We start from the raw sequence: 104,820 nt of genomic DNA, 5'->3' as shown, positions 1-104,820 counted from the left end.
TTCCCGTAGCCTGGGCAGATCCTCCGCAGGCGGGGAAGCGAGTACCGCCAGCAGTTCGCTGCGATCGGCCGGTGAGAGTGCCCGGGCCAGTGCCGAGATCCCCCGGCCCGTTCCGCGGCCGTGCCGCAGGGCGTCAAGGGCGAGCGGGGCGGCCTCCGGCAGCACGGCGGTCAGCGCCGGCAGCACCTCGGCGCGGGCGTTGCGGCTGAAGGCCGTCACCATCGGCAGCAGTCGCCGGGCCTCGTCCGGGCTGAGATGCGCGACCCACTCGTTCTCCAGCACGCGGGCCATCGTCCAGTCGTCGGGGGCGACCGTTCGAAGGAGCGCGAGGGCGGCGGAGCGCACCTCGGCGGGCAGCACCGGGATCCAGGACCGGAGTCCCTGGATCGCGCGCTGCGGGTCGTCGTCGGCGAGCAGCAGACGCCCGATCCGGCCCGCTTGTCCGGCGGAGAGCAACGGCCGGAGTGGGGTCATGGAGCTGACATCCCGCTCACCGGCCTCGGCTTCCCCGAGCAGCTTTTCGATCAGTTCCGCCTGCTGCTCCCGGGGGAGCCGGGGTGCCAATGTGATCAGCAGATCGGTCGGGATGCCGGCCGGCTCGGTGAACGCGGCCAGGTGTCGTGCGTCCAGGTACGGAGACAACTCGGCGATCAGGATCTCGCGAGACCGCTCGTCGGACATCTCCACGGCGAGGTCCCAGACCCGGTCCAGTTGCCCGGAATCCAGATGAGGCACCAGGCCGATGATGGCGAAGGTGCGGTTCCGTGGCCCCGCCTCGGCCAGGGCCGACTCCAGCAGTGCGTCCACAGTGATCGGAACGGAGCGTGGCGGCACGGCGATCATCATGCCGGAGCGTCGGATCGTGTGCTGCGGCAGAAGCGTTGCATAGTTGATCTTGAGTACCTACGGTTGCCGATGGTAAACGCCGTGGATCACGGGATCGGCGATGCTCTTGTGCTGCGAACCTGCTGCGTCGCGCGGCTGCAGCGTCACTTCTCGACGCGCCGAGCATGCATCCGGGTCGAACCCCATGAATCAGGGCGTCGGCCGTCCATCCTGTCGACCTCTGTCTCGGAGTGTTGTGTGAGATCACCAGTGCTCGCCGGTTCGCCGCCGGCGAGAAAGTCCATGTTCAAGAGACGTACAGCCAGATTTGCGGCGGGTCTTGTCGTCGCGTTGTTCGTCGGTCTCGCTGAGACGCCGGAGGCGTCGGCGGCACCGAAGCCGTACTCTCCGGGATCGGGTAAGCCGGTGCCGGAGGTTCCGGTGAAGGCTGCGAAGATCGCCTCGGAGCCGAAGGCCAAGGAGCCGCCGTCGGCGTCGAAGCGGCCGGCGCCGAGTTGGCCGAAGGCGGCCGGTGCGATTCTGGATGTGCCCGCGGCGGGTGCTCCTCCGGCGTGGGCCGATGGTCTGCCGGTGCGCGGTCGGCTCAGCCGGGGCCGGCCCGTGTTCAGGTCGAGGTGCTGGACCGTAAGGCGACCGATCGTGCCGGGGTCCTTGGCGTGCTGCTGCGCCTGGCCGCGCGGATGGTGTGACGGCCGCGGGCAGGGCCCGGGTGACCCTGGACTACAAGTCGTTCGCGACCGCCTACGGTGCGGACTGGTCGAGCCGTCTGCGTCTGGTGACCCTGCCGGCGTGTGCGCTGTCCAGACCCGAGCGCGCCGAGTGCGCGGTGAAGCCGCTGGACTCGGACAACGATGTGGCGGCACAGACCGTGTCGGCGGAGGTCGCGGTCGCCGGCGTGTCGACGCTGATGGCGGCCACGGCGGCGGCCTCCGGTCCGGCGGGTGACTACTCGGCGAGCACGCTGAGCCCGTCGTCGACCTGGTCGGCCGGCGGCAACAGCGGTGCCTTCACCTGGTCGTACCCGCTGCGCATTCCGCCGTCGCTGGGCGGCCCCGCCCCGCAGCTGGGGCTCTCGTACTCGTCGCAGTCGGTGGACGGCCGGCACGCGGCGTCGAACAACCAGCCGTCCTGGGTCGGCGAGGGCTTCGAGGCCTCCGCGGGCGGGTTCGTCGAGCGCCGCTACATGTCCTGCTCACAGGACATGAACAAGGACGCGAACAACGACAAGAAGACCGGTGACCTGTGCTGGGAAACCGACAACGCGACGCTGTCGCTGGCCGGCCACTCGGGCGAGCTGATCTACAACGCCACCGAGAAGCGCTGGCACCTGCGCGGCGACGACGGCACCCGGATCGAGCGCAAGACCGGTGCCACCAACGGTGACAACGACGGTGAGCACTGGGTGGTCACCAGCGCCGAGGGAATCCAGTACTGGTTCGGTACGAACCGCCTGCCCGGCTGGACGGCCGGCAAGCCGGTGACGAACTCGGCGTTGACCGCTCCGGTCTTCGGCAACGACCCGAGCGAGCCGTGCCACGCGACCGCGTTCAAGGATTCGGACTGCGTCCAGGCGTGGCGCTGGAACCTGGACTACGTCGTCGACCTCTCCGGGAACTCGATGTCCTTCTGGTACCAGAAGGAGACCAACAAGTACGGCCGCAACCTCGACGAGGACGACGCCGCGTCCTACGACCGGGAATCCTGGCTCGAGCGCATCGACTACGGCACGCGCAAGATCAGCGGCGTCGACTCGGTGCTCGGCACCCTCGCACCGATGCGAGTCGACTTCACGGTGGCGAACCGGTGCCTGACCGACTGCGACACGCACAACGCGACGAGATGGCCGGATGTGCCCTGGGACCAGGAGTGCACCGGCGACAAGTGCAAGGACGACTTCTCGCCGACGTTCTGGTCCACGAAGCGGCTGGCCGGCGTCACCACGCAGGTGCGTAACGGAAGCACCTACCGGAATGTCGACCGGTGGACGTTCACGCACACGTTCCCGGACCCGGGTGACGGCACCCGCGCCGGACTGTGGCTGTCGAAGATCTCCCACACCGGCCTGGTCGGCGGCAGCATCACCCTGCCGGACGTGGAGTTCACGCCGGTGCAGATGCCGAACCGGGTGGACCGGATCGGTGATCATTCGGCGGCGATGAACTGGATGCGGGTCTCCCGGATCCGTACCGAGTCGGGTGGGTCGGTCAGCGTCGTCTACTCCGCGCAGGACTGCGAGGCGGACGGTCCGAAGCCGGACCCGGCGACGAACACCCGGCGCTGTTACCCGGTGCGGTGGGTTCCCGAGGGCTACGAGGAGCCGGTCACCGACTGGCTCAACAAGTACGTGGTCACCTCGATCTACGAGAGCGACAACACCGGCGGCGCACCACCTTCGGGTAGCCCGCGAGTGGTCTACAAGTACGACTACTACGACGGCGCGGCCTGGCACTACGCCGACGACGACGGCGTCGACAGGGCGCGCGGTGAATTCCGGGGCCTCGAATGGTGCGACGGATGGTGTGAATACGACACCATCAACATGATCTTCAATGCCTGCGCCATGGAGTACGTCAAGTGCAGCGACAAGTACATCGCGAAGGTGCAGTTCGACCGGATGGTCGCGATGTGCATCGACATCGGCTGCGGCAACAAGGGTGGCAAGGCCAAATACAAGACCAGTAAGAAGGCGGCCTACAAAAAACTCCGCGACGAAGCCCTCGATGACGACGACGAGGAAACGTGCGATGTCGGTTGGTTCAGCTTCGGTGCCGACACCGAGGTCCTCATGGCGGACGGCAGCACCAGGAGGTTCGCCGAGCTGAGGGCCGGCGATGAGGTCTTGGCCAGCGATCCCGAGACGGGTGAGCAGGGGGCGCACCGGATCGACGCGATCTGGGTCCACGACGACGACCTCTACGAACTCGGGGTCGACGGCGAGCCGATCGTGACCACCGAGGATCATCCCTTCTGGAACGAGACCGATCGGGACTGGCAGGACGTCGACGACCTGGACCAGGGCGATCTGCTCCGTACGCCCACCGGCACGGCGCGGGTCACCGCATTCCGCCCCGGGACGCTGGGCTGCGCCGCCGCCTACAACCTGACGATCGACGGCCTGCACACGTACTACGTGCTGGCCGAGGATGTTCCGGTTCTCGTTCACAACTGCAAGGGCCGGTACAAGTCGGCTGACTGGCAGCACATCTTCAATCGCCATGCGGCGAGCAGTCGCTGGCCCGGCAAGGGCAAGTTCAAATCGGACAACGCCATCACGATTCGCCGGCAGGTCGAGGATGCCCTGCGTTACGGCGACCGCAAGTCCAACGGCCTCAAGGGTGGCCATCTTCATGAGTATGAAAGGATCATCACTGCGTTCCCGATCAAGATCGGAGGGACGAGCGTCCCGTGATAACGGTCGATTACGTATTGTCCGGCGATCCCCTGGTGACACGCGACGAGCGGTCTTTCGATCTCGCCAAGACCGATTTGACCGACCTCTGCTACTCCTGTTTCGGCGGAGACCTCACGCTGAAGATCGCTGGTGTCGACTTCAGTATCGTGACGGGTGACGGCGTGCAGATGCTCGACTTCGCGGTGGGCTTCTTCGGGGCGAGTCGCTCGGTGGCCAAGGGTGAGAGTGTGCGCGTCGACTTTGCTGGGATGGCCGACGAGATCTACCTCGCGCCCGCGGGCGAGAAGGTCAGGGTCGGCTCCAACTATGTGGAAGACGTAGCCGAGGTTCGGGCGAGTGAGTTGTCGTCGGCCGGCCGTGAGCTGCTGACGAAGCTGATCGTCGAGCTGCGGGGGAAGTATCCGGCGCTCGCCAGGAACAAAGACGTCAAGAAGCTCGCTGCCCGGGTGAATCTGACGCTGTGAGGTGCGTGCGGCTGACGGATCAGCGTCGACCGCGATAGCGCGAGTGGTGCCCGGCCCCAGGCCGGGCACCAAGTTTTCTGCGAGGCGTCCACCTCGGGCGCGGCGTGCCCGTCGTGATCGCGACGCTCCGACGGGCCTGTGGCGGCGCTGATATGCATATGTGTCGTTATTATGGCGCGCTTTACATCCGTGATCGTGGTTGTCTACAGTCCATGATCAACTGGCATTTTTCGATTACGGGGTAGGCTTGATGAGTTCTGTCATCGTGCCGTCTTACCAGCGTGTGGCCGCTGTGGGCGTTGCCGCGCTGTTAACTTCGGGACTTTCTATAGTGGCTTTGCCGCGGGCTGCTTCGGCGGCTGAGGTGAAGCCTTCGGCGTGTGTGCGGGAGCAGGCTGATCCGGTCGCGGCGCGGCGGATGGTCGATGTGTGTAAGGCTCCGGTGGAGATTCTCTCGGAGCGGACCGAGTATGCGCAGTTGTTCCTGAATCCGGACGGGACGAGCACTCTGCAAGAGAGTGTGGAGCCGCAGCGGGTGCGTCAGGGTAAGAGCTGGGTGCCGGTCGACACGACACTACGACGCGGTGTGGGTGGTTTCTCCCCGCGTGCGGCGGTGCTGCCGATGACGTTCTCCGCCGGTGGGGACACCCTGGTCGGCAAGCTCGGCACCGGTTCGAAAGAGATCGCGCTGCGCTGGACGAAGAAGCTACCGGCACCGGATCTGCGGGGTGACACCGCGACCTACCGCAACGTGCTGCCGGACGTCGACCTGCAGGTCACCGCGTCCGCGACGGGCTTCTCCGAGGTCCTGGTCGTGCACACGCGTAAAGCGGCCGCGAATCCGCAGCTCAAGTCGTTGTCATTCGGCTTGAACACCAAGGGTGTCACGATGAGCCCGGCCGCCGGCGGCGGTCTGCGCGCGCGTGACAGCAAGGGCGCGGATGTGTTCACCGCCCCGGCACCGTTGATGTGGGACTCCTCCGAATCGCCGGAGCAGCAGGCGCTTCGGACGCCGACTGCCGCCCCGTCCGAGAGCCAGGGCACTACCGCGGATCCTCGGGGTGAGTTCGCTCGTCGTGCGGTGATGCCGGTCAAGGTTGCCGGTGGTGCGGTGACGATCACGCCGGACAAGGCGATGCTGACCGATGCGCGGACGAAGTTTCCGGTGTTCATCGATCCGTCGGTGACCGGTGGTATTTCCGGTAACGCGTGGACGTCGGTGTGGAGTAAGTATCCGACGAAGTCGTTCTGGCAGAACTCGACGGCGTTGACCGACAGTGCGATCACCGGCTCCGCCGGCGTGGGTCGGACCGAGGACTGTGTCGGCTGCGCGGATCACATCATCCGGTCGTTCTTCCGGATGGACACCTCGAAGGTCAAGGGCAAGGTTTCTGCGGCGCAGTTCAGTATTGAGCAGCGCTGGTCGTGGACGTGTAGCCCGGCCAGTAACGCGAAGGTGTGGCAGACCGGTGCGATCTCGTCGGCCACGACGTGGAAGAACCAGCCGACCTGGTATTCCAAGACCGCGCAGGTGTTGGGTAACCGGAAGTATGGTGCGGTGCACGGGTGTAAGGGGCCGGGCACGATCGAGTTCAACGTGACGAACATGGTCACCGCCGGCGCCAGCTCGGTCACCCTCGGTCTGAAGGCGATCGATGAGGGCACCAAGAACCAGTGGAAGCGGTTCAAGCACTCCACCGCGAAGCTGTCGGTCACCTTCAACCAGGACCCGACCGCACTCGCCGACCGTAAGTCCGACGGCGGGGCCTGCGTAGTCGGTGCGAGCCGTCCGTGGGTACTGCGCACCGACGGGGTGAAACTGACCGGTTTCCAGCAGGACCCGGACCTGCCCACGAGCCTGACCACCTACTTCTACTGGTGGGCCAAGGGCGGCGCCCGCAGTGAGAGCAACCGGGTGTCGCAGGCCAACGGGAACAAGGCCACGGTGACCGGGACGATCCCGAACGGCAAACTCGTCGACGGCACCACCTACGTCTGGCAGGCCAAAACCTCCGACGGCACCACCGAGACGTGGTCGGGTACGTGCGAGTTCACGGTCGACAAGACCCCACCACCGTCCCCGGGTGCGATCACCTCGACGGACTATTCGGCGACCGCCCCGAGCGGTGGTGTCGGTCTGGCGGGCACGTTCAAGGCCGCTATCCCGGCCATCCGTAAGGAAGACGTTGTCGGGTATGTGTGGACGCTGGACGCGGGTGAGTATCTGGCGGCGAAGCCGGCGACGATGAACGCCGACTACAGCGCGACCCTGTCACTGGCCCCGGCCCACGACGGCATCAACACCCTGCGGGTATGGGCCAAGGACCGGGCCGGCTGGTACTCCGCAACACCCGCCACCTACACGTTCACCGTGCGGGGCGGAACCGGCCCCGCCGCGGAATGGATCTTCGAGGAGGCCGCCGGCACTACCACCGCCGCCGACAAGCAGCTCCACGGCAACACCCTGACCTTGGGCGGGGACGCGACCAGGTCGCCCGGGCGCGGCAGCACCGAAGGCGGCGCCCTGTCGCTGAACGGCACCACCGGCTTCGCCGCCACGAGCGGCCCGGTCACCTACCCGCACCCGGACACCAACGCGACCACCCCGGTCCGGACCGATGCCACGTTCACCGTGACCGCGCGAGTCAAACTGACCGCTACCGGCGGGACCGGGCAGCGTGTCGCGGTCGCCCAGAGCGGCAGTCGGACCTCGGCGTTCACGCTGGGCTACTCCGGCAGTGACAACAAGTGGCGTTTCGCGATGGCCGGGACGGACACCGACGGTGTCGCCTATGTCCAGGCGTTGTCGACCGCCACGGCGACGGCAGGTAAGTGGGTGCATCTGGCCGGGGTCTACGACTCCTCGACCAAGAAACTGACCCTGTACGTCAACGGTGTGGCACAGACGACCGCGACGCTGACCGGTGGGTTCAACGCCACCGGTCCGCTGACTGTCGGTAAGAGCCGGGTGAGCAGCGCCGACAGCGGTTTCTTCAACGGTGACATCGACGACGTGCGGGTCTACGCGTTCGCGGAGACCGCGACCAAGCTCATCGAGTCCGCCATGCCGCTGCAGCCGGCGATCACCTTCCCGGGCGAGTCGCAGGTGTGGGCGGGTGAGTCGCTGGCGGTCAAGTTCGACGCCGGTGGCGACACCAACGTCACCAAGTTCCGCTACAGCATCGACGGCACCGGCCTGGGCACCACCGTCAACGCCGATGTCCCCGGTGGAACGGCGACGGTCAACATCGCCGTCGGTACCACCACCGGTGTCCGTCCGATCTACGCGGTCGGCGAGGACAGCCTGCGGGTCGGACCGATGAAGCCGGCCCAGTTCAGCGTGCACGGCGCGGACCTGTCCGGCACTGTTCTGGACGCCGCTACCTGGCTGGGCACCGCGGGTGCCACGGTCACGCTGCAGCCTGGTGGCTACACGGCCACGACGGAGGCCGACGGTGGCTACAAGTTCGAGAACCTGCCACGCAACAACTACACGATCAGTGCCGCCTCCGGTGGCCGCTGCGGTATGGCTGGCACCCAACCGTTCCTGATCGACAAGCAGGGTCTGACCCTGGAGTTGTATCTGCGTCGCAAGAAGGACGAGGCGAACCACACCTGTCTGGAGCGGACCACGACGTTCGCGACCGGGACGACGGTGCTGTCGCTGACCGGTGATGACGCGGTCACCCCGGTGACTCTGCCGTTCGCGTTCCCGTTCTACGGCGGCGCGTACCGCACCGCCTGGGTTGACACCAACGGTGTGCTGTCGTTCACCGACCCGGGTGGGTCGCACCCGTACACCGGCACCAACGACCTGGTCACCGCGGCCAACTCGATCCCGGTCATCGCCGCCTACTGGGACGACCTGGTCGTCGACGCCTCCGCCAGCGTGCGGACCGCGGTGATCGGTACCGGCGGCAGCCAGCAGGTGTTGATCGAGTGGCGCAACGTGTACCGCAAGGCCAACACCGCCCAGCGGTTGAGTTTCGAGGTCACCCTCGGGCTCGACGGCACCGTGACGACCAACTACAGCGGCATGGACAACGCCGCCGAGCAGGGCGACAACGCCCTGGTCGGGATCGTGGCACCCGCCGGCGACGACGTGTTCGTCTACTCTGCCGGCGACCCGGTCCTGACCAATGGCAAAGCGATCGTGTTCACCCCGGACGGCGCTACCCAGCTGGAGGTCCACAACCTCACCGGCAAACTCACCGACCAGGCGGGAGCCGCAGTCGCCGGACTGAACGTCACCCTCGACCCCGGCGGCCTGACCGCTACCACCGCAGCCGACGGCACCTACTCCTTCACCGGAATCGAAGCCGACAGCTACACCGTGGTCGCCCGCAAACCGGCCCGCTGCGGCAGCGCCGCCGAAGCCGTTGTCGATCTGTCCATCGACACCGTCTACAACCTCAAACTCGGCCCGGACTACGGCGACATCGGCTACGCCTGCAACACCGGCACCGCAACCTGGATCGCCGGGACAACGACGGTTCCGCTCACCGGCAACGGCGTGCGCGCCAACGTGCAGCTCCCGTTCCCGGTCCGTTTCCACGGCGACACGTTCACCGGCGCGTCCGTGTCCGATGACGGCTACGCCCAGCTCGGCTCAGGATTCCTGCTGCCCTTCTGGACCGACTTCACCGTCGACAGCTCGGCGGGAGTCTGGACCCAGTCCGGCGGCACCGCCCCGAACCGTACGTTCGTCATCGAATGGCGCAACGTGCTGTTCACCGGCACCACCGAACGGGTCACCTTCGAGGTGGTCATCCACGAGGACGGACACTTCGTCTACCAATACGGCTCCGGTGGCACCACCGACCGCCAGAAGGGCAGCACAGCGCAGGTCAGCCTGCAGGCAAACGGCCTGGCGACGTACTATTCGGCTTCCAGCCCCGTCCTGACGCCGAACAGCTCGCTCACTTACACACCCGCCCCGGTGGGTGTCATCAGCGGGGTCCTCACCCAGACGGAGACCAACGAGCCGATCGCCGGAGTCACGATCACGCTGAACCCGGGTAACCGGACTGCGACAACGGCCGAGGACGGCAGCTACGGCTTCACCGACGTACCGGTCGGCAGGTACACCCTCCAGGCCGTCGGGGGAGCCGACCTGTGCTGGGGGTCTTACGCCTCGGCAAAGGTCTCCAAGGCGTTCCTCAACGAAACCGTGGACCTGTCGGTCAACCCGCAGAACGACTACTACTACAACTGCACCACCAGCACACAGGACTTCACCCATGCGGCCGACGTGCAACAGGGCTGGACCGGCGACGACGAGACGTGGCGGACCCAACTGCCCTTCCCGATCAAGCTCTACGGCGAGTCCTACAAGACCGCCTGGGTCAGCAGCAACGGCATGATCGCATTCCAGGTGCCCGAGGAGGGAATTCCCGCACCTGAGAACGCGACGCGTGACCGGGAGAGCTCAGTGTCGGTCTTCTACGACAACTGGGTCGTCGACAGCGAAGCGGCGATCGCCATCGAGGCGACCGGTTCGGCACCGGACCGGCAGTGGACCGTCGAATGGCGCAACGTCCACGCCGCCGGCGACCCCACCACCCGGGTCAGCTTCGAAGCCACCTTCGACGAGTCCGGCGGCATCACCTTCAACTACGAAGGGATCAACTCCGCGAACCTCCGCGAACGAGGCAGCAGCGGTTCCGTCGGGATAGCCTCCTTCTGGGACTACGACCTCGGCCAAGGAGCGACATACCTCCGCTACCTTGACGGCGGCGACATCCTGGCCGACAACCTGAGTGTGCACTTCACACCCGCCGCCACCGAGAACTCCATCAGCGGCACGGTGACATGTGACGATGCTCCGGTAGACGGCGCCACGGTGACGGCGGCAGGGCAGTCCGCCACCACCGGCGCCGACGGCACCTACCAGCTCGACGGTGTTCCGACCAAGTACTGGGCCGTCTTCGCCACACAGCCCTCGGGCCCGTGCGTGGGAACCGGCTCCGGAACCGTCAAGCTGGGCAGATTGCCAGGCGTGCAGGATTTCAGGTGGGAGGCCAGCGCGGCCGACCCCATGGGATACACGATCAGCGAAGTGCCGAACGCCTACGTTCCGGTCGGTGCCGACAAGGTTCTACCCATCGGCGAGAACGGGTGGGCGGAAATTGACATGCCGTTCCCGATCACCGTTTTCGGCGTCGTGCGTGAGCGCGTCTCCATCGAGGAGTGGGGCGCCTTCGAGTTCGGCAACACGTATAACGGAGAGTTCTTCTACGAAACCTATCTCGAAGTGCTCTCGGGCCATTGGAAGGTGGACGACCAGGCCAGCGTGCGGACCGAGGTTCGCGGTACCGCGCCGAACCGGCACTTCGTCATTGAATGGAACAACGTGATGAGGGATGGTGATCCAGGCACCAGGACCACCTTCCAGGCGACCATCGACGAGACCGGCGGCTTCACCACCGCCTACCCCGACAACGACGGCTCGTTCTACCTCAGCGGCGGCGACGCGCTCATCGGCCTCTCGGGTTACGACGGGAAGGGGTACCACTGGAATGACTACGGCGACCGTGAGCCTCTCCTGCGCCCGGGATACGGCCTGCGATTCGAGCCGGAGGCGTCCTGACTTCGACCGGCTTGTGGTCCAGCACCACGGCGTCGGCCGGCGGATGACCCCCGCCACCGCCGCCTGATCCATCCGTAACGACAACCACCGAGGGCCGAAGCCCGGCCCTCGGTGGTTGTCGGACTGGCTCGTCGAGCTGATCCGGGTCCCGGCCTTTACATCCGCAACTGTCACTGCCTAGAGTCCATGATCAACTATCACTCTTGGATCACGGGGTAGAGCTGGTGGACTCCTTTGTCGTGCCATCTGGTCATCGCGTGGCCGCCTCGAAACCTCCCATGATGGCTCTGCATCATGCTGCGGCGAGGCCTCCCCGATCACGTCCCTCCGGGCAACGGCGGCAAGCTGTTCTCCCGTGTCCAGGACGCGACCTGCGGATGACCTCCGCGGTCACCGGCTGATTCATCCGAAACGCCATCACCGAGGGCTGGGTTCGACCCAGCCCTCTGTCCGTCCCTACCCATCACCAGCAATGGAGTATCAGGTGAGTTCACCTGTTCCCGCCGGCTTGCCGCCGGCTCGGAGATCCCTGTTCAAACAACGTACCGTCCAACTGGCGGCGAGCCTGGTCGTCGCGTTGTTCCTCAGTTTGGCCGAGACGCCGGAGGCTTCGGCGGCGCCGAAGCCGCATTCCCCGCCGTCGGCGAAGCCGGTGCCGGAGGTTCCGGTGAAGGCGGTGAAGACCGCGCCGGCGGCGAAGGCCGGGCAACCGGCGCCGGCGTCCAAGCGTCCCGCGCCGAGCTGGCCGAAGGCGGCCGGCGAGATCATCGACGTGCCGGCCGCGGGTGTGCCCGCGGCGCAGGCGGAGGTCCTGCCGGTGCGGGTCGGGCAGCCGGCCCGGTCGGCGGCCGCGCGGTCGGCACAGCCGGGGCCGACGCGTGTTCAGGCCGAGGTGCTGGACCGGAAGGCGACCGATCGTGCCGGGGTCCGTGGTGTGTTGCTGCGCCTGAATCGCGCGGATGGTGTCAAGACCGCGGGCAGCACCAGGGTGACCCTGGACTACAAGTCGTTCGCGACCGCCTACGGTGCGGACTGGTCGAGCCGGTTGCGCCTGGTCACGCTCCCGGAGTGCGCGCTGACCACTCCCGGGAAGGAGGGGTGCGCGGCCACTCCGCTGGAGTCCGACAACGACCTGTCGGCGCGGACCGTGTCCGCGGACGTGGCGGTCTCCAACATGTCGACCCTGGTCGCCGCCACCGCGGCGGCGTCCGGTCCGGCGGGCGACTACTCGGCGAGCACCCTGAGCCCGTCCTCGACCTGGTCCGCCGGCGGCAATGCCGGCGGGTTCACCTGGAGCTACTCGATGCGCACGCCACCCGCGCTGGGTGGCCCGGTTCCGAACGTGGGGCTCTCGTACTCGTCGCAGTCGGTGGACGGCCGGCACGCGGCGTCGAACAGCCAGCCGTCCTGGGCCGGTGAGGGCTTCGACGTCGCCGCGGGTGGCTTCGTCGAGCGTCGTTATCACTCCTGCGCCGAGGATATGAACGGCTCGGCGAACAACGACAAGAAGACCGGTGACCTGTGCTGGGAGACCGACAATGCGACGGTCTCGCTCGCCGGTCACGCCGGTGAGCTGATCTACAACGCCACCGAGAAGCGCTGGCACCTGCGCGGCGACGACGGTTCCCGGGTCGAGCGCAAGACCGGTGCCACCAACGGTGACAACGACGGCGAGTACTGGGTACTGACCACCACCAACGGTGTTCAGTACTGGTTCGGCGTCAACCGCCTGCCCGGCTGGACGGCCGGCAAGCCGGTGACGAACTCGGCGTTGACCGCTCCGGTCTTCGGCAACGACCCGAGCGAGCCGTGTCACGCGACCGCGTTCGCCGACTCGGACTGCGTTCAGGCGTGGCGCTGGAACCTGGACTACGTCGTCGACCCGTCCGGGAACTCGATGTCGTACTGGTACCAGAAGGAGACCAACAAATACGGCCGTAACCTGAAGGCCGACGATGCCGCGAGCTACGACCGTGAGTCCTGGCTGGAGCGCATCGACTACGGCACGCGCAAGATCAGTGGCACCGACTCGGTGCACAACACCCTTGCTCCGATGCGGGTCGACTTCGCCGTGGCGAACCGGTGCCTGAGCGACTGCGACACGCACAACGCGACGAAGTGGCCGGATGTGCCGTGGGACCAGTCCTGCACCGGCGACAAGTGTGAGGACGACTTCTCGCCGACGTTCTGGACCACGAAGCGACTGGCCGCCGTCACCACTCAGGTCCGCGACGGCAGCGAATATCGCAACGTGGATCGGTGGACGCTGACGCACACGTTCCCGGACCCGGGTGACGGCACCCGCGCCGGGCTGTGGCTGTCGAAGCTGTCGCACGCGGGTCTGGTCGGTGGCACCGCCACGGTGCCGGATGTGGAGTTCACGCCGGTGCAGATGCCGAACCGGGTGGACCGGATCGGTGATCATTCGGCGGCGATGAACTGGATGCGGGTCTCCCGGATCCGTACCGAGTCGGGTGGGTCGGTCAGCGTCGTCTACTCCGCGCAGGACTGCGAGGCGGACGGTCCGAAGCCGGACCCGGCGACGAACACCCGGCGCTGTTACCCGGTGCGGTGGGTTCCCGAGGGCTACGAGGAGCCGGTCACCGACTGGTTCAACAAGTACGTGGTCACCTCGATCTACGAGAGCGACAACACCGGCGGCGCACCACCTTCGGGTAGCCCGCGAGTGGTCTACAAGTACGACTACTACGACGGCGCGGCCTGGCACTACGCCGACGACGACGGCATGACCAAGAAGAAGTTCAAGACCTGGTCGGACTACCGGGGGTACGGCCGGGTCGGCGTCACCGTGGGCGATCCGGGCGAGCAGACCTACACCGAGACCCGCTACTTCCGGGGCATGAACGGTGACCGGCTCAACGCCGACGGCGGCACCAAGCCGGTCAGCGTCGACGGGATCGCCGACGAGGACTGGTTCGCCGGCATGACCCACGAGAGCACGACCTTCAACGGTCCCGGCGGCGCGGTACTGTCTCGCGAACTTGCCACCCCGTGGGCGTCGGCGGCCACCGCGACACGCACGCTCAACGGCGACACGGTCTCCGCCCGGTTCGTCGGGACGGGTACCAAGGCGACCCACGTGACCCTCGACGGCGGCCGTGGCGAGCGGGTGACCAAGACGGTCACCACCTTCGACGCCTACGGCATGCCGGTGACCGTCGAGAACCTGGGTGTGGACGGCGTCGACGGCGACGAGCAGTGCACCAGGAACGATTACACCCCGCGCAACACCACCGCCTGGCTCATGGACCGGGTCCACCGGGTTCAGTCGTACGCGGTGAAGTGCTCCGCAGCCACGGGCACGCTGACCGAGGACAAGGTGCTGGGGGAGACCCGCACCCTCTACGACAACCAGGCCTTCGAGGCGACGCCGGCGAAGGGCCTGGTCACCCAGAGCCAGGCGAGTACGGCCTGGAACAGCGGTGCGCCGACGTTCGCCGTGCTGGGCAAGACGACCTACGACGCGCACGGCCGGCCGGTCTCCGTCACGGACGAGCTGGGTTACGCGACGACCACCACGTACACGCCCGCCACGGACGGGCCGGTCACCTCGACGCTGACCAAGAACCCGTTGCTGCACGAGACCACCGCGACGCTGGAGCCCGCCTGGGGCGTGGCGACGTCATCCGTCGACGCCAACGACAAGCGGACCGACAGCGTGTACGACCCGCTGGGCCGGGTCACCGCGGTGTGGAAGCCGGGCCGGGTCAAAGGCACCCACACGCCTGACGCCAAGTACCGCTACGAACTGAACACCGACGCCGCGTCGGTGGTCGAATCGTCGGCCCTGAACTCCAAGGGCGAGTACAACACGATCTACGACCTCTTCGACGGCTCGCTGCGGAAGCGTCAGACGCAGGTGAAGTCGCCGGCGGGCGGCCGGGTCATCAACGAGATCTTCTACGACAGCGCCGGCCGGCAGGTGCTGACCTTCGGCTCCTATCACACCACCGGCGACCCCGGTGGCACGCTGCTGACGGCCACGGACCGGGCCTTCGTCGCCAACCAGAACCGCACGGTCTACGACGGGGCCGGCCGAGTCGTCGCGAACGTCTTCCAGCCCTATGGTTCCGAACGCTGGCGGACCACGACCGCCTACGGCGGTGACCGCACCGACGTGACCCCACCCGCCGGTGGCACCGCGACGTCCGCGGTGCTCGACGGGCGTGGCCACACGGTCGAGATGCGCCAGTACCACGGGGCCGTGCCGACGCCCTACACCCCGAACAGCTGGGACGCCACGACGTACAGCTTCAATCGTCGTGGCCTGCAGGACAAGGTCACCGACGTGCTCGGCAACGACTGGACGTACGAGTACGACTTCCGGGGCCGGGCGATCGAGGTGGACGACCCGGACCGCGGCATCACCACCTACACCTACGACAACGCGGGCGACGTGCTGACCACGACCGACGCACGCGGGAAGAAGATCGCCTTCGAGTACGACAGCCTTCGTCGCAAGCGTGCCGCCTACGACAAGGTGGCCGGCGGCGTCCTGCGCGCCCAGTGGATCTACGACACCGTCGCCAAGGGGCAGCTGTCCCAGTCGACCCGGTTCGTCGGCTCGGCCCCCTACCAGGTCAAGGTCCTCGACTACACCGACAGCTACCAGCCGGGGAACACCCAGATCATCATTCCGGACAGCGAGACGGGGCTGGGCGGCACCTACAACTACAACAACACCTACAACCTCGACGGCTCGGTCAAGTCGACAAGCATCCCGGACACGAACACTGGCCTGCAGCCGGAGACGCTGTCCTTCGGCTACGACGAGTTCGGTCACCCCACCACGCTCGACAGCCTCTACGGCTCGCAGAACCTGTCGTACATCGCTGGAGCCGATTACAACGCGCTCGGCGAGCTCGACCAGATCGACAGGCACACCGGTGCCGGCGGTCACGTCTTCACCGCCTACACCCGCGACGAGGCGACCGGCCGGCTGACCGGCATCCGCACCGACCGTGACCAGGTGGCGCCGTTCATCCTGAGCGACATCACCTACCAGTACGACCCGGCCGGCAACATCACCAGCTCCGCCGACGCCGCACCCGGCCAGGCCGAGAGCCAGTGCTTCACGTACGACTACCTGCGCCGGTTGACGCAGGCCTGGACGCCCACCAGCGGTGACTGTTCCGGGACGCGGTCGGCCACCGAGCTAGGTGGTCCGGCGCCGTACTGGCACAGCTGGGAGTTCGACAAGATCGGCAACCGCACGAAGGAGGTCGTGCACTCGTCGTCAGGTGACGCCGTCACCGACTACACCTATCCGACGTCCGGAGCGACCGCGGTACGCCCGCACGCGGTGTCCAGCATGTCCGGTGCTCGTACCGGCAGCTACACCTATGACGCCATAGGGAACACGCTGACCCGGCCGACCTCGTCCGGAGCCCAGACCTTCACCTGGGACGCCGAGGGTCACCTGGAGACGGCCACCGACAGCACCGGGCAGACCAGCTACATCTACGACGCGACGGCAACCGCATCATCCAGCGAGATCCCACCGGACGCACCCTCTACCTCCCGGGGCAGGAGATTCGCTACACCACCGGCACGGCGAAGACGAGCTGCATCCGTGATTACGGCTTCGCCGGCTCGGTCGTCGCCACGCGCAACCCATCCGGGCTCTTCTGGATGGCCGGCGACCACCAGGGCACCTCGTCCGTGTCCGTCAACGCCGCGACGCAGCAGGAGACCGTCCGCCACCAGACCCCGTACGGAACGGCTCGCGGCGCCACGGGGGCATGGCCGAACACCAAGGGTTTCGTCGGCGGAACGAACGACACGACCGGCCTGACCCATCTGGGCGCCCGCGAATACGATCCCGTCGCCGGGCGCTTCATCTCCGTCGACCCGTTGCAGGATCTCGCCGATCCTCAGCAGTGGAACGCCTACGCCTACTCCAACAACAACCCGATCACGTTCAGCGACCCCACCGGCCGCATGCTCGACACCGGCAACGGTGATGGAAGCGGCCAGCGCCTCAATCCCGTGACTCAGCAGGTTCTCAGCGAGGGAAGAAACGGCGCCGTCAACAAGCACTACAGCAACAGGTACGGGCGTAACGGCACTGTCACCACGAGGTACCGTGACGGCAAAAAGCCCACGATCAATGGTGTCACGCCCCGCAAGGGTGCACCCGACATCGACGCGCTGGCCGCCGGCGTGGACCGTGCTCGCGGCGACCTGCCGTTGACGCTGTGCACCGAATGGTGCGAAGCCGACACGCTGGACATGATGTTCTATGCCTGTGTCAGGGAGTACGTCAAGTGCAGTAAGGATTTCAAAGACAACCTCGAAATCGACAGAATTATCTCGATCTGCCAGGAGATCGGCTGTTTCGGGCGCGGCGGCTACAAGAATTCGGGCAGGCGGAAGCCGGCCAAGAAGCGGAAACTCGACCTCGACCTCGATCTGGACAGCTGCGAGGCCGGATTCAACAGTTTCGGTGCCGATACCAAAGTGCTCATGGCCGACGGAAGCGCGAAGAAATTCGCGGATCTGAAGCCGGGTGACGAAGTCCTTGCCACCGACCCCGAGACGGGGGAGCAGGGGCCCCGCGAGATCGAAGCGGTCTGGGTCCACGACGACGACCTCTACGAACTCACCGTCGACGGCGAATCCGTGATCACCACCGAGGATCACCCGTTCTGGAACGAGACCGATCAGGAATGGCAGCACGCCGAGGCGCTTGATCCGGGCGACCTGGTGCTGACCGCCTCCGGCGTCGTGCGGGTGACCGGTTTCCACAAGTCGGCACACCGTGTCGCGCGGGCCTACAACCTGACGGTCGCGGACTTGCACACGTACTACGTGTTCGCCGGTGAAGCCCCGATCCTGGTCCATAACTGCGACCTCTACCGTGGCGATGACCGAGAACCGGGGGAAATCTTCAAGACCGGATTCGATGCCCTCGGCACGAACCTTGACATGGAAGATCACCTGTCACAAAAAAAGGGTGTTGCTCCCTCCGCATGGGTCTCCACGAGTAGCAAGAAGTCTGTGGCTGAAGAGGGGGGAAGATACGTTTACGTCATTCGGGGGGTAAATGGTTTCGACGTTAACGAGCACATGCCAGGCACTTTGTACGAAGAAGAGCATGAAGTGGCGGTCTACCGACGTATTGACCCGAAGAATATTGTCGGAGCTTATCTGCCGGGAGGAAGATTTGCTCCTAATCCAGCGTACGACGATTAACGTCGACCTGGCCTGAACGATGCTGTGATCCGGTTCGCCCTCCATGGGGGCGGGCCGGATCGCGGCCCTTGCCGCTCATCACTCGTTACGCCGTTGGGACTGGCGTCGACGATGTGCTGTTCAACAGGCCCTGCTCGGCCTCTTCGGAGGCCACTCGAACGGGGCGCTAGCATATTGTGATGCTCCGGACGCGGCGAACCTATCGATATGTCGACGAAATTCGCGTCGATGGAACATGGAAACATGTGTTCATTCGTGCTTGGAATGAGTACGAATTGAGCGACCTACTCATATATGCAGACGGATTGATCGACAGTCATAGCGGCCCTCTGATTGATCTGAGCGGGCTGCGCCAGGAACTCGATGCCGGCCGGATCGCCCCGCTTCCCGAAGAGGGTTCAAGGGCTTCGGCGGACGCGATCTCATGGCAGTTCAACGATGTCCGGACCAGAGTCGACGCGGATATGTTCGTCGGTGAGGTCGGGGACATCATCGACCGGCTCAATGGGCGACCCGACTCGGCAGGACGGTGTCTTGCGGCCGTCGCCGCCTACCTCGATGACATGAGTGAGGACAATCGCCTCCTGTTGCGCGAGCGGTACCTTGCCGTCCCCGAACATCGCCGCCGCCGTGCCCTTCGAGGGAGGGATGACGCGCTGCGCGTGTTGACCACGGATGTCGGCGACTCGTCCTCGGAAACGATCACGGCAGAGGATCATGCCGATGCCGTGGCGACCCTTCGCAGCAAGCTACGCCGGGATGCGGACACCGCTGCCACCAATGCCGCCGTCAGAACTCGGGTGCAGGCTGACGGCCCGGTCGAGGCTACGAACCCGCCGATCTACATCTACTCGACACGCCGTCCGGACCTGCGCGGGCTGTCCAACTATTTCCCCGCACCCATCGCGGTCGATGGACAGATCTATCCAACGGTGGCGCACGCATACTGGGCGCTGTCGACCGACGACGTGCAATGGCGCGACCGAATTGCCGCCGAGCCCAACCCGTTCCACGTGTCGGACCTGGCAGCCGAGGCTCCTCGCCGTCCGGAGTGGCCGAAACTGAGACTGGCGGTCATGCACCGCCTCCTGCACATCAAGTACGAGCAGCACCCCGAACTTGCCCGCAGCCTGCTCGTGACCGGTGACGCGCCGATGATTTGCGCGGAACACGGCGTGTCCGATTACTGGGGAGAGGGCGGCGGCAACTGGATCGGCCGGCTCCTCGAGGTCGTCCGCTCCGAACTGCTGGCGGCCGAGGCCCTTCGGCCGTCATCCCCATCACCGGCGGAATGAAATGGAGGACCGTATGCCGGCCGGCAGCCGCGGCGATCGTCAAGTGTTCGTGTACCGCTTCGACTTCGGCGGTGGCGAAAGGGAAGTGGTGTCCCTGCTCGAGTCGGACTGGGCCTTCCGTCATGGACTGCGGGCAGACGGCATCCTGGGCTCCGTGAGGGCGGGTGCGAACCCGGACGACCTGGGGCCGGCCGACGTGGAGGAGAACGACGTGTTCGTCAGGCTGCTCTCCACGGTTGTCCAGGACAACATCGGGCAGAGCGACTTCCTGCGGAGAGAGGCGCGGAAACAGGGCGCCGGCTACGTCTACCTGATAGATGGGCGCACGTCGAATCCCGGCGGTCGGGTTCCGCCCGAGGACATCCTCGGCGCGGTCGAGGTGAAGGATGGTCAGGGCGTGGCCGGCTCCTACCGGCACAACCCGCGCCACCGCCTGCTCACCGCCGCGGGGTGGTTCCGCCTACCGGACGAACTCGAGTCCGCGCTGCAGCGCCGACTCCGCGTGCGGACGGCCGATTGACCGGGCGCCGCCACTTACCGTGGGGATGACAACGCTCATCCCCACGGTGGTTCGCAGGATCGTCCCAGGTCAGCCGGGCAGGGCGGACGCCGCGAGCGGTGCTGCGGCGCGGTGTTCCCGTACCCAACCGGTCACGATCAGGGCGAGTGCGGCCACGTACGTCGTCATGACCAGCGCGCCGTGCGCCGGCGCCCGAAGGCCCGCCGCGCCCATCCCGATCAGCAGGTCGGAGACCACGAAGAGCGCGCCCCCGACGGCGACCCGCCGGGAGACCCCCGCCGCTGCCGCGGCCATCGCGATCAACGCGAGGCTGTAGAGCAGCACGGGTACGCGTAGAGCACCCAACCGATCCCACAGCAGCGCGTTCGCCAGCACCCAGATCAGCCCGTACCCGGCGAACGCGAGCCGCACCGGCCGGGCCCGCCGCAGGAACGCGACGATGAAGCACACCTGTGCGCCGAGGAAGCACAGCATCCCGGCCAGGAAGGCGCTCTGTCCCGGTATCAGCAGGGCGATGTCCCCGGCGGTGGCGAAGCCGAGCGCGACCACGACCAGGCCCGGCCGCTGGTACCGCAACAGGTACACGATGAGCAGCGGCGCCAGCAACGGCTTGGTGATCCACTGCAGAACGGTCCAGTCGGCTGCCACCGAGATGATCTCGGCGATGGCGACGGTGACGAACAGGGGGATCATGCGGTGGGCTGCCAGCCGGGACGGCCGAACAGGTAACCGGCCCGGTCCCGCCAACTGTTCGCACCGCGCAGGTCGTGCCAGATCGCCGCGTACTCGTGGGTGGCGACCTTGAGGGGGTTGAAGGTCTGGATGTTGCTGGTCAGCCCGTACCGGACGCGCTCTCCCTCGGGTTCGAAGCTGCCGAACAGCCGGTCCCAGACGATCAGGATGCCGCCGTAGTTGCGGTCCAGGTACGGGTCGTTGGAACCGTGGTGCACCCGGTGATGCGACGGGGTGTTGAAGAACCATTCGATCGGCCGGGGCAGCTTGCCGACGCGCTCGGTGTGCAGGAAGAACTGGTACGCCAGGCTGATCGACTGCTGCAGGAAGATCATCCACGGCGGGAAGCCCAGCGCCGCCAGGCCGAGCCAGAACGGCAGCGAGGTCATCGGCGTCCAGCTCTGCCGCAGGGCGGTGGAGAGGTTGTAGAACTGGCTGGAGTGGTGCACCACGTGCCCGGCCCACAGCACCCGCACCTCGTGGTGAAGCCGGTGGAACCAGTAGTAGGCGAGATCGTCGGCGAAGAACAGCAGCACCCACACCCACCAGTCGTGCGGGTCCAGTTTGAACGGTCTGATCACGTAGAGGCCGGCGAAGGCGATCGCGGTGAACAGCTTCCACGGCACGCCGATGATCTGGCTGCCGATGCCCATGGACAGGCTGGTGGCGGTGTCGCGGGCCTCGTAGCCGCGCTCCTCGTCGTCCGGCAGGAAGCGGAACGACAGGAACTCCATGGCTATCAGCAGGAGGAAGGCGGGAACGGCGTACAGAACGGCGGGGATCATGAGTGAGGGGCTCCGATCTCTCCGGTGGCGGGGGTGGTCTCGGCGGTGGTTTCCGTGGCGAGCAGGGCGCGCGCGACGCGCTCCGCGCCGGCGGCGTCGCCGGCGGCGATCAGGTCGGACAGCTTGCGGTGGGCGCCGACGTCCAGCAATTCGGCGGTACGTTGCTGCGCGGGCACATCACCGACCGCGAGGGTGCCGGCCGTGAGGCTGTTGAACGCGAGCAAATAGGTGATGTTGCTGGAGCCCTCGATGACCCGGCGCCAGAAGGCCAGGTCCGCAATCCTCATCCGGGCCAGGTCGGGCACCGCCGCGGCGTACTCGTCGACGGCGCGCGCGATCGCCGCACGGGCGGCCCCGTCGGCTCGCCGGGCGCAGAGCCGGGCCGCGTCCGCGCCGATGCACGCCCGCATCTCCAGCACGTCACGCGCCAGGGTGGCGATCGGCAGGACGTCCCCGGCCATCGTGAGCACCATGGCGAGGTCGAGGCCGGCGGTGGCCCGCCAGTCCAGGACCCGGGTCGCCCCGCCCTGGCTCACCTTGACCAGGCCGAGTTGCTGGAGGCGTCGCAGCGCCTCACGCACGGCGTGCCGGTTGACCGCGAAGGTGGTGGCCAGGTCACGCTCGCTCGGCAGGACATCGTCGGCGGCGTAACGGCCGCCGACGATGGCGTCGCGCAGCTGGCCGAACACGTGGTCCGAAACGGACTGCCGGGGTGCCGGCTCGAAACTCATGGCGGCAGCGTGCCCCACCTCACATCAACCCGTCAACTGGTTGGACCAGTTATCGCCGCCGATCGGAAGATTCGACAGTCAGCCCTCCGAAGCAGCTCTTCCGGCAACTCGACCGGGACGCGTGCGTCGACAGCGGCGCTCCGGTCGCGTACCGCGGACGGAGGGCGAAACGTCGTGTGCGGTGTTGACCTCAACCTTGGTTGAGGGCGCAGGCTGGTCCGCATGACCTTCAGCGCAGTGGAGCTCGAGTATCTGGCGGGGCAGGTCCTGGGACGGCTGGCGACGGTGCAGCCGGACGGCTCACCGCAGGTCAACCCGGTCGGGTTCCGATGGAACGCGGCGACCGGGACGATCGACATCGGCGGCTACAACATGGCGGCCAGCCGGAAGTTCCGGAACGTGGCGGACAACGGGCGGGTCGCGTTCGTCGTCGACGACGTCCCGTCGACGAATCCGTGGCGGGTGCGGTGCCTGGAGATCCGCGGACGCGGCGAGGCGATCACCGAGCCGGACGCGATCATCCGGATCCACCCGCAGCGTATTCTCGCGTTCGGCCTCGACGAGCCCGACCGGGAACCGCACCGCCTCGCCGTGAACAAGCGCAACGTCGCGGAGGCACATGGTTAACGCGGTGCGTGCACCGTGGCGACCTCTGAGCGGGCGTAGCCGGCGGCGACGCGGGCCAGCTCCCGGCCTCGTCCCTTCATGTACCTCTGCCGCACCCAGGAGGTGAAGGCGGTGAGCGCGGCCGGCGACGAACTCGGCGACCAGGGCTCCTCCTTGGTGAGGTCGAAGTAGGTGAGCAGTTTGAGGTCGGGGTACGCATCCGAGCGCAGCGTCGTGTCCATCTCCCGGAACCACCGGGCCTTGTCGCCGCCGTCCTCGCTGGACGCGAACTCGCCGAGCATCACGGGCCGTTTCGGCGCGATGGTGCGGGCCTTGGCGTACGCGGTGGCGAAGGTCGTGTCGAAGGTCGTCCAGTGGTCGCCGGCCGGATCCCAGGACGGGCCGAATCCCCAGTTGTATCCGTCGATTCCGACCCAATCGACGTACCTGTCGCCGGGGTAGGCGGCGGCCGGGTCGTTGTAGGCCGCGTCCGGCGACGACCCGTTGTTGTACGCCCACACCCACTGCACGTTGCGCGCCCCGGTGGCCGTGACCAGGTCGTGGACGTGCCGGTACGCCCGTACGTACAGCGAAGGGTCGGTGTTGTTGTTCGCGATGCCCCACGGGTACCAGTTGCCGTTGAACTCGTGTGCCCAGCGGACCATGATCGGCGCCCGGACGGCGGCGAACTCCCTGGCACGTGCCCTGATGTAGGTGTCCCAGGCGCCGTCGACGATGTCGGTCAGGTGGATCTGCCCGGGGTCGGCGGGGCCGAGCGCGGTATTCCAGGGCTCCCAGGTGTAATGCGGCATGACGCCGCGCCGCCAGAGCGCCCTGGCGGCGCTCACCGGGAACGGCAGGCCGCTTGCCCAGCTGTCGAACCACATCACGCTCGCGGGAGTGACGCCGTACCGCCTCTCGACGTCGGCCGCGATCGCCGCGGGGTCCTCCTCGCGGAACATGCCAAGGTATCGAGGCGTGTCCGGGCAGGCCGGCGCCGCGTGCGCACCGGTGGCATCGGACATCGCCGCGGTCACCGCGGCCGCCGCCGTACCCAGCAGGGTTCGCCTTCGCATGTTGCCTCCAGACAGTCCTGAGAGCGCTCTCGCGGTCTTGGAAGCGCTTCCAGCGAAAAGATAAGACTCGCGGTCATCGATGTAAAGACCGGATGTCGTTGCTGATGAGACGGGGCGGGTCCCCCGCGCTGCTGGATGCCGATGAGCGGTCATTCATGCAGCTACAGCGATTTCGCCCACGCTGGATCCTTGACAAGTTTCATCGTGCGGTAACAAACTCGCCATAGATGTTGCTGGATCGTCTGCTTGGAAGCGCTTCCAGTTTTCCCGGATCCAGCCACGGGTCGATGTAGACCCTCCCCGGCGTCGGCCGCGCCGCGCGTCACCCGCGGTCCGTATCGCCCATCCCCGTTCGTCATGCACGACGCGACCTCCCCCCCCGGCATGACGGAACCCGCACGGAAACCGGAGACGTCAATGCTCATCACTCGGTCTCGCGTTCTGACGGCGTCAGCCGCCGCCGTCGTCTGCATCGTCGCCGCCCTGACCGGAACCGGCGCCGCGCCGGCCGAAGCCGCCATCGGCCCCAGCTTCACCGACAACTTCGACGGGTTCGACACCGGCCGCTGGTACAAGGCCGACGGCTACAGCAACGGCGGCATGTTCAACGCCGGCTGGCGCGCCGATCACGTCTGGTTCAGCGGCGGCGTCATGGGGATCAACCTGGACACCCAGTCCTGTCCGGGCGGTTGCTCCGGCAAGCCGTACGCCTCCGGCGAATATCGCACCACCGACCTGTTCTCGTACGGCCGCTTCGAGGCGCGCCTGAAGGCCGTCAAGAACCCTGGCACCGTGACCTCGTTCTTCACCTACACCGGGCCCAGCGACGGCCAGCCCTGGGACGAGATCGACGTGGAGATCCTCGGCAAGAACACCACCCAGCTGCAGCTCAACTACTTCACGAACGGCGTCGGCGGCCACGAGACCGTCATCAACCTGGGCTTCGACGCCTCGACCGGCTACCACAACTACGCCTTCGAGTGGTGGAACGGCGGCACCATCAACTGGTTCGTCGACGGGGCGCTCGTCCACCAGGAGAACGGCTCGCGCGGACCGCTGCCGACCCACCCGCAACGCATCATGATGAACCTCTGGCCCGGCATCGGCGTCGACAGCTGGCTACAGCCCTTCACGTACCCCGGCACCAAACTGACCGCCAGTTACGACTGGGCCAGGTACACCAGGTACTGACCGTTCCGGGGCCGGGGCGGGGAGCCCGGCTCGGCCCCGAACCGGGCCTCGAACCGCCCGAACGACACGCTAGCCTGGTGATCGGTTCGAGCGGAGGGGGCACGGATGTCGTCACCGGACCCCGCACGGCCACCGACGCTCGACGAGGTCGCCGAGCGGGCGCGGGTGTCACGCACGGTGGCGTCCCGGGTGATCAACAACGGGCCGCACGTGAGCCGCGCGAAACGCGACGCGGTGGAGAAGGCGATCCGGGAACTCGGCTTCACGCCGAATCGGGCCGCGCGGGCTCTGGCGACCCGGCAGAGCGGTCTGGTGGTGCTGGCCGTCTCCGGTGACGGGCCGGGAGTGTTCGCGGACCCGTTCTTCGGGCAGATCATGGTCGGTGCGTCCACCGCGCTGGAGAAGACGGACCTGCACCTGGTGCTCAGCCTGGCCACGACCGGTCACGGTCAGCAGCGGCTGGAGAGGTTCCTGCAGACCCGGGGAGCCGACGGGGTGATGCTGGTGGCGCTGCGCGGTGACGACCCGCTGATCGGCATCGCCACGCGATCCGGACTGCCCACCGTCTTCATCGGGCTGCCGATGGCGGGGACACCACCGTTCTACGTGGAGGCCGACAACGCGGGCGGGGCGCGAGCGGCCACCGAATACCTCCTGCGCGGCGGGCGCCGGCGGATCGCCATGATCACCGGTCCGGACGACACCGCGGTCGGCCGGGAGCGCCGGCGCGGCTACACCGAGGCGCTGACGCTCGCGGGCCTCGGGCCGTACGCCACCGAACCCGGGGATTTCATGGAGGCCGGCGGCGCCACGGCGATGCGCGCGCTGTTGAGCACGCACCCGGACCTCGACGCCGTGCTCGCGGCGAACGACAACATGGCGGCCGGGGCGTTGCGGGTGTTGCGTGACGCCGGGCGCAGGGTGCCCGAGGACGTGGCCGTGATGGGCTTCGACGATCTGCCGATCGCCTTGCAGACGGATCCCGAGCTGACCACGATTCATCAGCCGGTGCAGGCGCTGGGCCGTGAGGCCGCCCGCATGCTGACCGACCTGCTCGACGGCGTCCAGCCGGAGCCGTTCATCCTGCCCACGAAGGTGGTCGTCCGGGGATCGGCCTGACAGCGCCGCGAGGCCGCGCCGGGCACCCGGTCAGGGCCGGCGGGAGTCGAGCTCGGCCACCCTGCGCGCCCCGGCCGTACGCCGGTAGCTGGCGTCGAGCAACTCCCCGACCTCATCCCAATCGCTGTCGTCGGCCAGGTCCACCCCGATCCATCCGGAGGCACCGAGGTAGGCCGGTAGGTAACAGCGGTCCTCCGCCAGCAGGGCGTCCCGTTCGCCGGGATCGGTCAGCACCAGCAGCGACTGCTCGTGTTGCCGGTAGACGCCGTCGATTTTCACCGAGCCCCCGTAATAGGCGAAGACCTTGGTGGTGAAGAAGGCGGGATGCCCGTGGGAGATCTTCTCGGCCGCTCCGGGGAGGGCCAGCGCGAGCGCTCGAAGCCGGCGCAGCAACGGGTCCGCCTCGTCGAACATGATGGGATGCGGCATTCCGAAAGGTAACCACACATCGGGACGACGGTGCTGGCACATGACGGCGAGGCCAGGCCGGCCCGACCAGGAACATGCGGTTGATAAAGGGTAAATCGAACATCGTCCGGGTTGTACTCATAGCCTCTTTTGTGCTCATCGTGATCTTCTCGTGATCTTCCAGGGCAGAGGAGTCCGCCACGAAGCATTAGGTTCGTGAGCCAAATTCAAATTTGGTTCACGGGGGAAATATGTACGTGGCATTGGCCTGGTTCAGCGACCGTCGCCTACCCGACGGGGCGATCCGGGCGGCGCGGGAGCGCTTCGACGCTGCCGTCTCCGCGGTCGCGACCGACACGTACGTCCGCCACGAGTTCGGCGGCGAGGACTGGGGAATCACGTTCCTGACCAGCGCCAAGGTGGGTGGGTACCGATGGCCGCTGGTCGCCGCCGAGGGCCCCGTGACCGCGCTGTCGCTGGGTCTGCCGGTCGGTGTGCAGACCACCGGGCCGGTCGCGCTGGCCCGGGACCTGCTCGGCGGCGCGGACATCCACCGTGACGTGCTCCCGCCGTTCGGTCTGATCGCGCTCGACGGTGACCAGCGCGTCGTGATCCAGCAGGACTGGCTCGGCATGTGCCGGCTGTTCACCGGCACGGCCGACGGCATCACCGCGTTCTGCAGCCGGCCCAGCCTGCTGACCACCTTCCTGTACGGCAGGACGGAGCCCGACCTCGAGGGCTGGCGCTCGTACGCGGTCAGTGGGTTCTTCGGCGCCGACCTGTCGCCCGTGCGAGGCGCCCGCCTGATGCAGCCGGGCCAGCGGATCACCAGCCGGCGGCGGGCCGACGGCGGATGGGACCTCGCCACCGAGACCCGGTACAACGTGGACGACCTGGTGGTGTCGGGGTTCGCCGGGCAGGGCCGGCCGGTCGAGGAGTCCCTGGACCTGGCCGCCCAGGCGTTCACGGACATCGCCACCAGCGTCGGCAACCTGTACGACGGGCCGATCAGTCTCGGCCTGTCCGGTGGCAAGGACTCGCGGCTGATCGCCGCCTCGCTGCTCGCGACCGGACACCTGCCGAAGTTCCACACCAACGACGACACCGTGGTCGAGGGTGAGACGGCGGTCCGGCTGATGCAGATCCTGCGTGACGAGCGAGGCCTCACCCCGGAGCACCGGCTGGCCAAGACCGGTGCGCCGGCGAACGTGCTCACGACCGGCCTGTTCGAGCGCACCGAGCGGCTGCAGCGCCGGTACGACTTCCAGTTCCCGTCGAGCTACACGATCCGCCCGGCCGTGGAGACGCACCTTCCGCACGCCCTCGGCGCGGTCAACTTCAGCGGCGTCGGCGGCGAGCTGGCCACCGGATACTGGTACCCCACGGTCGAGGGCAAGACGCCGGAGGAGGAGGTGCTGGGCCGCCTGACCAGTGCGGTGCCGCGGAACGGCGTCGCTCCGGAAGTGATCGACATCGAACGGGAGCGGGTCGCGGCCCTGTTCGACCGTGCCCGGGGGCTCGGGCTGCGCGACCTGCACCTGGTCGACTACCTCTACCTGATCGAGCGGGTTCGCCGGTGGTACTCCTCGGCGTACGTCATCGGCAGTATCACTCCGTTCCTGTCCCCGGGCTTCGTCGCCGCCACGTTCGGCGTCACCGCGGAGCAGAAGCGCGACTACCTCCTGCACACCAGCCTGATCGGGCGGTTCATTCCGGAGTGGTCCGAGGTCCCGTTCGTCACCGCGTTCCACGGCACGACGACCGCCACCCGGATCTGGGACGGCGACGGCGTCAAGGCGATCTCCGATCTGCTGGAGACGGCGCAGGGCCCGATCGCCCAGCTGATCAAACGCGACGTGGTCGAGAAGACGCTGACCACCGCGGTCCGGACCGACAAGTCCTCGGAGCTCATCCTGCGCCACTTCACCTACCTGGCGGTGGCCTCCACGCTGCTCGAACCGGAGACCGTCGAGCCGGCGACCGGCGAGACGTACGCCCGGGTCACCGCCCCGCCCCGCGCCCCGGCGCCGAAGACCCGGCCGGCGGACCGGTCCCGGCTGCGGCGGCTGAAGACGACGTGGCTCTGGAGGGCCGCTCGGCGGGTCCTCAAGCCCGCCCTGCAGAAGGTGAGATCGTAGCGACTCCGTACGGCCCCGCACCCAGGCAGGACGGAGGCGGGGCCGTGAGCCCGGTGCCATGATGATCGGGTGTCTGTTCTGACCGACTACTTCGCCACCGGCTCCGACGGTGTGGCGGCGACCGCCCTCGACTACGTCGAGGGGCAGCCGAGTCTGCTCGATCTCCCTGCCGAGGAAGTCGCGGCCGGCAAGGTGCTGTACCGAGTCGCGCCGCACGAAGCGACAAGGCCCCGGGTGCAGGTAGCGCAGTCGGGGATCCTCGTCGTGCAGAGCAAGGGTGTCGACCCGACCTGCCTGGCGCGGCTGGAAGAGATTCTCACCGGGCGCCCGTATAACGAGGTGAACGCCGATCCGCGGCAGGCCACTCTGATCGCGCCGGCTCGGAACGAGGACATCGACGGACGGATCGTGCTGTCGGTGACGGACACGCTCCGCGACGCCTTGGCGTCGCTGGAACCATCGGCGCAGGCCCAGGTGGCGCGGCGGTGGGCGAGCGCGGAGTTCGACGGTGCCGCCGAGGACAGCCTGACGTTGTTTCTCGCCGCTCTCACGGATCTGGCGCGACGAGCGGTCGTCAACGAGGACCGGCTCTACTGCTGCGTCTGCTTCTGACCAGACGCTCCTGAGTGCTTCAGAGTCGTCTCGACAATGCGGAACTCGACATGGAGATCGTGTCCGGCTCGCTCAGCCGCGTCGGCAACGGTAGGTGACGTCCGTGCTGGACTGGAGCGGCGACGGTTCGATGATGTTGACGGTGGCGGTCTCGGTGGTCGTACCGACGCCGGTGAACGTCCATTTGAGGGTGAGGGTGGCGATGCGCTGGCCGCTGCCGACCTGCTCGGTGAGCAGGGCGCCCGGCCCCGCGTCCGAACGGAGCCACTGGTAGCGGATCACGCCGCGCCGGCCGTTGGTGTGCACGGTGGCGACCACGTCGACGGTTACATTGCAGCGGTTTCCGGCAGGCTGGGGTACGGCCACCGCCGCGCTCTCCACGACAAGCGGGCGGAACTGCTGCCAGACGTAGAGACCGATCACCACGACCAGCGCGAGGGTCAACAGGGTGGAGAGCAGGGACACCACCCGGCGCCACAGCGGACGCGGGCGCCCGGCCGTGGCGGTCTCCGGCCAGGCGGGGGTGGCCACCGGGGCCGGTGGCACGCCGGGCCCGAAGCGCGTCTCGCCCTGGGCGCGCACGGTCTGCGCCGTCACATCCGCGTGCAGGGTCGGAGCGGTCGGCGGGATGTGCACCGTGGAAGCGGTCGGGTTCGGCCCGGGCAGGTACGCGGTCCGGTCGGCCGGGCTGACGTGGACCGTCGCGTCCGGATCGCCGAAATTCACCGTGGGGACTGGGCGGTCGATGGTCTTCCACGGATCGGCGGGCGCCGGCAGCGTCCGGTCGTCGATGGGTTCCTCCGGCCGGGTCACGCCCGCCGTCCCCGCGTCGACAGGTGCCTCTGTGCAGCAAGCACTGACGTGCTCCTAACCGGGAGTGCAGATGTTGTCGAGGGTCACGTACGTCGGTGACGCCGACCGGGCCGTATTGCCCGCCGCGTCGACGGCGACGACGGAGATCGGTATGCGGGTTGCCGTCTTCGGCATCGGCAGCGGGCCGAGCGTACCCCGGAACGCGTTCCTTCCGACCGAGCTCATCGTGACGGTCGAGGTGGTGCCGCTCAGGGTGTAGCGGAAGCTGACCTTCAGCGCGGCCGGGCCGCTCCGGTCGTCGGTGACGCTGACCGCGACGGTGCTCGTGCGATTGCCGTACTGGCAGCCCTCCGCCTCCAGCGCCGTCGGTTTCGCACTGACGGTGCCGACCGTGGGAGCGGTGGTGTCGGGCCGGGACGACGGGGAGGTGCTGGTCGACGGGCTCGGCGTGGGGGAGGTGGTGGTGGGCGGGGCGGACGGGGACTGACCGGACGAACCGCCAGGTTCCGTCGTCGGTGTCGGGCTGGTCGTCGCGGTCTGCGTCGCCGAGTCGCTGGGCGTCGACGAGGCCGACGATGTCGGCGAGGTGGCCGGCGGAATCGTGCTGGACGGCCCGGTCACCGCCGGACCGGCGCTGGTCGGGCCGGCCTCGCCTCCCGCGATGACCGGGCTCTCGTCGGCGGCGTAGCGATATCCCAGCCCGGCGACCAGCAGGGCGGCCGCGAGGGCGCTGGCGGCCACCGCGGTCCACTTGCGATTACGGCGGAAGCCGCCGGGGCGGCCGGGCGTGGTGTCGCCGAGCGTCGTGGTGGCGAGGCTGGTGGCGCCCGCGTTGCCGTCGGGGAACGGCCACAGCGCGGCGAGCAGGGCGGCCCGGCGTGCCAGGTCGCGCAGCCCGCGGTCCTCCCATTCCGGGCCGTACGCCGCTCCGGCCACCTGCTCCAGGATGTCGAGGAAGGCGATGGCGTGCTGGGGCCGGTCGGCGGGCTGTTTGGCCATGCCGTGCCGGAGCAGGTCGTGTACCGGTGCCGGGGCCGGATCCGTCGGGATGGGCGCGTTGGTGTGCTGTTCGTGCAGGGCGAACAGGTTCTGTCCGTCGTACGGCGGTTTGCCGGTGAGGCACTCGAAGAAGGTGGCCGTGGCGGCGTAGATGTCGCAGGCGGGCGTCGCCGGGGCGCCGGTCCACTGCTCGGGGGCCATGTAGCGAGGCGTGCCGGTGACGACGGTGCCGGTTCCCCGGCCGACCGGCGTGGCGATGCCGAAGTCCGCGAGTTTGCTCTGCCCCTCCCCGGTCACCAGCACGTTCTCCGGCTTGTAGTCACGGTGCACGACACCGTGGGCGTGTGCCGCGGCCAGCCCGGCGAGGGAGCCCTTCAGCACGCACAGCGCCGACTCGGGGGTGGTCGGGCCGTGCTCGCGCAGCATCTGCCGCAGCGAAACCCCGTTGACCAACTCCATCACGATCGCCGCACCGTCGGCGGACTCGACGTATTCGTACAGCCGGGAGACGTGCGGGTCGTCGATCTCCCCGAGCAGCTGCGCCTCGTTCCGGAAGGCGGCCCGGAACGAAGCGTCGTCCCCGAGGGAGTTCACCAGATACTTGATCGCGACCGGGGTGCCGGTCTCGTCGTGGGTGGCGAGTACGACGCTGCCCGACGCGCCGGCGCCGAGCGGGCGAACAGGCGTGTAGCCGGACAGCTGCCAGCCGCTCATTCGAGGCACTCCACCAGTGAAGGGGCGGATGTCTGCCTCCGCCACGCCGATCAGTCTGGCCCCGTAGAGACGACTGTGGATCCGCGCATCGGATGTTTTCGCCGACCGGAAGGCCGACCCCGGACGCGTCGGCCCCGCGGTCAGGGACGGGTGGCTCGATGGGACAGCACGGTCGAGCGGACGCGCCGCGCCGGAACACAGCGTGGCCGTGACATCGTCGCGTCACCCGCGGCCGGAGTGGAGCGTCGTAGCCGCAACCAGGAGAGCCAGCCCACGCCGATGATGAATCCGAAGCTGATGACGCGGTAGAGGACGACGGCCGTGACCGCGGCGGGGGTGGTGACGCCGCCGGCGATCAGCCCGAGAACCAGGGCACTGTCGATGACGCCGAAGCCGCCCGGCACGATGGTGATCGTTCCGGCGGCCATCGCGGCGCAGAAGGCGAGCAGGGTCGGGGTCAGGCCGGGTGTGGGTGCGCCGACGGCGCGGAAGCACAGCCACAGCCCGATCGCGTCGAGGAGCCAGTTGGCCAGGGCGAGGAGCGTTGCGGCCAGGCCGAGAACGGGACGCAGCCGGGCGGTGCGCAACTGGCCGAGGAAGCCGTGGATGCGTTCGTGCCCGTGATCGGCGGGGCGGCGGCGGAGCCGGTTGACGGCGGTCAACGGGGCGCCGGCCAGCTTCGCGATGGTGTCCGGACGCCGGGCGGCGTGGCGGACGCCGAGGATGAGCAGCGTGGCGGCCAGCAGCAGTCCGGCCAGGTGCGGCCAGTCGGTGTCGCCGCCCGCGGCGATCGCGGCGGCGGCGGTGATGGCGGCCAGGGCGGCGGCGGACAGGATGCCGCTGAGCGCGATGACCCAGGACGCGACGGCGGGGGTGGCGCCGAAGCGGCGCATCTGCTGGTAGTTGAGCTGGGTGGAGAAGGCGGGGCCGCCGGGGAGCGTTTCGTTGAGCGAGTGCGCGGCGTAGGCGAGGCGGGTGTTGTCCAGGTAGGGGGCACGGACGCCGGCGGACTGCAGCAGCCGGCGCTGCATGCGGGCGTAGGCGTTCATCGAGAGGATCTCGGCGGCGGTCGCGAGGGCGAGCCAGCCCGGGTGCGGGCGGTGCAGGTGACGCAGGGCGTCTGTCAGCGAGGGCCAGCCGAGCACCAGTTCGACGGTCAGCAGGGCGAGGACCGCGGCGATCGCGGTGCAGCGGATCCAGCGGCGGCGAACGGCTCCGAGGCCGGGCGGGGCGCTGTTCATGACGGGTCTCCCTGGCCGACGGGTGCTTGTCGCAGCCAAGTATCGGCAGAAACTTGCCCATCATGCAAGTTTTCCCGATGGGAAGCTAAGCCGGATGTGATCCACGGCTCTGCCCGGATCCTATTTCCATAACCTCATTATGTATCTACGGTTGGCTGGCTTGCGTTCCTCATCCCATGGAGGTGATCCGGGTGGGCCCTGCCGCGTCCGGACTTTCCCTGTTCAAACAGCCCAGAGCGGTCTTCGCGGTCGCCTTCGCCTGTGTCGTCAGCTTCATGGGCATCGGCCTGGTCGACCCGATCCTGCCCGCCCTGTCCGCGAAGCTCGACGCCACGCCGAGCCAGGTGAGCCTGCTGTTCACCAGCTATCTCCTGGTCACCGCGGTCGCCATGCTCTTCACCGGCTGGATCGCCAGCCGCATCGGCGCCAAGACCACGCTGATCGTCGGGCTCTGCCTCATCGTCGTCTTCGCCGCCCTGGCGGGTCTGTCCGGCTCGATCAACGGCATCGTCGGCTTCCGCGCCGGCTGGGGCCTGGGCAACGCGATGTTCATCGCCACCAGCCTCGCGGTCATCGTCGCGTCCGCCACCGGCGGGTTCGCCGGGGCGATCGTGCTCTACGAGGCCGCGCTGGGTCTGGGCATCGCGGCCGGTCCGCTGCTGGGCGGCCTGCTCGGCGACATCAGCTGGCGCGGTCCGTTCTTCGGCGTGGCGGTCCTGATGGCGATCGCCCTGCTGGCGACGATCACGCTGGTCGAGCCCCTCCCGAAGCCCCCACGGCCGACACCGCTGCTCGCCCCGATCAGGGCGCTGCGCCACCGCGCCCTGCTCACCATGGGCATCACCGCGCTGCTGTACAACTGGGGCTTCTTCACCATGCTGGGCTACGCCCCGTACCCGATGAAGCTCGACGAGATCCAGCTCGGCTTCGTCTTCTTCGCCTGGGGCCTGCTGCTCGCGTTCTTCTCCATCACCGGCGCGCCCTGGCTGCAGCGGAGGTTCGGCACCGCCCCGTCGCTGTACGGCGCGCTCACCGCGTTCGCGGTCCTGATCGTGCTGATCGGCGTGTTCACCGACAACCGCTGGGTCGTCATCACCTGCGTGATCGCCTCCGGCATCGTGGCCGGTGTCAACAACACGCTCACCACCCAGGCGGTCATGCTGGTCGCCCCGGTCGAGCGGCCGGTCGCCTCCGCCGCCTACGGCTTCGTGCGGTTCATCGGCGGTGGCCTGGCCCCGTACGCGGCCGGCAAGATGGTCGATCACTGGAGCATCCACGTGCCGTTCGTGGTCGGCGCGATCGCCGTCCTGATCGGCGTCGCCGTGCTGACCACCGGGCACGGACCGCTGTCGCGGGCCGACGCGGCCATGGCCGCCGACGGCGCCCACGGCTCGGCTGACGACGTCGCCGGCGAGATCGCCGACGAATTCGGCGGGGCTCCGGACGCCATCGACTTCGAGAAGGAGGTCGGGCGGCGCTGACCGCGCCTGCACCCCACCGCCGGCCGGTCGTTGCGTCCACTCCAGGCGGAGGGCACGATCGGCCGGCAGATCAAGATCGGTTTCCGGTACGGCGGCAAGCCGTCGCCAGCGGCCCTCGCCGGCGCGTCAGCCCCGCATCGCCTTCTGCAGCAGTGCCGTCAGCTGCTAGCGCTCCGCTTCGGTGAGGTTGGCCGCGGCCGCTCGCGGAAACTCGAAGGACTGCTCGAACTCGCCGTAGAGGTCGTCGCCGCTCGGCGTGCGCACGATCTGCCGGGAACGCCTGTCCTCCGGGTTCGTCTCGCGATGGAACAGCTCGCGGGCCTCGAGGCGGGCGACGATCTGAGGTCGTCACATTGCCGGAGGCGCTTCGGGATTGAGCGCGTTTCGCGCGGCTGTCCACTGGTCGAGGCCGGTGGCTAGGCGCGGCGTGCCCGGCAGAGCAGGATCGCGGCGTAGCCGTGGGAACCGTGCTGGGCTGTCGGTATGACCTCGATCCCCTCGTGCAACGGTTCGAAGTCGGGCCGGAGGGCCGCTCGGAGGTCGCGTTCGTCGATGTCGGCGCCGGGGAACGTCTTGCCACCGACCGTGTAGCCGCGGCACCGGCGCAGCGCCGCGGTGAGGAAGAGGCCGCCGGGCTGAACCAGGCCGGTGATGTGGCGCATGAACAGTTCCCACGTGGCGAGGTCGTTGGTCGCCGAGTCCGCGCAGTAGGCGCTGACCACCGTCGGGTAGCTCCGGTTCACCGGACGAGGCCGGCGGGCGTCCACCCGTACCAGGGTGGTGATCTTTGCCCTGGTCAGGTCTTCGCGCGCGGTCACCTCGTCGTCGGTCGGACTGGTGTTGCCCTCGCACTGCAGGGTGTAGCGGACGAACGGCCGCCAGTCGTGGGCGCCGGGTGCACGCTCGATCCACCGTTGGATCTCGGCCAGGTTCCCAGGCAGATAGTCGCCCAGATGGATCTCGGATGCCGTCTCGGCGCACGCGAACACGTGGTGGAGGGTGGGACCGGTCCCGAAGTACAGGATCGGCTGATCGCGTTCGGCATGGCGCATCGCGTCGACGAGGAACGCGATCGTGGCGATCTCGTCCGGTTCGACGGTGCGGTAGTAGTCGGTGAGGTACTCGGCCGGCACCCAGTCGGTGTCGAACGACGCGTGTCCGCGGGCCCTGTCGAGGACGGTCCGGGTGAGGCGGGCAAGTGCGGCTTCGTAGAACGCGGCGCCGAGGTTGGCACCGGCGAGGAAGATGAGTGCCTCGTCGGTGGTGATCGAGTCGGTCGTGACCGCGGCACCGAACGCGGCCAGGTAGTACGGCACCTCCTTGGCGATCTCGGTGCCGGTGTAGGCCACGGCAGCGGTCAGCCGAGCGGCGGGCTCATTGCCGAACCGGCGCCGGGTGATGTCGTACGCCAGTTTGGACAGCACGTTGGTGCTCGTCCCCGTCGCCGCCAGCAGACTTCCGTTCGCTCTCAGGTTGACGCGCAGCCCGGACATCCAGACCGCGTAGCTCGCCAGGAGGAACGCCACCACCGATCGATGGCCGAGGTCGGCAAGCAACCCGGAAGCGACCAGACCGGCGCCGGTGGCCGCCGCCAGAACGTCCAACGCGTAGGTGGACGCCGCGGTGGCCGCCAGGCTGACGGCCCAGGCGGCGATCGGCGACATCGTCGAACCCCTGGCGGTCCTCACCGGCGGAACCAGCGATCGGACCATGGGGCTCCGCCGGGAGGTGATAGTGCGCGATGCCTGGAGAGCGCATCGCGGTAGGTGTGCCGGACCCACTCGCCGCGGCGGCCGGCGGGCGTGCCGGCCCTCGCGGCCCGATCAGCCGCCACACCACGGCGACCGCGCCGTCGTTCAGAATGGCCTCCCACGGCCGGCGCCGCCGCAGCCGTGGTCACCGCCGCACCGGACGTTGCGTTGTATCCATCGCTCCTCCTCGGCAGAGACGTCGTAATGGAGAGGGCGGGCGATGCCCGCTTCGTACGTCGCCTTGCCGACAGCATCGAGCGACCGGGCGCGCGGAGGCTCGCTGACGACCGTTACTGCCGGGCGGTTCGAATGAAATCTGGCACGCTGAAAGAACGCGGGACCCTGCTTATTACCGCCGGGTAGGGTCGGTGTCATGACCAAGAAGGCGTGGGGCCTGGCCGCCTTGCTCACCACATCGGGCGCGCTGCACTTCGCGAGGCCCGAGCCGTTCGACACGATCGTGCCGCGCAGTCTCCCGGGCAGGCCGCGCACCTGGACGTACCTCAGCGGCGTAGCCGAACTGGCGGTCGCGGCGGCGCTGGCCAACCCGCGCACGCGGCGGGCGGGCGGCGTCGCGGCGGCGGTGTTCTTCGCGGCCGTCTTCCCCGCGAACGCGAAAATGGCGTACGACTGGCGCGGGGCGTCGCCGGTGAAGCGGGCGGTCGCGTACGGCCGCCTGCCGCTGCAGCTTCCACTGATCTGGTGGGCGCTCGAGGTCGCCCGGGATGACACCGAGTAGGACTCGACCGTCCGGGATTCCCGATCCGGCTATCGCGTCGACTCGAGCCGCATCAGGCTGATCGGCGAAGCCTTGCGGTGCGGTTACCCGTGACAGCGGGTCGGCGACGCCTCTGACCCAGCGCCCGTGATCAGGCCGGTGAATCGTCGACTGCAGTCTCGGGCGGCGTGCCCTCGGCCGCGGCAGCAAGCTCGATCCGCTCGGTTTGGTTCGCTCCGATGACTTCGATGCCTCGCGTTCCGACATGGCCGGTCAGGTCGAGCTCGACGACGTAAGGGACGATCGCGGGCTGACCGATCGCGGGGGTGCATCCGACAACCTCGATGCCCCAGTATTCCGGCTTCTGCACATAGTGCCGCGGGTTGAGCGAGACCTGCGTGTTCGCGAACAGTTTTTCCCCGGCGACGACGAGCATCGGAGGCGGCGGGGGATAGATCATGAGGGAGACGACGTCGGCCTTCTCGAAGTCGATGACGCGGCACGACAGGTTCTCTGATGGGGGCACGCCTTGCTCCTTCGATGATTCATGCTGATCAGCCGGTTTGCTCGAAGTCAGGGCAGGATCGCCGCGTACGCCGCTGCGTGGCGATTCGGGGGCGCGGATGCTATTCGTTCGCAGTGTGCTGAAGGCCGACCACGAATTCGAGCGCCAGCGGCAACGCCGTCCAGGTTTTCTGGCCGACCACGCCGTCTACCGGAAGGTCCGCCCAGCCCTGAAAGGCACGCACCGAAGCGTCCGTGTTCAGTCCGAAATGCCCATCGATTCCCTGTGGCGTCGTCTCCCACAGGCCCGCAGCGCCGAGGGTCAGGGCCTGCTGCAGGTTGCGGACCACGTCACCCTGCGAGCCTTGTCGCAGCGTCGGCATCGCATTGCCGTCCGGAAGCACCTTCCACGTCGCCTCATCGACGACGCCGGTCACCGGCAAACCCTCCACCGCCTGGAAGTCCCTCGTCGCGGCCTCCGTCTTCGGCCCGAAGCTGCCGTCCACGACGAGCGTGGTGTTCGGGGTGCGCCGCAGCGCACGCTGCGCCTGACTTACCGTGTCGCCGGTGGCGCCCGGACCGACCGTCGGCATTCCCTCGTTGGCCATGATGCTCCTCGTTCGGCGGACTGGGTCGTTCCTGCAGGTCGATGCCCCGGTTGGAGCTCGGTGCCGCTTCGGCTCCGGCCCAGTGGCCGCGCATGCCGGGACAAGACTTCCATCATCTTCAATGTCTATGGTCTGGTCAACCACCCAGCCTCCCGTAGAGGAACCGAAAGTTTCGGAACGATTCGAGGAATGTGGCGGTAGAGCTATGAGGTAGTTCATAGTGATGCCAAGATATTCATGCGCGTAGTGACAGCTGATCGAGCATGCAAAGTCGCCGGAGGAGTGCGCGGCGATACCTCGCGCATCGGTCTCGGAAGTGCCGATATATTGGCCGAAACTATCGGAGGTGTGGCTTGCCGACAGGGTCCTTTGAGAGGCATCTTGGCGAGGTCGTGGCCACCTTCAGCATGATCCCGCGTAGGAGAGGCAGCCGTTGACCATCGAAACCGTCATCAACGTGGACCTCGACGGCCCGCGGATCAACCGGCACGTCTACGGGCACTTCGCCGAGCACCTGGGCCGCGGCATCTACGGCGGCTTCTATGTCGGCGAGGACTCCGACGTCCCCAACGTGGGCGGGATCCGCCTCGACGTCGTCGAGGCGCTGCGCGACCTGAACATCCCGAACCTGCGCTGGCCGGGTGGATGCTTCGCCGACGAGTACCACTGGCGGGACGGCATCGGGCCCAAGGACCGGCGGCCGACCATGGTCAACACGCATTGGGGCGGGGTGGAGGAGAACAACCACTTCGGCACCCACGAGTTCATGGCCCTGTGCGAGTTGCTCGGCGCCGAGCCGTACATCAGCGGCAACGTCGGCTCCGGCACCGTGCGCGAGATGAGTGAATGGGTCGAGTACCTGACCCGCGACGGGGACTCGCCGATGGCCCGGCTGCGCAAGGCCCACGGCCGGGACCAGCCGTGGCAGGTCCGCTTCTGGGGCCTGGGCAACGAGGCCTGGGGCTGCGGCGGGAACATGACCGCCGAGCACTACGGGCAGGAGGCCCGCCGGTACGGCACCTACTGCCGCGACTACGGCGACAATCGGCTCTACAAGATCGCCGCCGGGGCCAACGCCGACGACTACGCCTGGACCGAGACGCTGATGAAGCAGGTCGGGCACCTCGGCTGCCAGCGCGTCCGCAGCACGGCCTACCACGCACTGTCGGTGCATTACTACACGATCACCGGTCCCACCTGGGAGGAGAAGGGCTCGGCCACGGTCTTCGACACCGGGGAGTACTACACCACGATGGCGGCCGCGGCCGGTGTCGAGCAGGTGCTGGCCGGGCATGCGGCGGTGATGGACTGCTACGACCCGAACAGGACCGTCGGCCTGGTTCTCGACGAGTGGGGCACCTGGTTCGACGTCGCCCGCGGCACCCATCCGGGCTTCCTGTTCCAGCAGAACACGCTGCGCGACGCGCTGGTGGCGAGCGTGCACTTCGACATCTTCCACCGGCACGCCGACCGGCTCGTGATGGCCAACATCGCCCAGACCGTGAACGTGCTGCAAGCCATGATCCTGACCGACCCCGACTCGCAGGCCATGGTCCTGACCCCGACCTACCATGTTTTCTGGATGAACCGGGACCACCAGGACGCGACGTCGCTGCGGGTCGACCACCGCACCGCGCCGCCCACGCGCCCGGTCGGTGACACGACCCTGACCACCGTCTCGATGTCGGCCAGCCGCAAGGACGGCCGCCTGCTCGTCTCGCTGTCGAACCTCGACGCCGCCAAGGCCGCCGAGGTGGAGATCGACCTGCGCGGTGGCGGCGTCGAGAGGGTCGACGCGCTCATCCTGACCGCCGCGGCGTTGCCGGACCACAACACGCCGCAGGCGCCCTCGGTGGTCGCGCCGCGCCGGTACGACGGCGTGTCGGTGACCGGCGACCGGCTGCGCGTGCATCTGCCGGCCGCATCGTTCGTCACCGTGAGCGGCGCGCTCACTCGCCCGGCGTGAGCAGGGTGGCGAGCTTGCCGCATCAGGCCGCGGCCAAGGATCGCGGCGCCGTCGTACGAGGCTCCCGGCGGCCGCGTCGCGCGGCTGCCGGGAGCTGTCGGCGGTGACTCGGCGGCCGTTCGGCCGCCGCGGGCGCTGCCGTTGAGCGCGAAACCGGTCGGCATCCCGGAGCCGGGCGACGAACGTGGGTCATCATGGCGCCGGAGGGGGACCCGCTGACGGCCGCCGGCTCAGCTCAGAGCACAGGTCAGCGTCGGTGTGGTGGCCGCGTTGCCATTGGCGAGCAGGCCGAAGCTGGTGCCGGCGCCGGGTGCCAGCGAGCCGTTGTAGGTCGCGTTGGTGACCGTGGCGGTGCCGCCGCCGGTGGTCAGCGAGCCGTTCCAGACCTGGCTGATCGACTGCCCGGCCGGCAGGGTCCAGCTGACCCGCCACCCGGTGGTGGCGGCCGAACCGGTGTTGGACACGGTCACCTCGGCCTGGAAGCCGCCCTGCCAGCTGTTGACCACCCGGTACGTGCTGGCGCAGGCGCCGGGCTGGCCGCTGGGGGTGCTGGACGGGGTGACCGACGGCGCCGGTGAGGTCGGCGTCGTGCTGGGCAACTGCGAGAAGAAGTTCCAGATCTCCCCGCCGGTCCAGGTGCGGGCGCCGTTCGTGCTGGTCGAACCGTCCACCGGTTCCGGGGTGTGATCGCCGTCGAAGGCCGCCCACCGCACCGGATAGCCGGCCCGGCAGCCGGTGTAGGCCGTGACGACGTGGGTCAGGCTGCCCCGCGCCGGCTCGGGCGGGCTCTGCGGTGTGCAGCCGTTGTTCCGCACGAACGTGTCCCGCAGGCCGCGCCCGAGTGAGATGTCGAGGACGCTGTCGTGGGTTCCGTGGATGCCCAGGTAAGCGACGGGCTGGGTGCCGCCGGCGCAGCCACTGAGGTTGGCTCCGGACAGGACCGCCACCGCGCGGAAGACGGTCGGGCGGGCACACGCCACGGCGTAGCTCATCGCGCCGCCATAGCTCCAGCCGAGTGCGAACAGCTGCGAGGTGTCGACGCACAGGTCGCCCTCGATCAGCGCGGTCAGGTCGTCGACCAGGGTCAGGTCCCGGCCCCCGGTGTTGGCCCAGCCGTTGTCGATGCCCTGCGGGGCGACCAGGATCGCGCTGTTGTCCGACAACCGCTGCTGGCCGTAATAGGCCCAGGTGGTGCCGGCCGTGCCGCCGGTCGCGACGTCGTTGGCGGTGCCGTTGAGCCAGTGGAAGGCGAAGATCAGTTTGTACGGGCGGGTGCGGTCGTAGCCGTCCGGGATCCGCAGGATGTAGGTGCGGTTCTGGCCGCCGCTGCGGATGGTGCGGGTGCCACTGGCCAGCGTCGGGGCCTTGCCGCACCCGGCGGTGGTGGCCGCGGCGCCGGCCTGCGCCGCGGAGGCGGTGTCACCGAGGACACCGGTGAGCATGGCGGCGGCCATCGCCAGCATGGCGGCGACCGCGGTCAGGGGCGCGAGATTTCGTCGGGACATCGCGGATTCCTTTCCCCGGTGCCGGCCGTGGTGGCCGGCACCGGGATCGGCTTGATGGAGGTGGGTCAGCCGGCCGAGCAGGCCGGCGTGGCGGTGGGTCCCGCGCCGGTGCCCTGGAAGCCGAACTCAGTGGCGCCGCCGGCCGCGAGTTGTCCGTTGTAGGCGACGTTGCGGAAGCTGACCGTGCCCGTGGTGCCGGTGTTGGTGGCGCTCCACGCGCTGGTCACGGCGCTGCCCGAGGGCAGGGTCACGGTGACGGTCCAGCCGTTGATCGGGGCGGATCCCGCGATGACCCGGACAGTGGCGACGAACCCGCCGTTCCACGAGTTGAGCGACACCGACGCGCCGCACGCGCCACCGGATTGCGGCGGAGCACTGGTGCTCGAGGACGGCGTGGTGCCGCCGGCATTGAGTGCGTTGAGCACGGAGGTGTAGGCGGCCTTCTTGTTGCCGGAGTTGTCGAACAGCAGCGGGTTCTCGCCGGTGCGCCACGAGTCGCTGTCTCGGATGCCCCACACGGTGATGCCGGTGCAGCGGGACACCGCCATGCAGGCGCGGGTGACGCTCGCGTAGACGCCGGCCTGGTTGCCGCCCTGCGCCACGTCGAGTTCGGTGATCTGTACGTCGACGCCGAGGTCGGCGAAGCGCTGCAGGTTGGCCTGGTAGTCGCCGGGGATCCCGGTGCCCAGGTGGGATTGGAAGCCGACGCAGTCGATCGGCACGCCGCGGGACTTGAAGTCGCGGACCATGTTGTAGATCCCGGTCGACTTCGCGTTGACGCCGTCGGTGTTGTAGTCGTTGTAGCAGAGTTTCGCGTTCGGGTCGGCGGCTCGGGCGGCGCGGAACGCGGCTTCGATCCAGTCGTTGCCGGTGCGTTGCAGGTTGGAGTCGCGTCGCCCGCCGCTGCCGCCGTCGGCGAAGGCCTCGTTGACCACGTCCCAGGCGTAGATCTTGCCCTTGTAGTGGGTGGCGACCTGGGTGACGTGGTTGATCGCCGCGGTGCGCAGCGCGCTGCCGGACAGCGACTGCGCCCAGCCCGGCTGCTGGGCGTGCCAGAGCAGCGCGTGGCCGCGGACCTTCGATCCGTTGGACAGGCCCTGGTTGAGGATCCGGTCGCCGTTGGTGAAGGTGAACCGCCCCTGGGACGGTTCGGTGGCATCCCACTTCATCTCGTTCTCGGGAGTGACCGCGTTGAATTCGCGGGTCAGGATGCCGGTATAGGTGCCGTCACCGAGCTTGCCGGCGGCGATCGCCGCGCCGAAGTAGCGGCCGGACTGTGCGGCTGAGGCGCCGAGCGTGCTGGCGGCCTCGGCGGTGCCGGTCACGGCGACGCCGGCCGCGACGACGATCCCCGCGGCGGCCGAGGCCAGAAGCAGGGAGCGGCTCTTCCTGAAGAGGGGCATGGTGGGGAACCTTTCCGAGCGGGGGAGGACTCGAGCCAGATTTGGGAGCGTTCCCATCAGTGCGATCCAATGTTGCCAGTGCATTTCGCGGAAATGCAAGACGCGACCATTGGTCCGGTGCCGGCATAACGGTTTGTGCGTGCCGATACGGTGACTGAAAGATTTGCCGAGAAAAGTTGTCGCCCCGGAAGTGTTATGTGAGCGGCTGCTGCCGGGTCGCCCCTGCGATGCCGCGGAATTCTTTGCACGACGGAAGCCTCTGACCAGGAGATGCGCGTCTTGAGGTGGCGGATCGCCGCGCCTTTCGGGGATGTCCGACCATGCGACGTCAAAGGACCTCTTGAATGTCTGGAAACATCCTGGCAATCTTCCAAATCAAGCTGTTAGCGCTCCCATCTGAGGTCGTTATCCCCCTCGTCCAGTCCTGGACCAGTGGGCGAATCGGTGTGAGCGATAACAGAAACAGCTCTGGATGAGGCGATGATGAAGAAGATCAGAAACGTGCTCGCCGCGAGCCTGCTGCTCCTCGCCGGCATCGCGGCCACGCTGCCCGCAACAGCGGCCCAGGCCCTCGACAACGGTGTCGCCCGCACCCCGCCGATGGGCTGGAACAGCTGGAACACCTTCGGCTGCAACATCAGTGAGACGCTGATCCGGCAGATGGCCGACGCGATGGTCAGCAGTGGCATGCGCGACCTTGGTTACCAGTACGTCGTCGTCGACGACTGCTGGTTCAACCCGAACCGGGACAGCTCCGGCAACCTGCAGGGCGACCCGACACGTTTTCCCAGCGGCATGAAAGCCCTCGGTGACTACCTGCACGGCAAGGGCCTGAAGTTCGGCATCTACCAGGGACCACTGGACAAGACCTGCGCCCAGTACTTCAACAGTTATCCCGGCGCCACCGGCAGTCAGGGCCACGAGGCGCAGGACGCCCGCCAGTTCGCCGCCTGGGACGTCGACTACCTCAAGTACGACTGGTGCTCACCGACCGGCACGATCAACGACCAGGTGACCACCTTCGCCAAGATGCGTGACGCGCTCGCCGCCACCGGCCGGCCGATCGTCTACAGCATCAACCCGAACAGCATCCACGCCAAGACCGGACCGCAGCGCAACTGGGGCGACGTCGCCAACATGTGGCGCACCACCGAGGACATCAGCGACGCCTGGGACACCGGTCAGACCAACGGCTACCCGATGGGCGTGAAGAACATCGTCGACATCACCGTCCCGCTGGCCGGTTACGCCCGGCCGGGACAGTTCAACGACCCGGACATGATGGAGGTCGGCCGCGGCGGCATGACCGATACCGAGCAGCGCAGTCACTTCGCGCTCTGGGCCATGATGGCCTCGCCGCTGATCGCCGGCAACGACCTGCGCTCGATGAGCACCGCCACCCAGACCATCCTGAAGAACCCCCGGCTCATCGCGATCAACCAGGACACGCTCGGTCTGCAGGCCACCCAGATCTCGTACGACGGCACGCGCCGCGTCCTGGCCAAGAGACTCGCCAACGGCGACGTCGCGGTCGCCCTGTTCAACCAGGGCAGCTCCAGCACGACCATGTCGACCAGCGCCGCCGCGGCCGGCAAGTCCGGCACTTCCTTCACACTGCAGGACGCCTGGACCGGTGCCACGACGACCAGCACCGGGACCATCAGCGCCACCGTCCCCGGCCACGGCACGGTGGTCTACCGGATCAGCGGCGGGACGAGCACCCCGTCGGACACCACCACGATCGTCAGCGCCGCCTCGGGACGCTGCCTCGACGTACCCAACGGGAACACCGCCAACGGCACCCAACCGGTCATCTGGGACTGCAACGGCGGCACCAACCAGCGCTGGACCACCTCCGGATCGAGCGTCCAGGCGCTCGGCAAATGCCTCGACGCGCCGACCGGCGCCACCGCGGGCGCCAAGGTCCAGCTCTGGGACTGCAACGGACAAGCCAACCAGCAGTGGACGACCCAGTCCGACGGCACCATCCGGGGCACCGCCTCAGGACTCTGCCTGGACGTCGACCACAACCTCACCGCCAACGGCACGCTCGTCCTGCTGTGGACCTGCACAGCCGCCGCCAACCAGCGATGGAGTCGCGTCTGATGCCCAGGAAACCGTTCGCCGGCATGCTCTGCACGGTGGCCGTGCTGCTGCTGAGCGCCGTGCTCCCGACCGCCGCCCGGGCCGACAACCCGATCGTGCAGACCGTCTACACCGCCGACCCGGCGCCGCTGGTGTACAACGGCCGGGTCTACCTCTACACCGGTCACGACGAGGACAACTCGACCTACTTCACCATGAAGGAGTGGCGGGTGTACTCGTCGGCCGACATGGTCAACTGGACCGACCACGGATCGCCGATGAGCCTGGGCACCTTCAGCTGGGCCAGCGCGAACGCGTGGGCCGGTCAGGTGGTCGCGCGCAACGGCAGGTTCTACTGGTACGTCCCGGTCACCAACCGCGCGACCGGCCGGATGGCTATCGGTGTCGGCGTGGCCACCAGCCCGACCGGCCCGTTCACCGACGCGATCGGGCGCCCGCTCGCGGAGAACGGCGAGATCGACCCGACGGTGTTCCTCGACGACGACGGCCAGGCCCACCTCTACTGGGGAAACCCCAATCTCTGGTACGTACGCCTGAACCCCGACATGATCAGCTACAGCGGCGCCGTCACCCAGATCCCGCTGACCACCTCCGGATTCGGTACCCGTACCGGCAACGCCGGCCGGCCGACGCTGTACGAGGAAGGTCCCTGGGTCTACAAACGCAACGGGCTCTACTACAACGTGTTCGCCGCCAAATGCTGCTCGGAATTCATCGGTTACTCCACCGCGCCGGGCCCGACCGGGCCGTGGACCTACCGCGGCACGGTCATGCCGACCCAGGGCAGCAGCTTCACGAACCATCCCGCCGTCATCGACTTCAACGGCGGCTCCTACTTCTTCTACCACAACGGCGCGCTGCCCGGCGGAGGCGGATACACCCGCTCGGTCGCCGTGGAGAGATTCAGCTACGACACCGACGGCACCATACCGGCGATCAATATGACCACCAGCGGCGCGCCACAGGTCGCAACGCTCAACCCGTTCGTCCGGCAGGAGGCCGAGACCATCGCCTGGAGTTCCGGCGTCGAGACCGAGCGCTCCGGCGAGGGCGGCATGAACGTCGGTTACCTCGACAACGGCGACTACATCAAGGTGAAAGGCGTCGCCTTCGGAACCGGTGCCACCTCGTTCTCGGCACGGGTCGCCTCCGCGGCCGCGGGCGGCCGCATCGAACTACGGCTCGGCAGCGCCACCGGCACACTCGCCGGGACGTGCACGGTTCCGGCGACCGGCGGCTGGCAGATCTGGACCACCGTCAGCTGCCCGGTCAGCGCTGCTACCGGCACCCGGGACCTGTACCTGCGCTTCACCGGCGGCAGCGGCTACCTGTTCAATCTCAACTGGTGGCAGTTCGCCGGGGCATCGATGCGTTAGGGCAGGATCACCGGTGATGACAGGGACGACATGGGAGTGACCCGTACGAGCGGACCCGACCTGGTGCGGGCGGCTCAGGCCGGTGACCGCGCCGCGCTGAGCGAGCTGGTCACGGCGCACCTGCCGATGGTGTACACGATCGTGCGGCAGGTCCTCGACGGACACCCTGACGTCGACGACGTCACGCAGGACGTCATGGTGCGTGCCCTGCGGCAGCTGCGGTCGCTGCGGTCCCCGGACAGGTTCCGGTCGTGGCTGGCGGCGATCGCTCTGCGGCAGGTCAGCACGCACCGGCACCGCATCGACCGGGACGCGGCGCGGGTGACGCCGCTGCAGGACGCGGCGGAGATTCCCGACGCCGACGCGCGGTTCGAAGAGGTCACCGACCTGCGCGTCGAGCTGTCGGTCCAGCGCCGCCAGGTGCAACGGGCCGGTCGCTGGCTGGACCCGGACGACCGGATCCTGCTGTCACTGTGGTGGCTGGAGGTGACCGAGCGACTGTCGCGTCCGGAGCTGGCGGACGCGCTGGGCATCACGGTCGCCCACGCCGGTGTCCGGGTGCAGCGCATGCGCGCTCAACTGGAGCTCAGCCGGGCGATCGTGGCCGCGCTCGACGCCAAGCCCCGCTGCCCGGCGTTGGGCGCCGAGCTGGCCGGTTGGAGCGGGACGCCCGGCCCGCGATGGCGCAAACGGCTGGCCCGCCACGTCCGAACCTGCGCGGTCTGCGCCTGGGCGACCGGCGACCTGCTGCCGGCCGACCGTCTCCTGCCCGGCCTGGCGCTGATCCCGGTGCCGGCCACGCTGACGGCGGCGGTGCTGGCCAAAGGCGGCGGCGCGGGCGGGGCCACCGTCGCCGCCGCCCCGGCCGGGGTGTTCGGGCACCTGGCCCCGCTGGCCGCGGCGCATCCGGTCCTGGCCACGGTCGCCGCCGGAACGCTGATCGTCGGCGCCACCGCCGGCGCGGTGACCCTGGCCGACCCGGCATCGCCGCAACCGGCGACGATCGCGCAGACCCCACAGCCGAGATCGATCGCGGCGCCGACACCCGGCCCGTCGAGCATCGCGGCGAGCGCGCCGGCCTCGGCTGCGGGAACCGGCGTCCTGCGGACCGGACCGGTGTCGCTGGAGTCAGCGAACGCCACGGGGCGGTATGTCACGGCGGCCGGCAGTTTCGGCATGCTGACCCAGGTCGACGCGGGTAACACGGTGACCGCCCGCCGACAGGCGAGCTTCCGGGTGGTGGCCGGGCTCAACGATCCGCGGTGCTTCTCGTTCCGGGCGGCCGGCGGCGGCGGTTACCTGCGGCATGCGTCCTGGCGGCTACGACTCAACCCAGCCGACGGCTCCACACTGTTCCGTGGGGACGCGACGTTCTGCCCGGGGCCCGGTCAGACCGCCGGCTCCATCACGCTCGAATCGTCCAACTATCCCGGCTGGTTCCTGCGGCACCGCGGCGACGAGCTGTGGGTCGATCAGTCCGACGGCACGGCGGCGTTCCGCGCCGACGGATCTTTTCTCGTCCGCCCCGCCCTCGCGGATTGATCCGACTCCGGCCCGGGCCCGCACATAACAGAACCGCCGACGTCTCTTTTCGCGCGAATTGACGGAGAGAATCCGCAAGAAACAGTTATGAGAGTGCATCTGCGCTGGTCACGCGGTTAAGGAATTGAAACGGCTGAAATCGTGTGGCAATATCGCCTCGCGAATGTTAGCGCTCTCATTTAGGTGCCGGCCTCCCACTCCGGTGCCGAGACCCGCATGTGCACCCGATTCGAGGAGTAGACGATGAGGGCTCGCCCCGACCTCCCCCGCAAGCTGTGGCGCCTGCTCGCCGCCGCCCTGACCACCGTCCTCAGCGTGGCGCTCACCCTCACGACCGCGTCGCCGGCGTCCGCGGCGACGATCGACACCAGCGCGTCGTACGTACTGGTCAACCGCAACAGCGGCAAAGCCCTCGACGTGTACAACCTGGCCACCACCGACGGAGCGCGGATCACCCAGTGGGCGCGCAACGACCAGGCGCAGCAGCAGTGGCAGTTCGTCGACTCCGGCGGCGGCTACTACCGGCTCAGGTCCAAGCACTCGGGCAAGGTGCTCGACGTCTCCGGCGCCTCGACCGCCGACGGCGGCGCGATCGTGCAGTGGACCGACAACAACGCCGCCAACCAGCAGTTCAGCGTCCAGGACCTCGACGGCTACATCCAGCTGATCAACCGCAACAGCGGCAAGGCCGTCGAGGTCCAGGGCGCGGCGACCGCCGACGGCGCCAACATCGTGCAGTACAGCGACTGGAACGGCGCCAACCAGCAGTGGCAGCTCGTCAAGATCGGCAGCACGCCGTCCGCCGGCACCTTCGCCAATCCGGTGGTGTGGCAGGACTTCGCCGACGGCGACATCATCCGGGTGGGGGACGCCTACTACTACTCGGCGTCGACCATGCATTACTCGCCGGGTGCGCCGATCCTGCGCTCGTACGACCTGGTCAACTGGGAGTACGCGGGGCACTCGGTGCCACGGCTGGACTTCGATTCCAGCGCGTACGACCTGTCCGGCGGCCGCGCGTATGTCAAGGGCATCTGGGCGTCGGCGTTCAACTACCGGCCCAGCAACAGCACCTACTACTGGCTCGGGTGCACCGAGTTCAACCGCACGTACGTCTACACCGCGTCGGCGGTCGACGGCGTCTGGTCGAAGAAGGCCCGGATCAACAACTGCTACTACGACGCCGGCCTGCTGTTCGACAACGACACCCCGTATGTGGCGTACGGCAACGGCACGATCAGCGTGGCCCAGCTGTCCTCGGACCTGACATCGCAGGTGCGGTCGCAGACCGTCTACACCACACCGTCGAGCATCGGCACGCTCGAGGGCTCACGCATGTACAAGCGCGGCAACTACTACTACATCTGGCTGACCCGTCCCGCCAACGGCCAGTACGTGCTGCGCTCCACCAGCCCCTGGGGTCCGTACGAGCAAAAACAGGTTCTTCTCGATCTTCCCGGGCCGATCTCCGGCGGAGGAGTGCCGCACCAGGGCGGGCTCGTGCAGACGCAGAACGGTGACTGGTGGTACATGGCGTTCACCGACGCCTACCCCGGCGGACGGGTGCCGACGCTGGCCCCGATCACGTGGAGCAACGACTGGCCGGTCCTGACCACCGTCGGCGGCCGCTGGGGGAGTAGCTACCCGAAGCCGAACATCACCACGTCGAAGACCGTGCAGTCGATGATCGGCCCGGACACGTTCACCGGCAGCACGCTGGGACCGCGCTGGGAGTGGAACCACAACCCCGACACCAGCAAGCTCAGCGTCGGCAACGGACTGCGACTGTCGACCGCGACGGTCACCAACGATCTGTACAACGCCCGGAACACGCTCACCCATCGGATCCAGGGCCCGACCTCGACCGCCACCATCGAACTGGACTACTCGCAGATGGCCAACGGCGACCGGGCCGGCCTGGCGATGCTGCGCGACTCCTCGGCCTGGATCGGCGTGCGCAAGGACAACGGCGTCACCCGAGTCTCGATGACCAACGGGTTGACCATGAACTCCACCTGGGCCACCACCGGCACCGGCACCGAAGCCGCCGGCGCGACCGTGACCGGCGGCCGGATCCGGCTACGGGTCACCGCCGACATCCGGCCCGGCTCCGGCCGCACCGCGACGTTCTCCTACAGCACGAACGGCAGCACCTTCACCACGCTCGGGCCGGCGTTCACCCTCAACAGCGCCTGGCAGTTCTTCATGGGCTACCGCTTCGGCATCTTCAACTACGCCACCCAAGCCCTGGGCGGCGCCGTCACGGTCGCCAGATTCGACCTCACCACCCCCTGAGGTACGCCCACACCCCTCCGTCCCCAAGGAGACCGACATGAAAGTGCGCTATTTCCACGTACCGGAAGAGAAAGCGCAGGCACAGCCATCGGTGACGCGCCGCCGGACCTGGCGTGGCACCCTCGCCGCGCTGGTCCTGCTGGCCGCCACCGGAGGTGTCGCGGTGACCACCCTGCCGGCGTCCGCGGCGACGATCGACACCAGCGCGTCGTACGTACTGGTCAACCGCAACAGCGGCAAAGCCCTCGACGTGTACAACCTCGCCACCAACGACGGGGCGCGGATCACCCAGTGGACGCGCAACGACCAGGCGCAGCAGCAGTGGCAGTTCGTCGACTCCGGCGGCGGCTACTACCGGCTCAAGTCGAAGCACTCCGGCAAGGTCCTGGACGTCTACAACCTGTCCACGGCCGACGGCGGTGCGATCGTGCAGTGGACCGACAACAACACCACCAACCAGCAGTTCAGCGTCCAGGATATCGACGGCTACATCCAGCTGATCAACCGCAACAGCGGCAAGGCCGTCGAGGTCCAGGGCGCGGCGACCGCCGACGGCGCCAACATCGTGCAGTACAGCGACTGGAACGGCGCCAACCAGCAGTGGCAGCTCGTCAAGATCGGTAGCGGTACGCCCAGCTCGCCGCCGCCCTCCGGATCGTGCACCCTGCCGTCGACCTACCGCTGGTCGTCGACCGGCGCGCTGGCCACGCCGAAGTCCGGCTGGGTGTCGCTGAAGGACTTCACCGTCGTGCCCTACAACGGCAAGCACCTGGTCTACGCCACCACCCACGACACCGGGTCGACCTGGGGCTCGATGAACTTCAGCCCGTTCACCAACTGGTCCGACATGGCATCGGCGAGCCAGAACAAGATGAACTCCGGCACGGTCGCGCCGACGCTGTTCTACTTCGCGCCGAAGAGCATCTGGGTGCTGACCTATCAGTGGGGCGGGACGGCCTTCTCCTACCGCACCTCGAGCGACCCGACCAACGCCAACGGCTGGTCGGCGGCGCAGCCGCTGTTCACCGGCAGCATCTCCGGGTCGGGCACCGGGCCGATCGACCAGACGCTGATCGGCGACGGCACGAACATGTACCTCTTCTTCGCCGGGGACAACGGCAAGATCTACCGGGCGAGCATGCCGATCGGGAACTTCCCGGGCAGCTTCGGCTCCTCCTACACCACGATCATGAGCGACTCGACGAACAACCTGTTCGAAGCGCCGCAGGTGTACAAGGTGCAGGGCCAGAACCAGTACCTGATGATCGTCGAGGCGATCGGGGCCAACGGCCGCTACTTCCGTTCGTTCACGGCCACCAGCCTGAGCGGTTCGTGGACCCCGCAGGCGGCCAGCGAGAGCAACCCGTTCGCCGGCAAGGCCAACAGCGGCGCCACCTGGACCAACGACATCAGCCACGGTGAGCTGGTGCGCGCCACCGCCGACCAGACCATGACCATCGACCCGTGCAATCTGCAGCTGCTCTACCAGGGTCGCTCGCCGAGCTCCGGCGGCGATTACGGGCTGCTGCCGTACCGGCCGGGCGTGCTCACCCTGCAGCGATAAGCGACCCCGCCATCCCGCCGACGGGTCGTTCCCGGACCGCCGGGGACGACCCGTCGGGGGACCTTCCCAGGAGCTCACCATGACCACGTTCCCGATCAGCCGCCGCCGGCTGTTGCAGGCCGCCGGCGCCGGCGCCGTGGCCACCACCTTCGGTGGAATCTCCCGCGCCGAGGCCGTGGTGGCGCCGGCCCGCCCCGATCTCGGCGTCGCGGCTTACCCGTTCGACCTCGGACAGGTCCGCCTGACCGTCGGGCGCTGGCTGGACAACCAGACCCGCACCCTCAACTACCTGCGCTTCATCGACGTCGACCGGCTGCTCTACAACTTCCGGGCCAACCACGGCCGCTCCACCGGAGGCGCCACCGCCAACGGCGGCTGGGACGCGCCGACCTTCCCCTTCCGTACGCACATGCAGGGCCACTTCCTGACCGCGTGGGCGCAGGCGTGGGCGGCTCTGGGCGACACCACCTGCCGCGACAAGGCCACCTACATGGTCGCCGAACTGGCCAAGTGCCAGGCGTCGAACGGCTACCTCTCGGGGTTCCCCGAGTCCGACTTCACCGCCCTCGAAGCGCGCACGCTGACCAACGGCAACGTGCCCTACTACTGCATCCACAAAACGCTCGCCGGGCTGCTCGACGCCTGGCGGCTGATCGGCGACACCACCGCCCGCGACGTGCTGCTGCGTCTGGCCGGATGGGTCGACACGAGAACCGCGCGCCTGAGCGCCGGCCAGATGCAGGCCATGCTCGGTACGGAGTTCGGCGGCATGAACGAGGTACTGGCCGACCTCTACCAGCAGACCGGCGACAGCCGGTGGCTCACCACCGCCCAGCGGTTCGACCACGCCGCGGTCTTCACCCCGCTCGCCTCGGGCGCTGATCAGCTCAACGGGCTGCACGCCAACACCCAGGTGCCCAAGTGGGTCGGCGCCGTGCGGGAGTACAAGGCGACCGGAACGACCCGGTATCGAGACATCGGACTCAACGCCTGGAACATCACCACGGGCGCGCACACGTACGTCATCGGCGGCAACAGCCAGGCCGAGCACTTCCGCGCCCCGAACGCGATCGCCGGGTATCTCACCAACGACACCTGCGAGCACTGCAACACGTACAACATGCTCAAGTTGAGCCGGGAACTGTGGCTGACCGATCCCGGCCGCTGCGCCTACTTCGACTTCTACGAGCGGGCGCTGCTCAACCACCTGATCGGTGCGCAGAACCCGGCCGACAGCCACGGGCACATCACCTACTTCACGCCGCTGAAGGCCGGTAGCCGGCGTGGTGTCGGCCCGGCGTGGGGCGGCGGCACCTGGTCGACCGACTACAACAGCTTCTGGTGCTGCCAGGGCACGGGCGTCGAGACCAACACGAAGCTGATGGACTCCATCTACTTCTTCGGCGGGACGACGCTGACCGTGAACCTGTTCACGCCCTCGGTGCTGAGCTGGGCCGAGCGGGGCATCACCGTCACGCAGTCCACGTCCTATCCGGTCGCTGACCTCACCACGCTGACGCTGTCCGGCACGATGAGCGGGTCGTGGAGCATCCGGATCCGCATCCCCGGCTGGACCTCCGGCGCCGCCCTGATGGTCAACGGCGTGGCGCAGAACGTCACCGCGACGCCCGGAAGCTACGCCACCGTCACCCGGGTCTGGGCCGCGGGCGATGTGCTGACCGTCAGGTTGCCGATGCGCGTGATCATGCAGGCCACTCCCGACAACCCGGCGGTGCAGGCCATCACGTACGGTCCGGTGGTGCTTGCCGGCAACTACGGGGGCACGACGCTTACGGGTAACCCGTCGCTGGCCGTGTCCTCGATCGCCCGCACGGGCAGCGGCAGCTTGGCCTTCACCGCGACGGCCAACGGTGCCACGGTCAACCTCGGGCCGTTCCACGACGCGCAGGGCTTCAACTACGCCGTCCACTGGAACACCTCCGGCGCCACCGAGGCGACGTACAAGCTGGTCAACGTGGCCTCGGGGTTGGTCCTGGGCGTACAGGACATGTCCGTCGTGGACGGCGGGTCCGCCATCGTCTGGGGCGACACCGGAACCGCCGACCACCAGTGGACTCAGATCGCCGACGGCGGCGCCGTGCGGTTCCGCAACGTCAACAGCGGCAAGGTGCTCGGCGTCGAGAACATGGCGGCCACGGACAACGCCCGCGTCCTGCAGTGGGCCGACAACGGCACCGCCGACCATCGCTGGACGCTGCTCGCCAACAGCGACGGCTCCTACCGCATCCGCAACGTCAACAGCGGCAAGGTCCTCGCTGTGCTGGGGGCCTCGAGCGCCTGGGGGAGCCAGGTCGTCCAGGAAACCGACAACGGCAGCGCCGACAACAGTTGGCGTCTGGTACGAGTCGCCTGACACCGCGGGGAACGGAGCCCGGCCGATCGGCCGGGCTCCGTTCTGTGTGAACCATGGAATCGTTTTCTGTTATATCCGGGCGTCATCGGGAGTCGGGACCGACGCAATTCTCGGATTTCTCTCCGAAACTTTCGGAATCATATTTTCAGATGACCCGGTACATAGATCTCGACCCTGCAGTGTCTTCCATAAATCAGCATGTCATCGTGAGTGACATGCACTTCGAGTATCTCTGATAGTTCCGGAAGTTCTCCGGAACTACTTGTTTCGGTGTTGTAACCGTGCCAGCATCACTCCATTGAAGCCCATCTTTTAACGATGGCTCTGTGCACCCACCGACCCCTTTGCCGCGCACGGTGACCCCCTACCGTGCGTGCGATGCTCGGCGGCCCGGCGCAGGGCCGAGGAGGAGGAAGCCTTGGTGGCAACCAGATCCCCAGCCAGTTCCACCGGCTCGATGCGGAGGCGAGCGCTGATCGCCGGGGCTGCCGCCGCGGTCGCGGCGTTCGGTGTCCTGACGGTGGCCCCGGACGCGAACGCCGCGGCGAGCACCCTCGGCGCCGCGGCCGCCCAGTCGGGCCGCTACTTCGGCACCGCGATCGCCGCGAGCCGGCTCGGTGACTCGACGTACAGCTCGATCGCCGGCCGCGAGTTCAACATGATCACGGCCGAGAACGAGATGAAGCCGGACGCCACCGAGCCGCAGCGTGGCCAGTTCAACTTCAGCTCCGGCGACCAGATCTACAACTGGGCGACCCAGCGCGGCCTGAAGGTCCGCGGCCACACCCTGGCCTGGCACTCCCAGCAACCCAGCTGGTGGGGCAGCCTGAGCGGCAGCAGCCTGCGCCAGGCGATGATCGACCACATCAACGGCGTGATGGCCCACTACAAGGGCAAGCTCGCCGCCTGGGACGTGGTCAACGAGGCGTTCAACGAGGACGGCAGCCGCCGTCAGTCCAACCTGCAGGCCACCGGCAACGACTGGATCGAGGCGGCGTTCCGCGCCGCGCGCAGCGCCGACCCCTCGGTCAAGCTCTGCTACAACGACTACAACATCGAGAACTGGTCCTACGGCAAGACGCAGGGCGTCTACAACATGATCCGGGACTTCAAGTCCCGGGGCGTGCCGATCGACTGCGTGGGCCTGCAAACCCACTTCACCGGCGGCAGCTCTCTGCCAGGCAACTTCCAGACCACCCTGCAGAGCTTCGCCGCCCTCGGCGTCGACGTGGCACTGACCGAGGTCGACGTCACCAACGCGTCCACCTCGCAGTACTCCGGGCTGACGCAGGCCTGCATGAACGTCGCACGCTGCATCGGGATCACCGTCTGGGGCGTGCGCGACAGCGACTCATGGCGTTCCAGTGAGAGCCCGCTGCTGTTCGACGGCGGCGGCAACAAGAAGGCCGCCTACACCTCGGTGCTCAACGCCCTCAACGCCGCCGGCCCGGGCCCGTCCTCACCGGCGCCCAGCGGCAGCGGCAACTCGCCGTCGCCGTCCACGTCGGTGCCCTCGGGCACCGGAGGCCGGATCGTCGGCGCCCAGTCCGGCCGGTGCGTCGACGTGCCCAACGCGTCGCAGGACAACGGCACGCGGGTCCAGCTCTACGACTGCCACGGCCAGACCAACCAGCAGTGGACGCTCACCTCGAGCAAACAGCTGACCGTGTACGGCGGCAGCCGATGCCTGGACGCGGCCGGTTCCGGCAACGGGTCGGCCGTGCAGATCTATGCCTGCAACGGGCAGGCCAACCAGCAGTGGAACGTCAACAGCAACGGCACCATCACCGGTGTGCAGTCCGGGCGCTGCCTGGACGTCTGGGGCACCGGCAACGGCCAGCAGGTGCAGATCTACGACTGCAACGGCCAGGCCAACCAGCGGTTCACGCTGAGCTGATCCGATCGCGGCGTGGTGGGCGGCCTCCGCCCGCCACACCGCCCCGGTCCACCCGGCCTTGCCCTCTCCGGCCAGTCGACTGACCCCCCCAGCGAATTCCTGCCCGCGGATACGGCGACGGTCGCCCGAGTGGGTGTGGTGCTGCTGAAACGGCAGTGGGACTCCGGTAGAAGTCGACCTTGCTCAGCAGGCCCTCGACAGCCGCGTCCGTCGTCAACAGAGGACGCCCCCACCTGGCTCCGGCTGGGTGGGGCGCTTCGTCGTGTCCGGCTACGTGGTGACCCGGCGAGCGCCCACGCCTCGAGCAGGCGTCTTCAACCTCTGCGCGACCGACGCGTACGGCCCAGGCCGCAAGCACCTCAACCACGTCGAGCTGTGGCGGCACATGTTCCTCGGCGACGACCTGGCCGACCAGATCCTCGACGCGGCCAGCCTGCGCCACGTCTACGATCTGCTGCACGGCTACCCGCTCATGGGCGACTTCATGTCCTGCCAGACAGCGATCGACCTCAACTACTTGGATGCTCGACCGGCAGGCCGACGAGATGGACCGCTTCGGGCTACCGTTCAGTGGCTTGTACGGGCGGCCTCTGCATGCCATCGACTGCCAGGGCCTGTTCTGCGAAACCGACAAGTACTGCCGTACGGAGCCAATGTCCTTCGCCCGGGCGGCCTGCACCGCAGTCAGCCGGTCTACCACGGTGGTCCGGCGCACTCTGTCCGGTGCCGCCAGGTGTGCTACGCCCAGGCCGAGGCCCATCCAGCCGAGGCTGCCCCGGTATTCGAATCGCTCGGCCGTGCCTCCCTGGCCTACGGCGGCCGGGCTGCGCGGCCCCATCCAGGGCCGGCACACCCCCGAGAATCCACCGAAGCCCGCCAGCCGACCGTGGTGCGGAGAGGACACCGCCTACCGTGCTTGGTGGCGGATGACTGGTTCCGGTGTCGGGCTGCGATGGTGCCGGCGATGACTCATGCCTCTGTGACGCGGACCAGGCACCCGCGGGGCCGACCTATTTCGGTTTGATCGGGATTTCGATGGTGAAGGTGGTGCCGGGTCCGTCGTGGTCGCTGAGGGTGATGGTGCCCTGGTGGCGTTCGATGATGGTGCGGGCGATGACCAGGCCGAGGCCGGTGCCGGGGATGCGGCGGTCGAGCGCGCTGGAGGCGCGGTAGAAACGGCGGAAGAGGCGGGGTCGTTCAGCGGCGGGGATCCCGATACCGGTGTCGGTGACGGACCAGGTGATGTTCCGGTCGGTGTCGTCGAGGGCGGCGGTGATGGTGATCGTTCCGCCGGCGGGCGTGTACTTGACGGCGTTCGACACCAGGTTGTCGGCGACCTGGCGTAGCCGGTCCGGGTCGGCGTGCAACTCGAGTTGTTCAGGCAGCTGTGTGGTGATGGTGAGGTCTTTGTCGGCGGCCGTTGAGGCGGCGTCCACCGCTTGCCGGATGATGGCGCACAGATCGGTGCTGGTGGGGTTGATGGCGAGGTGCCCGGACTCCAGCCGGGCCAGGTCGAGCAGGTCGTCGGCCATGACTGACAGCCGTTCGGCGTTACGGGTGACGATGTTCAGGTAGTGCCGTTGTTCGTCGTGGGTCAGGTCGTCGAATGCCTCTTGCAGGAGAGTGACGGTGCCGGTGATCGCTGCGAGCGGGTTGCGTAGTTCGTGGGTGACCATGGCGAGGAACTCGTCCTTGGTGCGGGCCAGTTCGATGGCGAGCTCTTCGGCACGGCGCCGTTCCACGTACTGCCCGATCTGGGCGGCGAGGCCGCTGAACAGGCCCAACAGGATGTCTTCCGGGTCTTCGACGCGGTCGCCGTAGACGCACAGCGCGCCGATGGTACGGCCGGCCGCGCACAGCGGGACGCCGATGGCGACACGTAGTCCGATCCGGGCGGCGGCCCGGCTGCGCGGGGATCTTGTGTCGGCGCCCAGGTCGGGGATCCAGTGTGCCGTGCCGTCGGCGCATACCCGGCCGGGCAGCGTGATGCCGGGCTCCAAGGTGTCGACGGCGAAGTCGTGCAGCCGCCGGCCGGTATGGGCGTAGCGGGCAACGCAGTTCAGCAGTTGCCGGTCGTCGTCGACGACCCACAGCTCGGTGACCGGCCAGCCCATCTTGACGCCGAGGGCCTCGACAACCCGGGCTGCGGCGGTGGCGCTGGAGTCGGCTTCGGCCAGGCCGCGGGTGACGGCGGCTTCGGTGGCGGCGAAGCGGCTGGCTCGCTGGGTGGTGGTGATGTCGTGGGCGAGGACGTGGAACACCCGGCCGGTGGGCTCGTCGGTGGCAGTCATTGTCATCTCGATCGGGACCACATAACCGTCGGCGTGCCAGGCGGCCCACTGCAGCCGCCGATCCTGCGTCTGCCCGGGCAGTCCGCTGGCCAGCGCCGCGAGTTCGGCCCGGGCGGCGTCCCGCGCTTCTGGCTGCACGATGAGCTCTTCCACGGACCGGCCGCACGCCTGCGCTGAGGTGTAGCCGAACGTGGTCTCCGCGGCGGGGTTCCAGGCGAGCACCCGCCCGGTGGTGTCAAAGGCGAGATAGGCCTCCAACACCGCGGCAAGCACGGCCGGAAGGCGGGGCAGCGCGGCGCCGGAGTCACCGAAACTCTCAGATTCTGCTGGCATCGGCTTCCCCTCCCGTGAATACGGTGCGATCGACCTGGCCGCATCGCCCCTGCCCGCAACGCTTATCGCCTACTGGACCGGGCCGGGCCTGGTAAGGGGTCATGCCTGGGCGGTATCGGCTGTTGGCATCGAGTCCGCGTTCGGCCTCTGGGCGCAGCAGCGGTGAAATAATCTTTACGGTGACCAGATCTCCGAGCCCTCCGGTCCGGAAGGCGATCTCGCCGGCCATCGATGCCAGGGTGATGATCAGGGAAAAGACCAGTACGCGGAATGCCATGATGACGAGTCTTCGCCCGATCGGCCATGGCTGACAGCGGCAGAGATGCCATAGACCTTCAACATCCTGCCAACCCGCAGTAGGCTGCGTCACATGCTCCGTAACGTGGCCGTGATCGCCCTCCCCGAGGTCGCGGCCTTCGAACTGGGCGTGCTTTGCGAGCTGTTCGGATATGACCACAGCGACGAGGGCCTGCCCGCCTACGACTTCGCCGTCTGCTCGCTCGACGGGCGCCCGGTGCCCACCCAAACCGGCTTCGACATCAGGGTCAAGAACGACCTGTCCCGGGTAGAGGCGGCCGACCTGGTCGCCGTCGCGCGCTATTACCGCAACGGCTACGCGGTTGACCCCGAGGTGATCGGGGCGCTGCGCCGGGCGCACGAGCGGGGTGCCTGGGTGATGAGCGTGTGCACCGGCGCGTTCGCGCTGGGCGAGGCCGGCCTGCTTGACGGCCGCCGCTGCACCACGCACTGGCGGCACACCGACGAGCTGGCGCTACGTTACCCGGCCGCCAAGGTCGACCCGGATGTGCTCTATGTCCAGGACGGCAAGATCCTGACCAGCGCGGGCACGGCCGCGAGCCTGGATGCCGGGCTGCATCTCGTACGCCAGGAGTACGGCACCGCGATCGCCACGGCCCTCGCCCGGCGGCTGGTCGTGCCGCCGCACCGGGACGGCGGCCAGGCGCAGTTCATCCAGACCCCGCTGCAACCGGTTCATTGCGAGACGCTGCAGCCGGTGCTCACCCAGGTGCTCGGCACGCTGGACCAGCCGCACAGCGTCGAGACGATGGCCGAGTTCGCCCACATGGCGCCGCGCACGTTCGCCCGCAAGTTCCGCAACGAGACCGGCGCGACCCCGCACGACTGGCTCACCACCCAGCGGCTGCTGCTCGCCCGCCGGCTGCTCGAGGACTCCGACCTCGGCGTGCACACGATCGCCGAGCGGGCCGGCTTCGGCAGCGCGGCCACCCTGCGGCATCACTTCGCCCAGCGGCTGAGCACCACCCCGCAGGCGTACCGGGGAACGTTCCGGTCACACTCGGTGTGAGCCGCCCCGGCCGGGGGAAGCTGGCGGTCATGACCGTGTTCGTGCTCTTCGGCGCCACCGGCGATCTGGCCGCCAGGATGGCGCCGCCGGTGTCCTGGACCCTCGCGAACGAGGGCCTGCTCCCGCAGAACCGGATCCCGGTCGGCGGCGGCCGCGGCGACGTCTCGCATGAAGACTCCATGCCCACGTGCACCAATTGAGAGGCGTTAGGCCGGTGGTCCGGGCGGGCCGGCGGCCCCGTGTGCCTTCAGATCTTTCACCCCCTTTCCAACCGAACTCCGGCCCGGCATGGCAGAGCCCAGGCGACGGGGTGGCACCTCGGCGGGATGTGAGAGAAAACGAATGTCGTTGCCGGATCGCGCTATACATAAGAGGATCAAGACAACGATGGAGATGATTCGACGCGGCAGCGATCACGCCGTGCGGAACAGCTCAGAAAGGCTGGTGCGGTGGCCGACGACAGCAGTTTCTCCTCAGCGCAGGGTGACCTGCCGACGTTCGCATGGGACTCAGAAGCCGCAATCCGGTTCGAGGTGGCCGTCGAGGCGATCAGCCAAGCGGTAGCGGCCTACACCGCGCTGATCGAACGGGCCAACGCCGCAGGTGACAGCTCCCGCGCGCAGGAGTTGGCCGGGCAGCGCAGCGCCTGCGTCCAGGCCCGCGAGGCGCTGAACTCCGAGGACACCGACGCCGTCAGCGAAGCGATCCGCACCTACCGGCAGGTGACCGAGGACCTGCGGGCCCAGGATCGATGAGCGACATCGATCAACGCCGGTATTTGCTGGACGAGCGGGATGCGCACCGCATCTTCACCGAGTAGATCGTGCCGGCCGAACTGGCCCGCGGCGTGCGGCAGGCCAATCCGATCGTGGTGTTCGTCGCCGGCCAGCCCGGCGCGGGGAAAGACCCGTATGACCGAGTCAGTCAAACGCCGGCTGGACCGCCGGGGCGGCGCCGTCATCGTCAACAGCGACTTCTGCAAGCCCTTTCATCCCGAGTACAGCCGGTTGCTGGCCGAAGACGACCGCAACGCCGCCCTCTGCACCAGCCTCGACGGCCGACGGTGGATGGCAATCGCCGAGCAATACCTGATCGAGGCGCGCAGCGATGTGATCATCGAGACCACGATGCGCGACCCCAGTGACTTCGTCGAGCCCGCCAAGATGTTCCGCGCCGCCGGCTACCACGTCGAGGCCGCCATCATGGCCGTGCCCGAGTCGCTGAACAGGCTCGGCATCGAATACATCCGGCCCGGCGACGCGCTCACCGTCGTCTCCCTCGACCGGCTCGGCCGCTCCCTGGAAGATCTGATCACGATCGTCGGCCGGCTCAAGCGCCTCAACGTCGGCTTCCTGTCCCCGCACGAGAAGCTCGACACCACCACCCCGGGCGGGATCTTCGTCTTCCACGTCTTCGCCGCCCTGGCCGAGTTCATCCGGACCATCATCGTGGCCGACACCAACGAGGGCCGGGCCGCCGCCCGCGCCGCCGGCCAACGCCTCGGCCGGCCGCTGGCGATGACCCCGGAGAAGATTGCCTACGCGCTGCATCTGCTCGGCGAGCCCGACCGCACGATGACCTCGATCGCCAAGCTGCTCGGCGTCTCCCGCAGCACCCTCTACACCGCGCTGCCCGAGTTGCAGGCCGCCAAGCGCGACCGCGGCGGCCTGGACGGCGTCCTCGCTCAACTGCCGTCAGACTCCCGGCCCGGGCCGTCGACGGTCGATTCGTACGACGCCTTGCTTACCGGGACTGGCCGGTGACCTCGCCGATGCCTGATCTCCCTGCCCCAGAAGAACTGCCGCTTGAGGTGTTACTTCGGCTGGCGAGGCGGGAGATCGAAGACGACTACGGTGACGCGCCGAGGCCGGCGCTTGTCGCCCTGCACCGGCGGCCTACCCAGGAGGTCTTCGACCGCGCCGCCGCGCTGGTCCGCAACAGCGACGCCACACAGCGGGAACTGGGTGTGCAGGTCCTGCGCGAACTCGGCGATGAACAGCCTGATGGATGTCGGCCCTTCCGCGATGAGACGGTCGCGCTGCTGCGAGCCCGGCTTCGTGACGAGACCGATCCTGCTGTCGTGCGCTGGATTGTCTCCGCGCTCGGTTATCACCACGGCGGGGAAGCGTTGTCGCAAGTGGTGGCCCTTGCCGGCCACCCGGACGATCGGGTGCGGTTCCACGTGGCGGCCGCCCTGCCGAGCCTGGTCGATCTTGACCATGTGGAACCTGAGGCAGCCGATGCGCTGATCCGGCTCTGCCACGACGAGGACGACGAAACCCGCTTTTACGCCCTGTATGCAGCAACCCGCGAGATCGCGGGTCTGGACGTTCAGGCAGTCACCGAACTGACGGCGCGGCTTGCGGACGATTCTGACGAGCAGGTCCGCGCGATGGCCGTCGCGCACCACGAAGCGATCCGCGAGGTTCGCGAGCTACTCACCGGTGCCTTCGAGCCCGGCGACACCACCGGCTCGTATGACCATCTGATCGGACCCGTCCTGGTCACACTTGACTGGGCAGGCGATGCCGACGACGCCCGGCTTTGGCTCGATGACGAGATCCGCCGCCACCTCGGCACAGCAGCAGAACGACTCGACACCTCGAGCGTCGCGGACCGACTTGTCACCTGGTGGGCCGACAAGGAACGTCACACATGGACCTGACACGGTCGGCAGTGACAGCCCGTGGGCGAGAAACAGCCAGGAAAGCACTACGCAAACAACCTGAAAAGGCCCTCGAAGTACGTGAAGGGCTCCAAGTATTTGAAGCCGGCTCCACCAGTGAGCCCGTCGTCGGTGAACTTGGCGAGCAGCCCGAGCGCGACTCGATCACCTTCGAGAACGAGATGCCGAACGACACCATCTATCCCGCAGCACCGGCCAGACACCGCGGCCGACACTGCGCCCGTTCGATGATGGCCTGCCTCCTTCACCACCTGCCGCCCCTGACCCGTCGCCGTGGCGGTGATCCGATGATCCGGGTGCGGAGCCGGGGTTGTGGGATCGGTGATTATCGCCCGGTCGCGCAGCGGGCGGCTCCCGGCGCCGCCGCGTGACCAGTGTGGTTTTAGGCCGTGACGCGGGCGGTGTTCACGCACTCGGCGACGTCCAGCACCAGCAGCAGCCGGCCTTCGGTCTTGTAGGCGCCGGTGACCAGCGCCCGTGATGGGCCGGTCAGTGTTGCCGGCGGCTCCTCGAACAACTGCGCGTCCAGGTTGGCGACCTGTCCGATGCGGTCCACCAATAGGCTCACCGGCTCATCGGCGTACCGCACGATCACGTTCATCACCAGGCCGGACATGTCCCGGCGCGGCAACCCGAACTGCACACGCAGGTCCACCGCGGCGATCACCTGCCCGCGCAGATTGAACAGTCCACCGACCGCGTTCGGTGCCATCGGCACCGGCGTGTACTCGCTGTACGACAGCACCTCCTGCACGGCGTCCACGTCCACGCCGAAGAACTGGCCGGCGACCTCGAAGGTGACGAACTGACGACTGGACATGTGTGACTCCCGGGGGTAATGACCGCCGGGGACATGCCGCGACGGGTCGCCGGATTTATCGGACGGTCGAGTATCCGAACCAAGGAATCCGGCATGATCAATCGGGAGCCATCTCGGTGTTGTTGAGCGCCAGCTAACTGACCGCCGGTGCGCCGGGTAAGTGTCCGGGCGTCAAGGCCTCGGTTAGAAGCCGGGCCGCCGACTCAGAACAAACCGGGCGACGGCGGCTGTGACGGTGGTTGCCGCCCTGTCGCGTTCGTGGGCATCCATCCCGTCGGCCGTCGCAGGCGCCGCAACCGGCGGTGGGGCGGCCATGTCGACCAGGATGGCCTGCACCGGGCAGGCCGCCGCGGCCCGCAACACGTCATCGCGCAGCACGTCGTCAGGAGCCGGATCGAACATCAAGGCCTCGTCGCCGACCATCCGCATCCGGAGCCAGGTACGCACACTGGGCATACCCCTGGCAACGAGCGAGATCGACAACCACCCGCATGGTGTCCTCCGCGCACAACGATGACTTCGCCGATCCGACCGTAGCGGCGATATGGGGTGGCTTCGCCGTAATGCCGGAATCCGGCGGATACCGCCATTCAGGGGCCTGGACGGCACCGTAGTTGACGGACCGTCGAATTGAAGCGGAACCCGCTCGCGGCCGTCCGCCTCGCGAGATCGCCGAACTGGCGCAGTCCGGGCGACTAACCTGATCATCGGTCATGCAAATAGCGAACGATCGTGAGTAAAGGAGCGCGATGGCCAAGTACAAGGTCGGCTACTTCGTGGGCAGTCTCTCATCCACCTCCGTCAACCGTGAGCTGTCCAAGGCGCTCGTGCGTGTAGCTCCCGACGACCTCGAGTTCAGCGAGATCCCGATCCGGGATCTGCCGCTCTACAGCCCGGACTACGACGCGAATTACCCACCCGAGGCCGTCACCTTAAAGGACGCCATCCATCGGGCGCAGGCCATTCTCTTCATCACGCCCGAATACAACCGGTCCATCCCTGGCGGCCTGAAGAACGCCATCGACTGGGCGTCGCGCCCCTGGGGTCAGAACGCCTTCGACCACGTGCCGACCGCGGTGATCGGGGCCTCCATCGGTGACATCCGCACCGCGCTGGCGCAGCAGAGCCTGCGCGCGGTGCTCAGCTTCTGCAACGCCCGTCAGATGACCGCGCCGGAGGCGTACATCAAATACACCCCGGAGCTCTTCCCGGGAAACGGCGCGGTGACCGAGAAGTCCACCGAGGACTTTCTTGCCGCCTTCATGAAGGAGTTCCGCGACCACATCGCCCGGGTCCTGACGGTGCTGCCACGCGGTTAGCGCGCTGTGGCTGCTACCGCCAACGCGGTCAGCGGGGCCGCGACGACGCGGATCGCCGTCACTGGAGGATGAATCCGTGGCAGACCTGAGATCTCGCTGGTCAAGACGGCTGGGCCGGCCGCCGGAGACCGTGGCGCGCGCCTGCCGGAGCGACCTTGACGTTGCCACCTAGCGCAGGGCGGTGGCGGGCGCTGGCGGTCAGCCAGGTCGCCGCGTTCATGGCGCTGCTGGACGTCAGCATCGTCAACGTGGCGCTGCCGTCCATCGAGCGTGGGCTGGGTGCGTCGGCGGCGAGCGTGCAGTGGGTCGTGTCCGGCTATGCGCTGACCTTCGGGCTGGCGCTGGTGCCGGCCGGCCGGCTCGGGGACGCGTTCGGCCGGCGTCGGATGTTCCTGATCGGCCTGTCGGCGTTCGTGGTGACCAGCGCGCTGACCGGTGCGGCGCCTGCCACCGGGCTGCTGATCGCCGCCCGTCTGCTGCAGGGCGTCGCCGGCGGGATGCTGGTCCCGCAGAACTCGGGGTTGGTCCAGGAGCTGTTCCGGGGCGCCGAGCGGGGCAGGGCGTTCGGAATCCTGGGCGCCACGATCGGGTTGGCCACCGCAGCTGGTCCGGTGGCGGGCGGGCTGATCCTGGCGGTGTTCGCCGGCGCGGATGCTTGGCGGTGGGTGTTCTACGTGAACGTACCCATCGGCGTGGGCGCGCTGGTGCTCGCCGCGCGGTTCGTGCCGTCCGCGGCGGGTGGCGGTTTACGCGGTACTCACCTGGATCTGGTCGGGTCGCTGCTGCTCGGCGGTGGGGTGCTCAGCCTGCTCCTGCCCTTGGTGGACGCGGAGAACGGCGGCCTGCGGTGGTGGCCGCTGTTCGGGGTGGCCGCCCTGCTGCTCGCCGGGTTCTGCTGGTGGGAGCTTCGAACCGTACGTCGGGGGCGCCAACCGTTGCTCGACCCGCGGCTGGCTCGTACCTCGGGCTACGCCGCCGGCTCGGGCATCGGGCTGGTCTACTTCATGGGGTTCACCGGCATCTGGCTCGTGCTCGCGCTGTTCTTCCAGGACGGGCTGGGCTACACGCCGCTGCGCTCCGGCCTGGCTGTGACCCCGTTCGCCATCGGGGTTGCGATCTCTGCGACGGTCGCCGGCCGTCTGGTGCCCCGGGCGGGGCGTTGGCTGACCGTGTCCGGGCTGATCGCGACCGCGGCCGGCTGGCCGCCACCGCGCTGCTGCTGCGCCATGTCGGCGGGAACCCGGCGGCGTGGGTGACCGCGGGGCCGCTGCTGCTGGCCGGGCTCGGCGGCGGCATGGTCACCTCACCCAACATCACGCTGAGCCTGGAGAACGTACCCGTGGCGATGGCCGGCGCGGCCGGCGGTGCGCTGCAGACCGCCCAGCGCATCGGCGGAGCGATCGGCGCCGCTGCGCTGGCCACGATCTTCTATCACGTGCTCCTCGGCACCGGTCACGACTACGCGGCAGCGGTGTCGGATGCGTTGCTGTGCGCCTGTGGCCTGATGGTGCTGGCCTTCTTGCTGGCCCTCGCGGAGTTGACGCGGCGACACCACGGCCGCGGCGAGTCGGCACCGGCCCCGCGGCCCGAGCACCACCTGAGCCACCTCTGAATCGATGAGACGCTCGTCCCGTACCGATCCGGCCATCGTGTTTTTCCAGGTGAGCACCCGGCCGCCGACCTATGCTCAGGCGGGAACGACCTGCGACGGGGCTGGAGGGTTCATGGGCGGCGCCACGATTGTGCCCGCGGTCGAGACCAGTTTCACGGTCAACGGTCAGACGGTCCACATGGCCCTGGACCCGCGTGAGTCGCTCCTCGACGTGCTCCGCGAGCGGCTCGGGTTGACCGGCACCAAGAAGGGATGCGATCAGGGTCAATGCGGCGCGTGCACGGTCCACCTCGACGGCCGGCGGATAGTCGCATGCCTGATGCCGGCGGTGCAGGCGAACGGACGGGCGGTTGCCACGATCGAGGGTGTGGCTTCTCCGGACGGGGTCTTGCATCCGCTGCAGGAGGCGTTCATCGAGCACGACGCGCTGCAGTGTGGGTACTGCACGCCCGGTCAGGTGATGTCCGGGTTGGCCTGCATCGCCGAGGGGCACGTCGGCAGTGACGCCGAGATTCGCGAGTACATGAGCGGGAATCTGTGCAGGTGCGGCGCGTACGCCGGCATTGTGGCCGCCGTCCGGCAGGCCGGCCGGTCGGGGATCTGAGCTGGTGCGCGCGTTCGCCTATGCCGCGCCGGCCACCGTCGCTGAGGCCGTGGACGCGTTGGTGGCGTTGGGCCCCGGCGCCAAGTTCCTCGCCGGTGGCACCAACCTGTACGACCTCATGCGGCTCGAGGTCGAGACACCGCCGGCCGTCGTCGACATCCACCGGCTCGCCGGCTTCGAGGCGATCGACACCGCCGGCGCGACTGAGCTGATCTTCGGGGCCGGCGCACGCATGTCCGATGTGGCAGACGACCCGGTGGTCCGAGCCGAATATCCGGCCTTGTCGGAGTCCTTGCGGCTGGCGGCGTCGCAGCAGCTGCGCAACATGGCCACCGTCGGTGGAAATCTCTTACAGCGCACGAGGTGCGGCTACTTCCGTGGTGGCTCGCAGTATCCCTGCAACAAGCGGGAGCCGGGCAGCGGGTGCGCCGCGCGTGGCGGTATCGACTCAGGTCATGCCGTGCTCGGCGTCAGCGACGCGTGCATCGCGACCTATCCGGGCGACTGGGCGGTGGCGCTGCTCGCGTTCGACGCCACCATCGATGTCGCCGGGCCGCACGGTGAGCGGAGCGTGGCTGTCGCGGAGCTCCACCTCGAGCCGGGCGACACACCCCAGCGCGAACACACCCTCGCGGCCGACGAACTCATCCTGCGCATCCGGGTGCCCGTGAGCCGGGCCGGCGCCGGCTCCACGTACCTCAAGATCAGGCCCCGTGAGTCCTACGCCTTCGCGCTCGCGTCGGCCGCGGCCGGACTCTCCCTTGACCCCGGCGGCACGGTCAGCGACTGCCGGATCGCTCTGGGCGGGGTGGCCACCCGGCCCTGGCGCTGCACCGCCGCTGAACAGTCGTTGCTCGGTGGGCGGCTCACGACAGACGCCGCCCGCCGAGCCGGCGAGATCGCCTTCGCCGATGCGCGGCCGGGCCGACACAACGCCTTCAAGATCGAGCTGGGTATCCGCACCGTCGCCGAGGCACTGCGTATCGCAGCCGAACGGGCCGCCCGATGACCGCGGCCGCTGCCCGGCCGCGGGTGGATGCCCGCGCCAAGGTCACCGGCGCAGCACGGTACGGCACCGACCGTACCCCCGAAGGTTTGGCGTACGCGGCGATGGCTGTCGCGACCGTCGGGAAGGGGCGGGTCGTCGAGATCGACACCGCCGCGGCGGCCGCGGTGGCGGGTGTCAGGTTGGTGCTGACCCGTTTCGAAGCGTCGGAGCTCAAGCCGCCGGTGTACATCATGGCTGGTGGCCACGCGGTGCAGAGCCTCCAGCCGCTGCTGAGCGACCACATCGCCTACCGGGGACAGCCGATCGCGCTGGTCGTGGCGGACACGCCGGTCGCCGCCACCGAGGCGGCCAACCGCGTGTGCGCCAGGTACGAGGCGGCGCCCTTCGCGCTGGAGCTCGACGACGAGGACGCCGAGAAGCTGCGGCAACCGGAGGCTCTTCCGGTGCCCGCCCTCGCCGACATCGCGGTGGGCGACGCCGAGGCCGTCTTCGCGGGCAGCGAGGTGCGCGTCGACGAGGTGTACGACCATCCCAAGCAGGCGGCGACGCCGATGGAGCTGCTGGGCTGTGTCGTCGAGTGGCGCGGGGACACCGTCGTCGTTCACGAAGGCACCCAGAACGCGGGCGCGCTGCGCAACGGCCTGGCACTGCAGCTCGGTATCGACCCGGCCGACGTCGAGGTGATCTCGCCGTACCTCGGTGGCGGCTTCGGCCAGAAGAACTCTCTGCAGCCGCACCTCGGACCGGTCGCGCTCGCGGCCAGGCGGCTGGGCCGGCCGGTCAAGTTCGTCATGACCCGGCCGCAGACGTTCCACCAGGGCAGCTTCCGCCCGGCGAGCCGGCATCGCGTGCGGCTCGGCGCCGACGGCAATGGGCGCCTGACGGCTGCGATCTACGAGGTCGACCAGGAGACCTCCCGGCATGACCTGTTTCCCGCCATGTACACGGAGGCCATGTCGCGCTTGTACGGCGTACCCAACTTCTCCGGCCCCACGCGGCTGGTCCGCGTCGACACCCAGACGCCCGGGTACATGCGCGCGCCGTTCGAGTCGCCCGCGTCGTTCGCATTCGAGTCAGCGGTCGACGAACTGGCGTACGCGGTCGGCCGCGACCCGGTCGCGTTGCGCCTGGCGAACGACACCGGCACCGACCCGATCACCGGCCAGCCCTTCTCCTCCCGGCATGTCGCCGAGTGCCTGCGGCGCGGCGCCGAGCGGTTCGGCTGGGCCGCCCGCGACCCGGCGCCCGGCTCGATGCGCGCCGACGACGGATCGCTGATCGGCTGGGGGGTCGCGATCGGCGCGTACCCGGCCTGCGTAGCGCCGGCGATCGCGCACGTACGCGCGGGCGCCGACGGCCGGGTCGTCGTCGCGGTCGACGGGCACGAGATGGGGCAGGGTATCCGGTCGGCCATCACGTTCCTGGTCGCCGACGACCTGGGCATCGCCGTGGACCGCGTGACCGTCGACATCGGCGACACCCGTGTAGCACCGCAGCACCTCACCGCGGGCTCGTGGGGCACCGCGAGCGCGCTCCCGGCGGTGCACGCCGCCCTGCGAGAACTGCGGGCCCGCCTCGGCGTGGCGGAGACCGGCATGCTCGACGTCGGCGCGGCCGTCGCCGCCGCCGGTCAACCGACGGTCGAGGCCGAGGCGGCGACGCTCGGGCCTGGCCAGCCGCCGGAGATGCTCGACCGGTCGCGCGCCGGGAAGGTCGCGTTCACCGGTCCGGTCTACCCCGGGTTCACGTCGTTCAGCTTCGTCGCCCACTTCGTCGAGGTCCGGATCGAGGCGACGACCCGCCGGGTTCGCGTGCCACGGGTGGTGAGCGTGGTGGACTGCGGCCGTGTCGCGAGCGCCGTGACCGCGGCCAGCCAGGTGAGAGGCGGCGTGGTGTGGGGCCTCGGCGCGGCGCTGCGAGAGGCAAGCGAGCCCGAGCGGCGATACGGCGGCTTCTTCAACGCGACCATGGAGGAGTACGTGATCTCGGTCAACGCCGACATCGGCGAGATCGAGGTCGACTTCATCGACGAACCCGATCCGCTGCTCAATCCCGTAGGAGTCAAGGGGCTCGGCGAGGTCGCCCTGGTCGGCGTGGTGCCCGCAGTCACCAACGCGGTGTTCCACGCGACAGGTCAACGGCTGCGGCGGGTGCCCATCACGATCGCCGACCTGCTGTGAACGGTCCGGACAGCGGTTGCCCGGGGGCCGGGCGTTGGTGATGCCCGGTAAGAACGGTGACGGTGCCGGTTGCAGTGCCGTTCGTGCTCGCGCAGGGCGTGCAACAGGTGCGCCTGGTTCCAGACCCGGGTGCGGTCGAGCACGTCGGGAGTGCTCCGTCAGGGCTGGTGCAGAGCCCATTTCGTGCACTCCGCGCCGTACTTCGCTTGGCGGTCGACATCGGGATCGAACACCCGGTCGGCGAGCCAATGGCGCTCGCCGTCCCCGGACTCGACGTTCTTCATCACGTACGACTGGACGGTCCCCCGCTTCGTACGGACCTTGGGATTTTTCTGCTCAACCTCATGCCAGTATCCCAGGTCGGTACAGAAGATGACCGTCGCCTGGTCCGCGCCGGTCCCTTCGACGCCGATGGGCTTGACCCAGATCGGACCGATCGACGGGTTGTCGCTCGTCGTGTTCGCGAGCGGCGCGAAGACCTTCTCGAAGTATTCCTCGGTGTAGAGGAACCGTCCGATCGGGGTGATCGGACTCCAGTCGCTCGAACTCATCTGCCAGTAGATGAACGCGAGACTCCGCCGGGCGGCAAGGACCTCGTCGGTGTCCGGTGCCCCCGCCAGGTCCCAGGTGATCGGTAGATCTGTGGTCCCGTCCATCGGCAGTTTGCGGTACGCCTCCTCGAACGTCATGGAAGGCGCGACGGCGCTACTCGACGCCACGGATGGCGGCACAGTTGCGTCACCGCCTGGGTCGTCGTTGGTGCAACCCGCTGTGGCAAGCCCCACGGTCACGGCGACGACCGCCGCGGCGAACACCTTCAGCCCGGACGAGCCCACATCACTTCTCACCGAGGATGTCTCCCGCCCACTCGTAACCGTTCTGATAGGAATCTCCGGCGCTGGCGGCAGCGTTGCCCACCGTGCTCATGCCGTGCCCGACCTTGTACTGCTGCCATGCCAGTAGATCCGAGCCTTCCCACTGACTCACCGGCTTGAGTTGACCATCCAAAGTGAGCCTGTCCGGCAGGCCCTCGAGTTTACCGCTGTTGTAGAGGGCAAACTCGGTGAGTTCGACCGAGGTGGTTCGGCCGGCGCCGAGCGCGGTGCCGACCTCGTAGGTGGCCTGGCCGTGGTTGTCGACCTTCGCCTGTTCCTCGGCTTGCGACATCAGGTCGTTGACGTACTCGGTGGCCAGATCGCCGACGACCGGCACAGGTATCTTGCCGGTTACTTTTCCCATGACCTGGTCGACGATGCCACCGGCGATTTTGTACCGGTCCTCGACGTTCTGGTTGTAGATCTCGTCCTGCTCGGCGCTGGTCGCGTGGTGGGCCTGGGCCGCCCCGTGGTCGAGAGCGCCCAGCACGCTGCCGTAGTTGTGCGAGACGGTTTCCATCGCGTTCAAATTGCCCTGGAAGTTGTCGTGCGGATTCTGCCGGCCGGAGAGAATGCTGTCGTAGGTGCCCGTGGCGTATGCGACCTCGGCCTTGGCGATGGTGTCGTGCGCGCCCGGGTCCTTGCCGAGATCGGCCAGGAACTTCACCAGATGGTTGCGGTCGACGTCGATGGTTTCGGCACCGGAGATGACGTTGTTCACGTCGAAGATGTACGCCGACGTGATGTTGGCCATCGGCTGGCGCAGCTGCGGATTGATGATCACCGGGTCGCCGGTCTTGCCGTGCCCCGGGGTCACGCCGTTGTCGTAGCCCATGGCCTGCTCATCGACGTTGCTCTCATAAATGATCGACTCGACGATGTGCCGAGCCTGCGGCCCGGGATGATCGGTGGCGGCATGTTCGAGAGCCACACCGAACTTGTCCAGAGCCCCGTTCTTGAAATCGTCGCCGTGCTGCATCAGCTCGACCGTCCAGCCCGGGCCGCCCGGGACGTCCGCGGTCGCGTCCCAGTTCCGGTCGGTGAGCAGGTAGTCGAGCCTGGGCAGCCGGCCGTCGGCGGGCCCGTCGCCGGTGAAGCTGGTGACGCCGGTGAGCAGGTCCTGGGTGGCTTCACCGTTGCGGGACAGGGCGTCCATCAGGCCGTTCATCGGGTCGTAGCCGGCCGGTACGGTGTTGTCGTCGTGGCCCTGGGTCCAGTCCAGGCGCAGGTTCTCGCCGCGCGCCCCGGTCCACAAATCGCTGTTCTCGCCCTGCGACATCTCGAAGTCGACCATGTCCCCGCCGACGGTGGACAGGAACCCGGCGTCATATTCGCCGTTGTGCAGCAGCGGGCTCAGCAGCTGGTAGCCGTAGACGTCCTCCACGTACCGTGCCGGGCTGTAGGGGTCGCCGATGTCCATCTTGCTGCGCCCGGCGGCCATCAGGTCGGTCATCCACTGACTGGACAGCTCGTACTTGCCGGGGATGTAGGTTTCGCCGCGCAGGCCGGTCCTGGTGCCGGTTTCCGCGGTGGCGGCGGCCAGCATGACGCCGAGACCGTTCTGCAGATCCCGCACCATGTCGGCGGTGCTGTTGCTGAACAGCGCATCGTCGACGTCTCTGCCCGGATTGTCGAGCTGGTAGGTCGCCAGCGTGCCGTTGAGCTGCAGCAGGCCCTTGGGCCCGAGAGCGTTGAGGAAGTCGTGGGCGAAGGCCTTGTCCCTGCCGTACAGCGTGATCAGATTCCGCAGCTCGTCGAGCTCGGCGGCGGTGGGCTGGTACGTCGGGTCCTTGAGCTTGTTCGCCAGCTCCTGCGCCCGGGCGATCGCGCCGGGCGGGCTGGCCCCGAACCCGGTCTGCGGCGACGGCACATTGCCGTCGATGATCTCGGCCGTCGAGTCGTCCTGCGCCCGTGCGTACTCCACGACCGAACGCAGATCACTGAGCAGCGCACCGGTCTCCCGGCCGGTGCGATCCAGATTCCCGCCCATGTACGCGGACGCCGGCGCGGTGATCGTCACGGCTGCCGTGTCCACGGTGTATCCGGCCTGCCGCGCCGACGCGACGATCCCCTCAGCCTGACTTCGCAAACCCTTCATCGCGTACGCATGCTGGTCGAAGGCATCGGCCAGGCGCTTCGCCGGCAGGTACGTGTTCTCCACCTCGGCCCGCAGCATGGCCGCCTTCTGCAGCGCCGCGGTGGACCCGCTACCCGACGGCCACACCGCACCCAGATCGCGGGTGCCACTGATCAGCTGCTCCGACGCGGCATCGAGACCCCGGGCCACCCGATGCCAGACCTCGGCCGCGGAGTGCCATGGTCCGGCGTCGAACTCGAGCAGATCCTGCAGGGTCATGCCACTCATCGATCCGCCCCCGCCCCGCCGCGTCGCAGGTCGTCGGCACCCGCCTGGTCGGTGGCCCGATACGTCTGTGCTGCGGTGGTCAGGCTTCGGCCGTACTCGTCAGCCTGGCCGGTGAGCCGCCGCAGGTCGGCGAGCCACGCCTTCTCGGCCTTCTGCGCGGCGGCGCCGGCCGCAGAACCCGGCCGCGGTACCGGTGCCAGACCAGAGCCGGCCGCCCTCGCCGCCTCCCGCAACGTCACGGCGGCCTCCGCCACGTCCCGCCCGACGCCGCGCAACGCCTCGACATCAACCTCTACACCCCGAGGATGCACCGGCTACTCCCTCCCCCAGGGAACTTCACGGCGGCCAGCACCGTCACGCCCGACTCCAAAACGGCCGGTGCAGCGAGCAAGAGAAGGTCAGTCCGCCACTGCGCTGTGGCCTGACCGATTCTCTTGGCACCTGACTACCTCCGAAGCGCGAATAGGTCAGGATGTCCGATCTCAAAGAATCGAACAACCCAGATGTCGGAAGATGGATCTACCGACCGGAGTTGTTGTGGACCCTTGAAGTGGTTGGGATCCCCGCCGACCAGATTCGCCGCTGGGAGACCGAAGATCCGCCCCGAACCCACACCTGGGAGGACTGTCGGGGTGCAACGGCAGTACACCGGAACCGCCGGGAAGATCGATAACTGCCAGCTCGCGGTGCACCTGTCCTACGCCTCACCAGCCGGGCACACCCTGGTCGGCGTCGCGCTCTACCTGCCGAAAGCCTGGACCGACGACCCACCGCGACACACGGAAGCAGGGGCGCCCGACACCGTCACCTTTGCCACGAAACCGCAGCTGGCACGCCATCTGATCGAGACCGCAGTGGCCGGCGGGCTGCCGTGCCGATGGGTCGCCGGCGACGAAGCCTACGGCGGTGACCCGCAACTGGCCGCCGCACTGCGTGGCCACGATCTGGGTTACGTCCTCGCGGTCGCCTGTTCACATCGGGTGCCGACCGGCCTCGGTGTTCAGCGGGCCGACCAGATCGCGGCGGGCCTGCCGAAACAGGCGTGGCAGCGGATCTCGGCCGGAGCCGGCGCGAAAGGCTACCGCTACTACGACTGGGCGTTCATTACCCTGCCGCACACCGCTGACCAGCATCAAGACCATCACTGGCTACTGATCCGCTGCAACCGCACCACCGGCGAGCTGGCGTTCTACCGCTGCTGGTCACCGCGACTCGTCAAGGGTCTGGTCTATTGCGGGCTGTGCCACCGCAAGATGCAGGGCCAGCGCTCGAACGGCGAGGCCTACTACCGGTGTCGCTACGCCCAGGAGTACGCCCTAGCGAACAAGATCGACCACCTGCGCAACGTCTACCTGCGCGAGTTGGACGTCGTCACCGACCTCGATGCCGCGCTGGCCGGCGCGTTTGTGCCCGACCGCATCAGCGACACCGTCGCGATGATGGCCGCCGCCCAGGACCCGGACCCTGTTGAGGAGGAGCCCATACGTCAGGCTCGTGCCCGGCTGGCTGATTGTGACGCGAGGCTCACCAAGTACCGGGCGGCGCTGGACGCCGGTGCGGATCCGGTTGTCGTCACCGGCTGGATCAGTGAAGTCCAAGGCTGTAGCGCAGGAAGGCGCTCTAGGTGCTGAACACGCCTCGGCCCCAGCCGGCCCCGCGGATGAGCTCGGAACAGATTTCCGACCTCGTCGATCAACTGGGTGACATCGTCGCCGTTCTGGGTGAGGCCGACCCCACTGACCGCGCCGAGGTCTATCAGCAACTCGGGATCCGGCTCACATATGATCAAGAACAGCAAAAAGTCCGCGTACAGGCACAGCCTGTGGCGGACTCTCATGGGGATTTGGTTTGTGTCCGGAGGGGGACATGATCCCCCAAAATGCCGCACCGAGCCTGTAAAACTTCCTTCTGTGTCATAGCGTCGCATGAGCGCCCAATTACCGCACGGCTGCGGTGCCGGTCATGGGCCGGTGATGGCCTGTGGTGAGAACGATTCCGTTGCCGCCGCTGGTGCCCAGACTGTCGCTTTCCGACCGGGAGGGCCAGCGCCGCGAAGCCGGGCGTGGTCCGGTCCAGCGGCGATCGCTGCCGTTGCCGAAGGTGCCGCAACTGCCCCGCCGAGACGTCGTCTTCGGTATGGCCGTGCTTGATCGGTCCGGCCGGATCGCCGACAAGGCCATCATGGAGAGCCTCGGCTGGAAGCCCGGTCTGCGAGTGAAGTTCGCGATCCGTGAAGGGCTGATCGTGGTCGCCGCCGACGAGACGGGCAGCCGGGCCCTGGATGAACGCTGTCACGTCCTGCTGCCGATGCGAGTGCGCCGGGCCTGCCGGATCGACGGTACGCCGCGGGTGGTGCTGGCCGCGCTGCCGGGCAGGCAGCGGCTGATCGTGCATCCGCCCGCCCTGCTGGGCCAGCTGACCTTGGCCGTCCACACCGCTGCGCTCGGCGGTGAGTTGTGAGCGCCGTGGCGAAACCGGAGGTGGTGCAGGCGGCGCGGACGCTGTTGCAGCAGATGGGCATCACGCCCGCCGATCTGCTCAACACCGCGGTGCCGGGAAGGTCGACGCCGACGTTCGCCGAGTATGTGCCGATCGTGGCCGCGGCGGTCGCGCCCGGCTCGCAGCGCATGTACGGCACCTACTGGGCCAAGGCCGTCGAACGCTGGGCCGACCGGCACATCGACGAGGTGATCCCGTCCGAGATCGAAGTCGCGATGCGCGAAATCCAAGCGAACGCCCTGCGACGGCGTAACAATCGCGGCGGCCGCAGCGCCGCCGAGCACTTCATCTCCGCCATGCGCTGCTTCTACAAACGAGCCGTAGCCGACGGCTACATCGGCGAGAGCGACAACCCGGCCCGCAAGGTCTCGAAGCCGGCCCGTCACGCTTCGACTCGTTCGGCGCTGGCTGACGACCGACTCGCCGAACTGACCGCGACGGCCGGCACCTCGGGCAACGACCCGGAGCTCGACACACTCATCCTGCGGTTCCATATCGAGACGGCCTGCCGCCGCGGCGGCCTGCTCGGGCTACGGCCGATGGACCTCGACGTCGAGCAGTGCCTGGTGCTGTTGCGAGAGAAAGGTGAGACGTTCCGGTGGCAGCCGATCTCCCCGACGCTGATGGCGTTCCTACGACAGCACGCCCAGGAACGCGGCTCCCCGCAGAACGAGACGCTGCTGCGGTATCGCAACGGCAAACCGGTCGGCCGGCGCCGCTACGACTACCTGTTCACCCGCGTCGGTGAACTCCTTCCCTGGGCCAGAACGCAGATGATCTCCGCGCACTGGCTGCGGCACACGACGCTGACCTGGGTCGAACGCGTATACGGCTACGCCGTCGCACTCGCGTATGCCGGGCATGCTGAAACGCCGAACGATGCCGGCACCACGGCCCGGTACGTCAAGGCGACCTTGCAGGAGGTCGCCACCGCAATGGCCGGGCTGACCGGCGAGCCACACCCGCTGGCACTGCCCGACACACTTGCGGTGCTCAACTTTGCCAGCGACGCGCTGGTCGGTGAGTACGACTGACAGCTGTCCGGTCTGGCGGTGGAAAGCACCCCCGCCGCCAGACCGGTGGATCCATGGCGATCTCATGCCCGGCAATGTGCTGGTCACCGACGGTCGACTAACCGCGATCATCGACTTCGGCACCGCCTGCGCGGCCGATCTCCGCAGCCGACCTGCTGGCCGCCTGGTACCTGTTCGACGGCGACTCCCGGTGTGCCTTCCGCGAGGCGTTGAAGGTCGACGAGCACGCCTGGACGCGCGCCCGCGGCTGGACCCTGTCTTTGACGATGATCTCGCCGTCGTACTACCGCGCCCGCAACCCCGCGCTGGTCCGCACCGCCGTCAGCCTCATCAACGACCTCCTCGCGGACTTCGCCGCGGACTGAGCCGCATATGTGCAGAGGCGCAGCGGTATTCTGCCCAAGCTCGCGCCGCTCGGGAGGATGCATGGTGAGTGTCCGGCCAGCTGCGGGGCGACCCTCTGCGAGTGGGGTGAGGCGGCAGGGCGACGAGTACCAGGATCTCGCGGCGTGGATCGCGGCGGTCGAGTTGCTGGATCCGAACGGCGACTACGACCGTGTCGAGATCGAGGCGCGCGAGTCGGCGCACGTCGACGATGTCGTCCGCAGAGCCAGGGCCGGTCAGGACTGCTATACGCAGCTCAAATGGGCGACAAGCGCGGCAAGCCAGATCGATTTCGCCTTTCTGACTCGTCGGCGCGCCTCGGGAAGCAAATCCTTGCTGGAGAAGTTTCTGGCGAGCTGGCGCCTTATCCGCCGCGACGGCAGCGAGCCGCTCATGGAACTGGCGACGAACCGCGTGCTGGATCCGCGAGATCCGTTGCTGGCTGTGGTGGACAGCCGTACCGGGCTGTTGTCGGCACGAGGGCTGTCACCGAGATCGCAGGCAGCCAAGCGATTGGCCGAGTTGGTCGGGCACCTGGGCTGTGAGCCTGACGAGCTGCTTGATCTGTTCGACCATCTGATCTTCACGGTTGGCGTGACGGTGAGATCAGCCCAGGATCAGGCCAAGCACGCTATGCGGGCCAACGGGATGCGCTGTGACGACCGGGCGCTGCGGACCGCCGTCAGCGTTGTCGGGGCCTGGGTCCGCGACGGGCGTCGTGTCCTGACCGCGGACAACGTTCGTGCGGAAGTGAAGCGGCTCGGGCTGCTCGGCGAGGACCGTCCCGGCGGTGGCCAGGAGGCTTCGGTGAAGTGGTGGGCCAGGTCTGCCTATGTCGAGCAGATCCGCGACATCGCACCTGTCGGCGGGCTTCGGGACCGGGCTGACGAGTTGGAAGAGCTGGCCCGGTTCTGCGACGGCGAGAGCTCATACCTGTGGTGGCAAGCCGGTCCGTGGGCAGGCAAGTCGGCGCTGCTCGCGACGTTCGTGCTGAACCCGCCAGCCCACTGCGATGTGGTGTCCTTCTTTATCAACGCTTGGCAGGCCACGCAGTCCGACTCCGGCGCCTGCGCCACGGCGTTCATCGACCAGTTGTCGGCGCTCACCGGTGAGGAACCGCCAGCGTCGATGAGCGGTTCCGCGCGCGACGGGCACTGGCGAAGACTGCTGCGCGCTGCCGCCGATCAGGCGAACGCCAAGGGCCGGCGGCTGGTGCTGGTAATCGACGGACTCGACGAGGACCGTGGCGCCGGGCCTGGGTCGGGCATGCTCAGCGTGGCGGCGCTATTACCCAAGTCGCCGATCGGCGGGCTGCGGGTCATCGCGGCGAGCCGCGCAACGCCGGCCCTGCCCGACGCCGTGCCGGCGGATCATCCTCTGCGGTCCTGCCAGGTCAGGCAGCTGATCCCGTCGCCCCATGCGCGGGATGTGGGCCGCTGGGCCAAGCGGGAGTTGCGCGAGCAGCTCGCCGTGGACGGTGCGGGACGGGATGTTCTCGGCCTCATCACCGCCTCGCTGGGCGGCCTGAACAGCGCGGATCTCGGCGAGCTGACCAACCGGCCGCACTACGAACTGGAGGCGTTGCTGGACGGCGTGCTTGGCCGGACAGTCGGCGCACGGACGGGCGTGGCAGGTTCGCTGAGCTTCATGCACGAGACGCTCGCCGCAGAGGCTGCGGAGCGTTTCGGCAGGGCGCTGACCACATATCAGGGGTGGATCCATCAGTGGGCCGGGTCCTACCAGGATCGGGGCTGGCCCGCAGAGACACCGCAATACCTGCTCCACGGTTACGCCCACATGCTGGCAGCAATCCCTGATCTTCCACGCCTCGTGGACGCGGCCACCGATGCCAGCCGGCATGATCGGCTGCTGCACGCGACCGGCGGGGACGCGGTGGCGCACGACGAAGTGCTCAAGGCGTACGAGATGGCGGTTGGCGAGGGTGGAACGGACCTGGTTTTTCCAGCTCGGCTGGCTGTCCGGCATCGGGCCTTGGCCTCGCGGAACGCGGATTTGCCCTCGGAACTGCCGGCCATCTGGGTGAACCTTGGGCAGCCCGACCGGGCAGAGGCGCTGGTCCGGGGCATTTCAGACCTCGGCGGGCGAGGAGCAGCGCTCGAATGCATGATCGACGCACTTGCCGAGAAAGGCGATCTCGAGGACGCGGAGGCTCTGGCACGCAGAATCAACATCCCTTCCTGGCGTACGAGCAGACTGCATTTGCGGCTTTCAGAAGTTGCGGCCGATCGCGGAGACCTGGCGCGCGCTGCACGCCTGTTGGACTCCGCGCTTATCGATGTTGGCCAATTGGACATAAGTCCACGAGCGCGTTTTCTCGCCCGCGTCGCCGTTGTCCGCAGCGCCCTCGACGATCTGGAGTCGGCGATGCTCCTGATGGAGGAAGCAGCAACGGCCACTGAAGAAGTGTCTGGTTGGGAAGACATATCGCACACAGAAGTATCCAATGTGGCGGTTGCCTTCGTGAAGCTCGGCGACCTTGACCGCGCCGAGCGGATGGTCCGAGGCCTCCTTTGCCCGGCCGACATACCCGCTGGTCTTGCTGATCTCGCTGTCGCAGCACGTGATTGCGGGTTGCCGAACGAGTCCCGGGCGGCCTTTGCTGAAGCGACCAGGGCGGCTCAGTCCCTGACCGATGCCTATGAGCGGGGAACCGCCCTCGCGGCACTGGCGAGATCCTGCATCGCTGCCGGAGACCAGGAGCACGCTCGCCGATTGCTGCATACAGCGCTGGAGACGGTGGACGCCGTTGATGACGAGTTGGAGCAGTACCTTTGGCTCCTGGAGGATCTGGCCAGCCTTGCCGGGCAGATGGGTGCTGTCGCTGAGGCGCAGGCAATCATCGATCGGGCCTATTTCCTCATCGATGACGAATACGAGCGTGCTCAGGTGGCGCGGGCCTGGGCAGTAACCGGTCGTCTGGACCAAGCCGAGAAGATTTCGGAGGAATTGACCCGGCCGCACCACCGCGCTGACTTGCTCGCGAAGATGGCTGCTCTCTTGGTGCATGACGTGCCGTCCGAGGCCGAGCGCCTGGCGCTGCGAGCAGAGGAGGCCGCACGGGGGAACCGCCACGATCACTGGCGGCTGCTGGGCGCGTTAGCCGCGGCAACCGCATCCGTCGGCGATGAAGAACTCGCAGAGGCTGTTGCCCGCACCGTCGATCCGGAGCACGAGCAATCAGCTGCGCTGACCGGAATCGCTGCAGCCCTGAACACTCTCGGTGGCTGGTCCCGCGCGCAGAAGGCGGCCGAGACGGCGGAGGCTTCCCTAGCGGCCATTTCCGCTCAGTACGTTCGCGATGAGCAAACGGTAGGCCTGGTGACAGTGCTCGCCGCCGCAGGACAGCTGGACGGGGCGGAACGACTCGCCATGACGGTCTTCCGGCCGGCATACCGGATCGACGCGCTTCGTGCCGTCGCTGTGGCTTCTGAACCTGGGCAACGCGCCATGGCCCTGGCTCGGAAAGCAAATGAACTCATCGATCGGCTCTACAGACGAGAGGAACGAGATTACGCCTTCGGCGACCTGGCCGAGGCTTACGCGCACGCCGGCGAGCGTAGCGATGCAGAAGCCGCTGTCAACCGCATCGTCAATGACATCATCAGCGACAGGGCGACGTTCGAGATCGCGAAGGCCGCTGTGGTCATCGGTGACTACGCCACTGCGGAAACCATCACCCGGACGATCGCCGACGAATACGTACGCGACGACGCCATCGCCATGACCGCGGAACACCTGGCGGACACCGCCGACCTGGAATCTGCCAGTAGCCTGCTGCACCAAATCGTCGATCGTGGCTGCCGGGCCCGCGTCGCCACAGCGATCGCGGCCAGCGCCGGAAAGCAGGGCGACTGGGCAACCGCCGAGCAGCATCTCGATCAGATCGACGAGCAGTACCTCAACCGGTTCCTGGCCAGACTGGCCCTGACGGCGGCGAAGGCGGGCGACTCAGCCAGGGCCCGGCGCTATCTCCTCCGGGCCCTTCCCAGTGCTGACCTGACGATGTTCCTTCCCGCGATCGCGGCCATCGACCCTGCCACGATTCTCTTCCTGGCCCGCCAGGCCATCGCAGAAGCAGCCACGAAACCACAGGTGCATGCCACCTGACCGATGTGGTCCTCACGAGCGGTCCGCCCTGCCGGTGGTCATGATTGTTCCTCGTCTTGCTCCAAGAACGCCGAATCCGTATGTCGTTCGGCTGTCAGGGACATCTCGTTCTTGACAGGTCCGCTGCTGCAGGCGGCCATCGCCGTGCAGGCTGCCGGGCAGTGCGTTACGTCTGCCTGCTGGTTTCGCGCAATGTCCCGGACTGGCTACCGACGTCCGGGAGGTTTGGCCAGCGCGGCGGAAGGAGCTCGAGGCGTCTATTTGCGGGCTGGACGGTTTGTTGCGAGTTCACATGGTGCCATGTCGTAAGGAATTGTTTGTAGAGGTCCGCCTGGGTGGCTTGGAGGGCAGCGATCAGACGCAGGGCGTCGCTGGCGAGGGCTCCAGCGAGGCGAGCCCGTCGTTCGGTCGGGGCGGATGCCCCGGTGCTGGAGAAGCACCTTTCGAGGTCAGCAAAGGTGCGATCGATCGCGGTCACGAGGGTCGAGATGGGTTCGTGGTCGATCGCTTCGAGGGGTGAAAGATCGGCGGCGGTCAGTAGATTTTCGAATCCTTTAGGCCCGTCGCTCCAAGTATCGCCGGGTCGTTGGGCCGGGAGGTCGGGAATTGCTGCGCGGTCGATGTCGGCAAGGTAGCTGAGGTACTTCAGGGTGTAGACGTACAGGTCGACGGCCGTGTCGATCGTGTTCTCGTCCACGGCGATTTCGAGCTTGGTAGCGACGATGTTGAGGCGGTCGACCTTGCGGGCGATGTTGGCCATGATGGAGATCTGCTCGCCGCGACGCTTCCATGAGTTGCCGTAGGAAGCGTCCTTAGCGCGGTGAAGATCGGATACCGCAGCACGAAAGGTGGTGACCGCCGAAGACTCCTTGCGAGGCGATGAGCCCGGGTCCAGCACGGTCAAGGTTTGGGCATCGAGGTCCAGGCGGACAGTGCCGCCGCCGAGGCGTCGCAGGGTCCTCCACGCGGTGAAGCCGGTGAGGATTGCCTGCTCCCAGTCGGCGGTTCGATGGGCGGAGACCTCCAGGTGCGCAACCATGCCCTGAATGGTGTCCAGGACGTCGTTGTCGACGTGGTTCTTGCCGTCGAGATATTCGTGCCGACTGGCGTAGGCGAATACCAAGGCGGAGATGCCCTCCTCGATGGCGATCGCGCGGCCCCCGTCTTCAGCTAGGTCGGTCTGCGGGTTGCTGCGGCGTTTGCGTTTGAGTAGGGCGCGCATGACCGGCGACCAGCCGAGGACCGCGGCGTACGACAGATGGAAGAGGTCATGGAAGTTGTACCCGTCGGCGACGTGGGAGGCGTCGGTGATCGGGTCGCCGACCTGCTGGCCATCACAGGTCAGTACAGACACTTCGCGTCCGTCAGCGTTGCGGGTCACGGTGAAGGTGAAGTCGGCGTGCCGGGGGAGTTGTTCGGGGGGATCCAGGTCGGCGTCGAACGGGATCGCGGGGGCTGGGGTGGGGCGCCAGCGGTCAGCGATCTTGCTGAGGTTGGCCGTAGCGAGCTCAGCAAGGTCAAGGTTGAGCTGATGCGCCACCGTGGATAGGTACCAGAGGACGTCGCCTAATTCCTCGCGCATGCGTGCGCGGAATTCCGGGTGTGCGGGGCCGTCGCGCAGGTGCTTCTTGTAGGCGGTTAGTGCGGCTCCGGATTCGCCGGCCAGGCCGAGTAGGGCGACCACGACGGGGTCGCCGCCGTTGGGCAGGGGCTGGATGGTCTTGGCGGCGGAGCGTTGGTAGGCGGTCATCTCCACGGTGGGTCCCCCAGGAAGCTGCTGGATCATCCGACAGGTTCGACGTTCCTGTTTGAACATCCCACACAGGAACCTGTACAGTCCAGCAGGATGACGGAATTCCCGACAGCAGCGAGGTGGGTACATGCAGAGCATCACCGGCCCGACGGTGGAGGAGATCGTCGACGTGATCGTGCGGCTGCTCGCGGACGAACAGGGTGAGCCCGAAGCTGATGTGCGCGACGCGTTGGAGGAGGGCGGCTGGGAACTGCCGATCGACTCCCTGCGAATCGTTGAGATTCTTACCCGGGTCGAGCAGGAGTTCGGCGTCGAGGTTGCCCCCGACGTGGACTCCGCCCGGTCGATGCGCTCGGTGCGTGACTTTGCGCAGGTCGTGAGGACCGCGTGCACTATTGGCGACAGGAGCTAATGATTATGACGACCTCCGGATCTGAGGCTGGCCGTCTCAGTGACGCGACCCTTCTCAGCGAGCGGCTGAAGACCACTCGCGAATATCTCAACTACTCCCAGCTGTGGGTTTCCGAGCGCACGGGCATTCCGCGATCCGCGATCAGCGAGATCGAACGTGGCGCCCGACGGGTTGACAGCCTGGAGCTGAAGAAGCTGGCCCGGCTCTACCGCTACCCGGTCGGCTACTTCCTGGACGAGGACGTGGATGCGATCCCCGCCGAGCATGCCCTCGCCGGGCTCCCGCGGCGGCTGAACAACCTCAAGATGGAGGACCTGAACCAGGTGATGAAGTTCGCCCAGTTCCTCGAGATGTCCTACCAGGCCAGCACCGAGGCTGGTGACGATGATCTTCCCGTTCCCGAGCGCCGGGGAGCCGCTTCGTGAATTGGCTGATGGCCCACCGGACGGCCAGCATCGCCGCCGCCAACCTGCGGCGTCGCCTCGGCGTCTCCGAGGACAGCTACATCGACGTATTTGCTGCCCTGCGCCGTTGCGGACTGGCGGTCATGGGACAAAACATGCCGAACCTGTTCGGCGTTTACCTCCCTGCCGGTTCTGGCCGCCACGGGGGAATCTTCCTCAACGCGGCCATGGGGGAGGCGACCCTCCGGCACACCGCCGCGCATGAGATCGGTCACGCCGAGTTCGGACATGAGCGATGCCTCGCCGACGAGCCGGACTCGTTCCTCGGGATGCCCAGGGACAAATGGCCAGAACAGGAGAAGCAAGCGGAGGCGTTCGCCGCCTGGTTCCTGATGCCGATCCGCCTGGTGAAGGCAACGCTGACTCGGCTGGGTCTGGACATTCCCCGCGAGGCGGCCGACGTCTATCAGTTGTCGCTGCATCTGGGAGCCTCGTACCTGGGGGCGCTGCGCCATCTAAAGCACCTGCGGATGGTGCAGCCACAGGTCGCCGACGGCTGGGCGAAAGTGCAGCCGGGCCGGCTACGGACGCGTCTGAGCGGTCAGCGGGTTCAGACCCCGCCGCGGGTCTGGGACCTGACTGCTCTGACGGAGGGCAGCCGCCTCCCGGTCGAACAGGGTGACCGGCTCATCGTCCGGGCGCCGTGGCTGGGTTCCGACCCGGAGTTCATCGGTCCCGACGCCGTGCACATGCTGGCCGCTCCCTATGCTGTTGCGCCGGGAGAGGGCGCTGAGTTCGACGTCACCGGCGTCATCGACACTGAGTCGCAACTGACGGTGACTTCTTTTGATCGTCGGCAGGCATGGTCGGTGACGCTGATGCCTACGCCCGACGATCATCGTGGCCTTATCGCCGCGCCGAGTATGCAGGTGCTGGTTGGCCCGGCGAGCGGAGTCCGACGATGAGCTTGATCAGTGTAGAAGCAGCTGACGTCTCAGCGGCTTGGCTGGCTGCGGCGCGGCGGCTGCACGAAGAGCCCAAGCGGAAGGCCATCCACACCGTCGTCCGGATCAACCACCCGGTGGCAGAGACAGCCGCGGTCCGAGACTCCATGGACAAATTGCTGGCTGACCAGGACCTGCAGTGTGTGGACACGGTCGCCAACACGATCTTCCCCGAGGCCATTGCCCGCACCAGCCGAGACCACGCGCAGTTGGTAGAGCGGTACGTGCGGATGTATCCGCTACTACGGAAACGCTTCTCGAAGAACGATCGAGGAACCTACTTCGGTAGGTTGATCCAGTACCCGACTCGGAAGGAGCCGTTCGACCAGATCGGCGCGGTGATCGACCGGATCCTCATCGAACGCAAGGGAGGTGTCCCTAAGCGGGCTCGATACGAGGCTACTGTGTCCGTCCCCGACGACGCGACCAGCGTGCCCATCTATGTGCCAGGTCGCGACAACAGTCCGATGGCATTCCCGTGCCTGAGCCATTGCTCATTCCAGACCGACCCCGACGGGCAGGTACACCTACTGGCTACCTACCGTAGCCAGTATCTCGTCCAGCGTGGCTACGGTAACTACCTGGGACTGGGCAGGTTGCTCGCCCACGTTGCCCGGCAGACAGATCTGCAAGTAGGGCACTTGACCGTCGTGGCCGGTCTGGCCCACTTGGAATCCCCGATCATCCCGGTGCGGACCATGTTGGCCCGGTTCCCCGACGGCGCAGCTTGGCAGTGATGCGCGGCCGGGCTATGAGTGCCCGGAGGTCCGGGCGGCCAGAGCACTCGTGACGGCCGGGTTGTCCAGCGCCGCAAGACATTCGTCGGCGTAGGCGGAGAATCCGGTCAGGGTGGCAGCCAACCGCGGGTCGCTCAAGTCGATGTGGCTGCTGTCGACGTGAAGGTCACGATGGATCCGGGCGCCGAGGCGGTCCAGCGCGGTGGCCAGAACGGTCACCGCATCGACGTGCGCGGTGTTGGTACTGGCCTGCGGGCTTGAAGACATCGGGCTCTCCTGCGGATGGTCGGATGAAGGTGTGATCATGCCGCACTTGGCGGCCCGCCCGTGAACCGGTTGTTGATCCCCCACTTGGGCGGAAACCACGCGGTCAGCGGCGCGAAGTCGCGGCGGAAGTGTTGCTTGATCTGGGTGCGCCCGCTGATTCCGGCCACGTCCGGGTGAGCGAGCCGCGCATACTTGTCGACTTCGCAGAACAAGTTCTGGCAGTCGATCAACTGCAGGCGACGGCCCCCCAACGTGGGAAACGACAGGTCGAGCCTCGCGAAATGCTCCTCCTGCGTATCGGTGACGTAACGGATGACGTCGGCCTCGATCCCGTCCGCAGCGGCGCCGAAGCATTTGCGGATGCCGTCACGGGCGCCGGGACCGGGCACGACGAACTCCATCTCGTCGAAGCTGAGCGCGCTCGCGTAGTTCAGGTCGATCGCGAACTGATACGCCAAGAAGTTTCCAAAAGTCGGAAACGCCTTCAGGATGGCGAAGACCTCGCGGAGGCTGCCTGCGTCGGCGATCCGGGCCGGTGCCGACGCTGCCATCATCGTCTCGAGCAGACGCAGATGGTTGCGGTGCTTGCGGCCTTCACCCAGCTGCGGCGGCGGAATCACGTACGCGGCTGAATACAGCCGGTCGCCGGCTGCCATGGTGTTGCTCAAGACCGTGTCCAAGTCGTTGAACCGGTACCCATCCCACGTTGGGGTGCCGATGGTCGAGCACAGCAGATGCCAGGTTGAGGACCGGTTGAAGAGCTTGAATAGCACCGCACGGAAGAAGACTTCGTCCCAATCCTGATCGCCCTGATAGATGACGTCTCGGATCAGGTGCTGACTTACCCGGTCGGCCGCCCGGTAGCAGTTGGTGAACCGGTACTGCTCAAGGATCGGGTCGCGCGTCCATGGGCGAGGCTCGTCGTGCAGGCGGGCGAAGTAGACCTGTTGACGAGCCACAGCGAACCGCCAGTAAGTGTCGAACACCGGGGTCGGCGTCAACCGGCGCCCGCCGATCAAGGTGGCGCCAGATTCAGAACCGCGTTCGACCTGGTTAATTGCTACCGCCGTCATGTATCTAATATATATTAGATAGTCATTGGGAGATAGAGAGGCCGAGCGTGGACCTTCTGAAAGACTCGGACCGCCGTACCACGTCGGTGCAGTGGCCCGATGAGGTCGATGCCCACCTCGACCTGCTTGTGCGTCTCGCTGCGAACGAGGGAATCCTGATCAGCAGGGCGCAGATGCTGTCTGCTCTCGTCGCGGACGCGAACCTCAACAGGACAGTCGTGGCGAAGATCGCCCGCCGCTACTTGAGCCAGCTCAAGGCGGGAGACTTGGTGCGTGCCGCACCACCGGACGACGTGCTTCCGGCGGTCCGGCATCGCGGAAGGCAGCGGACTCCGAGAGCCTGAGATCGACCGCGCGACGGCACGTGCGGGCCAAGACGCTTACCGCACGGCACCGACCCGAACCGCCAGGCTACGTAAGCCGCTCGGCGTGACCGTTGGCGCATACAACATGCGGGTGATGATCTCGTGGGACGACGGACGCCGCAGTTCCTCCGGCGCCTGGCTCTCGGCAGCGTGCAGAGCCTGCGTGGCACGGTCGTGGCGGCCGTGTTGCTCCCACGCCCTGGCCGTGTCGATGCAGTACCGCGCGTACCGCTCGGGAGTCTCCAAAAGCTGCACGTCCACGGTGCTGGCATGATCGAGAGCAGTGGCACTGTCACCCAGCGCTGTGAAAACGCCGATCCGGTACACGACGACATGCGTGGGGCTGAAGGCGATTTCGCCGGCGATGACCGGGGCGCTGATCCGCCCGGCAGCCTCGGCTGCCTCACCGAGGAGCGTTTCGGCCTCGGCCCGCCGTCCCGCTTGGGCACCGGCGTACGCGGCGGTGCACAGCATGGAACCGTAGGTGGCCAGGCCGGCGTCGCTCGGGTGTGAGCCGGGCTGGATCTGCGCTGCGCTGGCTGACAGAAGCGAGATGGCGTCGCCGTGGTGCCCGGCGCGGCGCATCGCGATCGCGACTGACCGGCTCGCGTGAGCCACAGGTCCGGGGCTGCCAGTAGCGCGCGCCGCGTTCAGTGCCCGGTCGGCGAGTACCCACGCCAGTGCGTCGTCGTTGCGCTTGACGCACAACTCCGATGCCAGCCGGTAGCCGGCGGCGAGGACCACGGCGGCAGCGTCACGGTCTTGGTCCCGGCCGTCTTGCCGAGTCGACGCGGCGCCGGCGATCAAGACTGCCAGCTGGCTGGTGAGGTCGTCGTAGTGGCTCGTGTTGAAGGCACGCCGGGCGGCGGCGAGCATGTCAGTGAGGGACTGGGGTGCGAGTGCGGGCGCCGCTACCGATTCGGCGTTGAGGAGGTCCGTCAGGCTGACCTTGGCGGCGTCGCGCTGGACGGGCCACGGCCACACGGTGGCTGCTGCGGTCGCGGTCAGGCCGGACAGGACATCGCGTCGTCGCACCGGATCACTCCTCCCATCTGCGGTCGCAACGACCCTAACGCCACAGTGCCCTGTTTGGGAGCTATCCACGCGGGTGGGTGGTGTAGACGGGTGACCTGCTTCGGGGGCCAGGCCGAGGCACTGCGCCGGGATGTCGAGCGCTTGAGCGATTCGGCGACGTACGTGAATGTCGTGACTGGGTGGCTGCCCGCGCTCGATGCGGGAGATGGTCGACACCGAATACCCGCAGAGGTCGCCGAGTTGGGTCTGGCTCAAGTCGGCGGCGCGGCGAGCGCAGCGGATAACCGTGCCGACGTCATCGACAGACATTGCGGCGCGGATCGGTGCTGATGTCCAGAGCGAGCTGTTGACGTCCATGCGGGCCTCCACATTTCGGCAGCCGCGGTTACCGACAGTGTGTGGTGGTCGAGCAGGTGTTGTCGATGCCTGAGAATCGGTTCTCTCTGATAGACAAAGCTCTTCCCGTCCTTATCGGGCTGGGCGTTGATGGAGACATCAACCCGATCCGTCGCTGAAAGTGATCAGCGGCGGTACGCCCAGAAGAGGGAAGACGCGGTGGATCTCCTCCAGTTTCAGAACCATGTGATTCACGCTCACGCGCAGGCGTGCGCTGCTACAACAGGTCCGCTGACGGCTTGCCGGCTGACTGCGGCGGCCGGTGACGTCGCAGCAGCTGTCAGCCGTGGGCACGACGGGACGCTCGCTGGCCGGCCCCTGCGTCTGTTGCTGCAGGATCGGCTTGGGCATCTCTTGGGTGCGACTGCCGCGCTGGCGGCCTCGGTGGGATTGAACCTCAGCGACGTCGCCGCCGCAGGCCTGGCAGCCCTCGATGACTTCCACGGTCCCGACACAGATGACGTCCGCTGGTCGGCGCTCGCGGCGTTCGACGCCGGATATCCCGAACCAGAACGGTTCCCGAGACAGCTGACCGTGGCCCTGCGCCAGCACGAGAACGACCGCGGCCAGCACGTCGTAACCACAACTTTGCGCCCGAACGCTCTCCTGGAACCCGCCGGAGACCAATCGGAGCAACCGCTTGGCGATCCACTGACCGACAACGCCCACCAGCCGGACGGGTACCGGTTCCACGACGCGATCCATCTCGGCTTCCTGGCCGTCCTGAACTGGTCACCGAACCTACGCGCCCTGCTGCGACGCAAACGCAAGTCCGACCCGGCTGTCGACGAATGCGAAGACGGCGCCCGCGCCGTCTTCGCCGAGGAAGGCCTGGCTGCGGTCCTCGCCCGGCTCGCCACCGACCACAACGAGTTTGGTACGTACGAGGCGGTTCCCCGCGACGCGGTCGCCATAGCCCGAGCGGCAACGGTCGGTCTTGAGGTCCACATCGTGCCTGGATGGCTGTGGCGGCGAGCCATCTGGCAGGGCTTTGCCGCGATGCGCCAGCTGACCAGGCACAGCGGCGGCACCCTCGTCGCCGATCTCGACGCTCGCACTCTCACCTACCAGAAGCCGGCAGTACCACCGGTCCGGTGAACCCGTGTCCGACCTGTCCGGAGACACAGAAGAACTCCCTCGATCAAACCGCCCCTGCCTGCGACATCAACACACGGCCCCCTGGAGAGCCATGCACGACAACGACTTCGTCAAACTCGCCGAGGACCTCGAAGCCGCACTGCTCGAGGGTGCCACCTCCGTAGCGATTCTCGGCGCCACCCCAACCACCCTCAGGCTTCTCGCCCGGCTCACCACCATCGGATTCGATGGCTGCCTTCACGGGATCTATACCGACGAGCCGCGGACTCCGGTGCTACGCATCCCGGTGCGGCCGCTACAGCAGCTGTCTCGCGACCAGCTTGATGTAGTGGTTGTCGCCGACGACCAGGACAAAGAAAGCTTGCTGCGCGCCGCACTGCCGTACATCAACGGCACACCCAAAATCATCGTCGCCGGCTACGGCCACCTCGCCTACCGGAACCCGGACTATCACCAGCAACTCGCCGAGCTGCTGGTGCCGTCACTTGCCAACGGCTATCCGAACACCCTGCCGCACCTGCATCAATGCCTCACCAACGCCGCCCGACTCGGCTTGCACGGCGTCGTCGCCGAGTTCGGCATGTTCAAGGGCGGCACCACCATGTTCCTGTCGCGCACCATCGAACAGCTCGGCACTGACTGGCCGGTCATCGGCTTCGACACCTTCAATGGTTTCCCGCCCCGACGCAGCCCACTCGACATGTACGACCATCCGGACTGCGTGTTTACCGACCTCGATGCAGTACGCCGCTATCTCACCGGTCGCGACGTCGAGATCGTCGCCGGCGATATCGCCGCTACCGCGCATCGCCTCGACAACGAAGATGTCGTCTGCGCGTTCGTCGACACCGACAATTACACGCCGGCGCGGGCCGCGATCGAGGTGGTTCAGGAACGCACCATCGTCGGCGGCGCGATCGTGTTCGATCACTTCACCGGCGTTGATCGATTCCGCTACACGCTCGGCGAGCGGATGGCAGGCATACCCCTTCTGGAGGACCCGCGCTACTTCCACCTGCACGGAACAGGCGTTTTCTACCGACAACGGTAACTGGGGGGCTTGCCAAGACCGTTAGGTTGGCGTGATGACCCGGCGAGCGCCCACGCCCCGAGCGGGCGTCTACGAGCTGTACTGGTACTACGCCAGCCAGCGCCAGGCAATGTTCGAACAGCGCGTCGCCGGCAAACCTGCCCCTTGGACCAGCGACCCGATCCTGAGTGCCTATAAGTTCTGCAACGTGTATCGCGCCGCGGATCGGGTCAGCCAATACATGATCCGCGATGTCTGCTACCACGACGAGGACTGCACACCGCAAGACCGAATCTTCCAGATCGTCGCGTTCCGAACCTTCAGCAAGATCGAGACCTGGCGGACCGTCAGGCGACACCTCGGCCGTTACCCGACCCTCGATGACCTCGCCGACGGCAGATTCACCGCGGCGCTCGGTCACGCCGCGACGGTCAACCGCGGGCTGTACACCGGAGCGTTCATCCTCTGCGCGACCGACGCGTACGGCCAAGGCCGCAAGCACCTCAACCACGTCGAGCTGTGGCGGCACATGTTCCTCGCCGACGACCTGGCCGACCGGATCCTCGACGCGGCCAGCCTGCGCCACGTCTACGACCTGCTGCATGGCTACCCGCTCATGGGCGACTTCATGTCTTACCAGACAGCGATCGACCTCAACTACTCGCCGCTGGTCAACTTCAGCGAGAACGACTTCACCCAGGCTGGCCCCGGCGCCCTGCGCGGCATCCGCAAATGCTTCGAAGACCTCGGCGATTACAAACCGACCGACGTGATCATGTGGATGCTCGACCGCCAGGCCGACGAAATGGACCGCCTCGGCCTACCTTTCAACGGCCTGTACCGGCGGCCACTGCACGCCATCGACTGCCAGGGCCTGTTCTGCGAGACCGACAAGTACTGCCGCGAAGCGGTACCTGAGCTCGCCAGCGCCCGAAGTCGCATCAAAGCTCGCTTCATCCGCAACCCCACTCCCATCGCGCTCTTCTTTCCACCAAAGTGGGGCATCAACGATGCTCTACCGAACGTGGCCGTGTGCCCGTCGGATGAGACGCCCCTGCACCTGAACGCGCAGCCGACGCTGTTCAGCGTTCCTCGCTGAACCAATTCCCCACCGTCCTAGGCAATCCGGGTGGGCTCGGCAGAGAACAGCGATCCGCCCCTATCCCGCTGGGCCGCACCACGGCGTTCATGCTGCCCGTCTGTGAGCGTCGACGGCACCTGAATCTGGTCCGGGCGTTCTTAACACTCCTTAGCGACTCGCGCTCTCCATGCCGCGATCCGCGGTGACCGCACCCCTCGCCCCTGCAACACAGCGAGGTGATGGATATCCGGACCTTCGAGCCGGACATGGTGTGCGTCTTGCCCGTTCGATCACCAGGGAAGGTGATCACCGCGACGGACACCCGAGTCCGATCGGGTGAATCAGGGGCGGAAGACGTCATCCCGTGTAGCGGATCGGGTCGCCACAGCACTTCTTCCTCTGACAGCGGTTCGCGGAAGGGGACGATGGTGCCGACAACGATCGAGGACCCGGCGGATGATCCGGTCCCGGACAGGCTCGCGCCGCGACTCTGCTACGAGGACTTCGTCCGCAGGAACGGCAACCGGATCTTCGAGTACGGTCGCTGGATCGCTGACGTTCCCCAGCAGGGCGAGGATGCGGTCCAGGAGGCACTGGTCAAGGCATACACGGTCTGGCCGCGGGTCTCGGTCATGGAGGATCCGGTGAGTTGGGTCTTTCGGGTGACCGAGAACAATCTGCATCGGATGCGCCGAGCCGACCAGCGACTTCCCACGGTGCCGCTGGACAGTGGACGAAAGGCCGTTCCGGACCCTTCCGACCAGGTAGCGGCGACCCTCGACTTCGAGGAGGCCATCTCGCGGCTTCCGCCCCTGCAGCGACGAATCATGGTGCTGTCTTGGAAGTCGGACATGGAAGACGCGGCGATCGCGGCGACATTGAACATGAAGGTGTCCACCGTCCGCACCAACCTCGCCCGAGCCCGTGCGCGGCTCGGGGTTCTGCGGAAAGACGACTCACGATGATCGACGACGAGCTCAGCGTTCGGCGCTGGATGAGACTGGTGGAGACCCGGCACCCCCATCGTCCGCCACGCGTCGAGATCGACCTGTTCGACCAAGCGGAACAGGCGTTGGAGAGTGGGCGCAAGGCCGAACGCGACGGACGAATCAACGAGGCGCTGCGACAGTTCAGGGTTGCCGCTCGGGAGGGGGTCGGCGACTCGCTGCTGTTGCTAGCCGGGCTGCTCGTCCGTACCGGACGGTATGCCGAGGCCCTGGACTGGTGCCTGCGTGCCGAGGCGGAGGGGTTCTGTGAGGCCGCTGACCTGGTGGCCCGATGCCGGACGGCGCTGAGCATTCCGTTCCCCGAGCGGGCGGGCGCATCGTCACTCCCGGACCACACACCTGCTGCCCTGGCAACAGCCCCGGTCGCACTCGAGACGGAGCAGCGGGCGGCTCCCGGGCGGGGCATCGGTCCGACCGCCAGTGCGGACCTCGGGCTGACCCGCCGGCTCAAAGCCCTCGCGTGCACTCTCCCCCTCCACGAGTTGGACCACCACAAGGCCAAACTTGAGCGTCTCGACGCCTCGGTCTATCAGATGGCCGAGATCGCGATGCACATCATCGACCAGGTCACCATCGCGATGGACTTCGACACCGGAGTGGTCCATGAGGTCGTCGAGGACCGCGTCACCCCGTTCGTGGCTTCACAGGCCCCGGACCGGGCGTCCAGCGAGCACCGGCGCGTGGCTCGCTGGGTCCTCGAGAAGCTGATCTACGCCGGCACGGTCGATCGGGTGTTCCGGCACGTCTACGGGGAGATCGACGCCGACGGCGCTTACCAGCGTCACACCTTCGACTTCAAGCTGATCCGCGAGGTGCCCGGCACCCGAGGCGAGATCTACCTGCGCGCGACCGATGAGGCAATCAACGTGCTCGTCGGCGCGCTCGACACTGATGTCGAGTCCGCGCAGGTGGCGGCCGAAGTGAAACTCGACAACCTGATCAACCGAGGTCAGCTGGAGGACGCCAGGATCGCCGCGGAGCAGGCCCGTTACCGTACGGTGCAGTACGGCGAGATGCTCCGCCAGAAGCTCGACGCCACCCGCCGCAACATGCGGGTGGTGGATTGGGAGCACGACCTGCCAGAGATGCTCGACCGCGCACTCGCTCACATCGAGGGGCGGTTCAAAGTCGAGCACGCGATCCTGCGCAACATCACCGAGGCGCGTGACGGGTCGGACGATCCCGGTCACAAACGCCGGGCGGCGGAGCTCGTCGATATCGTCACGGACTGCATCAGACGGCACACCCAGCTCCAGAGCCGTCTTCAGTCCGCGCGTGGCGTGTTCCGTGCGGAGCAGGACCGTCAGCAGTTCTCCGGCCCGCCGCAACGAGCGGCACTCGACCTGCACGGGCAACTACTCAAGCCACTACTCGAGATGGCCGTATCAGAGGCGGTAGGTCCCTTAGAGACGTTCTTTCGGTTCGCCTCGGGCGTGCACCGGCCAGACGTCGCGGCTCTGCCGGCGCTGGTGTCGATGCTGCTGCGTCCGACGGCGGACCGTGACCCGACGGCTGGTCCGGTGGTCGTCCCCGAGGTGGACTCGATACCTGATGACCGCAGGTTCACCGACGAGCACCGGCGCAGAGCAGCCGCCCTGCTCGACCTCGGCAAAGAGGTCCGCGATCTCGGCTCGCTGCTGAGGGAAGCCGCGGACTTCGACGACGACCTACCGGTGCTGGTCGCGCTACGCGCCGCACACGCCTGCAGCCCGGGAATCGGCGCGGCAGCGTCTCGCGAGCAGCACCGGGTGCTGCTCGCCGTCCCGGTCGGCCGGCCGATAGATCCGGAGGTTGCCGGCGTGTCCGGTGACGATCTGCTTCTGACCACCGCCGAGGTGCTGACCGCCGCTGCCGACGAGCCCGGAGCGTCTTTGAAGGAGTCCGCGTGAACCGGCCCGATGTAAGTGATGCCGAGCAGGCGGCCCGGTTGGTCGGTATGGGACTACGTGGCAGGCAGGTGCCTGACCGTGACGTCGTCTACCGCGACCTTGTGCTGCGCTACCAGCAGGACGAGGTGTTCGCGGCATCCGTGGACGCGATCGCGGAGGGTTTGGGGCTGGCCGTGCTTGATGTCACCCGGCGCAGCGGCATCGTGCTGGCGGCACAGTCCGGCTCCGCGTTCGAGATCAAGATGGACGACTACGCGCGTCAGGCCAAGCTCCGGGAGAGACGCGATACCGAGAAGGTGCTTCATGGCATCGCGCATCTCGCCGTCGCGGCCCTGAGCTTTCCTCGGCCCGACGACCTAGCGAACGATCAATACGTCGGCCGGGTCTCGGTCGAGTCGGTGGACCTCGTGGTCCGGGAGACATGTCGGCTTCTGGACGAACGGGCTCACCGGGACTCTCTGAACGCCGACCCTTCGGCCGAGGAACCGGAGTTGGAGCGTGCATGGCGTGCCTACCAGCGGCGCCCGGAAGTCGCGGCCACGAAGGACAGCCGGCGCAACAGCGACAGCACCCGCGGCATGGTCAGCCGGGCGCTACGGTGGCTCGCCGATCGCGGGCTCCTGCAAGCAGTGGGCGAGGAGGACGACGAAGTCTTCCGTACCACCAGCCGTTACCAGATCCACGTTCGCCTGCTCGCCTCGCAGGCCGCGTTCCGCGAGTTGCTGGAGTTGGGTGTGGTGCCTCCGCCGACCGGCAGTGGCCTGGACATCGCCACCGGCCCCCAGATCTGAACCGAGGAAGCGATGTACGAACTCTCCAAGGTACGGCTGTACTCCGTTGGACCTCCCGGCGCACGCTACGAGGACGTCACCATCGACCTGTCGGGTGCGGGCAGCCTCGTACCGGATCAGCAGTTGCCGTTTGGTCTTCCGGAGCTTCGGCGACCGTCGCCGGCCTCGATTCTCTTCCTGGAAAACGGCGGCGGGAAGTCGGTGCTGATTAAGTTGATCTTCTCGGTCATGCTGCCCGGGCGACGTCACGTGGTCGGTACCTCCAATACGAAGGTGCTGGAGAACTTCGTGGGTCGGCATGACGTCGCCCATGTCGTACTGGAATGGATGCACACCCGGACCGGCCGCCTGCTGCTCACCGGCAAGGTGTCCGACTGGCGTGGCCGCAGCCCTCAGTCCGGCGCGGAGAACCTCGTCGACCTGTGGTACAGCCTGCGCCCCAATGACGTGGTGAACATCGCGACGCTCCCGTTCGCCGACGGTGGCCACAATCTCGTCGCCACCGAGTTCCGATCCCGACTCGACGACCTCGCCGACGACGATCCGGCCATCGAGCTTGAGTGGGCCGACAAACACGGGAAGTGGTCGGCCTGGCTCGTCAAACTCGGACTGGACTCGGAGTTGTTCCGATACCAGCGCGCTATGAACGCCGGAGAGGGCGAGGCGGCTGACGCCTTCACGTTCACTACCGACGACGCCTTTGTCGACTTCCTACTCAAGTCCGTGCTTCCACCCGGTGAGCTGTCGGATCTCGCCGACTCGATCGCCGGCCATGCGAGCAAGCTGGCCACCCGCGCCGACCTGGAGTTGGAGCGCACGTTCGTTGCGGACACCATCGCCCAGCTGGAGCCTCTCGACCACCACCGCGTGATCGCCGAGCAGGCCGACGAGGAAGCCACCAGAGCAGCGTCCGGCCTCGACGGGTTGGTCATGCGACTGATCGCCCGGGTCGATCAGGAGAACGGGTTGCTCGAGCATCGGGAGCAGCACATCGCAGACGTGGCCGCGGCGGTGGCGGAGGCTGAAAGCGCTCGCCGCCGTGCCGCCGACGTCCACGCCGCGCTGGAGCATCACACCGCGCGACTCCGGCGTGATGCGGCACGGACTGCCGAGCAGGCCGCAGCCGAGGCTAGAGGCGACGCCGAGCACGTCGTCCGTAGCTGGGCGGCGACACCAGCACTCCTAGATCTGCAGAAGGCCACCGGGCTGGCCGCTACGCTGCGGGAGGTAGTGGGGCAACGGCAGGACGCTGCCCGCGTGGCATTGTCCGCCCGCGACGCGCGCTCCCGCGACCTAGCTCGCGCCCTTCAGGTCACCGCGGATCACGCCGACACAGAGGCCGCGCGGGAGAAGAGCGAGCTCGATGGGGTACGAGACACGGCCGCGGCAACCGACGGCTCGTGGCAGGCAGCAGTCCGAGAGACCGCCGATGCAGATGCCCTGGCGGCGCGGCTGGACGAGAGCATTGCCGCAGTGGACGCTGAGATCGCGGAGGCGGTCCGGGCCAGCCTGATCACCTCACCGGCCACCCTCACCGAGGACGCAGCGGCACTCGCCAACAACGTCAGGGCTGACACGGCAGCGGTCGTCGAGACGGAACTGCTCCTGGAGGCACGACAAGCTGAGGCGGACCAGGCCCAGGCGGCGCTGGCACAGGCACGCGAGGCCCGGATCACCGCCGAGAGCCACTACACCAGCGCGCAGGCCGACCTCCAACGGGCAGAAGACGCCGCCGCTGCCCTTGCTCGGGAGCCCCGCCTGGTGGAGCTGCTGGATACCGCCGACGTCCTGTTGGATTATGACGCCGACACTCTGCTCGACCAGCTCGCATATTCCCAGGCGGACACCGACGCTCAGCGCTCCGAGCTGCGGGTCGAGAACGCCGCCGACGAACCCGCCCTGCTAGTCTGGGACGCCGATCGGGAGGCCCTCCTGCCACCCCATCAGGAGGTCATCCGCATCCGTGACCTGCTGGAATCGGAAGGGATCGCCTGCGGCACGGGATGGGACTACCTCGCTGACCGATCCGACGAGGCGATCCGTGCGGAACTCGTCCGGCGTCTCCCGCACCTGGCCGGCGGTGTGCTGGTCAACAGGCCTGAGCAACTGTCCCGGGCTCGGGAAATCATCGACGCGCACGGCTGTCACCCGACCGGCACCGTCTTCGTAGCCTCCTCGCATTCGTTCGATGTCGTGGTGGACGCGCAGATCGACCTCGCCGTCCCGGCGGCGGCCGGGTTTGTGGCCCCACCCAGCGCAGGACTGTACGACCGCACGGCCGCGCACGCGGAGTTCACACGGATCGTCGAAAGGCATGCGGTCCGCACGGCACAGCTGTCCGAACTGGACGCCCTTTACAGCGCCGACCGGACGCTCACCGCCAGGCTGCAGGAGTGGCGCCGCATGTACCCGCCCGGCGCTCTTGCCGGCCTCGCCGAGGCCGTGGCCACCGCGGAGGCAGCCGTGCGGCAGGCGGCCACCGGCGTGGACGACCATGACCGGACCCTCGGCGAGGCCGTCGCGGCACGCGAAAGCGTGAAGAGTGCGCTGACTGGCATGCGCCGCGAGCTCGACCTGCTCAAAGAGCGTTCCCGTGCACTCACCGCACTGGCCGGTCGAGGACGTGAGGCCGGAGGCTGGAGACGCGACGCCGCCCAGGCCAGGCTTCACGCCACAGCCGGGCGGCAACGGGCGGCCCGACTCGCCGACATCCTGGCCCAGCTACGTGGCGACATCGAGAACCGGCAGCGGCGAGTCGACGACCAGCGAGCGGTGGCAACGAGAATCCGTGAGGAGATCAATAGTCTTCCGGCCGGACCCACGGCCGACCCCCGGGAGCCGATGCCGGCAGAACCGGTTGCCGTGCTGCGAGCGGTCCTCCGCGAGGCGGAGCGCGTCTACGAGAAGGCGGAAGTCGGCGACGACCAGCTCAAGGAGCTGGCACAGGTTGAGAGCCGGGTGCACGAGCTACTCCAGAGCTGGGAGAACTACCCTGCCGGAGTCCGCGACACCGCCAAAGCGCTGCTGGCTTCCACAAACGGGGCGGATGCCGCCTCGCGTGCGGCAGCGATCAGCCACGCCGACAACGCTCTGCGAGCCGCGGCGGGCGAACACGCCCGAGCCACGGAGGAGGCCACCAGACTCGACGAGCGGCTGCGGCAACTCCCGGAACCGATCGTCGTGATGAGCCGGTCGGCCCAGCCGCGCGACGTCGCGCACGGGATGCGACTGACTGCCGAAGCCGCCGTGCAGGCCGCAGACGCCACCGCGAACCATGAGGAGCGGCTGGGCCAGCTCGTCGGGGCCCGCAAGGAAGCGGAACGGGCCAGAGCCACCGTCGACTCGTTCCGGACCATCGTCGACATGCACCATGCCGGACAGGGCGACCAGTTCCCGGCAGAGGCGGTCGGAGTCGAGTCATTCTCGGGAGATGCCACCGCGGCTAGCCACCAGTACCGCGAGAGCCGGCGCGCCGCCCTCAAGAAGCAGACGGCGGCCGTGGAAGCCAGGCGCGTCCTTGACGCTCTGGCAGAAAGCTTGCACCAGCTGGCCGCGGAGGCGCGGTTCACGCGCCTCGCCATTCCTTTCCGCACGCTGATCGGTGAGGTGCCTATCGCGGAGCTTTCCGGACACGCCGCGGAATGGGCCCGGCAACTGCGGCCGCGCATGCGGTCACTCTCGGATGATCTGGCACAGGTCGACCGGCACCGCGCGATCATCCTTGACCGGCTGACCGCCATCGTGGACGGGGCCCTGCGCAAGCTACGTGCAGCGCAGCGGCTGTCGCAGCTGCCTGAGGGACTGGGCGACTGGACCGGACTCGAGTTCCTGCGCATCGGCGGCACCCCGGTCGGGGGCGAACTGCTCGCCCACCAACTGGGTGTGGTACTCGACGACGCCGTCGAGCGCTACATCGCGACCGAGAAGCGCGACGGTCTCGGCGTGGTGCTACGGGCGGTCCGAGCCGCAGTGCCCAAGGGATTTACAGTGACGATGCTCAAACCGGACGCGGTGCTGCGTGCCGAGCGGGTCCGCATCTCCGACGTGCGGGACGTGTTCTCCGGCGGGCAACATCTCACGGCCGCGATCATTCTCTACTGCACGCTCGCCGCATTACGCGCGAACGACCTGGGCAAAACCCGTCGTCACCACTCAGGCGTGCTGTTCCTGGACAATCCCATCGGCCGGGCCTCCGCTACCTATCTGCTCGACCTGCAACGCGGAGTGGCGGCCGCCCTCGGCGTCCAACTCGTCTACACCACCGGCCTCTTCGAGGAGGAGGCCCTGGGCGGCTTCCCGCTGATCGTACGGCTGCGAAACGACGCGGACCTCCGGGCCGGCCGCAAATACCTTTCGGTGGACGAGCGGATTGCGCCGTACCTGAATACGCTCGCGGCGCCCAGCGGCACCGGCGTCGTCACCCCCACCAGAGTCGTCATACCGGAGCGGCGTCGTGGCGACGCGTAATGAACGGCTAGCGGACGCGCTCTACCGCGAGCTCAGGCAATGGGCAGAGTCGAGACGATGGCCCGGCACCACCCACAAGGGCGTACCGATTGATGAGGTTCGCCGCTGTTTCCACGCGGTCTACCAGCGAAGGAGTAGCGACAGCACCACTACCGAGATGCTCCGGGACAGCCTCTCCGTACTGACGGCCCGGGCGTTGATTGTGCCGGCCCGCACTACCGACGCCGAGCGGATTCCGCTACCCGTGCGAATCAGGATGGTGCCCTTCGCGGCACGATCACCGAAAGTCGTGCCGCAGATGCCGCGCTGGCACCCGCTTTTGAGCGACATCGAGGACGCGTGGCCCACTGCCACGGACAGACAGCGGGCCCGCTACCGGGCGATCAACATTTGGCTGTTGAGTAATCCCGACACCACCCCGGTTCCGCTCCGGGAACGCGCATTGGAGATCTTCAGCGCCTCCGGCGACGAGGAGAGCTTTCCGTCCCCGGAGAAGGCGCTGGACGGTGTGCGTGAAGGGCCGCTCTTCAGCGACCGGGAACGACTTCTGCATCTGCTGAATGCCGTCGCGACACCACCCCCGTTGTTGAGCAGGCGCGTGCTCGAGGAGGTGGCGGCAAATCATTGGACCTGCGTCGGAAGTGGCGACTTGCTGCTTGTGGTCGAGAACAGTGCAACCTGGTGGTCGCTTGTGAAAGCCCTGCCAGAAACCCACAACGTCGGGCACGTCGCCTGGGGCCTGGGCGCGAGCTTCACGGCATCAGTCCGGTCAATCGTGGACCATCATGAGATCCGCCGCATCCGCTACTTCGGCGATCTGGACCTCTCCGGGCTGCGGATCCCGAGTACCGCCCAGCGGGCAGCTCGCGCCGCTGGCCTGCCCCAGGTGCTCCCCGCGGTACATCTCTACGCGGAGCTCTTCGCGACGGGCCGGAGCTGGCAGGCCGGCGACCCGCCTGTGGACGAGGACCGAGCACGGCTGATCGCCGGATGGCTTCCCGAGGAGCACCAGGACGCGGCCGTTCGGCTGCTCATACAGGGACGTCGCGTAGCCCAGGAATGGGTCGGATATCGGCACCTCGTCACTACCAGCCGGTGGCACGCCGACGTCCGCTGAAATGCCGCCTGGAGACCAAAGATCGCTAGCTGGGCGCGGCCGGTGGCTGACTTCTTGCTCGGTCAATGACAGGCCGAGAAGGAAAGTCAGCGCCGGCCGGATTCTCAGCCCTTCTCGTCCCGTGGGGACTGGGCTGCTTCCGGGAGCAGGTCGAAGATGCGGTCCATCGAATTCGGTGGGTAGATTTCGTCTGCCTCGGCGATACCGGCCCAGTCGGAGCCGGTGAACTGAACATCCACAACGCGTCTAGCTCGAAGTCGCAGTGTGCCTCAGGAAGGTGTCTGTGCTCCTTTCTCGTAGACTCGACTTCGAGTCCGTTACCTTCCGATGTGGCCGTCTGGGTATGAGCGGGCTGCTTCGTCAATCATGAGCATTTCGGTGATGGGGTGCGGGATGGGAACCGTGCCTCGGGCGAGGGCATCGCACAGGTCGATACAGGTCTGCGCGAGCCGGACGAAGAACTTCGGCGACTGGGCGATCAACGACTTCGGGAAGCTAACCACGGGACCCGTATTGCCCCACATGGTGTTTTTTGGCATGTTCGAGGTGGATCGGGCGCTTGCGGGCAGATTGACCCACACTCGCATTGAGGTCCTGAATTAGGCGAGGAAGCCGAGTTCGTCGAGGCCGAGGGCAAGCGGGTGCGGTTCGCCGGTCAGTGTGCTCAGGGCTGCGGCGACGGCATGGATGTCGGCCTTGATGTAGGTGGTGGTCGCAGGGCCGGTGTGGTCGGTATGGCCGGCGTAGGCGCGGGCGATGCCATAGCTGAAGTTGCGTTCGACCCAGGTCAGCGTGGTGTGCCGCAGCCAGTGGGTGGAGATGCCTTGCGCCGCGACCCAGGGCAGGTGCTCACCGATGCGTGTCCAGAGGTGGTCGTAGCGGCGGCTGGTGATCGGCTGGCAGTTGCGGTAGCGCAGCAGTTGGTCTTCGGGAAGGACGGCACCGCGGAGTCGGGCGTGGTCGGCGAGGCGGCTGGCCAGGGTGAGGGTGATCGGCTGCCATCGCATCGTCTCGTTCTTCTCCCGCAGCCGGACGAGACCGGTGCCGGTGTCCAGGTCTTCTAGGCACAGGGCGAGTGCCCCGCCGCGGCGGCACGCGGTCTCGGTGTGCAGACGGAGCAGGATGACGTCGTTGCCGGTAGTCCGGGCGACCTCGATGATCGCTTGCAGTTCCCAGGGCAGCAGGGCGCGGCGGGAGTTGGGAAGCCGCCGCAGCTTGGGGACTTGTTGGGCGGGGCTGGAGCCGACGGGGATGATGCCGTCGGCTTCGGCTCGGCGGAAGTAGGCGCGGGCGGCAGAGTTGGCGTTCTCGCCGGCGTGGCGCCCGCCGCGATAGTTGCGTCTCCGTGGGCGGGCATGGGCGGCGCATTGCTGCTGTAGGGCTTCGACGTCGGTTGCGCGGATGCTGTCGACGCGCCGATCGCCCCAGAGTTCGACCATACGGGTCCAGTAGGTGCCGTAGGTTCGTCTGCTGGACGGGGTGGACGCGGCGACCACCTGTGGCAGGAATTGCCGCACGGTCAGGCCGTCATCCGGTGTCGCGACGACCGCAATGCCGAACTGGGCGAGCATGGTGAGCGCGGGGTCAGTCATCGTCCACGGTGTCCGGCTCGACGTAGTGCGCGGCGATCAGTTCGGCAATGCTGTGTTCGGCGTGGATGACAAGGGTGTCTTGTGTCGGCGCGGCGACGAGCACGACTTGACCGTCGGGATCGAGGCCGGCGAGGGCACGGGCGGTGGCGGGAATCATCAGGTCACCGCGGGTGCCGATGACGGCTCGGCCGGTGGGGGAACGGGTGACGACGATCGCCTGGTCGATGACGGTGTGGTCGACCCGATCGCCGGGCGACCAGCCTAGAGTGCGCAGCAGGTATCGCAGCGAAAGTCGGCCCGAGGCGTCGGGCCGGGCCATGCCGAGCCGTAACGACTCCGGACTCGCATCCACTGGCAGTCGCTGAACCGGCACCGGAGGCAAGGGCACTGGGGAACCCGGCGTCGGTCGCCGCCGTGTGGCGGGCGGAATCAAGGCGCCGATCAGTTGTTCGGCGTCTGCCCCTCGGCTGACATCGCGCAGGGCATGTTGCACGACTTTCATCGTCCGCCCCGTTGGGAGCAAAACTGCGAAAAGCAGCAAGGTCAGACTGATCGATCGGCACCCTGCCATCGACGGCGACCCGGAAAACCAAAAAGGTGGAAATCCACATAAGTCGTGAATTTCCACCGTAAATGGTGTCCGGAGCTCGACACGAACCTATTCCCCCATTCTAACTACAACTATATCGCTGGGATAGCGACAACGGGGTGCCGCCCGAGTCTTTCACTCGAACGGTACCCCTTTGTTTTGGCTGGTTGTATCCGTAGAGCGGCCCGTGGCCTCTTATCAGCGGGCGCGCAACAGTGCGGCCGCTTTGCTGCGGATGATGGTGCGCTCGGTGTGGTCGAGCTCCGGAAAGAGTCGGACGGCGGCGTGGAGGGCGTGCTGGCGGGCTGGTTCGGTGCGGCAGACGCGGGCCACCGGATCGACCATCATGTAGCCGCGGTGGTATCTGTTGTTGATCGTCTTGGCGATGTTCGTTGCTATTGCTGTGAGTCTCGCGTGCAGTGCACCGTCGATCGCCGAGGCGGCCAGTGCGGTGATCGTTTCCAGGAGGTTGGTCGGGTCCGCTTCGGCGAGGGCGGGCAGGGTGGCGGCGATCTCGATCTGGTCGTCGTCGAGGAATGGCGCGAGCGCCCGTACGAGCGAGGTCCGTTGGGAGAGCAGGTGCAGGCGGTCGACCGTGTCGAGTGCGGCATCGCGTTGGTCGCGATCGAGTTTGTGGGCCAGGGCGACCAG

The 104,820-nt window shown here is 67.7% G+C and carries 80 protein-coding genes and 4 pseudogenes; 55 read left to right on the top strand and 29 right to left on the bottom strand.

What is annotated here, in order from left to right; genetic code table 11:
- Both CHC09_RS40310 and CHC09_RS46930 read right to left on the bottom strand, forming a co-directional pair.
- The coding region (locus CHC09_RS40310) for a hypothetical protein (RefSeq protein ID WP_218827187.1) at positions 1–834 on the bottom strand (834 nt) is incomplete at its 3' end.
- 155 nt (positions 835–989) lie between these two features.
- Positions 990–1,304 (bottom strand): hypothetical protein, encoded by a 315-nt coding sequence (locus CHC09_RS46930; protein ID WP_179277484.1) that lies wholly within the window; start codon positions 1,302–1,304, stop codon positions 990–992.
- 93 nt (positions 1,305–1,397) lie between these two features.
- Between CHC09_RS46930 and CHC09_RS46925 the strand changes: the two genes are divergently transcribed.
- From CHC09_RS46925 to CHC09_RS40270, 7 genes are all read left to right on the top strand, one after another.
- Positions 1,398–1,535 (top strand): hypothetical protein, encoded by a 138-nt coding sequence (locus CHC09_RS46925; protein WP_179277483.1) that lies wholly within the window; start codon positions 1,398–1,400, stop codon positions 1,533–1,535.
- Between the two features lie 20 nt (positions 1,536–1,555).
- Positions 1,556–4,255, top strand: a complete 2,700-nt coding sequence (locus tag CHC09_RS46920; RefSeq protein WP_179277482.1) for a polymorphic toxin-type HINT domain-containing protein — start codon at positions 1,556–1,558, stop codon at positions 4,253–4,255.
- Positions 4,252–4,722 carry a hypothetical protein gene (locus tag CHC09_RS40295; protein ID WP_143232843.1) on the top strand — a complete coding sequence of 157 codons (471 nt, stop codon included), beginning with the start codon at positions 4,252–4,254 and terminating at the stop codon, positions 4,720–4,722. The genes CHC09_RS46920 and CHC09_RS40295 overlap by 4 nt, the downstream gene beginning before the upstream one ends.
- A gap of 250 nt (positions 4,723–4,972) precedes the next feature.
- Positions 4,973–11,311 carry a carboxypeptidase regulatory-like domain-containing protein gene (locus CHC09_RS40285; RefSeq protein WP_239138762.1) on the top strand — a complete coding sequence of 2,113 codons (6,339 nt, stop codon included), beginning with the start codon at positions 4,973–4,975 and terminating at the stop codon, positions 11,309–11,311.
- Between the two features lie 484 nt (positions 11,312–11,795).
- Entirely contained in the window at positions 11,796–17,126 is a 5,331-nt protein-coding gene (locus CHC09_RS40280) for an RHS repeat protein (protein WP_244911629.1), read from the top strand.
- 1,579 nt (positions 17,127–18,705) lie between these two features.
- Entirely contained in the window at positions 18,706–19,821 is a 1,116-nt protein-coding gene (locus CHC09_RS40275; protein ID WP_089298539.1) for an NADAR family protein, read from the top strand.
- A 13-nt stretch (positions 19,822–19,834) separates the two neighbouring features.
- Complete coding sequence (locus tag CHC09_RS40270) at positions 19,835–20,341, top strand: hypothetical protein (RefSeq protein ID WP_143232842.1); 507 nt, start codon at positions 19,835–19,837, stop codon at positions 20,339–20,341.
- 69 nt (positions 20,342–20,410) lie between these two features.
- On the opposite strand, the gene CHC09_RS40265 is transcribed toward CHC09_RS40270, so the two are convergent.
- The 3 genes from CHC09_RS40265 to CHC09_RS40255 are packed head-to-tail and all read right to left on the bottom strand — an operon-like array spanning position 20,411 to position 22,589.
- Positions 20,411–21,034 carry a lysoplasmalogenase gene (locus CHC09_RS40265; RefSeq protein WP_089298529.1) on the bottom strand — a complete coding sequence of 208 codons (624 nt, stop codon included), beginning with the start codon at positions 21,032–21,034 and terminating at the stop codon, positions 20,411–20,413.
- Positions 21,031–21,858 (bottom strand): sterol desaturase family protein, encoded by an 828-nt coding sequence (locus CHC09_RS40260; protein ID WP_089298528.1) that lies wholly within the window; start codon positions 21,856–21,858, stop codon positions 21,031–21,033. Before CHC09_RS40260 ends, CHC09_RS40265 begins: the two co-directional genes overlap by 4 nt.
- Positions 21,855–22,589 (bottom strand): FadR/GntR family transcriptional regulator, encoded by a 735-nt coding sequence (locus CHC09_RS40255; RefSeq protein WP_089298527.1) that lies wholly within the window; start codon positions 22,587–22,589, stop codon positions 21,855–21,857. The genes CHC09_RS40260 and CHC09_RS40255 overlap by 4 nt, the downstream gene beginning before the upstream one ends.
- 222 nt (positions 22,590–22,811) lie before the next feature.
- Between CHC09_RS40255 and CHC09_RS40250 the strand changes: the two genes are divergently transcribed.
- On the top strand, positions 22,812–23,216 hold the full coding sequence (locus tag CHC09_RS40250) for a PPOX class F420-dependent oxidoreductase (RefSeq protein WP_089298526.1): 405 nt from the start codon (positions 22,812–22,814) through the stop codon (positions 23,214–23,216).
- On the opposite strand, the gene CHC09_RS40245 is transcribed toward CHC09_RS40250, so the two are convergent.
- Complete coding sequence (locus tag CHC09_RS40245) at positions 23,213–24,271, bottom strand: glycoside hydrolase family 26 protein (RefSeq protein ID WP_179277481.1); 1,059 nt, start codon at positions 24,269–24,271, stop codon at positions 23,213–23,215. The genes CHC09_RS40250 and CHC09_RS40245 overlap by 4 nt on opposite strands.
- A 417-nt stretch (positions 24,272–24,688) precedes the next feature.
- On the opposite strand from CHC09_RS40245, the gene bglS reads away from it, so the two are divergent.
- Positions 24,689–25,462: a beta-glucanase gene (gene bglS / locus CHC09_RS40240; RefSeq protein WP_089298524.1), complete on the top strand. Its 774-nt coding sequence runs from the start codon at positions 24,689–24,691 to the stop codon at positions 25,460–25,462.
- A 105-nt stretch (positions 25,463–25,567) separates the two neighbouring features.
- Entirely contained in the window at positions 25,568–26,581 is a 1,014-nt protein-coding gene (locus CHC09_RS40235; RefSeq protein WP_089298523.1) for a LacI family DNA-binding transcriptional regulator, read from the top strand.
- A gap of 30 nt (positions 26,582–26,611) precedes the next feature.
- Here the strand turns inward: CHC09_RS40235 and CHC09_RS40230 are convergent, their stop codons facing one another.
- Positions 26,612–27,010 carry an MmcQ/YjbR family DNA-binding protein gene (locus CHC09_RS40230; RefSeq protein WP_089298522.1) on the bottom strand — a complete coding sequence of 133 codons (399 nt, stop codon included), beginning with the start codon at positions 27,008–27,010 and terminating at the stop codon, positions 26,612–26,614.
- Between the two features lie 230 nt (positions 27,011–27,240).
- Here CHC09_RS40230 and CHC09_RS40225 point away from each other — a divergent pair, with 230 nt between their 5' ends.
- Both CHC09_RS40225 and CHC09_RS40220 read left to right on the top strand, forming a co-directional pair.
- Positions 27,241–29,127, top strand: coding sequence for a hypothetical protein (locus tag CHC09_RS40225; RefSeq protein WP_089298521.1), 1,887 nt, complete (start codon positions 27,241–27,243; stop codon positions 29,125–29,127).
- 69 nt (positions 29,128–29,196) lie between these two features.
- The gene (locus CHC09_RS40220; RefSeq protein WP_089298520.1) at positions 29,197–29,739 is read left to right on the top strand and encodes a hypothetical protein; all 543 of its coding nucleotides are present in this window, start codon (positions 29,197–29,199) and stop codon (positions 29,737–29,739) included.
- Between the two features lie 72 nt (positions 29,740–29,811).
- Here CHC09_RS40220 and CHC09_RS40215 read toward each other — a convergent pair whose 3' ends face one another.
- From CHC09_RS40215 to CHC09_RS40205, 3 genes are all read right to left on the bottom strand, one after another.
- Complete coding sequence (locus tag CHC09_RS40215) at positions 29,812–30,552, bottom strand: hypothetical protein (protein WP_089298519.1); 741 nt, start codon at positions 30,550–30,552, stop codon at positions 29,812–29,814.
- A gap of 54 nt (positions 30,553–30,606) precedes the next feature.
- Positions 30,607–32,265: a serine/threonine-protein kinase gene (locus CHC09_RS40210; RefSeq protein WP_089298518.1), complete on the bottom strand. Its 1,659-nt coding sequence runs from the start codon at positions 32,263–32,265 to the stop codon at positions 30,607–30,609.
- 140 nt (positions 32,266–32,405) lie between these two features.
- Positions 32,406–33,506: a lysylphosphatidylglycerol synthase transmembrane domain-containing protein gene (locus CHC09_RS40205; RefSeq protein ID WP_089298517.1), complete on the bottom strand. Its 1,101-nt coding sequence runs from the start codon at positions 33,504–33,506 to the stop codon at positions 32,406–32,408.
- Between the two features lie 191 nt (positions 33,507–33,697).
- On the opposite strand from CHC09_RS40205, the gene CHC09_RS40200 reads away from it, so the two are divergent.
- Positions 33,698–34,987, top strand: a complete 1,290-nt coding sequence (locus CHC09_RS40200; RefSeq protein ID WP_239138760.1) for an MFS transporter — start codon at positions 33,698–33,700, stop codon at positions 34,985–34,987.
- Between the two features lie 416 nt (positions 34,988–35,403).
- Here the strand turns inward: CHC09_RS40200 and gntF are convergent, their stop codons facing one another.
- On the bottom strand, positions 35,404–36,651 hold the full coding sequence (gntF, locus tag CHC09_RS40195) for a guanitoxin biosynthesis pre-guanitoxin forming N-methyltransferase GntF (RefSeq protein WP_089298515.1): 1,248 nt from the start codon (positions 36,649–36,651) through the stop codon (positions 35,404–35,406).
- Between the two features lie 460 nt (positions 36,652–37,111).
- On the opposite strand from gntF, the gene CHC09_RS40190 reads away from it, so the two are divergent.
- Positions 37,112–37,477, top strand: coding sequence for a DoxX family protein (locus CHC09_RS40190; protein WP_089298514.1), 366 nt, complete (start codon positions 37,112–37,114; stop codon positions 37,475–37,477).
- A gap of 130 nt (positions 37,478–37,607) precedes the next feature.
- On the opposite strand, the gene CHC09_RS40185 is transcribed toward CHC09_RS40190, so the two are convergent.
- Entirely contained in the window at positions 37,608–37,982 is a 375-nt protein-coding gene (locus CHC09_RS40185) for a hypothetical protein (RefSeq protein ID WP_179277480.1), read from the bottom strand.
- A gap of 100 nt (positions 37,983–38,082) precedes the next feature.
- Positions 38,083–38,568: a peptidoglycan-binding domain-containing protein gene (locus CHC09_RS40180; RefSeq protein WP_179277479.1), complete on the bottom strand. Its 486-nt coding sequence runs from the start codon at positions 38,566–38,568 to the stop codon at positions 38,083–38,085.
- Between the two features lie 433 nt (positions 38,569–39,001).
- On the opposite strand from CHC09_RS40180, the gene CHC09_RS40175 reads away from it, so the two are divergent.
- The gene (locus CHC09_RS40175; RefSeq protein WP_089298512.1) at positions 39,002–40,534 is read left to right on the top strand and encodes an alpha-N-arabinofuranosidase; all 1,533 of its coding nucleotides are present in this window, start codon (positions 39,002–39,004) and stop codon (positions 40,532–40,534) included.
- Between the two features lie 230 nt (positions 40,535–40,764).
- On the opposite strand, the gene CHC09_RS40170 is transcribed toward CHC09_RS40175, so the two are convergent.
- Together CHC09_RS40170 and CHC09_RS40165 are read right to left on the bottom strand one after the other, a co-directional pair.
- Positions 40,765–42,039 carry a CE1 family esterase gene (locus CHC09_RS40170; RefSeq protein ID WP_089298511.1) on the bottom strand — a complete coding sequence of 425 codons (1,275 nt, stop codon included), beginning with the start codon at positions 42,037–42,039 and terminating at the stop codon, positions 40,765–40,767.
- Positions 42,040–42,104: 65 nt separating this feature from the next.
- The gene (locus CHC09_RS40165) at positions 42,105–43,442 is read right to left on the bottom strand and encodes a glycoside hydrolase family 10 protein (protein WP_089298510.1); all 1,338 of its coding nucleotides are present in this window, start codon (positions 43,440–43,442) and stop codon (positions 42,105–42,107) included.
- Positions 43,443–43,925: 483 nt separating this feature from the next.
- Between CHC09_RS40165 and CHC09_RS40160 the strand changes: the two genes are divergently transcribed.
- The 8 genes and pseudogenes from CHC09_RS40160 (at position 43,926) to CHC09_RS48945 (ending at position 57,564) form a co-directional block, all read left to right on the top strand.
- On the top strand, positions 43,926–45,548 hold the full coding sequence (locus CHC09_RS40160) for a glycoside hydrolase family 27 protein (RefSeq protein ID WP_373871998.1): 1,623 nt from the start codon (positions 43,926–43,928) through the stop codon (positions 45,546–45,548).
- A complete protein-coding gene (locus CHC09_RS40155; protein ID WP_239138759.1) occupies positions 45,548–46,924 on the top strand; it encodes a glycoside hydrolase family 43 protein in 1,377 nt (458 codons plus the stop codon). The genes CHC09_RS40160 and CHC09_RS40155 overlap by 1 nt, the downstream gene beginning before the upstream one ends.
- Before the next feature lie 30 nt (positions 46,925–46,954).
- On the top strand, positions 46,955–48,466 hold the full coding sequence (locus tag CHC09_RS40150; RefSeq protein WP_089298507.1) for a sigma-70 family RNA polymerase sigma factor: 1,512 nt from the start codon (positions 46,955–46,957) through the stop codon (positions 48,464–48,466).
- A gap of 243 nt (positions 48,467–48,709) precedes the next feature.
- Positions 48,710–50,761 (top strand): family 43 glycosylhydrolase, encoded by a 2,052-nt coding sequence (locus CHC09_RS40145; protein WP_089298506.1) that lies wholly within the window; start codon positions 48,710–48,712, stop codon positions 50,759–50,761.
- A 37-nt stretch (positions 50,762–50,798) separates the two neighbouring features.
- A complete protein-coding gene (locus CHC09_RS40140) occupies positions 50,799–52,325 on the top strand; it encodes a non-reducing end alpha-L-arabinofuranosidase family hydrolase (RefSeq protein ID WP_239138758.1) in 1,527 nt (508 codons plus the stop codon).
- Between the two features lie 79 nt (positions 52,326–52,404).
- Positions 52,405–54,699 carry a beta-L-arabinofuranosidase domain-containing protein gene (locus CHC09_RS40135; RefSeq protein ID WP_089298505.1) on the top strand — a complete coding sequence of 765 codons (2,295 nt, stop codon included), beginning with the start codon at positions 52,405–52,407 and terminating at the stop codon, positions 54,697–54,699.
- A gap of 457 nt (positions 54,700–55,156) precedes the next feature.
- A complete protein-coding gene (locus CHC09_RS40130) occupies positions 55,157–56,596 on the top strand; it encodes an endo-1,4-beta-xylanase (RefSeq protein ID WP_089298504.1) in 1,440 nt (479 codons plus the stop codon).
- A 247-nt stretch (positions 56,597–56,843) separates the two neighbouring features.
- A pseudogene (locus CHC09_RS48945) lies at positions 56,844–57,564 on the top strand (nucleotide kinase domain-containing protein).
- 42 nt (positions 57,565–57,606) lie between these two features.
- On the opposite strand, the gene CHC09_RS40120 reads toward CHC09_RS48945, so the two are convergent.
- Together CHC09_RS40120 and CHC09_RS45835 are read right to left on the bottom strand one after the other, a co-directional pair.
- Entirely contained in the window at positions 57,607–59,220 is a 1,614-nt protein-coding gene (locus CHC09_RS40120; RefSeq protein ID WP_089298503.1) for a sensor histidine kinase, read from the bottom strand.
- Positions 59,204–59,497, bottom strand: coding sequence for a hypothetical protein (locus CHC09_RS45835; RefSeq protein WP_143232841.1), 294 nt, complete (start codon positions 59,495–59,497; stop codon positions 59,204–59,206). The genes CHC09_RS40120 and CHC09_RS45835 overlap by 17 nt, the downstream gene beginning before the upstream one ends.
- A 93-nt stretch (positions 59,498–59,590) precedes the next feature.
- Between CHC09_RS45835 and CHC09_RS40115 the strand changes: the two genes are divergently transcribed.
- The 6 genes from CHC09_RS40115 to CHC09_RS45830 all read left to right on the top strand — a co-directional run bounded on the left by CHC09_RS40115 (position 59,591) and on the right by CHC09_RS45830 (position 63,604).
- A complete protein-coding gene (locus CHC09_RS40115) occupies positions 59,591–60,547 on the top strand; it encodes a GlxA family transcriptional regulator (protein ID WP_089298502.1) in 957 nt (318 codons plus the stop codon).
- 29 nt (positions 60,548–60,576) lie between these two features.
- Complete coding sequence (locus tag CHC09_RS40110) at positions 60,577–60,747, top strand: hypothetical protein (protein ID WP_143232840.1); 171 nt, start codon at positions 60,577–60,579, stop codon at positions 60,745–60,747.
- 249 nt (positions 60,748–60,996) lie between these two features.
- Positions 60,997–61,302, top strand: a complete 306-nt coding sequence (locus CHC09_RS40105) for a hypothetical protein (protein ID WP_089298500.1) — start codon at positions 60,997–60,999, stop codon at positions 61,300–61,302.
- 156 nt (positions 61,303–61,458) lie between these two features.
- On the top strand, positions 61,459–62,310 hold the full coding sequence (locus CHC09_RS48170) for a zeta toxin family protein (protein WP_089298499.1): 852 nt from the start codon (positions 61,459–61,461) through the stop codon (positions 62,308–62,310).
- The gene (locus CHC09_RS40095) at positions 62,307–63,212 is read left to right on the top strand and encodes a HEAT repeat domain-containing protein (protein WP_089298498.1); all 906 of its coding nucleotides are present in this window, start codon (positions 62,307–62,309) and stop codon (positions 63,210–63,212) included. Before CHC09_RS48170 ends, CHC09_RS40095 begins: the two co-directional genes overlap by 4 nt.
- Positions 63,203–63,604, top strand: a complete 402-nt coding sequence (locus CHC09_RS45830; protein WP_143232839.1) for a hypothetical protein — start codon at positions 63,203–63,205, stop codon at positions 63,602–63,604. The genes CHC09_RS40095 and CHC09_RS45830 overlap by 10 nt, the downstream gene beginning before the upstream one ends.
- 11 nt (positions 63,605–63,615) lie before the next feature.
- Here the strand turns inward: CHC09_RS45830 and CHC09_RS40085 are convergent, their stop codons facing one another.
- Both CHC09_RS40085 and CHC09_RS47270 read right to left on the bottom strand, forming a co-directional pair.
- Complete coding sequence (locus CHC09_RS40085) at positions 63,616–64,053, bottom strand: chemotaxis protein CheW (protein WP_089298496.1); 438 nt, start codon at positions 64,051–64,053, stop codon at positions 63,616–63,618.
- A gap of 183 nt (positions 64,054–64,236) precedes the next feature.
- A complete protein-coding gene (locus CHC09_RS47270) occupies positions 64,237–64,536 on the bottom strand; it encodes a ferredoxin (RefSeq protein WP_203833358.1) in 300 nt (99 codons plus the stop codon).
- Between the two features lie 266 nt (positions 64,537–64,802).
- Here CHC09_RS47270 and CHC09_RS40075 point away from each other — a divergent pair, with 266 nt between their 5' ends.
- The 6 genes from CHC09_RS40075 to CHC09_RS40055 all read left to right on the top strand — a co-directional run bounded on the left by CHC09_RS40075 (position 64,803) and on the right by CHC09_RS40055 (position 70,777).
- Entirely contained in the window at positions 64,803–65,372 is a 570-nt protein-coding gene (locus CHC09_RS40075; protein WP_089298495.1) for an NADPH-dependent FMN reductase, read from the top strand.
- 155 nt (positions 65,373–65,527) lie between these two features.
- Entirely contained in the window at positions 65,528–66,628 is a 1,101-nt protein-coding gene (locus CHC09_RS40070) for an MFS transporter (RefSeq protein ID WP_239138757.1), read from the top strand.
- Positions 66,625–66,984, top strand: a complete 360-nt coding sequence (locus tag CHC09_RS48165) for a hypothetical protein (protein ID WP_239138756.1) — start codon at positions 66,625–66,627, stop codon at positions 66,982–66,984. Before CHC09_RS40070 ends, CHC09_RS48165 begins: the two co-directional genes overlap by 4 nt.
- A 112-nt stretch (positions 66,985–67,096) precedes the next feature.
- Entirely contained in the window at positions 67,097–67,588 is a 492-nt protein-coding gene (locus tag CHC09_RS40065) for a (2Fe-2S)-binding protein (protein ID WP_089298537.1), read from the top strand.
- A gap of 4 nt (positions 67,589–67,592) precedes the next feature.
- Complete coding sequence (locus tag CHC09_RS40060; RefSeq protein WP_089298494.1) at positions 67,593–68,597, top strand: FAD binding domain-containing protein; 1,005 nt, start codon at positions 67,593–67,595, stop codon at positions 68,595–68,597.
- On the top strand, positions 68,594–70,777 hold the full coding sequence (locus CHC09_RS40055) for a xanthine dehydrogenase family protein molybdopterin-binding subunit (RefSeq protein ID WP_089298493.1): 2,184 nt from the start codon (positions 68,594–68,596) through the stop codon (positions 70,775–70,777). Before CHC09_RS40060 ends, CHC09_RS40055 begins: the two co-directional genes overlap by 4 nt.
- A 158-nt stretch (positions 70,778–70,935) precedes the next feature.
- On the opposite strand, the gene CHC09_RS40045 is transcribed toward CHC09_RS40055, so the two are convergent.
- From CHC09_RS40045 to CHC09_RS40035, 3 genes are all read right to left on the bottom strand, one after another.
- Complete coding sequence (locus CHC09_RS40045) at positions 70,936–71,466, bottom strand: hypothetical protein (protein ID WP_239138755.1); 531 nt, start codon at positions 71,464–71,466, stop codon at positions 70,936–70,938.
- Between the two features lie 148 nt (positions 71,467–71,614).
- Positions 71,615–74,008 (bottom strand): hypothetical protein, encoded by a 2,394-nt coding sequence (locus tag CHC09_RS40040; RefSeq protein ID WP_239138754.1) that lies wholly within the window; start codon positions 74,006–74,008, stop codon positions 71,615–71,617.
- Between the two features lie 5 nt (positions 74,009–74,013).
- Entirely contained in the window at positions 74,014–74,328 is a 315-nt protein-coding gene (locus tag CHC09_RS40035; RefSeq protein ID WP_089298491.1) for a type VII secretion target, read from the bottom strand.
- Positions 74,329–74,640: 312 nt separating this feature from the next.
- Here CHC09_RS40035 and CHC09_RS48775 point away from each other — a divergent pair.
- From CHC09_RS48775 to CHC09_RS40005, 7 genes and pseudogenes are all read left to right on the top strand, one after another.
- Positions 74,641–75,234 (top strand): annotated as a pseudogene (locus CHC09_RS48775) (IS701 family transposase); the annotation flags it as partial.
- Positions 75,235–75,240: 6 nt separating this feature from the next.
- Positions 75,241–75,648, top strand: coding sequence for a recombinase zinc ribbon domain-containing protein (locus CHC09_RS48770; protein ID WP_307833947.1), 408 nt, complete (start codon positions 75,241–75,243; stop codon positions 75,646–75,648).
- A gap of 352 nt (positions 75,649–76,000) precedes the next feature.
- Positions 76,001–76,477 (top strand): hypothetical protein, encoded by a 477-nt coding sequence (locus CHC09_RS40020; protein ID WP_143232837.1) that lies wholly within the window; start codon positions 76,001–76,003, stop codon positions 76,475–76,477.
- Positions 76,478–76,482: 5 nt separating this feature from the next.
- A complete protein-coding gene (locus CHC09_RS40015) occupies positions 76,483–77,550 on the top strand; it encodes a tyrosine-type recombinase/integrase (protein WP_239138752.1) in 1,068 nt (355 codons plus the stop codon).
- A pseudogene (locus CHC09_RS48940) lies at positions 77,537–77,680 on the top strand (phosphotransferase); the annotation flags it as partial. The gene CHC09_RS40015 and the pseudogene CHC09_RS48940, both read left to right, overlap by 14 nt.
- 79 nt (positions 77,681–77,759) lie before the next feature.
- On the top strand, positions 77,760–77,915 hold the full coding sequence (locus CHC09_RS48160; protein WP_239138751.1) for a hypothetical protein: 156 nt from the start codon (positions 77,760–77,762) through the stop codon (positions 77,913–77,915).
- Between the two features lie 106 nt (positions 77,916–78,021).
- Entirely contained in the window at positions 78,022–82,062 is a 4,041-nt protein-coding gene (locus CHC09_RS40005; protein ID WP_089298488.1) for a tetratricopeptide repeat protein, read from the top strand.
- A gap of 166 nt (positions 82,063–82,228) precedes the next feature.
- On the opposite strand, the gene CHC09_RS40000 is transcribed toward CHC09_RS40005, so the two are convergent.
- On the bottom strand, positions 82,229–83,812 hold the full coding sequence (locus CHC09_RS40000; protein WP_239138765.1) for a nucleoside triphosphate pyrophosphohydrolase family protein: 1,584 nt from the start codon (positions 83,810–83,812) through the stop codon (positions 82,229–82,231).
- A 130-nt stretch (positions 83,813–83,942) separates the two neighbouring features.
- Between CHC09_RS40000 and CHC09_RS39995 the strand changes: the two genes are divergently transcribed.
- Genes CHC09_RS39995 through CHC09_RS39980 form a run of 4 tightly spaced genes read left to right on the top strand, consistent with a single transcriptional unit; the run spans position 83,943 to position 86,372 of the window.
- On the top strand, positions 83,943–84,227 hold the full coding sequence (locus tag CHC09_RS39995; RefSeq protein WP_089298487.1) for an acyl carrier protein: 285 nt from the start codon (positions 83,943–83,945) through the stop codon (positions 84,225–84,227).
- 5 nt (positions 84,228–84,232) lie between these two features.
- Positions 84,233–84,652, top strand: a complete 420-nt coding sequence (locus CHC09_RS39990) for a helix-turn-helix domain-containing protein (RefSeq protein WP_089298486.1) — start codon at positions 84,233–84,235, stop codon at positions 84,650–84,652.
- Entirely contained in the window at positions 84,649–85,596 is a 948-nt protein-coding gene (locus CHC09_RS39985; RefSeq protein ID WP_089298485.1) for an ImmA/IrrE family metallo-endopeptidase, read from the top strand. Before CHC09_RS39990 ends, CHC09_RS39985 begins: the two co-directional genes overlap by 4 nt.
- On the top strand, positions 85,593–86,372 hold the full coding sequence (locus CHC09_RS39980; protein WP_089298484.1) for a thymidylate synthase family protein: 780 nt from the start codon (positions 85,593–85,595) through the stop codon (positions 86,370–86,372). Before CHC09_RS39985 ends, CHC09_RS39980 begins: the two co-directional genes overlap by 4 nt.
- Before the next feature lie 12 nt (positions 86,373–86,384).
- On the opposite strand, the gene CHC09_RS39975 is transcribed toward CHC09_RS39980, so the two are convergent.
- Positions 86,385–86,639 (bottom strand): hypothetical protein, encoded by a 255-nt coding sequence (locus tag CHC09_RS39975; protein ID WP_089298483.1) that lies wholly within the window; start codon positions 86,637–86,639, stop codon positions 86,385–86,387.
- Between the two features lie 35 nt (positions 86,640–86,674).
- Positions 86,675–87,712, bottom strand: coding sequence for a nucleotide kinase domain-containing protein (locus CHC09_RS39970; RefSeq protein ID WP_239138750.1), 1,038 nt, complete (start codon positions 87,710–87,712; stop codon positions 86,675–86,677).
- A gap of 47 nt (positions 87,713–87,759) precedes the next feature.
- On the opposite strand from CHC09_RS39970, the gene CHC09_RS39965 reads away from it, so the two are divergent.
- Complete coding sequence (locus CHC09_RS39965; RefSeq protein WP_089298482.1) at positions 87,760–88,056, top strand: hypothetical protein; 297 nt, start codon at positions 87,760–87,762, stop codon at positions 88,054–88,056.
- Positions 88,057–88,092: 36 nt separating this feature from the next.
- Here CHC09_RS39965 and CHC09_RS39960 read toward each other — a convergent pair whose 3' ends face one another.
- Positions 88,093–89,469 (bottom strand): helix-turn-helix domain-containing protein, encoded by a 1,377-nt coding sequence (locus tag CHC09_RS39960; RefSeq protein WP_089298481.1) that lies wholly within the window; start codon positions 89,467–89,469, stop codon positions 88,093–88,095.
- 198 nt (positions 89,470–89,667) lie between these two features.
- On the opposite strand from CHC09_RS39960, the gene CHC09_RS39955 reads away from it, so the two are divergent.
- From CHC09_RS39955 to CHC09_RS39920, 8 genes are all read left to right on the top strand, one after another.
- The gene (locus CHC09_RS39955) at positions 89,668–90,606 is read left to right on the top strand and encodes a pyrophosphatase (RefSeq protein ID WP_143232836.1); all 939 of its coding nucleotides are present in this window, start codon (positions 89,668–89,670) and stop codon (positions 90,604–90,606) included.
- 91 nt (positions 90,607–90,697) lie between these two features.
- Entirely contained in the window at positions 90,698–91,657 is a 960-nt protein-coding gene (locus CHC09_RS39950; RefSeq protein WP_089298479.1) for a TylF/MycF/NovP-related O-methyltransferase, read from the top strand.
- 34 nt (positions 91,658–91,691) lie between these two features.
- A complete protein-coding gene (locus tag CHC09_RS39945; RefSeq protein ID WP_179277478.1) occupies positions 91,692–92,735 on the top strand; it encodes a nucleotide kinase domain-containing protein in 1,044 nt (347 codons plus the stop codon).
- Between the two features lie 221 nt (positions 92,736–92,956).
- Entirely contained in the window at positions 92,957–93,682 is a 726-nt protein-coding gene (locus tag CHC09_RS39940) for an RNA polymerase sigma factor (protein ID WP_089298478.1), read from the top strand.
- Complete coding sequence (locus tag CHC09_RS39935) at positions 93,679–95,613, top strand: hypothetical protein (RefSeq protein ID WP_203833356.1); 1,935 nt, start codon at positions 93,679–93,681, stop codon at positions 95,611–95,613. Before CHC09_RS39940 ends, CHC09_RS39935 begins: the two co-directional genes overlap by 4 nt.
- The gene (locus tag CHC09_RS39930; RefSeq protein ID WP_218827186.1) at positions 95,610–96,404 is read left to right on the top strand and encodes a hypothetical protein; all 795 of its coding nucleotides are present in this window, start codon (positions 95,610–95,612) and stop codon (positions 96,402–96,404) included. The genes CHC09_RS39935 and CHC09_RS39930 overlap by 4 nt, the downstream gene beginning before the upstream one ends.
- A gap of 12 nt (positions 96,405–96,416) precedes the next feature.
- Positions 96,417–100,871, top strand: coding sequence for a hypothetical protein (locus tag CHC09_RS39925; protein WP_089298476.1), 4,455 nt, complete (start codon positions 96,417–96,419; stop codon positions 100,869–100,871).
- Complete coding sequence (locus CHC09_RS39920) at positions 100,858–101,988, top strand: Wadjet anti-phage system protein JetD domain-containing protein (RefSeq protein ID WP_203833355.1); 1,131 nt, start codon at positions 100,858–100,860, stop codon at positions 101,986–101,988. Before CHC09_RS39925 ends, CHC09_RS39920 begins: the two co-directional genes overlap by 14 nt.
- Before the next feature lie 599 nt (positions 101,989–102,587).
- On the opposite strand, the gene CHC09_RS39910 is transcribed toward CHC09_RS39920, so the two are convergent.
- From CHC09_RS39910 to CHC09_RS46910, 3 genes and pseudogenes are all read right to left on the bottom strand, one after another.
- The gene (locus CHC09_RS39910) at positions 102,588–103,580 is read right to left on the bottom strand and encodes a tyrosine-type recombinase/integrase (RefSeq protein ID WP_239138749.1); all 993 of its coding nucleotides are present in this window, start codon (positions 103,578–103,580) and stop codon (positions 102,588–102,590) included.
- Positions 103,573–104,082 carry a hypothetical protein gene (locus CHC09_RS45820; RefSeq protein WP_143232835.1) on the bottom strand — a complete coding sequence of 170 codons (510 nt, stop codon included), beginning with the start codon at positions 104,080–104,082 and terminating at the stop codon, positions 103,573–103,575. The genes CHC09_RS39910 and CHC09_RS45820 overlap by 8 nt, the downstream gene beginning before the upstream one ends.
- A 285-nt stretch (positions 104,083–104,367) precedes the next feature.
- Positions 104,368–104,820, bottom strand: a pseudogene (locus CHC09_RS46910) (hypothetical protein); the annotation flags it as partial.

The sequence above is a fragment of the Actinoplanes regularis genome, from assembly GCF_900188005.1.
Lineage (GTDB): Bacteria > Actinomycetota > Actinomycetes > Mycobacteriales > Micromonosporaceae > Actinoplanes > Actinoplanes regularis.
The sequence above is the reverse complement of the archived record's forward strand: the minus strand, read 5'-3'. Positions and strand labels throughout refer to the sequence as shown.

Coding starts and splice junctions, on each gene's coding strand:
- CHC09_RS40285 (WP_239138762.1), top strand. CDS start 4,973: ATGAGTTCTGTCATCGTGCCGTCTTACCAGCGTGTGGCCGCTGTGGGC.
- CHC09_RS40275 (WP_089298539.1), top strand. CDS start 18,706: ATGCTCCGGACGCGGCGAACCTATCGATATGTCGACGAAATTCGCGTC.
- CHC09_RS40270 (WP_143232842.1), top strand. CDS start 19,835: ATGCCGGCCGGCAGCCGCGGCGATCGTCAAGTGTTCGTGTACCGCTTC.
- CHC09_RS40265 (WP_089298529.1), bottom strand. CDS start 21,034: ATGATCCCCCTGTTCGTCACCGTCGCCATCGCCGAGATCATCTCGGTG.
- CHC09_RS40260 (WP_089298528.1), bottom strand. CDS start 21,858: ATGATCCCCGCCGTTCTGTACGCCGTTCCCGCCTTCCTCCTGCTGATA.
- CHC09_RS40255 (WP_089298527.1), bottom strand. CDS start 22,589: ATGAGTTTCGAGCCGGCACCCCGGCAGTCCGTTTCGGACCACGTGTTC.
- CHC09_RS40250 (WP_089298526.1), top strand. CDS start 22,812: ATGACCTTCAGCGCAGTGGAGCTCGAGTATCTGGCGGGGCAGGTCCTG.
- CHC09_RS40245 (WP_179277481.1), bottom strand. CDS start 24,271: ATGCGAAGGCGAACCCTGCTGGGTACGGCGGCGGCCGCGGTGACCGCG.
- bglS (WP_089298524.1), top strand. CDS start 24,689: ATGCTCATCACTCGGTCTCGCGTTCTGACGGCGTCAGCCGCCGCCGTC.
- CHC09_RS40235 (WP_089298523.1), top strand. CDS start 25,568: ATGTCGTCACCGGACCCCGCACGGCCACCGACGCTCGACGAGGTCGCC.
- CHC09_RS40230 (WP_089298522.1), bottom strand. CDS start 27,010: ATGCCGCATCCCATCATGTTCGACGAGGCGGACCCGTTGCTGCGCCGG.
- CHC09_RS40225 (WP_089298521.1), top strand. CDS start 27,241: ATGTACGTGGCATTGGCCTGGTTCAGCGACCGTCGCCTACCCGACGGG.
- CHC09_RS40210 (WP_089298518.1), bottom strand. CDS start 32,265: ATGAGCGGCTGGCAGCTGTCCGGCTACACGCCTGTTCGCCCGCTCGGC.
- CHC09_RS40205 (WP_089298517.1), bottom strand. CDS start 33,506: ATGAACAGCGCCCCGCCCGGCCTCGGAGCCGTTCGCCGCCGCTGGATC.
- gntF (WP_089298515.1), bottom strand. CDS start 36,651: ATGTCGCCGATCGCCGCCTGGGCCGTCAGCCTGGCGGCCACCGCGGCG.
- CHC09_RS40190 (WP_089298514.1), top strand. CDS start 37,112: ATGACCAAGAAGGCGTGGGGCCTGGCCGCCTTGCTCACCACATCGGGC.
- CHC09_RS40180 (WP_179277479.1), bottom strand. CDS start 38,568: ATGGCCAACGAGGGAATGCCGACGGTCGGTCCGGGCGCCACCGGCGAC.
- CHC09_RS40170 (WP_089298511.1), bottom strand. CDS start 42,039: ATGTCCCGACGAAATCTCGCGCCCCTGACCGCGGTCGCCGCCATGCTG.
- CHC09_RS40165 (WP_089298510.1), bottom strand. CDS start 43,442: ATGCCCCTCTTCAGGAAGAGCCGCTCCCTGCTTCTGGCCTCGGCCGCC.
- CHC09_RS40160 (WP_373871998.1), top strand. CDS start 43,926: ATGAAGAAGATCAGAAACGTGCTCGCCGCGAGCCTGCTGCTCCTCGCC.
- CHC09_RS40155 (WP_239138759.1), top strand. CDS start 45,548: ATGCCCAGGAAACCGTTCGCCGGCATGCTCTGCACGGTGGCCGTGCTG.
- CHC09_RS40150 (WP_089298507.1), top strand. CDS start 46,955: ATGGGAGTGACCCGTACGAGCGGACCCGACCTGGTGCGGGCGGCTCAG.
- CHC09_RS40145 (WP_089298506.1), top strand. CDS start 48,710: ATGAGGGCTCGCCCCGACCTCCCCCGCAAGCTGTGGCGCCTGCTCGCC.
- CHC09_RS40140 (WP_239138758.1), top strand. CDS start 50,799: ATGAAAGTGCGCTATTTCCACGTACCGGAAGAGAAAGCGCAGGCACAG.
- CHC09_RS40135 (WP_089298505.1), top strand. CDS start 52,405: ATGACCACGTTCCCGATCAGCCGCCGCCGGCTGTTGCAGGCCGCCGGC.
- CHC09_RS40130 (WP_089298504.1), top strand. CDS start 55,157: ATGCGGAGGCGAGCGCTGATCGCCGGGGCTGCCGCCGCGGTCGCGGCG.
- CHC09_RS40120 (WP_089298503.1), bottom strand. CDS start 59,220: ATGCCAGCAGAATCTGAGAGTTTCGGTGACTCCGGCGCCGCGCTGCCC.
- CHC09_RS45835 (WP_143232841.1), bottom strand. CDS start 59,497: ATGGCATTCCGCGTACTGGTCTTTTCCCTGATCATCACCCTGGCATCG.
- CHC09_RS40115 (WP_089298502.1), top strand. CDS start 59,591: ATGCTCCGTAACGTGGCCGTGATCGCCCTCCCCGAGGTCGCGGCCTTC.
- CHC09_RS40110 (WP_143232840.1), top strand. CDS start 60,577: ATGACCGTGTTCGTGCTCTTCGGCGCCACCGGCGATCTGGCCGCCAGG.
- CHC09_RS48170 (WP_089298499.1), top strand. CDS start 61,459: ATGACCGAGTCAGTCAAACGCCGGCTGGACCGCCGGGGCGGCGCCGTC.
- CHC09_RS45830 (WP_143232839.1), top strand. CDS start 63,203: ATGGACCTGACACGGTCGGCAGTGACAGCCCGTGGGCGAGAAACAGCC.
- CHC09_RS40085 (WP_089298496.1), bottom strand. CDS start 64,053: ATGTCCAGTCGTCAGTTCGTCACCTTCGAGGTCGCCGGCCAGTTCTTC.
- CHC09_RS40075 (WP_089298495.1), top strand. CDS start 64,803: ATGGCCAAGTACAAGGTCGGCTACTTCGTGGGCAGTCTCTCATCCACC.
- CHC09_RS40065 (WP_089298537.1), top strand. CDS start 67,097: ATGGGCGGCGCCACGATTGTGCCCGCGGTCGAGACCAGTTTCACGGTC.
- CHC09_RS40055 (WP_089298493.1), top strand. CDS start 68,594: ATGACCGCGGCCGCTGCCCGGCCGCGGGTGGATGCCCGCGCCAAGGTC.
- CHC09_RS40045 (WP_239138755.1), bottom strand. CDS start 71,466: ATGACGTTCGAGGAGGCGTACCGCAAACTGCCGATGGACGGGACCACA.
- CHC09_RS40040 (WP_239138754.1), bottom strand. CDS start 74,008: ATGACCCTGCAGGATCTGCTCGAGTTCGACGCCGGACCATGGCACTCC.
- CHC09_RS40000 (WP_239138765.1), bottom strand. CDS start 83,812: ATGACCGCCTACCAACGCTCCGCCGCCAAGACCATCCAGCCCCTGCCC.
- CHC09_RS39995 (WP_089298487.1), top strand. CDS start 83,943: ATGCAGAGCATCACCGGCCCGACGGTGGAGGAGATCGTCGACGTGATC.
- CHC09_RS39990 (WP_089298486.1), top strand. CDS start 84,233: ATGACGACCTCCGGATCTGAGGCTGGCCGTCTCAGTGACGCGACCCTT.
- CHC09_RS39980 (WP_089298484.1), top strand. CDS start 85,593: ATGAGCTTGATCAGTGTAGAAGCAGCTGACGTCTCAGCGGCTTGGCTG.
- CHC09_RS39975 (WP_089298483.1), bottom strand. CDS start 86,639: ATGTCTTCAAGCCCGCAGGCCAGTACCAACACCGCGCACGTCGATGCG.
- CHC09_RS39970 (WP_239138750.1), bottom strand. CDS start 87,712: ATGACGGCGGTAGCAATTAACCAGGTCGAACGCGGTTCTGAATCTGGC.
- CHC09_RS39960 (WP_089298481.1), bottom strand. CDS start 89,469: ATGGACGTCAACAGCTCGCTCTGGACATCAGCACCGATCCGCGCCGCA.
- CHC09_RS39950 (WP_089298479.1), top strand. CDS start 90,698: ATGCACGACAACGACTTCGTCAAACTCGCCGAGGACCTCGAAGCCGCA.
- CHC09_RS39945 (WP_179277478.1), top strand. CDS start 91,692: ATGACCCGGCGAGCGCCCACGCCCCGAGCGGGCGTCTACGAGCTGTAC.
- CHC09_RS39940 (WP_089298478.1), top strand. CDS start 92,957: ATGGATATCCGGACCTTCGAGCCGGACATGGTGTGCGTCTTGCCCGTT.
- CHC09_RS39935 (WP_203833356.1), top strand. CDS start 93,679: ATGATCGACGACGAGCTCAGCGTTCGGCGCTGGATGAGACTGGTGGAG.
- CHC09_RS39925 (WP_089298476.1), top strand. CDS start 96,417: ATGTACGAACTCTCCAAGGTACGGCTGTACTCCGTTGGACCTCCCGGC.
- CHC09_RS39910 (WP_239138749.1), bottom strand. CDS start 103,580: ATGACTGACCCCGCGCTCACCATGCTCGCCCAGTTCGGCATTGCGGTC.
- CHC09_RS45820 (WP_143232835.1), bottom strand. CDS start 104,082: ATGAAAGTCGTGCAACATGCCCTGCGCGATGTCAGCCGAGGGGCAGAC.